This window comes from Burkholderia sp. MSMB1498 (genome assembly GCF_001526245.1).
Classification (GTDB): domain Bacteria; phylum Pseudomonadota; class Gammaproteobacteria; order Burkholderiales; family Burkholderiaceae; genus Burkholderia; species Burkholderia savannae.
This window is the reverse complement of sequence record NZ_LOYJ01000036.1, coordinates 57,672-142,266: the sequence shown is the minus strand read 5'-3', so window position 1 is coordinate 142,266 and position 84,595 is coordinate 57,672. Positions and strand designations below refer to the sequence as shown.

Sequence of the window (84,595 nt, the reverse complement as noted above, 5' to 3'; positions counted from 1 at the left end):
GGCGTGACGGGCGTGACGGGCGTGACGGGCGTGACGGGCGGCGGCAGGCGGCTGCGCCGTCCGCCGCCGCCCTTGTCCATCGATTACGGCTTCTCGGCGTGCGAGACGGCCGTCCGTCCTCTTGCGCAGCGATCGCACTCGAAGCGCTGATTGTCGATGCCATCGCCCGGCCCGCCGCCCGCCCGGGCGACCGAGCCACGCCCCGGCCGCCCCTCGCGTGTTACGTTGCCGCGCGCGGCGACGTAACACGAACGTCCGTGCTACGTAACACACCTTCAGCCGGTTTCAGATTGTTACATTTCCGGCGCCGCGACAAACCCGCCCAACCCGCATGAAAACGCTTTCAATTCATGCACTTATTCGACAAAAAAACACCTTCTGAAGCGCTCTCCCGCTGCATCGCGCCATGCTGGCCCGACAATTGCAGTAAGCCCCTCGTACCGTTCGCCCATTTATCTGCGAATCACGAGGCTCATCATGGATTGCAAGTATCTGCACATCGACAACATCAAGATCAACTTCGTCCGCCGCATCATCGAGATCGACGGCGAGCCGATCAACCTGACGCCGCGCGAGTTCGACGTCGTCGAATTCCTGCTCGACAACATGAACAAGGTGGTGTCGCGCCAGGCGATCCAGGAAGCGGTCTGGGGCCGCGAGCTCGCGGTGTCGTCGCGCACGCTGGACACGCACGTGTCGCGCATCCGCTCGAAGCTCGGCCTCGACTTCGACAAGAACATGCGGATCATTCCGATCTATTCGGTCGGCTACCGGCTCGTGCTGTTCGGCGCGGCGACGACGCGCGTCGAGGCGCACGACGCGCAGCACGCGGTGCGCACCGAAGAACCGCGCGTCTCCGATACGGCCGCACCGATCGCACCGATCGCGCCCAACGCGCCGATCGCGCCGGTCGCGCGTCCGTCCGCCGCGCCGTACCTCAAGCTCGTCGCCGAATACCATTGAGCGCAGCCCGCGCCGCACGCGGACCGAGTCCGCGCGCGGCGCGCCTACTCGGCGCGCTGACGCTCGAGCCACGCCTGGAACATCAGCACCGTCCATAGCGGATGCTGCCAGTTCATCCGGCCCGACTGGTGCTGCCGCCACAGCCGTTCGACGCGCATCGCGTCGAAATAGCCTTCGTCGCGCAGGCGCGCGGGGTTCAGCAGCTCCGCCGCCCAGTCGCTCAGCTCGCCGCGCAGCCACGCGCCGACAGGCGCGCAAAAGCCCTGCTTCGGCCGGTCGATCAGCGGCCGCGGCACGTAACGGTACAGCAGCTTGCGCAACAGCCATTTGTCCTGCCCGTTCGGAATCCGCAGCGCCTCGGGCAGCCGCCACGCGAATTCGACGACGCGGTGATCGAGAAACGGCATCCTCGTTTCGAGGCTCACCGCCATCGCCGCGCGGTCGACCTTCGTCAGGATGTCGGTCGGCAGGTACGTGAGCGTATCGACGGCCATCGCCTGCTCGGCGAACGACAGGCCCGCGGGCCACGCGCCCGGCGTGTCGATCAGCGTCTGCGGCTCGCGGCCCGCGAGCGTGAAGCGCTCCGGATGATGAACCGACGACATCAGCAGCCGGTACAGCGACGTGCGGCTGTCCGCCGTCATCACGTTCGCGAGCTTGTGCAGGCGGTCGCCTACGCGCGGCGACGCGTCGCGCTGCGCCGACGCGCTCCATGCGCCCTGCACGAGCGCGGCGATCTGGTCCGCGTGATCGGGCCGCAGCGCGTGCAGCGCGGCCGCGATCCGCATCCGCACCGCGGCCGGCACGCGGCGCAGCCGTCCCCATAGGCGCGGCGTCAGGAAGTAGCGCGTGTAGCCGCCGAACAGCTCGTCGCCGCCGTCGCCCGACAAGCTCACCTTCACGTGGCGGCGCGTCAGCTCGGAGACGAGCAGCGTCGGGATCTGCGACGAATCGGCGAACGGCTCGTCGTAGACGCACGGCATGCGCGGCACGGTCGCGAGCACGTCGGACGGCTTCACGTAAAGCTCGGTGTGCGACGTGCCAAGATGCTTCGCGACCGCCTTCGCATGCCCCGCCTCGTCGTAGCCCGCTTCATGGAAGCCGATCGTGAACGTCTGCACCGGCTGCGCCGTTTGCGTCTGCATCAGCGCGACGATCACCGACGAATCGACGCCGCCCGACAGGAATGCGCCGAGCGGCACGTCGGCGACCGACTGCTCGGCGATCGCGTCGCGCAACACGTGATCGAGCTGCGCGACGGCGGCGTTCGCATCGCCGTCGAACGGATTCGCGCGGCCCGCGGCGATCACCCGCTCGAGCGACCAGTAGCGGCGCGGCACCGGTTCGACCTCGATGTCCTCGAGCTGCAGGTAAGTGCCGGGCGGCAGCTTGCGAATCCCTTCGTAGATCGTGTACGGCGCGGGCACGCTCGCGTGCCGCAAATACAGGCACAGCGCATCGCGATCGACCGCATGCGATTCGAAGCCGGGAAAGCGCCGCAGCGCCTTCAGCTCCGAGCCGAACACGAACGAGCCGCCGACGCGGCCGTAATAGAGCGGCTTCTCGCCGATGCGATCGCGCGCAAGCGTAAGCACGCGCGATTCCCGATTCCATAGCGCGAGCGCGAACATGCCGACCGCTTTTTGCAGCGCGCGATCGATGCCCCATGCGGCGAACGCGGCGAGCAACACTTCGCTATCCGAATGACCGCGCCATTCGGGCGCGCGATGCTCGCGCTCGAGCTCGCGGCGCAACTCGCGAAAATTGTAGATCTCGCCGTTGAACGTCATCGCGTAGCGGCCGCACGCCGAGTGCATCGGCTGATGTCCGTGCTCCGACAAATCGACGATCGACAGGCGCCGATGCCCGAGCGCGACACCCGCGCCGGGATCGACCCACAAACCGCTATCGTCCGGGCCGCGATGCGCGAGACTATCCGTCATTCGCGCGAGGGTCGCGCGGGCTGTCTCCGGCGCGCATGCGACAGGGCCCACGAAGCCGCTGATTCCGCACATGACGAATATCTCGTTCGAATGGTGAAAAGGATATCGCTTGACGGGCGGCTCGCACCCGTCGGTTGGGCGCATATTACGAAGAAAATATTCGTCAATTAATCCGGCTTGCAGCGTTCATTTTTTTCCAGTGAAAAATTAATTTTGCTGTCGCGATTTTGTACACGATGCGCCGATCTGTTGCGCCGCGTCATCCAACACGCGTTCGATGCGCGATTCGTCATGTACGCAGACGTCGCGCCGCGAGATAGGCGAGCTGCGCGCGATTGCGCGCGTTGAAACGTTTTTCGAGCGTGCGGATCTGCGCGCCGACGCGATGCAGCGAGGTGCTGAGCGCGTTGGCGATTTCCTGATCGGACAGGCCGTGCACGAGCCGCTCGAGCACGGCCGCCTCGCCGTCCTCGAGCACGAACGCGCGCGTGCCGCCGACGCGCGCATCGAGATGCGGCTGCGCGGCGCGATGCACGTCGAGGCTGAGCGCGAGCGCGCAGCCGATCACGCGATCGTCGAACCACGCGTCGTGCGCCTCGGACGCGAGGCTCACGGCGACGCGCAAATCGAGATGCGGCACCGGCCAGCAAAAGATCACGCCGCTGTGCATTGCATGCGCACGCAACGAATTCACGAGCGCGAGCATGCGCCGCTCGCCCGTGCGGCGCGCGTGCGCGTCGAGCTCGTCGAGCCGCCACGCGACCGGCGAAACGCCCTGCCGCCATTCGGCGAAGCGCGGATCGGCTTCGAACATCCGGCCTTCGACGTACGCGCGCACGAACGACACGGGCGCGAACTCGCGCAGCAGATATGCGGCGAGCATTTGCTGGCCGATCAGCTCGAATGCGCCGTAGCAGAGCGTCGTGAAGCCGGCCGCGCGCAAGCGCGCATCGCAGTCCGCGACGTCGAACGACGCGCGGCGCGGCCCATCGTGCGATGCAGCGAACGACGAGACGGAAGAATGTGCATCGCGCGGCGCGAATTCTCCGCGCGATGCGGCGAGCTCGGCATGCGAGAACCATTCGATGCGCGGCGCGCTGTCGGCAATTGTCATGGGGAAAATCGGCTTCCTGTGTTCGTGACGCTGTTGCGCAGGAACCCCGGCATGCAAGTGGTCTTTGATTCGCGCTTTCGTAGCGCTGCTCTGCGCGGTTAGTATTACGGGATATTACGCGCAAGCGTGCCGCTTTGTACAATGCCTTCGCCCGCGACAAGGGCGCGAGTTGCGACGTGCGGATGTCGGGCGCAGGCGAGCGTGTCAGCAATGCGCGCGCCTGCGGCATGCGCGTCAGCGCCGTGCGCATTTGCGACGTGCGAGGCAACGACATGCGCATCCACGCCGCGCACGATGGAAGGGTCCGCGTCGCACACGCGAACGCGCGCGCCGCAGCCGGTTCGCGTCGCGAGCACACGAGCCGCATACGCGCTCGTCACGAGCGTGCACGTGGCGATCGCACACCGCGTCCGTCCGTTCGATCGAACGGCATCGGGCCACCGCCGCGAGGTTTTTCGTCATGTCGGACATTGCAGTGCAGGAGGACGCCGCCGCCGCGGCAGTCGCGCGGCCCGTGTCGTGCGCGAACCCGGACGGCGCGGCACGCGACGCGCAGTCGATCGACGTCGTCTGGTGCGGCCACGCGAGGCGCGCGACCGATGCCGAGCAGCGCTTCGCGCCGCGCCTGGGCGTGGCGGAAATGCTCGCGAGCGCGCGCGGCACCGCCGAATGCGGCCGCATCGCGACGAGCCTGCTGCGGCTGATGGGCTTCGCGACGTTCGCCTATTTCGCACTCGAGTTCACGCGCGACGACGCCGAATGCCTGTACCTGCACGAAGCGTTCACGCCCGCCGCGTATCGCGGAGATTACGTGCGGCGCCGCCATTACGACGTCGATCCGCGGATGCTCGGCTCGCGCGCATCGAGCATGCCCGTCGTCTGGGATTTGCGCCAGCTCGCGCGAGACCACGCGCCGCGCGGCGCGGACGGGCTCGACGGCTTCCTGCGCGTGATGCACGACGACGACATGTGCAGCGGCGTGATGTATTCGATGCCCGTGCCGGGCACGCGCATGCATGCGTTCGCGAGCTTCACCGCGCCGCGCCGCTCGCGCGACTGGATCTCGTCGGCGACGCTCGAGCAGGTGCTGTCGCTCGGCTTGTCGGCGCACCGGTTCGCGGCGCCGCAACTGATCGCGTCGTCGCGCGAGCGCGCGGCCGAGCGCCTCACGCCGTTCGAGCGCGAGCTGCTCATCGGCATCGCCGAAGGCGCGTCCGACAAGGAGATCGGCCGACGGCTCGACACCAGCGCACACAACGTCGACTACCATCTGCGCAAGCTGCGCAAACGCTTCGGCGTCGCGAACCGGATTCAGCTGACTTATTTCGCGTCGGCGCGCGGATTGATCTGATTCGCGTGATCACGCACGGCGACCGGCCGCGCGCGATCGCGAGCCGCGGCCATGCATCTGCCTGCTCGCGATCGTTGCATCCGCAACCAACGGATGCAGCGCAAGCCGCTCGCCGCCGCCCGCGCTCCACCCGCTCCGGCATGCGTCAGCCGCCGTACAGATCGAGCAGCTTGAGCGTCACGCCGTTGGTCCAGCCGAAGCCGTCCTGCAGCGGGTACTCGCCGCCGCCTCCGCCGCCCGTGCCCGCGCCTTCGACGACGTACTTCTCGACAAGCTTGCCCTGCGACGCGTATACACCCTTCACGTCGGCTAGGAAACGCGTGCCGATGTCGTTCGCGAGCGCCTTCTCGCCGTATTGCTGCAGCCCGACGAGCGCGATCCAATGCAGCGGCGCCCAGCCGTTGGGCGCGTCCCACTGCTGCGTCGTATCGTAGGTCGTCGTCGTGAGCCCGCCCGGCTTGAGCAGCGTCTTCTGCACGTTCTTCGCCGTCAGCTTCGCGCGCTCCGGCCACGCGACGCCCGCAAACAGCGGATACAGCGCCGCCGCCGACAGGTTCTCGCGCGGCTTGCCGAGCTTCCAGTCGTAATCGCCGTAATAGCCGTTGCGGTTCCACAGATAGCGGTTGATCGCGACCGCCCGCTTCCCGGCGCGGCCGGCGAACTCGGCGACGCACGCGAAATCGCGCGTCACCGCGCAGCCCTTCGCGATCGTCGCCTCGAGGTTGAACATCAGGCTGTTCAGGTCGACGGGCACGATCGCGGTCGTGCGGATCGTCACGAGCGTCTGGTTGTCGCCGAACCAGCGCGAGCTGAAGTCCCAGCCGCTCTCGGCCGCCGCGCGCAAGTCGCGCCAGACTTCCGCCGCCGGCCGGCCGCTCGCCTGCTGCGCGGTCTTCACGTCTTCGAGATACGACTCGTCGCGCGGCGTGTCGCTCGCGTCCCAGTAGCGGTTCAGCACCGAGCCGTCCGGCATCGCGACCACGTTGCGCGCCGCCTGGCCGCGCGGCGTCGTGCGCTCGCCCTGCATCCAGTACGCGTACTCCTTGCGCAGCGCGGGCAGATACTTCTGATAGACGCGATTGCCCTCGACCTTCGCTGCGAGCGTCACCATGTACGCGAAGAACGGCGGCTGCGAGCGGCTCACGTAGTAGCTGCGGTTGCCGTTCGGCACGTGGCCGACGGTGTCGATCAGGTATGCGAAGTTATCGAGCATGTCGTCGACGAGATCTTCGCGGCCCGCCTCCTGCAAGCCGAGCATCGTGAAGTACGTATCCCAGTAGTAGCCCTCGCGGAAGCGCCCGCCCGGCACCACGTACGGTTTCGGCAGCGCAATCAGCGAACTGTAAGGCGGCACGCTCGCCGTCGTGCGCGTAAGGTTCGGCCACAGCCAGTCGATGTGCTCGCGCAGCGTCTGGTTCGCCGGCGGGCTCACCGACTGGTCCGACGGCGGCGTGAAGTACTGCGCGACGAACGCCTTCAGCGAGAAGCCGGGCTGCCCTTTCTGCTGCTGGTAGAGCTGGACGATCGTCGCGGGATCGGCGTTCGGCGTCGAATCGACGAAGGTCTTCTGGTCTTCGAAGATCTGCGCGGTTTGCACCGCAACGAAGAGATCGCCGTAGAGCTGGCTAGGCGGCGGCGGAATCGAAGCGGCGCTCGGCGCGACGCTCGATGCGAAGGCCGCCGCGGAAACGGCGGAAGCCGGCGCGGGCGATGAGTCGGCGCGAGCGAGCGTCGCGCTCGTGCAGCCGATGCCGGCCGCAGCGACGAGCGCAACCCAGGCGGGCGCATTCAGCAGCCGGCGATAGAACGGATTCTCAACATGAAGCTGAAGCGGGCGATGCCGCGGCGTGACCATATCTCCTCCTCCCGTTTTCGCGATGAATGGCAATACGGTCTCCTGCCGCGCGGGCCTCGTGCGTCGCGGCTTTTGTCTGTCGTATGCCGCGGCGGGCAGGTTCGCACGAAAACCCGCGTTCAGGCAAGCGGTACATCGCACATTACGCACATATGGCCCGACATCGCGCGCCGCATGCGCACGTCGAGCGCGGTCGCGTCGCTCTCGCCGCGCCCGCCCGTTCGCCGCTGCGGCAGCGCTTTCGCGGGCGCGAGCAGCGGTCGCGAGCTCGTCGTGCGTCGCGACGGCCGGATGCGCGAGCGGCGCGCGGCGCCCTCGCCGAACGCCGCGCGCGACGCCGCGACGCTCCGCCCGGCGACGCAGCCGGCGCCGCCGCCCGGCGGGCGCGGCGCCTCGAGCATCGATCCCGGGCCGCGCGCGGCCGGCGACGCGCGACGACAACACGTCGTTGCACGCGCAAGCATGCTGCAACAATCGATGCAATAATGACGTCTTTATCGCGCGTCGTTGCCATGCCGTCTGCTATCTACGCTTTCCTCGCACCGCTGATCGTCGCTTGCGCGTTGTTCATGGAAAGCGTAGACGCCAACATCATCGTGACGGCGCTGCCCGCGATGGCGCGCGACTTCGGGCAGAACTCCGTCACGCTGAACATCGCGATCACGAGCTACGTCGTCGGCCTCGGCGTGTTCATCCCGATCTGCGGATGGCTCGCCGACCGCTTCGGCGCGCGCACCGTGTTCCGCACCGCGATCGGCATCTTCGTCGCGGGTTCGCTCTTGTGCGCGGCGTCGAACAGCCTCGAGCTCTTCACGTTCGCGCGCTTCGTGCAGGGCGTCGGCGGCGCGATGATGGTGCCAGTCGGGCGCATCATCATCTTCCGCGCGGTGCCGCGCACGGAGCTCGTGCGCGCGATGAACTACCTGAGCGTGCCCGCGCTCTTCGGGCCCGCCGCCGGGCCGCTCCTCGGCGGCTTCATCACGACGTACCTGCACTGGCGGCTGATCTTCTTCATCAACGTGCCGATCGGCCTGCTCGGCATCTATCTCGCGAACAAGCACATCGCGAACACGCACGAGCTCGATCCCGGCCCGCTCGACTGGTTCGGCTTCATCCTGTCCGCCGCGGGCGCCGCGCTCCTGCTGATGGGCCTCACGCTGCTCGACGGCGCGCTCGTGTCGCGCGGCACCGCGCTCGCGATGAGCGGCACGGGCGCGGCGCTCGTCGGCTTCTACGTGCTGTATGCGCGGCGCGTCGAGCGGCCGGTTCTCGATCTGCGCTTCCTGCGCATTCCTACGTATCACGCGAGCGTCGTCGGCGGCTCGCTGTTCCGGATCGGCCTCGGCGCGGTGCCGTTCCTGCTGCCGCTCACGCTGCAGGAGGGGCTCGGCATGAGCGCGTTCCATTCCGGCGCGATCACGTGCGCGTCGGCCGTCGGCGGCGCGCTCACGCGCATGCTCGCGCCGCGCACGCTCAAGCGCTTCGGCTTCCGGACGGTGCTGATGTACAACGCGGCGTTCGCCGGGCTTGCGATCGCCGCGTACGGCGTGTTCCATCCGGGCATGTCGGTGCTCGCGATCTGGCTCATCGTGCTCGTCGGCGGCATCTTCCCCGCGTTGCAGTTCACGAGCCTCAATTCGATGATCTACGCGGAAATCTCCTCGCGCGACGCGGGCCGCGCGACGAGCCTCGGCAGCGTCGTCCAGCAAATGTCGCTCGGCCTCGGCGTGACGGTCGCGGCGCTCGTGCTGCACGTGTCGCATTGGGCGCAAGGGCATCCGACGATGGTCTGGTCGGACTTCTGGCCCGCGTTTGTCGTGGTCGGCCTGTGTTCGTTCGCGTCGATTCCGATCACGCGCCGGCTGCCGCCGAACGCGGGCGACGAAGTCGCGCGCGGCAAGCGCGGCTGATGCGATCGGGTGTGCGAAATAAACGGGAAATCGGGACGGGCGAACGCTTCGCGTCGCCGCTCGGAGTTCGGAGTTCGGAGTTCGGAGTTCGGAGTTCGGAGTTCGGAGTTCGGAGTTCGGAGTTCGGAGTTCGGAGTTCGATCGGAATTGGGCCGCGGAAAATCCGTCGCCCCAAAAAAATCGGCGGACATCCACTCGGGGCCGGCTGAAAGCCGCATGGATGTCCGCTTGAACTGCTCCGGCCGTCTCGACGGGGGTGAGACGTCCGGACTCGCTCCCTGCGTGCCATAGAGGTATCGTGCGTCGGAAGCAGAGTACTTGTGTCGATGAGACTATAAGGAAACTTCCGACAGACTTCTGTCAACGATTGTCAGACGCCCGCGCCGCAATGCTTCGCGGCGCACGGCGCGGCGCGCCGATTCGCGCTAAAGTGGCGCATCCGTCCGCCCATTGCATCGTTCTCGCCGCTCGTGACCGCTCCGCTCTCGATCGCTTCCGCCCGCGCGCTGCACCTCGCGGCCCAAGGCCTGCTGACCCCGCCCCGGCGCAAAGCCGTCAAGGCCGACGTGCTCGACGCGATTCGCCGGATGGCGCAGTTGCAGATCGATACGATCCACGTCGTCGCGCGCAGCCCGTATCTCGTGCTGTTCAGCCGGCTCGGCCCGTATGCGCCGCAATGGCTCGACGAGCATCTCGCCGACAAGAGGCTGTTCGAATACTGGTCGCACGAGGCCTGCTTCCTGCCGACCGAGGACTTCGGACTGATGCGCCACAAAATGCTCAACCCGGTCGGGATGGGCTGGAAATACGCGGCCGATTGGCACGCGACCCATCGCAAGGAAATCGACGAGCTGCTCGCGCACGTCCGCGCGAACGGCCCCGTGCGCTCCGCCGACTTCACGCGCAGCGCCGGCAAGGGCAACGGCTGGTGGGACTGGAAGCCCGAGAAGCGCCATCTCGAAGTGCTGTTCTCGACCGGGCAGTTGATGGTCGCCGAGCGGCGCAACTTCCAACGCGTGTACGACGTCGCGGAACGCGTGCTGCCGGACTGGGACGACGCGCGCGATCTGCCCCCGCGCGACGCGGTGCTGCCGCGCCTTGTCGACAACACGTGCCGCGCGCTCGGCATCGTGCGCGCGGACTGGATCGCCGACTATTACCGGCTGCCGAAGCGCTCGTATCGCGACGCATTGCATGCGCGCGCGGATGCGGGCGAGCTGCTGCCCGTCGCGGTCGACGGCTGGAAGGAAGACGCGTTCGTGCATCGCGCACTCGCGCCGCTCGTCGACGCCGCGCGCGACGGCGCGCTGCGCTCGACGGTCACGACGCTGCTGTCGCCGTTCGATCCGGTCGTCTGGGACCGGCGGCGCGCGTCGGCGCTGTTCGACTTCGACTACACGATCGAGTGCTACACGCCCGCGCACAAGCGCCGCTACGGCTACTTCTGCCTGCCGATCCTGCATCGCGGGCGGCTCGTCGGCCGCGTCGACGCGAAGGCGCATCGCGCGCAACGCGTGTTCGAGCTGAAGGCCGTGCACATCGAGCCGGGCGTGCGGCTCGGCGCGGGGCTCGCGGCCGACGTCGGGCGCGCGGTGCGCAAGCTCGCCGACTGGCACGAGACGCCGGTGATCGCGATCGGCAACGCGCCGAAGGAGATTGCGCGGGCGATTGGCGCGCAATGACGGACGCGGACGATGGCGAGACCGGGTTGAAGTTGAAGTTGAAGTTGAAATGGAAACCGAAGCCGACGCCGAGGTCGTAAGCGAAGCCGCAGCCGCAGCCGAAAGCGAAGCGTGGCCGGAATCGAAGTCGAAGTCGAAAACCGCATCGACGGCAAACCATCGATAACCCCCTGCCGCCGCCGCGCGCTGACGAACGTCGCCGGTGCCGGCCCGTCGCGCTTTCCGTTCGCATCGACGCCCGTCGACAAGGAAACAAGGAAGCGCTTCACGGGAATGCGATTCGCCGCGCTTTCCCGCAGCGTGCGCGCACGGACTGCATAAAGTTGGGCCTCGGCCGCAAGCGCCCGCACGCCGTCCCGAACGGCTGCGCGCCACCGCAAGCCGCGGCGCCGAAACAGACGGCCACCACGCACACGCCGACTTCCCGTTCGACTCGCCGACGAACCGCCGGCCGATCGACGCCGCGCGCATTCTCGCAAACGAGCGACCGGCCCGCCCGCCGCCGACCGCGCCGAGCAAGGATCGACGCGCACGCGATGCGCCGCCGCGAACGGCCTTCGATCGCGGCGGCACAGGCAACCCGGCCGCCGCCCGCGCGTCGCGCGCTCAGCCGCTCAGCTTGCGAAAGCGCGGCGTGCCGTCGTCGAGCGTTTCGTTGAACATCGCCTCGGGGCGCACCCATAGGCTGCGCTCCTTCGGCCACAACTGCTCGTAGACGACAAGCGATTCCTCCGTCTCCGAATGCCGCGCGACGCCGACCACGCGGTACAGCCCGCCCTTGTAATGACGATGCGTCGCGATGCGTTCGGCTTCCTGCTCGGTCATGATGCGCTCCCTGAAAATCGGCAAGCGCGTATTGTATGCGCGGGCGAGCGCACGAGCGCAGCGCGCCCGACATACTCAGCGCGCCTCAGGTTGCGCGTACACGTTCGGCCGATGCAGTTCCATCCAGCGTTCCGGATGCGCGGGGGCGACGAAGCCGACGGGCCGGTACAGGCCGTGCGCGTCGCTCGTGACGAGCATCACGCGGCGCAACCCGCGCACGGCGTCGTGCGCGAACACGTGATCGATCAGCGCGCCGCCGTAGCCGTTGCCGCGAAACGCGCGCAGGACGAATACGTCGCACAGATACGCGAACGTCGCGCGATCGGTAACGAGCCGCGCGAAGCCGACGAGCCGTTCGTCGAGATACGCGCCGAAGCACAGCGATCCGGCGATCGCCCGCTCGACCACGTCGCGCGGAATGCCCGTCGACCAATGCGCTTCGTCGCGCAGGAACGCGTGAATCGCGTCGATGTCGAGTTCGGCGTTGTCGGTCGAAAAGCGCAGCGCGGACGTCGATGAGGTGGACACGGCAGGGCTCCGGAAAACAAAACGCCGATGGCGAATGTTTTAGACGATAACGCGAAGCGCAGGCGTTCAACAAGGGACGCGACGATGCCGCGCGTTTCGCGGTGCGGGATGCATGTCGAAGCGCGTGCTCGACGCGCCGCGCGCTCGCGCCTCGCGCGGCGTGAGTGAGTGAGTGAGTGAGTGAGTGAGTGAGTGAGTGCGTGAGTGCGCGCGGCGTGCGATGCGAGCGCGAACGGCGACGCCGACGATCGCGGCTAGGACGACGCCGCCCGCCCGGAAAAGCGCCGCGACCGCGTGCGTACGCCCGCCTGCTTGAGCGTCTCGCTCGGCGTGTGGCCGAACGCCGCCTTGAACGCCCGGCTGAAGTATTTTTCGTCCGCGAACCCGTGCCTCCACGCAACGGAGGCGATCGACTCCGCCGGCCGCGCCGGATTCGCCAACACATGCCGAGCCAGTTCGAGCCGCCTGCGTCGAACCCGGTGCATGATGCCGCCCATCGGCTCGAAGAGCTGATAGAGCTTGGCCCGCGACACGCCCACGGCCTTGCAGATCGAGTCGGGCGTCAGGTCGGGCGCAAGGAGATGGGCGTCGATGTGCCGCTGAACGCGCTGCCTGAGCAGCATGCCGATCTCCCGCCCCGCCTCCGCCACGGCGTCGGGCGTCCCGGACACGCACGCGTTCGCGAGGCGCGCCGTCGATCGGGCGATGTCGGGAATCTCGGCGGTCGTCAGTATCGGCAGGTTGCGAATCAACGAGCGGATGTGATCGGCAAGCAATCGCCCGGTGCCGGACATCAGCGAACTTCCGTGCAAGCTGTCCACCCGCGTCGAAAGCAGCGCCCGCGGAACGGCGAGCCACAGCATCGAGCCCGCGGCGATCCGTGAGTCGAACGGTTGCCCGGCGTCGACGAGATATAGCTCGTCGGGCCGCTTGACGCCGGTTTCGGATGCGCTCTGCCAGACGAGCGCACCACTCGCATGCAACGTGAATTGACAGACGTCGAGACCGTCCGCGCGAATCCGAGGCCGGTTGCGCGTCGCCTTGATCGTCGCGCGGCGCGCGGCGTGAAGCCAGCGATGCTCGCCGACCGACATCGCACCGACGGCCGCCCCCGTACAGTCCCAGTCGAACGGCACGCTCGCGGAATCCTCGAGCGAATATGCGCAATGGCCGCCGGCCGTCCAGACTTCGAATCGATCGCGCGCGGGCACGTCCAAAGTCGAAAATCGCTGGATATCGATATGCGTTTCGCCCACGTCGCCCCCGATATACGTCGTTTTTGCGACGAGATAGGAACGCTCGATTTCGATTTGAATCAATTCGGCCGAGCATTCGCCGATCGTTACCCGTCGCGCCGAGACGTTCAACGCTCGCGCATGGCCGGCGCCCCGTCGCGCCAAAAATAGACGGGAATCCACCATCCGCGCGATACGCGTTCAATATACTCGGCCACGCGGGGAAACCCGTTTCATTCAGCCGTCGCCGCGATATCCAAGCCGTCCCGCGGCTGATATCCGCGCATCGGCAAGCATTCCTCGCGACAACAATTAACGAAAACCTGGGGATATCATGAAAATCAAATCCGCATTAATCGCCGTGATTGCGCAAGCGGCGGTATCCGGTGTCTGCGCCGCGAGCGCCGACACCGGCGACCTCGACGTCAACCAGCTCCGCGCGGCCGTGTCCAACACGACGACGCGCGCATCCGGCGGCATCGACCAGTCCAGTCTCAGTTCGGAGCAACAGGAACAACTCGTCCAGTGGCTCGCCGGCGCCCCTTCGCAGAAATGGAAACCGGGGCCGATCTGCATGTGGAGTTGTCCGCCGCCGTTCGGAAGCCTGTCGGCGGACCCGCAGCGTGTCAACGTGCCGGTCAGCGGCACGGGCAGCACGACCATTCACTGGACGTGGGACGAATCCCACCAATACCCGATCGCGGAATACGCATGCCTGTGGGTCACGACGCCCGGCAATTCCCAGGCCTACGTCGTGGATTGCGAACATCCGGGCAATCGCTACACGGTTTATATCCCGTGGATCGGCCAGGGGTCCTACAACTTCTTCGTCGCGCTTCGGCAGCAGTCGCCCGCGCCGGTTGCCGGCATGCCCGTGCTGGCCGCGACGACGGTGACCGGCACCCGGTGATCGTGCATGAAGGCGCGCCGCGCCGGCGCGTCGCCCGATACGCGACGCGGCGCGCCTTTTCGTGCCGGGCGGAATGCGAGGCGGCGCGTTGCCCGACGCCGCTTGTCGACGAGCGGCACTCGAAGGCGAAGGCAACGCGCTCATGCGCCGCGTTCGCGCCGACGAGCGCGCGGCCGTGAACGCGACGCCGCGGGCGACGCCGTCGGACGGCACGTACGCATCGGGCCAGCGCAGCCGGCGAGAAAAGAAACGCGCTTGCCGCCGACGCGTCCGGCGCGCTCCGCCCGACGCCGGTCGCCGGCCTCATCCGAATCGATTCGATCGCGCGCCCCGCGACTCGGCAGCGCGTCGATCGACGTTCGCCGCGCCCGCCGTGCAAACGCGGGCCGCGCGAGAGGCGGCGAGCCGCGGCGATGCGCGCCGTCATGCGAACGGCCGCACGCCGATCAGCCAGCCATGCAGTGCGAACGCGAACAGCCCCCAAACGACGAGCCCCACGCCGAGCGCGACGCCGTCGCGTACAAGCGATCCCGCCGGATAGCGAACGCCGTCGCGCCGATCGCGCGCACGCGAAGCGATGAAGTCGACGAACGCCCATGCGAAGAACGCGGCGAACAGCAGCTCCGCGTGCAGCGTCCCGTTCGCGAGCAGATGCGCGCCCGCCCACACCATCACGCCCGCGAGCATCGGATGGCCGACGAGCGCCTTGATTCGCGTGCCCGGCACGTAGGCGGCCGCGAGCAGCACGAACGCGATCGCGGTCAGGAGCGCCGTCAAGTGCCTGACGCCGACGGGCGGAAACCACAGCGACGCCGTATCCGCGCGCGCAAGCCCGTAGCCCCAGACGATCAGCACGAACCCGACCACCGACGCGAACGCGTACATCCCCTTCCAGCGCCGCTCGCCGAGGCTCGCGATCTGCGCGGCGCGCCAGTCGCCCGCGACGATTCGAATCGAATGCGTACCCAGGAAGATCACCAAACCGAGAATCAGGACGACCATGTGCATGTCTCCAGGTGGGGAAATCTTGTTGTCGGCCGAATCGGCATACGATGCCGCCGTGCATCGTACACCTCGCATCGCGCCCTTCCGCATCCTCCGTACCATCGTTTCTCGTCTGGGCCGCCGGCGCACCGCGCGGTTCACGACCGCGCGCGCGGCGCAACGCCCGCAAGGCCCGCTCGATCTCGCGATCGGCCGACGCGCGCGCATCGGGATACCTCGCCATGCCGCGCACACCTGCCGCGCTGCCTTGCGCCGGCCTCGCCGCGCGCGCTCGCGTTCGTGCCGGCAACACCGGGATGCGACGGTACCGGCCCGCGCTTGCAGGCCCAAGCGCGACGCGACGACTGACGTCCGACGCCCGACGCTTGCTGCGCATGTCCGCGCACGATCGCACTTCGCTTTTTTGTTGTCGCCCTGCTGTCGCCCTGTTGCGTCTCGCCGACATGTCATCGCGCACACCGTACACCATTGCGCGTGCCGGCGCGCGCCGCGCGGCGGCGTGCCGCAGCCGCGCTACTTCCGCTTCGCGCGGCGCGCGCCGGCCCCCGCGCGAACGGCCGCGCGATAGGCGCCGCGACACCAGTCGCGCAATGTGCCCACGTCTTCGAGCACGTCGGCGGGCGTCTCGAAATAGCCGCCGACGACGACCGTTCGCGTGCGCCCCGGATACGAGAACGGCCGCATGCCCGCTCGCTCGAACGCCGCGCGATTGTCATCGTCGACGCGCAGGAACAGCGATCCCGCATGGACGAAGCCGAACAGCACGCCGTCGATCCTGAGCGACGCGCCGCTGAAGAAGCGCGCGACGCCGATCGGCCCGAGCGCTTCGAGCTGCTCGGCGAGCTCGTCCGCGCGCAGCTTTTCCGCTTTCCAGTTCATCGCTCGCCGCCGCGCCGCGCCGCGCGCGGTCGAACGCCCGCCGCCACGCGGCCGCATGCTCGCGGCGGCGCGATCGTCATCGAACGATGAAGACGAATCGACACGCGCATCAACGTGCGGCGGCAACCACGTCGGCCACCGCGGCCGTCAGCTTCTTCGCGTACGGCACGTGCAGGAACTCGTTCGGCCCGTGCGCGTTCGATTTCGGGCCGAGCACGCCGCACACCATGAATTGCGCGGCCGGGAAGCCCTCCTGCAGCACGTTCATCAGCGGGATCGTGCCGCCCAGGCCCATGTACGCGCAGTCGGCGCCGAAGTGCCGGCGCGACGCGTCGCCGAGCGCCGCGCCGAGCCACGGCGCGACGTCGGGCGCGTTCCAGCCGGTCGCCGCGCCCGCGTCGGGCTTGAACGTGACCTTCGCGTTGTACGGCGGATCAAGCTCGAGCAGCGCCTTCAGCTGCTGCACCGCCTGCGCGGCGTCGACGAGCGGCGGCAGCCGCAGCGACAGCTTGAACGCGGTGCGCGGCCGCAGCACGTTGCCCGCGTTCTCGAGCGCGGGCAGCCCTTGCGCGCCCGTGACGGACAGCGACGGCCGCCACGTCGAATTGAGTAGCGCCTCGCTCGGATCGTCGGTCGTCGGCAGCACCGGCTTGCCGTCCTGCCCGCATGCCCACGGCAGCCCCTTCCACACGGCGTCGCCGAGAATCGACGCGGCCGCCTCGGTCTCGCGCAGGCGGCTCGCGGGCACCTCGCAATGGAACGACGACGGCAGCAGATTGCCGGTAGCCGCATCCTCGAGCCGCTCGAACAGCTGGCGCATCACGCGGAAGCTCGACGGCGCGATCCCGCCGTACACGCCCGAATGCACGCCCTCCTCGAGCACCTCGACCTGCAGGTCGCCCGACACGAGCCCGCGCAGCGACGTGGTGAGCCACAGCTGATCGTAGTTGCCCGCGCCCGAATCGAGGCACACGACGAGGCTCACGTCGCCGAGCCGCGCGCGCAGCGCGTCGACGTACGGCAGCAGGTCGTAGCTGCCCGACTCCTCGCAGGTCTCGATGAGGCCGACGCAGCGCGGCCGCTCGATGCCTTGCGCGTCGAGCGCGCCGAGCGCCGCGAGGCTCGCGTAGATCGCGTAGCCGTCGTCCGCGCCGCCGCGGCCGTACAGCTTGCCGCCCTCGAGCTTCGGCGTCCACGGGCCGAGATCGGCGCGCCAGCCGTCGAATTCGGGCTGCTTGTCGAGGTGACCGTAGAGCAGGATCGTGTCGGCGCTGCCCGCGCGCGTCGCGGGCGTCTCGAAGAAGATCACCGGCGTGCGGCCGGCGAGCCGCACGATCTCGACCTTCAGCCCCTTGACCGGCTGCCGCTCGGCCCATTGCGCGGCGTCGACGACGACGCGCTCGATGTAGCCGTGCTTCGCCCAGTCGGGATCGAATGCGGGGCTTTTCGCGGGCACCGCGATGTAGTCGGTCAACGCGTGCAGGATCTCGTCGCTCCATTTGCGTTCGATGAAATCGGCGAGGCGGTCGTGGTCGATGGCGGAAGCGGTGGCGGTGGTCATGGCGCGGAGCAGACGAACTGTCTGACGGAAGTGGAGTGGCGATGATAGCGCCGGTGCGGGCAGTTATGCACGCGCCGAAAAAAGCGACGCGCGTTGTGCGATGCAACTCGGTTGCGCGTTCGTCGCGCCGAATCGGAAACCGGCGGCCCGCAGAAGCCGCCATCGACGGCGAGGTCGCGGCGAGCCGCCGCCGAACGCGTGTTGCGGCCGCACATCGGGAATATGTGCGTTTGCGGCCCGCTCGCATGCGACGTATGCGCGTGCCACGTCCGCATTTTGTGTAGCTCGAGATGCGCGCCTGCGATTCTCGTGTAGGCGATGAGCTTGTTTGCGGACTGCGCGCTCAAGATGCGTGCGCGTGCGAGCGCCGCGAGATGCGCACTCGGTTGCGGCAAGGACGTTCGCAGCGTGCGCGTCGTACGACGCGCGCTGTCGCGATACGCATGTTCGCGACGTGCGCGCCCAAGAGACACGCGTCTACGGCGCACGCACGGCGTCCGCTGCCCCGCGATGTCGCGGGCCGAACGCCGCTCGCTCCGCTCCGGCACCGAATCGAGCCGCCCCGCCGCCTTCGTCTGCGCATCGCCCCGACACCGCACGCGCACGCGCCGCCGCCCGGGCGGCGCGCGTCAACGCGCATCGAAGCCGCGGCGATACGCGGCTGGGCTCGTTGCCGCGATGCGCCTGAAGTGCCGGCGCAGCGACTCCTCCGAACCGAACCCCGCGAGCGCGGCGACGCGCGCGACCGACAGCGCGGGGTCTTGCTCGATCATCTCCTTCGCGAGCCCGACCCGCTCGCGGATCAGCCATTCGTACGGGCCGAGCCCCGTCGCGTCGCGAAACTGCCGCTGCAGCGTGCGCGGGCTCATCGCCGCGCGCGCGGCGAGCGTCGCGAGCGTGTGCGGCTGCGCGGCATGCGCGCGCATCCAGTCGATCAGCTTCGCGAGCCGATCGCCGCCGACGCCCGGCAGCGGCCGCGGCACGAACTGCGCCTGGCCGCCGTCGCGTTGCGGCGGCAGCACGAGCCGCTGCGCGACGCGATTGGCGATCGCGCTGCCGTGATCGCGGCGCACGATGTGCATCAACATGTCGAGGCCCGCCGCCGAGCCCGCCGACGTGACGATCCGCCCTTCGTCGACGTAGAGCGCGTCGGGATTCACGCGCAGCGACGGATAGCGCGCCTGCAGACGCTGCGCGTAACGCCAGTGCGTCGTGACGGTCGCGCCGTCGAGCACGCCCGCCGCGGCAAGCACGAACACGCCCGAGCAGATCGAGCAAAGCCGCGCGCCGCGCCGGTGGGCCGCGCGGATCTTCTTCAACAGCGGCTCGGGCGGCGTTTCGTCCGGATCGCGCCAGCCGGGAATCACGATCGTGTCCGCGCGATCCATCAGCGCGAGCCGATACGGTGCTTCGACCTTGATGCCGCCCGCCGCGCGCACGGGCCCCGGCTCGCTCGCGCAGACCGCGAAGCGATACCAGTCGACGCCGAGTTCCGGCCGCGGCAGCGCGAACAGCTCGACGACGCAGCCGAATTCGAAAGTGCAGAGCCGATCGTACGCGAGCGCGACGACGAGATGATTGTGCATGGCGCGATGTTACCGGAAGTTGTCGATCGCGCCACTGTCGCGCGACGCGCGCGATCCGGATACTGAGCGCTCGTTCGCCACTGCAACCATTCGACACGAGGAGAACCGGCCATGTCCCGCGTCACCGAAACGCCCGCCGCCGACAGCGCGGCCGCCGCCGCGCACTTCGCGGCATCGCTCGGCTTCGAGACCGATTGCTGGGACGTGCACGACGCGCTGGCGTCCGGCGCGCCCGATTTCGTGCTGCTCGACGTGCGCGGCCCCGGCCTCTACGCGGCCGGACACGTGCCCGGCGCGCTCAACCTGCCGCATCGAAAGATCGTTGAAAGCAAGCTCGCGGAATTTGCGCGCGGCACGTGCTTCGTCGTCTATTGCGCGGGGCCGCACTGCAACGGCGCGGCGCGCGCGGCGCTGCGGCTCGCTCGCCTCGGCCGGCCGGTGAAGCTGATGCTGGGCGGCGTGACGGGCTGGCTCGACGAAGGGTTCGCGCTCGCGCGCGCCGGCGGCGCGCAAGCGTAACGTTGCGTAAGGCGCCGTCAACCGGTGTAAGCCAGCATAAGGCAGCGATCGATCCGTTACGAATCCGCAACAATTAGTTGTCTGCACAACAACCGAAAAAGCGCGACAATCAACTCCATCGCAGGTGCGACGTCAAGTCGCACCGCAGCACGGATGGAGAAGCCTCATGCAGATGGGAATCCTGATCCAGATTGGCGGCTCGGTCGTCGCGATCGCGCTCTATTTTCTTCCGGCGATCGTCGCCGATCGCCGCAGCCGCGGCGACAAGCTCACGATCGCGCTGTTCAACGCGCTGCTCGGCTGGACGGGCATCGGCTGGCTGCTGACGCTCTACTGGGCGCTGCAGCCGAACGCGGCCAACAATTTCGCCGGCGAGGTGCTGCTCGAGCGCCGCGCGATCAGCATGAAGACGTTCTCGACGGGCCTCGTCGAACGCGTGCAGCGGCGGATCGCCGCGCAGGAGCGCTGGGCCGAAAAGCAAGGCACTCGCTGATTGCGCCCCGCCGCGTTTGTCGCGTCCTCGCGCGCGATAGCGGTCGGCCTGAGCGGCAACGCAGCGGCACCCACCCGCACATGCGACTACGCCGCGCGCCCGTTCGGGCCGCGGCGCAGCGTTCGGCGCTCACGCGTGCGCCGTTTTCCTGACGAATGCTTGACGCTCGGACGCGCGATCCCGCGTCACGCCTGCATGCCGCCGCGCACCGACTGCGAGCGCATCCGCGCGAGCCCCGCCGAAATCGTCCGCGGCTCGAGCACGACGGTCTCGTTCGGAAACATCTCCTGGCGGAATTCGCCGTGCTCGTCGAACCATTGGCAGATCACCCATTCGCCCGTGTCGAACACGACCGGGCCGGCGTACGTCACCGTCATGCGTGGACCGCCCGTCTTGAGCGTCACGACGTCGCCGACCCGAAAGGAAGTGGTATGCGTATCACGGTAAGTCATCATGGTGGCCCTTTTTCGGAAATAATTTATTTATTCATTTTTCCGGATCTTCGATCCAGCTATTCGTTCATCTCCCGCAGATTAGCAATCGACTGAATAGCCGGCAAGTCGCCATTAAAACTTTTTTTTCGAATCGGGTTAATAAGTGGCGGCATCGTTACGCGACCTTGGCCGCTCGACAGCGCGCCAGAGCGGCCTTGGCGGCGTGTTGCGCCGCAATTTCATTTGCAATGCAACAATCGCCGCCAATCTAATTCAGCGCATCGATACGTGGAAACGTTTCCAATTGCGGAGCAGATTTATCGTCGAATGCGCCGGGAGTAAACGGCACGCTCCGGATATGGCGGCTTGAAAGACTTTTGCAATCCGCGCGAATGCGGCGCCGCACTCAGACGACGTATGCGCCCTTTGCGTGCAGCTCCGCCTCGGCCTGCTCGAGCGCCGCGATCGCGTCGCCGCCTTCGAGCGCGAGCAATTGCGCGACGAGCGCTTCCACCAGCGCATGCGCGGCGACGAGCGACGGGAAGAACGACGGGCTGTCGTGCGTGAAGATCAGTTGCGCGTCGGCGTGCAGCGCGATCGGCGACACCGCGCTGTCGGTGATCGCGACGATCTTGCCGCCCTGCGCGCGCGCCGCCTGAGCGACGCGCGTCGCCTCGGCCGAATACGGCGCGAAGCTGACGACGACGGTCACGCTGTTCTTCGCGATCGTCCGCAGTTCCATGTCGAGCGAGCCCGCCACGCCTGTCAGCAGCGACACCGTCGGCCGGAACAGCCGATAGCCGTAGACAAGGCCGAACGCGACCGGATAGCACGACCGGAAGCCCGCGACATGCACGTGCGCGGCCTTGCGCATCAGCTTCGCCGCATCGGCGAGCGCCTGCGCGTTCTGCGCGGCGCTCGCCTCGAGGTTGTGCTGCTGCGCGGCGAGCAGATCGGCCGCGAGCGAGGCCTTCGCGTTCGGCTTCACGAGCGAACGCGCGCGCTGCGTGAGCGGCTGCGGCCGCGTGCGCACGCGCGCGACGAACAGATCGCGCAGCTCGTTCCAGCCCGGAAAGCCGAATTGCTGCGCGAGCCGCACGAGCGACGCCGGCTGCACGTTCGCGCGCTGCGCGACCTTGCGCATCGACGACACGGCCACCTCGTCGGGATGATCGAGCAGGAACGCCGCGCCCACCTGGAATTGCGGGCTCAGCTCGGAAAATTGCGCCCGGATCAGGGACGCGAGTTCATCGAAATCGGCGGGCATCGTGGTCGGGGGAAAAGTCGATCGGCCATGGTATCACCCGCATTGCGCGGTCGATGCCTGCGAATGCCGGGCGGCGCGAGATGGGGCCGGGGCCAAGTTCGCCGCGACCTGCCCGGCAGCGCGCCGTGATTCGGATTCGCGCGCGCATTGTCGGGCCGGCCCGCCATGCTTGCAGAAGATGCGATGGATGACGCGCTTTCCGATCTTTCCGATCTTTCCGATCTTTCCGATCCTTCCGATCCTTCCGATCCTTCCGATCCTTCCGATCCTTCCGATCCTTCCGATCCTTCCGATCCTTCCGATCGTCAGATTTTTCGATCTTCGATCTTCGATCTTCGGGCCTTTGGGCCTTTGGGCTTTTGGGCTTTTGGGCTTTTGGGCTTTTGGGCTTTTGGGCTTTTGGGCTTTTGGGCTTTTGGGCTTTGGGGCTTTGGGGCTTTGGGGCTTTGGGGCTTTTGGGCTTTTGGGCTTTGAGGCTTTGGGGCCTTCGGACCTTCGGGCCTTCGAGTCATCCGATCTTCTGATCTCCTTCAATAATTCCAATCTCAACGATCCTCGCCGCCCGCTTCGATCCGGCGAAGTTTCACCCGTCGATTCATTCGGTCCCGCGATCGTTGCCCCACCTCGATTCACCGCTTCTTCGCCGTTTCGATGTCTCGCCGATCGTCCCATTCGAGGACTTCATTCGGGGACTTCATCAACGTCGTCATCACATTCCCTTGCGACTCCCTCGTTTCAGCGCGCCTTCAAGCCCCGATCCCCAAATCTTCGATCGACGCGCGCCGATCCATCGCTGCGCCGGCGATTCGCGCCGTCGCGCGCCAAATCGCCCATCTACGACCATCTAGGCTCACCCGCGCCCGCCGTCGCCCGCCCCATCGCGTCGCGCTCCGCATTTCCCGACGCTTTAAGCCGCCGCTAAGCATCGAGCGCTTATCATTCCCGCAAGCGGCATGCACGCGCACGCGCGCGCCGCGCTCTGACGGAATCTCGAAACATGCGCGTATTGCTCGTCGAAGACGATCCGCTCATCGGCAGCGGGCTCGAACAAGGACTGAAACAGGAAGGCTTCGCGGTCGACTGGGTGCAGAACGGCGACGCGGCGTCGCTCGCGCTGCGCACGACGCCGTACGGGCTGCTGCTGCTCGACCTCGGCCTGCCGGACAAGGACGGCCTCGCGGTGCTCGCCGCGCTGCGGCGCCGCGACGACGCGCTGCCCGTGATCGTGATCACCGCGCGCGACGCGCTGCCCGACCGGATCGCCGGGCTCGACTGCGGCGCCGACGACTATCTCGTCAAGCCGTTCGCGCTCGAAGAGTTGCTCGCGCGCATCCGCGCGGTGAACCGCCGCCAGACGGGGCGCGCGCAGACGGTGCTCGCGGCGGGCGCGCTGCGGCTCGATCCGGCGCGCCATCAGGTGTGGCGCGGCGACGAGGAAGTCGCGCTGTCGCCGAAGGAATTCGTGCTGCTGCACGAGCTGATGCGCGAGCCGGGCGCGGTGATCTCGCGCGAGCAGTTCGAGGAGCGGCTGTACAGCTGGGGCGAGGAAATCGAGAGCAACGCGGTGCAGGTCCACATCCACAACCTGCGCAAGAAGCTCGGCCACGACACGATCCTCACGGTGCGCGGCGTCGGCTACCGGATCGGAGACGGCGCATGACGGGCGCGCCGCGCGGCTTCGCGCGCCGGCTCACCGCATCGCTGCGCGGCCGGCTGCTGATGTGGCTGCTGCCCGCCGCGTGCGTCGTCGGCGTGCTCGCGAGCACGGGCACCTACTGGGGCGCGCTGCGCGAGCTCGACGATCTGCTCGACGATCAGATGCGCAGCATGTCGAAGCAGATTCAGGTCGACGACAGCGGCAAGCTGTCGATCGAGGGGCGCGACAAGCTCGGCAAGCGCCACCCGGCCGATTACGATTCCGACGACGTGCTGCTGCAAGTATGGCGCGGCGGCCAGCTCCAATTCACGACCGATCCGGCAACGCAGCTGCCGCCGCCCGCTGCGGCCGGCTTCGTGGCGCTCGACGCGGGCGGCCAGCGCTGGCACACGTACGTGCGCGAGAGCGCGGGCACCACGATCCGCGTCGCGCAGCCGCGCCAGGCGCGCTGGGAGGCGATCGCGGGCATCGCCGTGCATCTGCTCTGGCCGGTGCTGTCGCTGCTGCCGCTGCTCGCGGTCGGGCTGTGGCTCGGCATCGGTTACGGGCTGCGGCCGCTCGGCGCGATTGCCGCGGGCCTGAAGCGCCGTCATGCGAATCACCTCGACCAGCTCGACATCACGACCGTGCCGACCGAGGCGCAGCCGCTCGCGTCCGAGATCAACGATCTGCTCGCCCGGCTCGACCGCTCGTTCACGCTGCAGCGGAACTTCATCGCGGACGCCGCGCATGAATTGCGCACGCCGATCATGGGCCTGTCGATCCAGACGCAGCTGCTGCAACGCACGGCGAGCGCCGACGAGCGCGCGCGCATCCTCGCGCAGATCCAAGCCGCCACGACGCGCCTGTCGCATCTCGCCGAGCAGTTGCTCACGCTCGCGCGCCTCGAGCCCGAGGCGCAATCGGCGACGTTCGCCGACGTCGATCTCGCCGCGCTGTGCCGCTCGGTCGTCGCCGAGCGCTCGCGCGTCGCGAGCGCGCAGCATGTCGATCTCGGCGCGGTCGGCACGGCGCCCGTGCGCGTGCAAGGCAACGCCGACACGCTGCGCGTGCTGCTCAACAATCTCGTCGACAACGCGATCCGCTATGCGGGCGCGGGCGCGCGCGTCGACGTCGAAGCGCGCGCCGACGCCGGCGGCGCGCCCGCGCTCGAAGTGCGCGACAACGGCCCCGGCATTCCGGTGGCCGATCGTCCGCGCGTGTGGGAGCGCTTCTATCGCGGCGGCGGCGCGCAGCTCGTGTCGGCGTCGGGCAGCGGGCTCGGGCTGTCGATCGTCAAGCGCATCGCCGAGCAGCATCGCGCGGAGGTGTCGCTCGCGAGCGGCGCCGACGGGCGCGGGTTGACGGTGACGGTACGCTTCGGCGCGAAGCCGCGGGCGTGAGCGGCGCGGCACGCGGGCGCGGCGGCCGGCTCGGTTGCGCGTCGACGCCCGGCGGAGGTGGCGTGTTCTTTGCGGTCGGCACGTGCGCTGCTTGGTGGGGCGGCGGATCGGTTTGTCGGTTTGTCGGCAGATCGGCAAACCAGTGAGTGGGTAAACCACTGAATCGGCGAATCGGCGAATCGCCCAATTCATCACGCGAACCGCACGATCATCGCGCGCCGAACGCCACGTCCTTGTCCACATTTTTTGTTGGCAAGCTTGTGGACATCCTGAGCATCCGGCAATCAAGTCATTGATGCGGCAGCCTTTTCCCAAAGGTGTCACGAATGCGGCACGCTGCGCCTACGCGCGCACGTACGCGGCATGCGGCGTTGCCTGTGCGCGGAGCTGCTCACGTCGGCTTCGCGACATATGAACATCCGTTCACCGAAATCGCCCATAAGAAATGCGCCGTCGTTTTCCACAATTTTTGTTGGCAAGCTTGTGGAGATCCTGGGTGCGCCGCGATCAACTCGTTGATCCATTGGACTTTTGTCGAGCAGCTCAGGCAAGCGGCGGCACGTACGGAATCGCGCTGTCGCCAACGGCCTTTGACGTCTTCGCGCGTGCAACTCGCGCACTGCCTCGCGCCGTCCGGCCATTCGACATGCTCGATGGCCGAGCCGCTTTTCCACAATTTTTGTGGTCAAGCGTGTGGATATCCTGAGCATCCGCCGCCCAAGCAATTGATCCTGCGACATTTTCACGAACAGGGCGACAAAGAAGCAGCGCACGCAAGTTCATCGCATGCGAGCCGCCGGTCGAACCCCCGTTCGCCCATGCCGGCTTGAGCAGCCGGGCCGCCGCATCTCCGGCAGCGCTTCCGCGCGCCTTTTCCACAATTTTTGTGGTCAAGCTTGTGGACATCCTGAGCATCCGATTCTCAAGCCATTGATCCAGCGACACTTTTCTCCGCATGTCAATGAAGCGGCACATGGCGTCGGCATACCCCTTTTCGCGCAGATCGGCGCGGCGTCGCGGCCGGGGTTCGACAATCGCGCCATCGCGTCGGCGAACGCGATCGCATCGCGGCCTTTTCCACATTTTTTGTTGGCAAGCTTGTGGATAGGCTGGGCATCCGACAGTCAACTCATTGATCCGCCGACGTTTTCTCGTACGCACCAAACAAGCGACACGAGCGCGCCATGTTCGCGCCCGTGCGGACCATCAACATCCGGCCATTTCAACGCGCGATATCGAGCGATGCGCTCAGCATTCGGCGAATCTTCGATGCGCGATCTGAAGTCGAGCCTTGTCCACAATTTTTGTTGGCAAGCTTGGGGACATCCTGAGCATCGGGCGCACAACACATTGATCCGACGACACTTTCGCCGAGCAGTCAGAACTGCGGCACGGCGACGGAAATCGGTTCGCCGCATGCGCATGCATGCGCGTCGCGCCGCGCCGACTCGTCACGGCGCAAGCGCCCGCGCGACAAAACAACCCACAATGCATTTTCGACATTAGGGTTTTCCACAGATTTTGTGCGCAAGCTTGTGGATATCTCGGCGAACTCAGCGCCAAACAATTGATATATCGACATTTTTCCGGAATCGTCGTACCGTCGGCACAAACCGTTGCGAAGCGTCGGCGACGCAGCCCGGGAAATGGCAACGAAAGCGCTCACGCGCGCCGGCTCGCGCGAACTTGCGAGCGACCGCTCGCGCACGCGGCGGCCGTCGCGCGCCTTCGCGTCGGCCGCCGCCCTGACCTCGCGCCCGCGATGACGCGCGCGTCGCTCACACCGGATAATCGAGCTTCGGATACCAGTCGACGCCGCGCCCTTCCGGCGTCATGTCAAGGATCGTCCATAGCGGCATCGGATCGGGCGCGCCGCGCGGGTCCTGCCCCGGGTCCACGCTCCAGCCGCCCAGCTCGCCGCTCCAGAAATGGCGGATCGCGCCGTCGCGGCGCGTGAACACGTTGATCGCCGGATCTTCGCCGCCGTCTGCGCCGATCGCGTGATAGTCCTGGCTGTACCGGCCGTCGAGATCGCAATACAGCTTGAGATCGCGCCAGCCGCGCTCGCGCTTGAACGCGACGAGCCGCTCGATCGGCGAGCGCGCGACGACCGCGAGCGCGACGCGCTGCTCGACATCGCGCGCCTCGCCGTTCCATGCGCCGAGGAGCGACGTGCACATCGGGCACGGCCGCTGTCGCTGCGGCCCGAACATGTAGCTGTAGACGACGAGCGTCGCCTTGTCGCCGAACAGGCCGGCGAAGCCGCACGGCCCGCGTTCGCCTTCGAAGCGATAATCGCCCGTCACCTCGCCGCCCGGCGGCAGCGTGCGCCGCAGCGCGGCGACGCGCTCGACGTGCCGGCGCAACTCGATCTCCTCGACGAGCAGCGCGTCGCGCGCGCGACGGTATGCGTCGCTCTCGTTCGGCCAGTGCGTCGTGTTGCGCTTCACGAGCTCGGCGGCGGGGGTCAGCGTGGAACTCACTGTCATGTCAGTCTCCTGTCGATCGAACGATTCAATCCCGGTCGGGCGCGCCGAGCGGGAACAGGTGCCGATACGGACGCGCCTCGTCGAGCGCGCGCGCGAACGACGGCCGCGCGAGCAGCCGCTTGCGATACGCGATCACGCGCTGCAGCGACGCATCGATCGGATGCGTCCAGTCCGCGTAGAACAGCGACGGCGCGGCCGAACAGTCGGCAAGACTGAACGCGCCGCCCGCCGCCCAGTCGCGGCCCTCGAGCGCGCGTTCGAGCCACGCATACGACGTGCCGAGCATCCGGCGCGCATCGGCGACGCCGCGCGGATCGCGCTCGGCCTGCGGCCGCAGCGCGTCGAACACGATCTTCTGCAGCGGCGTCGACACGTAGCAGTCGAAGAAGCGGTCCATCATGCGCACGTCGAGCGCCGCGCCGGCGTCGGCGGGCAGCAGCCGCGCGTTCGCCGGGCGCCGCAGGCCCAGGTACTCGACGATGATCGTCGACTCGACGACCGTGCGCTCGCCGTCGACGATCATCGGCATGTGCTTGAGCGGCCACCGCGCGGCAAATTCGGCGTTCGCGTCCGGCGTGTCGCCCGCGAGCAGCCGCCACTCGAACGGCAAGTCGTACTCGTACAGCGCGACCAGCACCTTCTGGCAATACAACGAGAACGGATGCCCATAGAACTTCAAGCTCATTGCGTTCCTCCTCGGTCGAGTGGGCGCGCGACGCGCGCCTCACGTGCCTCACGTGCTTCACGCGCCTCACGCGCCTCACGCGCCTCACGAACCTCACGAACCTCACGCGCCGGCCACCGCGCTCACCGCGCGGGCGGCACGCATTGCTCCATCCCCTCGCGGATCTGCTCGGGAGTCAAGTCGCGCTTGTGCGTCGCGACCGACCAGCGATGGCCGAACGGGTCCTCGATCTGGCCGTAGCGGTCGCCCCAGAACATGTCGGCCGCGGGCATCGTCAGCTTCGCGCCCGCCTCCACCGCGCGCGCGATCACCGCGTCGACGTCCGGCACGTACAGATGAATGAACACGGGCGAGCCTTTCAGCGCTTTCGGCCCGAGCGCGCCGCAGCTCCCCATCTCGTCGACGAGCATCAGCGTCGAATCGCCGATCCTGACGGCTGCATGCATCAGCCGGCCGGCCTCGCGCGACGGCAGCCGCGTGATTTCGACGGCGTCGAACGCCTTCTTGTAGAACTCGATCGCGGCGGCGGCACCGTCGCAGATCAGATGAGGGGTGAGCGAATGCATCCCCTCGGGGATCGGTTTGACTGCATCAGGCATGATCGCGGCTCCTTGGCTTCGAATGGTTTCATCGATCGAGCGCGCCGCTTGCGCGGAGGCGCTCTATCGCCACGACGAACGAAGCGGGCGGAATTCGACATGCGCCGCAAAAATTTTTCCCATAAGGTGAACGGCCGGCCGCAGCCGGCGCGCGCCGGCGTCGACGCGGCATCGCACACGATGCCGGAAAGCACGTCGATCAATCGCATCCGGCCGGTCGGCCGGGCCGCGCATGCTGCGCACGCAGCGGATAACGCGGAAGAAACGGGCAGCCGCTTCGCGCGGCCCGCCGCCGCGGGTTATCAACAATTTCTGTCGACAAATATGTGGATATCCTGCGCACGCGCGCGCCAAGCCCTTGAAAGCACGGCGCTTTCCGCGCCGCGGCAATAAGCGGGCACCGGCCGCGCGCGTCGCGTCAGCGCTTCTCGAGGTTCGCCTTCAGCTCGCTCGCCTTGTCGCGCAGCGCCTCGTAGCCGGAGCGCGCATGCTCCGGCAGGTCGGGATCGCCGACGAGCGCGCCGAGCGTCTCGATCAGGCTGAACAGGATGCCTTTCGCCGCGCCGGCCGCGATGCTCTGCGACTGGATCGACTCGTGCAGGTGATCGACGGCCGCCTCGAACTGCTCGAGCTTCGGCTGATCGTCTTGCCGGCGCGCTTCGTCCGGCTTCTCGTTCGTCATGATGATGCCTCCCGTCTATCGGCTCGTTGCGAATCGTGGATCGATGCCGTCATTGTATGGCGAGCGCCGCGCGCCCGACGCGAGCGAGCGCAATCTTCACAGCACCGTGACGACGCGCACGCCGCTCGGCTCCGCCGCCGCGACCACCTGCCCTTCGACGCGCCGGAACGTGAGCGACACGCCGTCGTCGCCGACGCGCAAATCGTCGACGCGCAACCAGTCGACGCCTTCCGGCAGATCCGGCCGCTCGATGCGCACTTCGCGCCGCGCCGCGTCGACCGAGATGCCGAGGCACGCCTGCAGCATCATGAACGGCGCGCCCGCCGCCCACGCCTGCGGCAGGCACGCGACCGGATACGCGGTCGGCGGCTCGCCGGGCCGGCGCGGAAAACCGCAGAAAAGCTCGGGCAGCCGCATGTCGAAGCTCACTGCGGCCTCGAACAGCGCGCGCAGCAGATCGAGCACCGAGCGCTTGTCGCCGTAGCGCGCGAGGCCGCGCGCGACGAACGCGTTGTCGTGCGGCCAGATCGAGCCGTTGTGGTACGCCATCGGGTTGAAGCGCGGCTGCCCCGCCGCGAGCGTGCGCACGCCCCAGCCGGTTCTGAAGAGCGTCGAGCCGAGCACGCGCGCGACCGATTCGCCGCGGCTCTGCTCGGGCAGGCCGAACGCGAGCAGATGCGCGGCGTTCGACGCGAGCACGCGGCACAGCTCGCCGTGGCCGTCGACCGCGATCCCGTAGAAGCCCGCCTCCGGCATCCAGAACAGCGTCTCGACCTGCTCGCGCAGCGCCTTCGCGCGTTGCGCGTAGCACACGGTGTCGGCCGCATGGCCGCGCCGGCGCGAGAACGCCGACATCGCGTCGAACGCCGCGCACGCGTACGCCTGCACTTCGACGAGCGCGATCGGCCCGGCCGGAAAACGGCCGTCCGCATGGAACACCGAATCCTGGCTGTCCTTCCAGCCCTGGTTCGCGAGGCCGCGCGCGGACGTGCGCTGATAGTCGAGCAAGCCGCGCGGGTTGCGGTCGCAGACGCTCATCACCCATTGCGCGGCGCGCTCGAGCGCCGGCCACAGCTCGTCGATCAGCGATTCGTCGTCGGTGTGCTCGAGATACGCGCCCGCGAGCACGACGAACAGCGGCGTGGTGTCGACGCCGCCGTAGTAGAGCGCGAACGGCACTTCGCCCGTGGCCGCCATCTCGCTCTTGCGGAACTCGTGCATGATCTTGCCCGGCTCCGCGTCGCGGAACGCCGCCGTCTCGCGCGCCTGATGCTCGGCGAGAAACCGCAGCACGCCGCGCGCGAGCGACGGCTGCAGCCACAGCATCTGCAGCGACGTGATCACCGCGTCGCGGCCGAACGGCGTCGAGAACCACGGGATGCCCGCATACGGATACGGGCCGGATTCGAGCGATGTCGTCAGCAAGCCGAGGTCAGCGAGCGAGCGGTCGAGCCACGCGTTGAAGAGCGGATTGCTCGTGTGCACGCGCGCCATCGTGCGGCGCCGCTCGCGCATCGCGCGGTGCACGGCGGCAAGCGCCTTGCGCAGCGCGCCGCGCCCCGCCGCGATGCACGGCTGCTGCGCGAACGCGTCGCCGCTCGCGTGCGCGGCGCCGACGCGCGCCTCGACCGTCAGATACAGCGACACGCACGCCTGCGCGGCGATCGTCAGCGTGTAGTCGGCGCGATCGACCGAGAGCGTGTCGGGCGTCGGATCGAAGCCGATCCGCACGCTGCGCTCGACCGCGTCGAGCCCGTCGTAGCGCAGCCTGACCGCGCCCGCCTCGACGCACGGCGGCGCGATCGCGCCGCGCCGATCGCGCCGCGTTCCGCGCACTTCGAACATGTCCTTGAAGTCCGCGCCGAACGACACCGACAGCGGCACCTCGGCGTCGCTCGTGCCGTAGTTCGTCAGCGTGAGCGCCTCGTACAGCACGTTGTCGGCGAGCACGCGCATCCGCTCGATGTGGATCACGCCCTCGGGCGTCTCGCGGCCGCCGAGCGGCGGCAGCGGACGGTTCGTCAGGTGCGCGGTGAACGACGCGTTGTCCGCGCTCGTCGCGCCCGACAGCAGCGACGGCGCGCGGCCGCCGAACGTGAGCCGCCATTGCGACAGCATGCGCATGTCGTCGACGAACAGGCCGTCGTCGCTGCCGCCGATGTCGCCGAGCGCGTCGCTCACGACGAACGCGTCGCCCGCCTTCAGCACGAACTGGCTGCCGCGCACGGCCTTCTGCGTGTCCGGCTCGGGCGCGATGAACGCGGGGGCGGACGGCGCCGGCCGCGCCGGTGCCGGTGCGGCCGGCGCGGACGAGGATGAAGACGCGGCCTGCGGCGCGCGCGGGGAAGAGGAATCGGCTTGCCTCGGCATCGGAACTCCTGGGGGGACGCGGCACGCCGGGTGCGCCGCGTTTTCCGCACAGGATAGGACAGAACGCGCCGGACGCGCAGCGTTGTCAGGGTCGGTTCACCCGCATGACGACTCACATGCGCCATAGAAGGGCCAGGCTCGAGGTTCGCGACGAAGCGGCGGCTCGACGCATTCGCGGCGCGCGCGCCCCGGCGACCGGGGCTTGCGTCGGCCGATCCCGCGAAAATTCGATTCACACGGCATGACAAGCGCGAGCAGCCCGAGCGAATGCTGCGCAATCAGACTGTCGAAAAGCGCCTCGTTTTGACGACCGGAGCGCTGCCGAAAAGAGCCTCGCATGCAACTGGCTGCCGGGTTGCGGTTGAATTGCCCCAGTCGCCCCTCAGGCGAGCGGGGCAGCCGGCGTGTTGCCGCGCACGGTCGCGCCTGAGCGACTCATTGCCGCGCTCCCGGCAAAGCACGTTCCCTGATTTTGAAATTCATCCGCGGTGCTGGCCGCCGGATTTCGCACGAATCGGACGACTACCCGACTTGTCGGCCCACGAATGATCCGTGTGCCAGCAACTTGACGGCGCCCTGACGAGCGCTGCCGTCAGCGTCAAAGCGCGGGGATCGGTTTCGTGGCGACTGGCGCGCTCTCGTTCCAGACACGGTCCAGCGCCGTGACCGAGTACATGTATTCGTGATCGACGCTTGCCTTCGCGTCGAGATAATCGGTTCCTCTGACGGTTGCGACCAGATGCCGTGCGTCGATGTCCCGACACGCATCGCACAGCGGCCGTTCGTGGCGATAGATCGCATACGACACCGTGTCGGCCGAGCCGGCTTGCCATCTCAACCGCACGCCGTCCGGAGTCCGCTCAACGCGCAGGCCATTCACCGCGAGCGGCGGCGTCGCTTTGAGCCATGGCATGGTCGGCACGAGCGCGGGACGCGAATACCACTTGCGAACGAGTTGCGACATCGAGCCGAGGCGATCCGCGCGGACGTCTTTCGCGGAGAAATAGATATCGCCTTTCACTTCGGGAAGCTTGCAATTGAACGCAAGATGATTGTCGAGCTCGCCGGGATCGGACCATCCGGGAGATTGCTCCGATATGCCGACCTTGTAAGCCGCCTGGCCGATATAGAGATGCGCGCGGGACATCCGGGCCTGCTCCACCCACCACGGCACGACCTTGTCGTAGTCCGCGACCGGAAAGCCTTGCGCCCAATAGACTTGCGGCGCGATGTAATCGACCCAGTTCTCGCGGAGCCAGCGGCGCGTATCGGCGTATAGATCGTCGTACGTTTGCGCGCCGGCCGATGTTTGCGAGCCCTGCGGATCGGTGAGCGCGTTGCGCCACACCGCGAACGGCGAGATGCCGAACTTGACCCACGGTTTCGCCGCCTTGATGCGTTGCGCGAGCGTTTCGACGAACACGTCCACATTATGACGGCGCCAGTCGGCAAGCGTCGCGAACCCTCCGCCGTATTGTCCGTATGTCGCGGCATCGTCAAACGTCTGACCCGCGATCGGATACGGATAAAAGAAGTCGTCGAGATGGACACCGTCAACGTCGTAGCGGTCGACCGCGTCCATGATGGCGCTGACGATGTGCTCGCGGGCGGCGGGCATACCGGGATCGAAATAGAATTGCCCACCGTAACGCACGAGCCAGTCAGGATGCAGACGCGCCGGATGCATCGGCGCAAGCGCGTCGAGACGGGTGTTTCTCGTCGCCCGATAAGGATTGAACCATGCGTGCAGTTCGAGATTGCGCCGATGCGCCTCGGCGACCGCGAACGCGAGCGGGTCGTAGCCGGGATCTACGCCCTGCGTGCCGGTGAGGAATTCAGACCACGGCGCGAAAGGTGACGGCCAGAACGCGTCCGATACCGGCCGCACCTGCAGGATCACCGCGTTGAAATTCAGCCGGACAGCGTCGTCGAGCCACTTTCGCAGTTCGTCTTGCTGTTCGACGAGCGTGAGCCCCTCCCGGGAAGGCCAGTCAATGTTCGCCACCGACGCGATCCAGAGCGCGCGAAATTGCCGCTTCGGCGTCACGTCGTCCGATGCACACGCGACGTTCGGTGCCGCCTCGGAGGTCATGTCCGCCCTCCCCCCTGTGCATGCGCCCGCGAGAAACGTCAGTGCGGCGGCAAGGACGACGCGCCACACGTGCGTCGGCGTCATTTCGTTGTTCATCAGACGGCTCCTTCGATTCGTTCGTGAAGACTCCCACGCCCGTGCGCGGCGGAAGAGATTCAGGGGGCACAAGTCGTGACTGGTCAGTGACCCGATTGCCCGCACGATAGTGCACAACCCCAGTGATCGTCGGCCGCGAGATCAGTGATCGATACTTCTCACCAAGATCCGGTTCCTCCGACATTTTCAAGCCGGAATCCGCAGGCGCGCCCCCGGCCGCCAGTCAGAAAAGGGCGATCACATGCTGTCCGGCTCGCTCGACACCGCATGCCTCGCGACAAATCCTTGCATCAACGCAACGGATATGGTCGCGCCCCGGATGAAAAAGATAATCTTTCGCGCTCCTGCTACTCGTTGCAAACCAAGATACCCCTCGGGTTCCGTTTCAAACCCAAATTGCCGAGCCGGGAAGACATGGCTCTTGTCTCCCGGATCGCTTTGCACATTGAAGGAGAAATCAATGCGTGGTTGTTACCCTTGCTGAGCGCAAAGCTTCCGGAGGGGGAAGTGATGGCCCACGGCGAGAATAATGAAAATACAGCATCGAAAACAAACACATGAAGCATAATAGCGGAAACGGTTTTCAAATCCAGTTAAATCATCACAGCCTATAAAAATCAAATTACCCGCCAATTGCAAAACTCGGATTCGCAATCTGAAAATCGAATCCATGCAGCCTTATTCGCTTGCTCGCCCCATGAAACTTCTAGGCTGAATCGACATTCACTGCAGCCATGGCATGACGGAAGCCAACTGAATGGTTGCCAGGGAGTCGACCGGCTTGCGGACGTAGCGTGCCGCAACGCGCCTCCATTGCCTGACGCGCGCAAATCAGCGGGCAAAGCCGCGCTCGATGCGATTGCGTAGCCGGTAGCGGGCTTTGTCGTATGCCCGCGGTCGCCGGCAACTTCGCGGCGGATTCACCGCTTTACTGCACCGCTTTACTGCCCCGGCGTTCGATCAGTTCGGCCCGCTCGCGGCTGTCGTATCCGTTGTCGGCCGATATGCGCCGAGGCTTGAATGTGGAGCGGCGTGGGTCTAACCGTCCCGTTCGCCTGTCTGGACTGGGCAAAAACGAAAGCGGCGCATCGGCACCTGTCCAATGAGCGTGAGAGCGGGCGGGATATTCCCGGTGGACGTTTTCCGGCAAGCGCCGCCCGCGCATTTCGTCGAACGCCCCATCGCCGGGATATCGTCGAAACGCGAACGGCCGGGCAGCGCGGCGCGCTGCCGTTCGCCCTTCCCGCGCGGCGCGCGTCACGCGCGCATCAGAACCGCCACAGCGCGTTGCCGAGCACCGCGTTGTCGCGCACGCCGCTGCCGTACTGCCCGCTGTACGACACGCCGAGCGTCAGGTTCTTCGTGACGCTCGCGTCGATGCCGAGCTCGAGCACCGCGCTGTCGCGCGCGATCGGCACGCCCGCGACCTGGAACGACGAGCCGCCGGCCGCGAACGCGAGCGTCGACGTCGGCCGCGCGCTGCCGAACGCGTGCCGCCAGCCGGCCATCGCGCGCGCGCTCAGCGTGCCCTTCGCGAGCACGCCGAGCTCCGTCGCCGCGCGCACGCCGAGCGTCGAGAACGCGACGTTGCTCGTGTCCGCGTCGCCCCTCAGCGCGGCCGCGCCGCCGCTCTCCTGATAGCCGTCGGTATGCAGGCTCACGTACGCGAGCCCCGCGAACGGCTCGAGCGCGAAGCGTCCCACCGGAATCGCATAGCCCACCTCGCCGAACACTTGGCCCGAATTCGCGTCGTAGCCGGCCGAATCGTGATCGCGGAAGGCGGCGAACGCGGGCGAGCGGTCCGTGTCGATCCGGTACCACGTGTACACCGCGCCCCCGCGCACGCCCCACGCGCCGTACTGTGCGCCGCCGTAGAGCGCGACGTAGTAGCTGTTCAGCGAGGCCGACGAATTCAGGCCGTTGTCGAGCGAGCTGTGCGTGAGGCCCGCCGCGGCGCCCGCGCGCCAGCGGTCGTTCAGCGCGACGTCCGCGCCGGCAATGAAGCCCGTCATGCTGCGGTTGAGCGTCGACGCATTGCCGTCGCTCGCGAGCCGGCTGCGGCCGCCGAACGCCTGCCCCCAGACCACCGGCCGATACGGCGTGCCGCCGACGCAGCTTTCGCGCGAGCCGAGCCGCCGCTCGGGCGGCGTCGCGTCCTGGCGCGGCGCGCCGCCGCCCGCGTCGTCGCACAGCGCGGCCCCGCCCGACGACAGCGCCGCGAGCGGCCCCGAGCCCGGCGCGAGCCCCTGGCGCACACGGTCCGTCACCGCGTCGCGCACGTAGCGGCTGTCGGTCAACAACATGCTCTTCATGCTCGCCTGCAGTTCGCCGTCGAGCTGCGAAAACGCGCTGCGCGCGGTCGGCGCATCGGTGACGAGCACGGTGTCGAACAGCGGATTGCCCGCGCCGAGCGTGCCGAGCGCGCCCGCGGCGGCCGTCTGGTTCTGCGTCGTCGCAACAGACGTGAACGGCGTCGCGTTCGGCGCGAGCCGCAGGAACACGTGGTTCGCGTCGTAGCCGAGCGTCGGCGTGACGAACGCGTACGTCGCGTTCACGCCGGCGAACTGGCCTTGCACGCCCGCGCCAGCGCTCAGGATCGTGTAGGTCGTGTTCGCCTGATAGTTCGCCTGGCTCGCGAGCACCTGCACGGTGCCGCCGTTCAGCGTCGCCGAGCCCGTCGCCGCGAGGCTGCCGCTTTGCTGCGGATTCGCGGCGACCTGCAGCGTCGAGCCCGCCTGGAACGTCACGTTGCCCGCCACGTTGAGCACCTGCCCCGGCTGCGGCAGCGACGCGGTGCCGCCGCTCGCGACGACGAGCCCGCCGAGCGTGCCCGTGCCCGTCACCGTCGCGCCGTTGCGCACGCTCACCGTCGAATTCGCGAGCGAGCCGTCGACGGCGAGCGTGCCCGCCGCGACCGTCGTCGGCCCGGCGAGCGTGCTCGCGCCCGTCAGCGTCAGCACGCCGCTGCCCGCCTGCGTGAGCGAGCCCGATCCGGAAATCGCGCCGCCGTACGTGACGTTGGCCGCTTCGTCGAAGACGAGCGCGCCGTTGTCGGCGACGTTGCCCGCGAGGCTGCCCGTCGTTCCGCCGTTGCCGATCTGCAGCGTGCCGCCGCTCGCGATCGTCGTGCCGCCCGTGAACGTGTTCGCGCCCGTCAGCGTGAGCGGCGCGCCGCCCGACACCGCGAGCGAACCGCCGCCCGTCAGCGCGCCGCCGAAGCTGCCGCCGCCCGTCACGGCGAGGCTGCCGGCGCCGGTGTCGATCGTGCCGCCCGCCGCGCCGTTCAGCGTCGGCAGCGTCACGTTCGAGCCGCCGAGCGACACGCTGCCGCCGTTCACCGTGAGGCCGCCCGTGCCGAGCGCGCCGCCGTTGCCGACGACGACCGTGCCCGCGTCGACCGTCGTGCCGCCCGCGTACGTGTTCGCACCGACGAGCGTGAGCGTCGACGAGCCGTTCATCACGAGGCCGCCCGCCCCCGACACGGGGCCCGACAGCATCAGGCTCCGCGTGCCGCCGATCGTCGCGGTCGAGTTGAGCGCGACCGCGTTCGACAGGTTCACGGCGGCCGTCGCGGCGATCGTCGTCGGCGCGGCGACCGTCACCGCCCCCGTGCCGAGCGCGCCGCTGCCGCCAAGCGCGACCGTGCCGCCCGCGAGCGTCGTGCCGCCCGAATACGTGTTGCTGCCGGTCAGCGCCTGCGTGCCGGTGCCGGCGAGCGTCAGGCCGCCGGTGCCGCCGATCGTCCCGCCGAACGTCGTGCCGCCGCTGCCCGCGAGCGTCAGCCCGTTGCCGCCGAGCGCGACCGTCGTTCCGGCGACACCGGACAGGCCGCCGATCGTCTGGCTGCCCGTCGCGCCGCTAATGTCGAAGCCCACGCCCGCGCCGGCAAGATTCACCGAGCCCGCCGCCGCGAGGCTGCCGCCCGCGCCCAAGGCAAGCGTGCCCGCATTGATCGTCGTGCCGCCCGTGTACGTGTCCGCGCCCGTGAGCGTCAGCGTGCCGCCGCCGTTCTTCGTCAACGCGCCGCCGCCCGAGATCGCGCCCGACAGCGTGAGCCCCGTCGCGCCCTGCACCGTCAGGCCGCCCGCGCCGAGCGTCACGTTGTTGCTCACGTCGAGCCCCGCGGCGCCCGCCTGCAGCGCGCCGCCGTTGCCGGCGATCGTGCCCGTGCCGAGCGACGCGTTGTTGCCGATGATCGCGACGCCGCCCGACAGCGTCGCGTCCTGCGCGCTCGACGCGCCGTTGATCGTCCACGCGCCGCTCGTCACGTCGAGATGATTGAAGTTGATGTAGTTGTTGACGGCGATCGTGCCGCTCGCGGGGCCGCCCGCGGCCTGCTGCAACAAGAGCGTGTTGTTGCCGCCCGCGCCGCCGTCGACGATGCCCGTCGCCGCGAAGCCGAGCGTGAGCGAGCCGACGCCGATGTTCAGCGCCACCCCGGTGCCGCCCGCCGCGCTGACCGTCGAGCCCGTCATCGCGGTGAACGTGTTCGTGCTGTTCGCGCCCATCGACACGCTGCCGTCGATCGTCCCCGAGTTGACGAACGTGTTGCCCTGCCCGGCGGCGCCGTTCGGCTGGAACGCGACGCGGCCGGTGATCGTGCCGCTGTTGTTGAAATTGACCTGGCCGCCGCCGTACGCGGCGACCACGGGCGAATCCGGGCCGAGCAGCGTCGCGCCGACGAGCGGCGTCGAGCCGATCGTCCCGGTGTTCGTGATGTTCGACACGCCGCCCGTGCCGTTCTGGACCGCGAGCGCCATGCCGGTCAGCCCGCTGATCGACACGCCTGTCGTGCCGTTCATCGTGCCGTTGTTCGTGACGTTGGTCGTGCTCGGCGACGCGTTGCCGACGACGGTGCCGCTCGACAGGATGCCGAGCCCCGAGCCGAGCACGGTCGGATCGATCGTGCCGTTGTTGGTCAGCGAAACGCCGCTGCCCGTGAGCGACAGCGCGGTGCCGCCGATGCCGAGCAGCACGCCCAGGCTCGCGCCGCTGTCGACCGTCACGTTGAGATTGTTGCCGCTGTTCGAATAGCTCGGCGCGAGCGGATTGGCCGCCCCCGAGCAGGTGACGGTGGTGCCCGCCGGGGTGCAGGCCGCATGCGCCTGAACGATGCCGGCGCCGACGAGCGCGACGAACACGCCCATCGACGGCACGAGCTTGGCAAGCTCGTTGTTTTTTCTTGAACGCGTGCAGTTCATGTTGCCCCCTTCCTTGCCATCGAAAATAGACGTCGAAGGAAACTGCCTGGCGCGGCGGGAATTGCGTCGACGATTCGGCGAATCGTCGGGACAAAACAGTCTTCCGGCCGCGCGGCGACGGCCGTCTGTTTCGAAGGAAACGCAGGAATCGGAAAAACCGCGAAAGCGCGAACGCCGATCTGATCGACTAAGCGAACGGCATGACGCCCCCCCTTTATGGCGGCGACATCTCGAGTTGGTCTAGTTAATGCGGATGACGACTTGTCGGAAGGCTATATCAAAGCACGCCGATATGCAAAAAATCGGAACGGTCGGCGCCGATGTCTTTGCCTCGGCTTCAATGCGGCTTTCCCGCCGCATCCGCGATGCGCTTCGCAATGGACTTCAAAGAACGAGAATCGTTTCGGCCGAGATCTCGCGATTTCCGCAAGCGAAACGTATGCAACAGGTAAATGCCGCGCGTGGTCGACGCGCCGAGCGCAACGCCTTCGCGAACGCGCGATGCGCTTCGGTCCCGAACGGCAACATGCATTCGCCCCACCTTTATCTTTTCCGCCGATTCATCCTATCATTTCATTCGACCATTTTTTTTCAGACGACTCCGCCTGACAAATAGCCGACTCGCAATCTTTGAATCGTTTTCGAATTCATTTCGCATCTCGAATAAATACTCGCCACGTCATTTCGATTGATCTGTCTCAACGCAGCAAGCCCGCCATCCAACACGATGAAAGGCGAAACCCGCCACATGAACGGAGGCCATGATGGAAATTTCATTGAGAGACCTGCTGACGGTGCTGCACGGAATGGGATTCGGCGCGTTGTTCATGCTTGCGTTTTCCGGTGCGATCGCCGAGCTCTATCGCACGTCGTCGCCGGGCGCGCCCGCCGTGCCCGCGCCGCGTGAACATCGGCTGTTGATGATCTATCTGTCCGCGATGGTGATCCTCGCGTGGGCAACCGTGTTCTCCGGCGCATACATCGTCTATCCGTGGTATCGCGCGGTGCCGCCCGCCGGTCTGACCGATCTCGCGAACTACCCGCAGCGCCTGTTGATGTCGAGCCGCGACACGTCGGGCTGGCACAGCCTCGGGATGGAATGGAAGGAGCACGTCGCGTGGCTCGCGCCGATCGCGATGACGATGGTCGCCTACGTGTTCGGCAAGTACGGCGCGGCGCTCGGCAAGCAACGCCAGATTCGCAACGCGGTGCTGGCGTTCACCGTCGTCGCGTTCGTCGCGACGGGCGTCGCGGGTGCGTTCGGCGCATTCCTGAACAAGTACGCGCCGGTCCGCGGCGGCGCCGCCATCCACCTCATGACGGGAGAATGAAAATGCATGCCTCTCATCCGCACACCGCCGCGCAACATGCCGCCGATACGGCGCATAATCAGTCATCCGTAGCAAGCGAGCCGACAAACGCTTCGCCGCGAACAAGCGCGCCCGCCGCCGCCGAAGTGCTGCCGAACGGCCCGGCCGCCGCCGCCATTCTCGCGGCCGGCATCGGCTGCTTCGCCGTCGGGCTCTTTGCGCTCGCCGGCGACGCGTTCCGCTCAGTTGCGCATTTCTTCACGTTCTACACGCCCACCGGGCCGCTTTCGGGCGTGACGACGAGTGCGATCGTCGTCTGGCTGCTGTCATGGGCGGCGCTGTCGCGCCGATGGAACGCGGCGTCGGTCGCGCTCGGCCGCGTCACGACCGTCGCCTTCGTGCTGCTCGCGCTCGGCATCCTGCTGACATTCCCGCCCTTCATGGATCTGCTGCAAGGCAAGTAGCCGCTCGCGCGCCGAACGGAGCATCGCGTTCCGTTCGGCACGCGCGACGCCCCCTCTTCGTTGCTGATCCAAGTCAATTTTCGCAATTGTGGCGATCATAGACTCGAATCATCGACATCGGTCGCGACGAAAGATGGATCGTTAGCGGTGCGACACGTTTGATGAAGTCAGAACGATATTGAAATAAACGAGAAGGACCGCAGCGGATATCAGTGGAAACACCGGCTTCAATGCGTTGGAAAAAGGCGGTTTCTCAACGGAAACCGGATACACGAGCCCTGACGACAAACAAGAAGGGGGCGGTATGTTCAATCGCATCCGTCGCGGCCTTACCGCCATGCTTGCATGCGTGTTCGGGGTGCTGTGCCTGTCGAATGACGCCGCCGCGGTTCCGGCGTTCGCGAGACAAACGGGGCTCGCCTGCGTCGCGTGCCACGTGAGCTTCCCGGAACTCACGCCGTTCGGGCGCTTCTTCAAGCTGACGGGCTACACGCTGTCGAACCGGTTCACGATTCCGCTCGCGGGCATGGTGCAGCTGTCGCAAACCAATACCCGCTCGATCGACAACCGCAACTACGACTTCGTGCGCAATCAGGACGTCGTGCTGCAGCAGGCGAGCCTGTTCTACGGCGGGCGCATCGCCGGCCCGGTCGGCGCGTTCGCGCAATGGACGTACGACGGCATCGCGCACCACAGCGGCATCGACAACACCGACATCCGCGCGGCCGGGCACTTCACGCGCGACGACGTCGACTTCATCTACGGCGTCACGGTCAACAACAATCCGACCGTCTCCGACGTCTGGAACAGCACGCCGGCATTCGGCTATCCGTACGCGTCGAGCAGCGTGTCGCTCACGCCGACGGCGAGCACGCTGATCGACGGCGGCCTCGCGCAGCAGGTCGCGGGCTTCGCCGCGTACGCATTCTGGCAGCGCAGCATCTACGCGGAAGTCGGCCTCTATCGGACTGCCGACCAGATGTTCTCGGTGTTCCGCACGGGGCAGGACATCAGCACGCCGGGCGGCGTGACGCGGCTGCGGGGCGGTAACCCGTACTGGCGCGTCGCGTACAACCGCGAATGGGGCCCGCACTCGCTGATGCTCGGCACGTTCGGCCTGATTGCCGACGTGTATCCGGACAACACGCTGCCCGCGACGCCGACCGACCGCTTCACCGACATCGCGCTCGATGCGCAGTATCAATACCTGACGCTGTCGCACGCGTTCACGACGCAGTTCACGTTCATCCACGAGAAGCAGAACTGGAGCGCGAGCTTCCCGAGCGGCGGAATCGGCGCGGGGCCGACGCCAGCCAACCCGACCGACCGTCTCAACACGTTCAAGGCGAAGGCTTCGTACTACTACCAGCGCAAGTACGGCGCGACGCTCGCGTACTTCTCGACAACGGGCACGACCGATCCCGGGCTGTACTCGCCGACGCCCGTGACGGGCAGCGCGAACGGCAGCCCGGACTCGCGAGGCGTCATCGCGGAGCTCGACTATCTGCCGTTCCCGCAAGTGAAGCTGTCGTTGCAGTACACATGGTTCCTCAAGTTCAACGGAGCGCGCTTCAACTACGACGGCAACGGCCGAAACGCGAGCGACAACAACACGCTGTACCTGCTCGCGTGGTTCGTGTTCTGACGCCGCCCGGACCTTGCTTCGCCAACCCGCCTGCTCCGCGAGAACGATCATGAAAAAGCTGCTTGCATCACCGATGTGGATCGCCGCGCTCGCCGCCGCGCTCGGCGGCTGGCCCGCCGTCCGCGCGCACGCGCAGGACGGCGCGCGGCTCGCCGCGCAGCTCTGCGCCGCTTGCCATGGCGCGCATGGCCGCAGCGAATCGCCGATGTTCCCGCGGCTCAATGCGCAAACGAACGAGTATCTGAGCGCGCAGCTCAAGGGCTTTCGCGAGCACGCGCGCGGCGAGACCGACGCGCGCGCGTACATGTGGGCCATCGCGTCGCAGCTCGACGACGCGACGATCGCGTCGATCGCCGACTACTACTCGCATCAGGAGCCGACGCACGGCGAGCCCGGCGATCCGGCGCTCGTCGCGAAGGGGCAGGACATCTTCGAGCACGGCGTGCCCGAAAAGGGCACGCCGGCGTGCGCGTCGTGCCACGGACAGAACGGGCAAGGCGTCGGAACGTTCCCGCGGCTCGCGGGACAGCACGAGGCCTACCTGCTGCGGCAAATCGAGGTCTTCAAGAACGGCACGCGCGCGAATGCGCCCGTGATGAGCGCGGTCGCGCATACGCTCGACACCGATCAGGCGAAGGCCGTCGCGGCGTGGTTGCAGTCGCGTTAGCGAAACGCGGCCCGAGGACGGGCACGCGGCGACACGCGCGCGTCAGCGGCTGAAGCCGATGTCGCCCGCGTCGTCGTCGCCGGCCTCGAACCCGCCGCGCCCCATCGCCTCGCCGGCGCCGCGCACCGCGCAGGTCAGCGGTTCGTCGGCCACGCGCGCGGCGAGCCCCGTCTCGTCGTGGAGCCGCTTGCCGAGATTCGCGAGCAGCGCGCCGCCGCCCGTCAGCACGATCCCGCGATCCGCGATGTCCGTGATGAGCTCCGGCGGCGCGTTCTCGAGCGCGCTCTTCACCGCGCTCACCACCTGGTTCAGCGGCGCGGCGAGCGCGTCGGCGATGTCGTGGTTGCTGAGCTGGATCGTGCGCGGCAGGCCGTCGGCGACGCTGCGCCCAACCGCATGGATCGATTCGCGCGGCACCCGGTAGCTCGCGGTGCCGATCGCCTTCTTCACGTGCTCGGCGGTGTGCTCGCCGAGCAGCACGCCGTACAGGTTGCGGACGTGATTGACGATCGCCGCGTCGAACTGGTCGCCGCCCACGCGAATCGCCTCGCGATAGACGATCCCGCCAAGCGCGATCACCGCGACCTCGGTCGTGCCGCCGCCGATGTCGACGACCATCGAGCCGACCGCCTCCGTCACCGGCAGCCCCGCGCCGAGCGCGGCCGCGAGCGGCTCGCTGATCAGGCTGACCCGCGACGCGCCCGCCGCGAGCGCCGCTTCGCGGATCGCGCGCTGCTCGACCGCGGTCGCGTTCGACGGCACGCAGATCGTGAACTCGACGCGCCGCCCGAACAGCGAGCGCGCATGCGACATATCGACGAACTGCCGCATCATCTGCTCGGCCGCGTGATAGTTCGCAACGACGCCGTGCCTGAGCGGCCGGACGGCTTCGAGATGCTCGGGCGAGCGCCCGAGGAGCGCCTTCGCCTGCTCGCCGACCGCCTCGACGCGCGCCTTGTCGGCCGGGCCGCCCCGCTTGCGGAAGCAGACGACCGACGGCTGATTCAGCACGACGCCGCGATCGCGGACGTAGATCTGCGTGCTCGCGGTGCCCGGATCGACCGCGACGTTGTGCGCAAAAAACCTTCCGAGAAAGGGTGCCGCCATCGTGAAGCCTCTATCGAATCTGGTGGAAGGATTGCGCGGATGCGTCGCCGGCCGCCCCCCCGGGCCGGTTGCCGGCGACGAGCACAATCCACTCAGTCGCTTAGCGGCAGGATGCCTGAATACTTTAGGAGATTTCATGAAATTTCTATAGAGCGTCAGGTCGCTTTGCACCGTGGGCCGGGGCGGATCGCGCCCGACGCGTGGCCGCGGGCGGGCAAAAGCGGTACTCTCTCGCTTTTGCCGATTCCGGATCGGTCCTCCCGACTGTTCAGCCCGACCACGCCATAGCAACGATAATGACGGTGTTCGCCTCTTCCGCCCGTCCGGGCGCTCGCGCCGCCGGCCTCGTGGCCGTCCTTCTGTTCGTCTGCGTCGCGGCGGGCCGGCCCGCGGCCGCCCATGCGGCCGACGCCGCGCCCATGGCGGGCGCCGTCGCGGCGCCGACTGCCGCGACGGCCGACGCGACGACACGCGCAATGGCCTCGCCGGGCGGCGCGCCGTCGGCCGGGACGTCGCCCGCCCCGGCATCGGCCGCATCGGCCGCGCCCGCCGACGCGGCGCCCGCCTGGTTCTGGGCCGCCCGGCAGCAGGCCACAGCCGCGGTCTCGAATGCCGCCTCGAATCCCGTATCAAATCCCGCCTCGAATCCCGCCTCGAATCTCGCCTCGAATCCCGCCTCGAATCCCGCGCCGAACATCGCCGCGAACGCCACCGCAGCGCCCACCGCTGCGGCGCCCGATCGGGCCGCCGCGCAAACGCCCGCGCAGGCCGCGACATCGCCGGCCGCCGCGGGCGAGCCCGTCTGCACGCCGGACGGCGGCAAGCCCGGCCGGCCGGCGATCGGCCTCGTGCTGTCGGGCGGCGGCGCGCGCGGCTACGCGCATCTCGGCGTGCTGAAGGTGCTCGAGGCGCACCGGATTCCCGTCGACTGCATCGCGGCGACGAGCATGGGCGCCGTCGTCGGCGGCCTGTACGCGACCGGAATGACCGCGCAGGAAATGGAGCGGCGGCTGTCGCAGGTGAACCTCGCCGACATCGCGTTCGACGTGACCGACCGTGCGGACCTGCCGCAAAAGAAGCGCGAGGACGAGCGCCTGTACATCGACAGCCTGACGATCGGCTTCGATTCGAAAGGCTTCAAGGCGCCCGTCGGGCTCGTGCAGGGCAACCGGCTGCAGGCGCTCCTCGCGAACTGGACGGCCGCCGTGCCGACCAACCAGCCGTTCGACCGGCTGCCGATTCCGTACCGCGCGATCGCGACCGACCTGCAAACCGGCCAGAAGGTCGTGCTCGACCACGGCTCGCTGCCGCTCGCGATCCGCGCGAGCATGGCGCTGCCGGGGCTCTTCTCGCCCGCCGAGATCGACGGACGCGCGCTCGTGGACGGCGGGCTCGTCAGCAACCTGCCCGTCGACGCCGCGCGCCGGATGGGCGCGGACGTCGTGATCGCCGTCGACATCGGCTCGCCGCTGCGCCCGCTGAACGCGCTCGCGTCGCCCGCCGACGTGATGCAGCAGATGATCGGCATCCTGATCCGGCAGAACGTCGCCGAGCAGCGCAAGCAGCTGCGGCCGGACGACATCCTGCTTGCGCCGGACCTCGGCAAGCAGACCTTCACCGATTTCCAGACCGCGAACCAGTCGATCGCCGCGGGCGAGGCCGCCGCCGTCGCCGCGCTGCCGCGTCTCGAGCGCTACGCGCTGTCGCCCGAGCAATACGACGCATACCGCGCCTCGCACCGGCGGCCGCCGCCGCAGCCGATCCGCATCACGTCGATCGAGATCCGGACCAACGGCTCGTCGGTGCCGACGCAGATCGTGCGCAACGCGCTGCGCGTGAAACCGGGCGACCTCTACGATCCGCAGGCGGTGAGCGCCGACCTGCTGTCGCTCACGACGAGCGGCAATTTCGAGAACGTCGCGCAGCAGATCGTCAACGAAAGCGACGAGCACCGGCTCGTGATCGACGCGCAGGAGAAGTACTGGGGGCCGAACTTCCTGCTGTTCGGGCTCGGGATGTCGAGCAGTTCGACGGACGAAGGCGGCTTCCGGCTGCATCTCGGCTACCGGCGGCCGTGGCTCACGCCGTCCGGCCTCGAATTCCGCGTGGATACGACGCTGGGCAGCGATCTGCAGTCGGCGCACGTCGAGCTGCGGCAACCGCTGTCGAACAAGATCGGCTACTACGTCGCACCGTATGCGGATTACCAGCGGCGTTTCGCGAACCTCTACAACGGGGAAAGCGACATCAAGGTCACGCAATACCGTATCCAGACGGCACGAGTCGGCCTCGATTTCGGGCTGCCGCTCGCGCGGCTCGGAGATTTCCGCGTCGGGCTCGCGTATACGCACCTGTCGGCCGCGCCGACGTACAACCTCCTGCTCGGCGAGTGGGTCGACGGCGACGCGTGGCTCCCGTCCTGGTACGCGCGACAGATCAACGCGCGCGCCCGGCTCGTCATCGACCAGCTCGACGATCAGGTCTTTCCGCGCAAGGGTTATTTTGCGGAATTCCGCGCCGAAAGATCCCTCGCGACGAGCGACGACAAGTTCACCGACGTCTACGGCAAGCTGATGGTCGCCGAGCGTTTCGGCCGGCATAGCGTGAGCGCGAGCATCGAAGCGGGCAAGAGCTTCGGCGGCGTGAACCTCAGCAATCCGCTCGGCTACACGCTCGGCGGCTTCCAGCATCTGTCGGCGTACGCGGCCGACCAGCTGAGCGGCGATGCGCTCGTCTACGGGCAGATCACGTACATGAACCAGCTCGCGACGTTCAACGCGTCGCCGATCAAGGCGCTCTACGTCGGCGCGAGCGCGGAAGCCGGGAACGTGTGGTCGCTCGACTCGACGCCCAGCGGTCCGCTCAAGCAGAGCTACACGCTCTTCACGAGCCTCACGACCGCGTTCGGGCCGGTGTACGTCGGTGTCGCGTTCGCGCCGGGCGGGCGGCGCAACCTTTACTTCCAGCTCGGCCGCACGTATTGAGCCGGGGGGCGTGAATCGGGAGCCGGCGACGCGACAAGATGCGGCGGGCACGATGCGAATCCGCACGGAACGAGCCGCCCCCCAAAAGCCATCTCCAAAAGACGCATGTGCATGCGGCAGGCCGGCTCGTCGACGAAAGCGCCGCGCGGCGCGGGGCCGCGCCGTGGCGACGTCGCACGAGTTCCGGCACCCGGTGCCGCGCCAAACCGCCAGCGCGTTGCCGCCCGGCGGTGCGAATCAGGGATGCAAACCGGCGGAGGCGCATCAGGCGGCACGAACCAACCGTGCAAACCGGGGGCGAGAATCGGAAGTGCCAATCTGAGGTACGAATCGGAGACACTAATCGGAGGCACCAATCGGAGGCGCCAACCGGAAGCGCGCATGCGCTGCCGCGCTCCGCTCGCCGCAAACGCGCGCGCCCGCGGCGCACGTCACACCGGCCAGCTCATCTCGAAGCGCGCGCCCCGCAGCAGCAACGGATCGACGACGGCGACGCGCCCGTTGTGCGCCTGCAGCACCTGCCGCGTGATCGCGAGGCCGAGGCCGTAGCCGGCCGTATGGCGATCGAGCCGCACGAACGCCTCGAAGATCCGCTCGCGCTCGTCGAGCGGCACGCCGGCCCCGTCGTCCTCGACGTAGATCTCGATATTGCCGTGGCGCATCCGCAGGCCCGCCGCGATCTGCCCGCGCGCGTGCTTGCTCGCGTTGCGCAGCAGGTTGCGCATCGCATACGACATCAGCCGCTTGTCCATCTTCACGCGCAAATCGGCGGGCAGCGCGACGCGCGCATCGATCGTCTTGCTCGGGTACAGCAGCGCGGCGTCGGCGACCTGCTTGTCGAACCACGCGACGAGCGCCGTCTGCTCGAGATTCGACTGCAGCGAGCTGTACTCGAGCCGCGCGTACGTGAGGCTCATGTCGATCAGCTCGTCGAGCTCGGTCACGTCCTGCTCGATACTGTCGATCGCGTTCTGATATTCGGCCGCCGATCCCGGCTCGCGCAGGCTCTCGAGCGCGAAGCGCACGCGCGCGAGCGGCGTGCGCAGCTCGTGCGAGATGCCGTTCGTCAGGTCGCGCTGCGCGGCGATCAGCCGTTCCATGCGCATCGCGAGCGCGTTCAGCGTGCGCGCGAGCGGCCCGATGATCACACTGCGCGATTCGCGCGCGCGCGTGTTGAAGCGGCCGCCCGTGAAGTCGATCGCGCGCTCGCGCACCATCACGAGATCCGACCACACGGGCCGCATCCACCGATAGCCGGCGAGCGCCGGCACCGCGAGCACGAACGCGGCGAGCGGCAGCGCGCCGCCCGGCAGCGCGTCGAGCGCGCGCCACACCGCGCGCGCGCCGAGCGCCGAGCACAGCGCCGCGATCGTCCCGCCGACCGTCACCAGCACGAGGCCGACGAGATGCAGATAGGTCCGCAGATAAAGGCGCGACCAGCTCGGAATCCGGTCGGCGCGCGTGTCTGTCCACGAGCGGCGGAAATGGAGCCAGCGCCATTTGCAATAGCGGAACGGGGACAATCGGTGCGCTTGCGTGCTGTTCATCATCGAGTCGCGAATGTCGGAAATCGGTGCGGTGAATCGTCGAGCGGAAACCGGCTGCGCCGGCAGCGGCGGCGAACGGCCCCGGCTAGCCGGCGGCGGGCGCGCGGCCGGCTCGTCGGCCGTGCGGGCGGGCGCGAACGCAGCGGCGTTGCATCGGACAAAGCCGTCGCGAAAATCGCGTCGCCCCGTGTCATGTCATGTCGCGTCGCGCAACGTCGCCGCGCATCGCCGCGCCACGCGGCGATGCGCGCAAGGTTCGAGATCGCCGGCGCGGCACACGCCGTTTCGAACCGTCGAACCGTAAGACGCGCGGTCCAGCGTGCGGCCCGCCCGTGCGCGAGCCGCCGGCGCCGCACAGCTCGACGCGCAACTTACTCCCACGCGTTCTTGCTGAACTGATAACCCTTGCTGCGGATGGTCTTGATCCGCTGCGGGCTGCTCGCGTCGTCGCGCAGCTTGCGGCGCAGCTTCGAGATCCGCCCGTCGATCGTCCGGTCGAGGCCGTCGAATTCGACGCCGCGCAGTTGCAGCATCAGATCGTCGCGGCTCACGACCTCGCCCGCATGGCAGACGAGCACCCACAGCAGGTCGAACTCCGCCGAAGTCAGCTCGGGCGTCGTGCCGTCGGGCAGGTTGACGGTCCGGTTCGTGCGGTCGATCGTGAACTTGCCGAACGCGTAGCGCTCCGGCTGCCCGCTCGCGCCGTCCGCCTGGCGCACCGGCGCGCGACGCAGCTGCGCCTTGATCCGGGCGAGCAGGATGCGCGGCTCGACCGGCTTGTGCACGTAGTCGTCCGCGCCGAATTCGAGGCCGAGCAGCTCGTCGAACGGCTCGTCGCGGGCCGTCACCATGATGATGACGCCGTCGTAATGCTCGCGCGCCTCGCGGCAGATCTCGAAGCCGTCCTTGCCGGGCAGGTTCACATCGAGGATCACGAGATCGGGGCGCCCCGTGAGAATCGCGCCGACGGCGTCGTCGCCGTTCAGCACGGTGTCGACGACGTATTCGTGCTTGCGCAGGTAGCCCGCGATCAGCGTGGACAGGCGATTGTCGTCCTCGACGAGGAGAATCCGGAAAGGCATGGGCAAATCAGTCGATATGGAAGCCAAAGGTTTTTTGAAACAATCACTTAGCGCGAACAGGCGAAACTGACGCACCTACTTTGTAAGATCCTGAAACATTTGGAATGATACTGCGACACGCGCCGGCCGACGAACCTCTTGTGTCGGCGGCCCCGAAACCCCGCGTTCGCCGCCCGCGCGGCGCGGCTTCGGAACGCCCGGCGTGACGGCCGTCGCGGATGCGGCGCGTCGCTCGGCGAGGCAATCGGCCGCGGCCGCGCGTTCTCCCCCGCGCAGGCATGCGCCGCGCCACCGGTGCTTGACGAATTGCCGCCGAGAAGGTTCCATACGGGCTCGCTTGATACCCGCGGCGCGCCGCGTACCGATTCGATGAATTACCCAGCGATCCTAGAACGCATCCACGCCGAACTCGCGCCCTGGATCGGCGCAGGCCGCGTCGCCGATTACATCCCCGAACTCGCGAAAGTGCCCGCCAAGCGCTTCGGCATGGCCGTCGTCACGCTCGACGGCACAGTCCACACGGTCGGCGACGCACGCGAGCGCTTCTCGATCCAGAGCATCTCGAAGCTGTTCGCGTGCACGCTCGCGTTCCAGCTGCTCGGCGACGAACTGTGGCAGCGCGTCGGACGCGAACCGTCCGGCACCGCGTTCAACTCGCTCGTGCAGCTCGAAAGCGAACGCGGCAAGCCGCGCAATCCGTTCATCAACGCGGGCGCGCTCGTCGTCACCGACGTGCTGAGCCGCCGCTTCGTGCGCGCCGAGACAGCGCTCGTCGAATTCATCCGGCGCCTGACCGGCATCGCCGACATCGACTACGATTCGCGCGTCGCGCTGTCCGAGCTGCAGCACGCGGAGCGCAACCGCGCGATGGCGCACTTCATGGCGAGCTTCGGCAACATGCGGATGCCGCCGGAGACGGTCGTCGACGCGTATTGCCGCCAATGCGCGATTTCGATGAATTGCGTCGAGCTCGCGCAGGCCGCGCTCTTTCTCGCGAACGGCGGCGTCGCGCCCGCGACGGGCGCGCGGATTCTCGATCCGAGCTCGGCGAAGCGGCTGTCGGCGCTGATGTTGACCTGCGGCACCTACGACGCCGCGGGCGACTTCGTCTACCGCGTCGGGCTGCCGGCGAAGAGCGGCGTCGGCGGCGGAATCGTCGCGGTGCTGCCAGGCGAAATGGCGGTGTGCGTGTGGTCGCCGGGGCTCGATACGAACGGCAACTCGCTTGCGGGCACGCTCGCGCTGGAATGGTTGACCACCTATTCGGGGCGCTCGATCTTCTGAAACACCGAAGTCAAGCGTGCCTCATGTGGCGCGACGGCGGCAGATTCATATCGGCGCGCGCCAGAGCGCTCAATGGGAAATTCGGCCATCGGCAGCAATCGACCCGAAGCGGCCCTCCAGGGCTTCCGATTGCACCGCCGCAGAGCGGTCGTCAGACGCTGCTTGCGTGCCATCCCGATCTACTCGCACTATTTCCGACCAGCCGATATCATGTGGATGCCTGACAATTGAAAGCAGGGAGGCCTATGAAGAGTGCACGTCGCATCGCAGACTTCAGCTTCAAGATATTGGGCAGTATCGCCATCGTTGTCGGGCTAGGCTGGGCGATTACCAGAACCAGCTGGGACCTGCGCACCGTTCTTGATCTTTCGGAAATCGCTTTCAGGATTTCGTCGGTCTTAGCGGTTGTAATAGGTGGATGGTGGGCGCTCCGCTGGTACTACCTCGAAGGGGGAGCGAGATGGATGATCCACATCACGCTCACCACGCAGGTGCTCCCCTATCGCGATGACCTGCGTCTGCTGGTGGTGCATGTCACATTGGAAAATCCGCGCCGCAGCAAACTGAACTTCAAGAGTCCCAAAGCCACGTATTCGCTCGGAGCATGGGTACTCAAAGATGACCTTGACTTTGGCAAGGTCATACCCGAAGGGAATACCAAGCCGGGCGCGAAGTGGTGGGGTGACCCGCTTCCGGAGCAGGTTGATTTTCTGGCTGATCTTGTCGAGGAAACTGGTGACAGCGAGTACGAAGTCCTGCCCAAGGCAGAACTGGACGACATGCGGGTTTTCGTTGTCAAGGCCGGATCGACGGTATCACTATTCGCCGAATTGGCAATCGGAAAATGTGGCAAACAGGATAGCGAGTTCGTAGCCAAATCGGCCATCGTTCACATTGCGCAGTGACGGTTCACAATTTATGTGGACGACGAGATGGAGACACGACGAATGACACACGGTCCAACGTCATAGTTGGGTTGCCTGTTTTCGTCGTTAGAGCTTGGCTATGATGCGCTTCCCTGCCTTGACGTGTCACCGAACCGGACTTTTCGAAAGCGGACCGTGGTGGACGGCTCTTCCTGGCCGAACTCGGTCGTCGAAGGCAGCACGGCACTCGCCCGTCCGGTCGGTACCGATGGAATCACATGGGAGTTTATATATTCGTAGCGCAGGGACGCTCGCGCTGGAATGGTTGACGACCTATTCAGGGCGGTCGATCTTCTGAAACACCGAAGTCAAGCGCGACTCATTCTTTGCAACGGCGACAGATCAATATCGGCACGCACCGGCACACTGAACGGGAAATTCGTCCTTTCGCGGCGATCGACCCAAAAGAGCCGGTCAAACAGCATTTTCAATCGGCGGCTGTAGGGCAAGCAAATATGGGCCGTTCGATCCCTAGGCGCGCGCGAACCCCCAGGGCCTGATCCGGGCAGCTCAAGCAGCATCCTGTTCACGGCGACGGGCGATCGAGGGATGGAGGAAAACGGAGCGTTCCGTGGAGTTTCCCACTTGCGCACAGGCATCTCGCTCATAGCGGGCATAGTCCTTCCGAGGACACGCCCGAAGCTCGTTCCTTGCACGAGCATGGAAAAAATGACGATCACGTAGGTCGCGGTGCCGTCAGATAAAAAACCGGGGAAAATGACTTCGACGAAAGGGGGAGTATCTGTCCGACGCTGACACCAGCCATTCCCCCCAACGCGACAGCGTTAGGGGGAGACGCTGATTCAGCGACTGCAGCCGGAGTAACGCGCAACCACTTGCCCTGGCGCCCATCACAGAGCGTCGTCTTTCAGATCTGGTCGAGCCCGACGCGAGATAGCAGTTCAGAGAATCTGGGATCGAAGCGAGCGCTGTCGAAGGTAGGTTCTGTCCTGAGCTCAATGAAGTCAGGACTGTGCTCATCGTAGGCTTTTTCCAGCCAGCCGAAGGTCTGCTCTTTGTCCCCGAGCGATCCAAACACTTTCGCCATGTTGTAGGGGTGGACGTAGTGCTTCTCGGATTCCGTCTCCAGCGCATCCATGATCTGCTGCATGTCCGCGCGCATGCCGGCGGCAGCGTAGGTCTGGGCCAGCCCCATCAGCGTCTCAGTGCTCCTGCCGGAAAGCGTGACAGCCTTCTGCATTTCCTCGATTGCTTCATGGAACAACTTCTGTTGCTGGTAAACCAACCCCAGCCTGAAGTGAAGCAGAAAGTGGTTTGGATCGATTTCCAGGGCTTTACGGAGTTCTTCCCGTGCCGGGTCGTATTGCCGAGCAAGGTACAAGATGATGGCAACCGATGAATTCAGCACGGAATTCAAGGGGTCCATCTGTTGGGACTGCCTGACCCTGGCAATGGCTTCTTCGGCTCTGCCGGCCATCATGAGGTATTCCGCGTACCAGTAGTAGGCGATCGCGTGTCCTGGATTCAGTTCAATGGCGCGCAGGAAATCCTGTTCCAGATCGACCCAATCCCAATCGTGCAAACGTACATGGGCCAGTGACGCATAAGCCTCACCCAAATCGGGTTCAATCTGCAGCGCTTTCCTGGCTGCCATTTTTGCTTGATGAAACGTTTCGCGCGCAGGGCTCACGCCGCGACACGCAAGCATCGTGTAAGCATCGGCCACTCCGTCGTAGGCAGCCGCAAAGTTCGGCTGGTGTTCAATAGCGAGCTGAAAATACTCAATGCTCTTTCGCATTCCTTCTTCGGTGCGCTTGGACCAGAAGTGACGCCCCTTGAGATACGCTTCGTGCGCCTGCGCATCAATGACAGGAGTACGGTCTAAACGCCCTTGCTCGTGCGGCGTGAGCTTGATCTCGATTTCGCGGGCAATTGCCTTGGCCACCTCGATCTGGAGTGCCAGGATGTCACGTCGGTTCCCCTCGTAGGTCTCGGCCCAAAGGTGCGTTTCGTCGCTTACCCGGATGAGCTGCGCCGCAACCCGTACCCGATCTCCGGCACGCCGGACGCTTCCCTCAAGCACGTGGGAAACCCCGAGGTCTTGGCCGATCTGATGAATGGTCTTGGTCGTGGATTTGTAGCGCATCGCCGAAGTCCGGGCGATGACACCCAGGCGCTCCGGGCTGAGCCGGGCAAGTTGGGTGATCATGTCTTCAGTTAAGCCCTCACTGAAGTAATCATATTTGTCGCCGCCACCAAGACTTTCGAACGGAAGCACGACCAGTATCACTCGCCCCTCCGATAGCCATGGATGATTTGGGAGCGGTAATGCTTCCGGTTCACTCGGTTCGCTTTCCACCAGCGCCCCGTCGTTAGGTTGCAAGCGCTCCGCTCCATCCTCCGTGAGCGGCGGCCTTCCTGGGATGGCAGTGACCGGTCGGTGCCGGTTCCGATACAGCGCATCAGCCACAATGATTGCGATGCCAACAAAGACAATCACCGGCCGGGCATCGAGCGCTAAACGCGACAAATGCTCCACCCTCTCCGGTGCCGCAATATTGCGGACGAGTCGAGCAATGAATTCCTGCGGCGCGAAGCCGGTAAGCGCCAAGAGAACGCCCCCAATGAACCATTCGCTAACCCGCTCTCGCAACATCGCCCACAGGCGCCTCCTTATTCGCTGCGGGGTTCGTCCGTCTTTTTCGTCTTCCATGGCGTCCCCGCATAGAGTCGTGTCGACCAGGCGTTACGGTCCCTGACGCGGCACAGGAAGTGGGAGGTGGGCTAAGGCGTACACCCCGTCGCAATCTTCGCACGACATTGTCTATGCCTACACAAACAGCGCTCATTGTTCCTGTGGCACGAGATAGCGCAGCACTGCGGTCCGCAAATAGCCTTCAAGTGACTCGAACGATTCGTGCGCGCGGGAGGATCAAGAAGATTGCAATTCGTACCACGCCAACATAGCTACATGAATAACTATCTGCTTTTCCCAGACGAAAATCTACACACCACCGCGCAGACCACCCAGCCCGTGGAAATCAACAGATCCATGCCGTAGCGCTCGCGGATACCGGCGAGCCACGACCCCGAATTGAAGGAAGGCCTCGGCATCGGCACGCGTCTTCCACCGATAGACGCCGCCTGCCCAGCCGTCCTCGGCATAAATGAACTGCTTGCAGGTGAGCCCCGGTACCGTCCGAAAGCCCGGCGCGATCTTGCGGAAATGCTCTTCGCAGGCCTTGATGTCGATGCTCGGCGGCAGACGATATTGGACGATTGCAATGATCATGGCGCGTTCAGACTATCTGAACCGGAAACTCGTGGATCGTGTTGTTGCCGTACCTCAATCGGTTCCACTCGACGCATTCGGCGCTGAGTCCGGCCGGCAAGGTCCGTGGCGCGGGCGCGCAGAGCAACAACGCCCGGTTCACGGACTCGCGTGATCAGTTCCCACCATTGCCAACTGCGACGCTTGCGCTCGCCGACGAGATGCGATTCCTGCCAGCTTCCGTCGCCCACGCTTGCCTCCACGCGGGCAATCGGCCCGGCGCCGGACCAGGCAACCCCGCGGATGGCCAGTTCGCCGCACTGAACCTCCTGGCCGGGCGCCGGTTCGGTGATCAAAGCCCACACCTGCCGGAGCGTGACAGGCTCACGGACCGCCACGCCGCGCAAGAACGCAACGAAGAAACGACGTTCAAGCGGCATCGCGCCGACACCATCGACACCGATGCCGCCGCCCGGCTGTCCCGCCGCATCCGGACGATCCGCCGAACAAGCGCGCCCGTCCATGGATCGCGCAGCCCGTCCGAGCCGTTTCGCGCGGATCGAGCGAACGCCGCTCGCCTACTTCGCGATGTAGATCCCGGTCGTCGGGCACGTGCCCTGCGTGCCCGCATCCGTCACGAGCGACGCCGCGCTCGGGAACTGCGACGTCGCATCCGTCTTCACCGAAATCCACGCTTCGGTGAAGTAGCTGACATAGTTGACCTTCACGCATTTGAGCGACACCGCGCCGCGCGTGTTGCTGCCGAACGCGCCTTCGAACGCGTTCAGCAACTGCGTGCGCGTCACGGTGTTGCCCGCGTTCGATTGCAGGAACGTGTTGAACGACGTGGTCGACAGACGGCTCACCATCCCCGTCGCATTGTTCCAGTACGCATCGGCCGACGGCGCCTGCGCGCAAGTGCCGTGCTTGTACCACTCGTGCTTGTCGAGGCACGACGCAACGCCCGGCATGTACGTCGACAGCGTGGCGAGCGTCGACGAGCTGACCGGGTACGGGTCCATGCTGCACCACTGATGGCCGTTGTCGAGGTCGACCTCGTTTTGCGGCACACCGCAGAAGAACGGCTGGTTGCCGTCGTAATTGTTCGGCCACAGGCCGTGCAGCGACAGGTTCGTCGACGCGTACGAACCCGACAGCGCATTGCATTCGGTCGCGCTGTGCGTCGCGCAGAAGCCAGGCTCCCAGGACGATGCGAGCAACAGATAGTCGTATGCGTTGGCGGTGTTGCAAGCCGACGCGACGGCAAGCGCGCACGCGGTGCGCGCGAAGGTACGAAACATACCGGCCCCCCTCAGTATGGACGCGGCGGCCGCGCGAGCGACGCCGCGATGTTGGTGAACTGTCGGGTGCCTATTGTGCTTTCGTCAATATTGCAGCGGTGTGACTTTGCGAGGGCGCGACGACACAAGCCGCGCGATGGAGACGACGGTCGGCGCAAGGCGAGCGAGGTTCGCGGCTGAGCCTGTGATCGCACGCGTCGGCGAGGATGTTCGGCGTGAAGGTTTCAAACGAGAACGCCAAACGGCGCGCCGTAAAGCCACACCTGCGCGCGCCGGCGGCTTCATCGTCGTCGAAAAAATACGTCGCATGCCGAATAATCACGCGGCCCCGCCGTCCCTCGTTCGACGGGACCGCCTTTCGCGTCAGGCCGGCTGCGCGTCGCGCTGCCGCTCCAGTTCACGCACGAGCGGCAGCACGCGCTTGCCGAAATACTCGACTTCCTCGAGATAGTGGAGGAATCCGCCCAGCACGAGATCGACGCCGATCGCCTTCAGCGCGACGATCCGCTCGGCGATCTGCTCTGGCGTGCCGATCAGGTTCGTCTTGAAACCGTCGTTGTACTGAACGAGATCGGCGAACTTCGAATCGGCCCACATCCCCTGCCCTTCGGGCGCGGCCTTGCCCGCCTGCTTGACCGCGTGGCCGAACGCGTTGACGGCGTCGACGTCCGCGTGGCGCACGATCTCGTCGAGCACGTCGCGCGCCTCGCGTTCGGTGTCGCGCGCGATGATGAACGCGTTGACGCCGAACTTCACCTGCCGCCCCTGCGCGGCCGCTGCCGCGCGGATCTCGTCGATCTGCGCGCGGTGGCCGTCGAGCGTGTTGCCGTTCATGAAGTACCAGTCGGACACGGCGGCCGCCATCCGGCGCGCGGCCGGCGAATTGCCGCCCTGGAAGACTTCCGGATGCGGATGCTGCAGCGGCTTCGGCTTGAGCGTGTAGTCGTTGAATCGATAGAAGTCGCCCTTGAACGTGAAATTGTCCTGCGTCCAGACGCCCTTCACCGCGCGAATGAATTCCTCGGAGCGGCGATAGCGCTCGTCGTGCTCGAGCCACGGCTCGCCGATCGCGGTGAATTCGCCCTTGAACCAGCCGCTCACGACGTTGATCGCGACGCGCCCCTGATTCAATTGATCGATCGTCGCGAGCTGCTTCGCGACGACGGCCGGATGCCACGGCCCCGGCAGGATCGCGGCGATCACCTTGAGGCGCTCGGTCGCGGCCAGCAGCGCGTGGCTGAACGCGACGGATTCGTGCTGATATTCGGCGCCGTAGCCGGCCGTGAAGCGGATCTGCGACAGCGCGTAGTCGAAGCCGCTCTTCTCGGCGAGCTGCGCGAGACGGCGGTTGTAGTCGATATCCCAGCTCGTGCGCTGCTCGATCTTGCTGACGACCAGGCCGCCGCTGACGTTGGGCACCCAGTAGGCGAACTTGAGGGGGTCCGGCTCGTGACTCATCGGATCGTTCCTTGAAGCATGAAGGGGACGGCGGGAAATCGGCGGCGCGCGGCCGGCCGGTCGGCGATGGCCCTCGGGCGCGCCGCCTGCGCGCGGCGTTCTGTCTCGGCGCATCGTAGGGCGGCCCGGTATTTCGGCCAACCAATGAATCCAGCTATCGATGCCCGCTGCGGCGAGATATGTAAATGACGCATTTCGGCGGCCAAAACGGCGCCGTTGCGCCGCTTCGGCCCGCGCCGTGTCACGAACTGTCGAAATATTGAGGAAATTTGTCGCCGCATTGAACCCGGCGCGCGTTTCCGTATTCCAATGTCCGGTTTGCATTTTCATTACAATTGCTCGCCTGCCACGCCTTACCGCTCTGCCTCCCATGAAAAAAAACCAACGCCGCTGGATCGCCGCGGCGGCCGGCGCCGTCGTGCTTGCCTCGCTCGCCGTGCTCTATCAGCGCTTCGTTGCGAAGGACAAAGCGCCGCGCTATCTGACCGCGAAGGTCGCCCGCGCCGATCTCGAGAACGCCGTGCTGGCCACGGGCACGCTGCACGCGTTCAAGCAGGTCGACGTCGGCGCGCAGGTGTCCGGCCAGCTGAAATCGCTGAAGGTGAAGCTCGGCGACAAGGTGACGAAGGATCAATGGCTCGCCGAGATCGACCCGGTGATCTCGCAGAACGAGTTGCGCCAGGCCGAGGCAAACGTCGACAACCTGGTCGCGCAAAAGCGCTCGAGCGCCGCGCAGTTCAAGCAGGCCGAGCTCGCGTTCAAGCGGCAGCAACAGATGCTGCCCGACGACGCGACGTCGCGCCAGGATTACGAGGCGGCCGCCGCGACGCTCGACGTGCAGCGCGCGAGCCTCGTCGCGCTCGACGCGCAGATCCGCGCGGCGCGAATCAAGATCGAGACCGCGCGCGCGAACCTCGGCTATACGCGCATCGTCGCGCCGATGGGCGGCGAGGTAGTCGCGATCGTCACGCAGCAGGGCCAGACGGTGATCGCGCAGCAGCAGGCGCCCGTGATCCTGAAGCTCGCCGAGCTCGACACGATGACGGTCAAGGCGCAGGTGTCGGAGGCGGACGTGATCCGCATCCATCCCGATCAGGCCGCGTACTTCACGATCCTGGGCGAACCCGACAAGCGTTACTACGGCAAGCTGCGCGCGATCGAGCCCGCGCCGCAGAACTTCCTCGACACGCAAGGCGGCATCGGCGGCATGAGCGGCGGCGGCTCGTCGAAAGCGAACACCGCGGTGTTCTACAACGCGCTCTTCGAAGTGCCGAATCCCGGCCGCCGGCTGCGCATCTCGATGACCGCGCAAGTGAACATCCTGCTCGGCACCGCGCGCCGCGCGCTCAACATCCCCGTCGCCGCGCTCGGCGCGAAGGACAAGGACGGCACGTATCCGGTGCGCGTCGTCGGCGCCGACGACAAGGTCGCGACGCGCAAGATCCGCACCGGCATCAACAACAGCGTGAAGGTCGAGGTGCTCTCGGGCCTCGCGGAAGGCGAGCGCGTGATCATCGGCGATGCGAACGAGCCCGCGGCCGCGGGCGCGGCCGCGTCCGACGCGGGGAGCTGACGATGGCCGAGCCGCTGCTCCAGCTCACACAGGTCACGCGGCGCTTTCCCGCGGGCGACAAGGACGTCGTCGTGCTCGACGACGTGAATCTGTCGATCGACGCGGGCGAGATCGTCGCGATCATCGGCGCGTCCGGCTCGGGCAAGTCGACGCTGATGAACATCCTCGGCTGCCTCGATCACCCGAGCTCGGGCAGCTACCGGGTCGGCGGCCGCGAGACGAGCGAGCTCGAAAGCGACGAGCTCGCGCGCCTGCGCCGCGAACACTTCGGCTTCATCTTCCAGCGCTATCACCTGCTGCCGCATCTGTCGGCGGCCGCGAACGTCGAGATGCCGGCCGTCTACGCGGGCAGCGCGCACGCGCAGCGCCGCGAGCGCGCGCTGAAGCTGCTCGCGCGGCTCGGCCTGTCGGATCGCGCCGACCATCGGCCGAGCCAGCTGTCGGGCGGCCAGCAGCAGCGCGTCAGCATCGCGCGCGCGCTGATGAACGGCGGCGAAGTGATCCTCGCCGACGAACCGACGGGCGCGCTCGATTCGAAGAGCGGCCGCGAGGTGATCCGGGTCCTGCGCGAGCTGAACGCGCTGGGGCACACCGTCATCATCGTCACGCACGACGAGCACGTCGCCGCGCACGCGCGCCGCATCATCGAGATCAGCGACGGCCGGATCGTCGGCGACCGGCTCAACCCGCGCGCGGACGATGCCGACGGCGCGCGCGACGCGAGCGGCGACGCCGCGCCGCACCGCGCGCGCCGGCTGTCGGCGGGCGTCGGCCGCTTCGCCGAAGCGTTCCGGATGGCGTGGATCGCGCTCGTGTCGCATCGGCTGCGCACGCTGCTCACGATGCTCGGGATCATCATCGGCATTACGTCGGTCGTGTCGATCGTCGCGATCGGCGAAGGCGCGAAGCGCTACATGCTCGACGAGATCGGCAGCATCGGCACGAACACGATCAACGTCTATCCGGGCCGCGACTGGGGCGACAGCCGCGCGGACACGATCCAGACGCTCGTGCCCGCCGACGCCTCCGCGCTCGCCGAACAGATCTACGTCGACAGCGCGACGCCCGAAACGTCGCGCAGCCTGCTGCTGCGCTATCGGAACGTCGACGTCAACGCGCTCGTGAGCGGCGTGGGCGAGCGCTTCTTCCAGGTGCGCGGGATGAAGATGGCGCAAGGCATCGCGTTCGGCCCCGACGAAGTGCGCCGCCAGGCGCAGGTCGCGGTGATCGACGAGAACACGCGCCGCAAGCTGTTCGGCGCGAATCCGAACCCGCTCGGCGAAGTGATCCTGATCGACAACCTGCCGTGCGTCGTGATCGGCGTGACCGCGGAAAAGAAGAGCGCGTTCGGCGACATGAAGAACCTCAACGCCTGGGTGCCGTACACGACCGCATCCGGGCGTCTGTTCGGCCAGCGCCATCTCGACAGCATCACGGTGCGCGTGCGCGACGGCCAACCGAGCGACGCCGCCGAGAAGAGCCTGACGAAGCTGATGCTGCAGCGGCACGGCCGCAAGGATTTCTTCACGTACAACATGGACAGCGTCGTCAAGACGGTCGAGAAGACCGGGCAGTCGCTCACGTTGCTGCTGTCGCTGATCGCGGTGATCTCGCTCGTCGTCGGCGGAATCGGCGTGATGAACATCATGCTCGTGTCGGTGACCGAGCGCACGCGCGAAATCGGCATCCGGATGGCGGTCGGCGCGCGGCAGGCGGACATCATGCAGCAGTTCCTCGTCGAAGCCGTGACCGTCTGCCTGATGGGCGGCGCAATCGGCATCGTGCTGTCGTTCGGCATGAGCTTCGTGTTTTCTCTGTTCGTCGATCAATGGAAGATGGTGTTCTCGGCCGGCTCGATCGCGTCCGCGTTCCTGTGCTCGACGCTGATCGGCGTCGTGTTCGGCTTCATGCCCGCGCGCAACGCGTCGCGGCTCGATCCGATCGATGCGCTCGCGCGCGATTGAGGTGAAGCGATGACGATTCTCACGCCCCGCCGCTTCGCCCGTCGCGCCGTCGCGCTCGCCTGCGCGGGCGCGCTGCTGTCCGGCTGCGCGACGTCGTCGCGCCACGCGCCGCCGCCCGCGGTCGAGCTGCCCGCGCACTGGGCGTCGCCCGTCGCCGCGCAGGCGAGCGCCGCGCCCGACGACTGGTGGCGCCGCTTCGGCGACCCGACGCTCGATCGCCTGATCGACGGCGCGCTGCGCACCAACAACGATCTGGCGGCCGCGGCGATCCGCGTCTATCGCGCGCAATTGCAGGCGGGGCTCGCGGACACGAACCTGACGCCGAACGTCACGCTCGGCGCGAACGGCAACGTATCGCGCACGCTCGACACGCATCGGATGAGCCGCGCGAGCGGCGTCACCGCGACGCTCGGCTACGAGCTCGACCTGTGGGGCAAGCTCGCCGCGCAGCGCGACGCCGCACGCTGGGAGCTCGAAGCGACGCAGGCCGATCGCGACGCGGCGCGGCTGTCGCTGATCGGCACGACGGCGGCGCTGTACTGGCAGATCGCCTATCTGAATCAGCAGATCGCGTTCGGCGACGCGAACATCGCCTACGCGGCGCGCACGTTGAGGCTCGTGCAATCGCGTCACGACGCGGGCGCGACGTCCGGCCTCGACGTCGCGCAGGCCGAGCGCAACCTGTCCGCGCTGCGCGCCGACCAGACGCAGCTGATCCAGCAGCGCACCGAGAATCGCAACGCGCTCGCGATCCTGTTCGACCGCCCGCCGCAACGGCAAGCGGCCGAGCGCGACGCGTTGCCGGACGCGCCGCTGCCGGAAATCGCCGCAGGCATGCCCGCCGAGCTGCTCGGCCGCCGCCCCGATCTGCGCGCGGCCGAGTTCCGGCTGCGCGAGTCGCTCGCGAACGTCGACGTGACGCGCACGAGCTTCTATCCGACCTTCACGCTGACGGGCAGCGTCGGCACCGCGAGCACGAGCCTCGAGCGCGTGCTGCAGAACCCGGTCGCGACGCTCGGCCTCGGGCTCGCGCTGCCGTTCATCCAGTGGAACACGATGCAGTTGCAGATCAAGGTGTCGAAAACGCAGTACGAGGAAGCGGTCGTCAATTTCCGCCAGAACCTGTATCGCGCGCTCGGCGAGGTCGAGAACGCGCTGTCCGCGCGCGTGCAGCTCGACGCCGAGGCCGACGAACGCACGCTCGCGCTTGCACAGGCGCGGCGTGCGGAAACGCTTGCGAGGGCGCGCTTCGTCGCCGGCGCGACAGGCGTGCAGCCGTGGCTCGACGAACAGCAGCGGCTGCGCGATGCGCAAAGCGCGCTGGCGCGCGCCCAATTGGGCCGCCTCAACAATCGGATGAGCCTCTACAAGGCGCTGGGCGGCGCGGACCGGTCGTCCTGAGCGCAGCCCCAATCCGCGCGCCTCGCCGTTTCGAGTCCGCGCTCGAACGAATTCGCTTGCCGAAATCCTACGCTGCTGCATATATTTCCTACGCATGTGAAGGAACAGCGATGCAAGAACGTACTCGTGCCGCCCATTTGGGCCCCGAGCGCAGACGGCCGCAGGTGCTGGACGCCGCGCTGCGCATTGCCGTCACGCGCGGATTGGCGGGCGTGTCGATGGAAGCGATCGCGCAGGCGCTCGGCGTCACGCGGCCGGTCGTCTACGCGTGCTTCGCATCGCGCGAAGAATTGATCGACGCGCTGCTCGAACGCGAAGAGCGCCGCCTGTTCGACGGCGTGATTTCCGCGTTGCCGCACGAGCCGCCGTTCGGCGATCCGAAGCAATGGATGACGGCCGGATTCCAGGCGCTGCTGAAGGTCGTCGCCGAACACGCCGATTCGTGGCGGCTCGTGCTCGCCGCGGATCACGATCGCGACGCGGTCGAACGCTACGGCAATGCGCGACGCCGCGTCGCGCAGCAGGTCGGCGCGCTGATGGGGCCGATGATGAAGAAGGCGGGCGTCAAGCAGATCGACAAGAAGCTGCCCGTGCTCGTCGAAATCTTCATGTCGCTCGGCGACGGCGCGGTGCGCGCGATGCTCGACGACGAACAGCAGTGGACGCCGGACGAACTCGGCGCATACGTGGGCCGGATCGTGCTCGGCGGATTCATGAAAGCCTGACGGCCGGATTCTTCCGATGGCGGCGCATACAGGAGACATTGCGATGGATTTAGTCAGGAATATTGATCGTCAGGATCGGAAACGACAGGAAGACTACGGTTTCTTCGGCCCCGATTCCCCGACCTGGCGCGTGTGGACCTGCCCCACCGCGCTCACCATCGGCTTTCAGCGCTCCGTCGTCGTCGAGGAGCTCGATCCGTTCCTGCTCGCGGCCGTCAACTCCCGGCGCGGCATCTACACGAACCCGAAGCTGCGCTACGACCGGACGATCCGGTATTTCGCGACGGTGGCGGTCGGCGACGCGCGCAGCGCGCTCGACGCGTCCGAGATACTCGTGAAAGTGCACGCGAAAGCGGTCGGCATCGAGCCCGTCAGCGGCAAGCGCTTCGACGCGAACGATCCGGATTCGCAGCTGTGGATTCTGCTCACCGGCTGGCATTCGGTGCTGATCGCGTACGAGCGCTTCGGCCCCGGCAAGCTGTCCGCGGCCGACGAAGCGCGCTATTGGGAAGAATGCGCGATCGCGGCCGAGCTGCAGACATGCCCGTCGTCCGCCGTGCCGCGCACGCGGCAAGGCATCCGCCAGTATTTCGCCGAGATGCGCCCGCGGCTCGCCGCATCGGAACTCACGCAATCGACGATGCGGTATCTGCTCGACGGCTCCCGGATCACGATCGACGCCAACACGTCGCGCGCCGCACGCCCGTTCCTGAAGCTCGCGGCATGGGTCATGCGCGCCGCGACGCTGTCGACGATGCCCGCGTACATGCGCGAGCTCGCCGGCATTCGCCAGCCGCATTGGATCGGCGCCGCCATCGCGCCGCTCGTGCGCGCCGCGATGAAGTTACTCGCGACGCAGCGTGCTTCGCTCGCGCTCGTCGACGCGATCACGCCGTCGACCCGCCCGGTCATCGAGCCCGTGATTCGAGGCGTGGCACCCGAGCGCGGCGAAACGCTGACGCCCGCCGAGGCGCGCGAACGCTACGGCCGGATCAGCGCGGCGGACATGTATCGGCGAATCCTGCAAGGCGGCGCGGGCGAACGCGCCGCGGAACCCGCGGCGGCGCGTTGACGCGCCGCGACGCAGGCTCGCGCCACGCATCGCCGATGCAGCCGAGCGATGCCGCGAGCCACTCGCGGCACGCCGAATACACCAACGAGGAGACACGAGAATGAACAGGATCTGGCTCGCGGCCTATCCGCCCGGCGTGCCGGCCGACATCGACACGTCGCGCTATGCGTCGCTCGTCGCGCTGATGGAGGCGAGCTTTCGCGACTATCGCGCGCGCGACGCGTTCGTCTGCATGGGCAAGGCGATCACGTACGGCGAGCTCGACGCGCTGTCGCGCAAGCTCGGCGCGTGGCTTCAGTCGCGCGGCCTGTCGCGCGGCGCGCGGGTCGCGATCATGATGCCGAACGTGCTGCAGTACCCGGTGGCGATCGCCGCGATCCTGCGCGCGGGCTATGTGGTCGTCAACGTGAACCCGCTCTACACGCCGCGCGAACTCGAGCACCAACTGAAGGACAGCGGCGCCGAGGCGATCGTGATCCTCGAGAACTTCGCGACGACGCTGCAGGCGGTGATCGCGAAGACGTCGGTCAAGCACGTCGTCGTCGCCGCGATGGGCGATCTGCTCGGCGTGAAGGGCGTCCTCGTCAATTACGTCGTGCGCCGCGTGAAGAAGATGGTGCCGGCATGGAGCCTGCCGTCGTACACGCGCTTCAATGCGGCGCTCGCGCAGGGCGCGCGGCATGCGCTGCGGCGCATCCCGATCGAGCCGAACGACATCGCATTCCTGCAATACACGGGCGGCACGACGGGCGTATCGAAGGGCGCGACGCTGCTGCATCGGAACATCGTCGCCAACGTGCTGCAGTCCGAAGCATGGCGCGCGCCGCTCGTCGAAGGCCGGCCGAAGGACGTGCAGTTCGTGACCGCGATCGCGCTGCCGTTCTATCACGTGTTCGCGCTGACGGTGTGCGGCTTCATGACGATCCACGCGGGCGGGCTCGGCGTGCTGATCCCGAATCCGCGCGACATCGGCGGAATGATCGCCGCGCTCGAAGGCTATCCGATCTCCGCGTTCCCGGCCGTCAACACGCTCTACAACGCGGTGCTGCATCATGCGGACTTCCCGAAGCTCGACTTCTCGAAGCTCATTGTCGCGAACGGCGGCGGGATGGCGATCCAGGACAGCGTCGCGAAGCGCTGGCACGAGCGCACGCGCGTGCCGATCGTCGAAGGCTACGGCCTGTCGGAGACGTCGCCGAGCGCGACCTGCAATCCGGTGACGATCGCCGCGCACACCGGCACCGTCGGCGTGCCGCTGCCGTCGACCGAGATCGCGATCCGCGACGACGCGGGTGACGACGTGCCGCTCGGCCAGCCGGGCGAAATCTGCATTCGCGGGCCGCAGGTGATGGCGGGCTACTGGAATCGGCCGGACGAAACCGCGATGGTCACGACGCCGGACGGCTTCTTCAAGTCCGGCGACGTCGGCGTGATGGACGAACGCGGCTACGTGAAGATCGTCGATCGCAAGAAGGACATGATTCTCGTGTCGGGCTTCAACGTCTATCCGAACGAGATCGAGGACGTGGTCGCGTCCCATCCGGGCGTGTACGAAGTCGCGGCGATCGGCGTGCCCGACGAGCATTCGGGCGAGGCGGTGAAGCTGTTCGTCGTGAAGAAGGACCCGGCGCTCACCACCCAGGACGTGCTCGCGTACTGCAAGGAACGCCTCACGAACTACAAGCGGCCGAAGCACATCGAGTTCCGCGCCGATCTGCCGAAGAGCAACGTCGGCAAGATCCTGCGGCGCGAGCTGCGCGACGCGGCTCGCTGAGCGCCGCATCGCGCGACGGCGCATCGATGCGCCGTCGCGCCCTTGCGACGTCGCGCCGGACGGCGCGGCCCGGCGCACCCGGCGGCGCGCCGTCCGCCACGTCATTTCACGTCATGTCACGCCGCGCCGAGATCGGCGAGCGGATGCGTGTCGCGCTTCCACGGCGACGCGAGGAAATGCTGAACACGCTCGCGCTGCACCTCGACGAGCGACGCGGGCGCCCAGCCCGGCCTGCGATCCTTGTCGACGAGATGCGCGCGCACGCCTTCGCAGAAATCGCCCTCCTCGATCGCGTGCGCGACGATCCCGAGCTCCATCCGGAACGATTCGGCGAGCGTCATCTGCCGGCCGCGCAACAGCGCCTCGCGCGTGACTTCGAGCATCGTCGGCGAATGGCTCGTCAATGCGTCGAGCGTCGTCTGCAGCCATTGCCGGTGCTCGCGCGACAGCTCGTCGCGCATCAGATCCTGCCGCAGCGTCGCGACGATCCGCTCGACGCCCGAGCGCTTGTCGAAATGCCGGACGATCCACGGCATCTGGCTGTCGAGCGCCGCGTGCGGCACGACGTTGCACGGCGGCTCGAACACCGCGCGCAACGCGCGCAGCGCGTCGCCCGCCCAGTCCGCGCGCTCGAGCCGCGTCTCGAACGTGTCGAGCCACGACGACGGCACCGACAGATCGGCGAGCTTCGCGACGAGCGCGTCCGCGCCCGACAGCGTCGCGCCCGTCAGGCCGACGAAGAGCGACAGCTCGACAGGCAGCCGCGCGAGAAAGTGCGTCGCGCCGACGTCGGGCACGAAGCCGATTCGCGTCTCCGGCATCGCGATCTTGCTGCGCTCGGTCGACACGCGCAGCGCGGCGCCCTGCGCGAGCCCCATTCCGCCACCCATCGTGATGCCGTCCATCAGCGCGACGACGGGCTTCGGGAACGTGTGAATCGCGTAATCGAGCCGGTATTCGTCGACGAAGAACGGCAGCCAGCCGCGGCCGCCCGCCTTCGCCATCCGGTAGAGCGCGCGCACGTCGCCGCCCGCGCAAAAGCCCTTGTCGCCCGCGCCGCGCAGCACGACGGCGACGATCGAGCGATCGTCGCGGCAGCGTTCGAGCAACGCGGCGAGCTCGCGCACCATGTCGTGCGACAGCGCGTTGAGCGCGGCCGGCCGGTTCAGCGTGATCAGCGCGACGCGGTTCACGACGCGCATCTGCACGTCGCGCGCCGCCGTGTCGTGGCGAGCGTCGTGCATCATCGGCGTGCTCATTGCGGGTGCCCTCCGTCGGTGCGCCATTGCGGCTCGCGCTTGCCGAGGAACGCGGCGACGCCTTCGCGCGGTTCGTCGCCGTCGAACAGCTCGACGAAGCGCTCGCGCTCCACCGCGAGCGCCGCGCCGCGCGGCACGCCTTGCCGCGCGAGGCCGATCAGCTCCTTCGCGACGCCGACCGCGCGCGGGCCGAGCGCGACCGTGCGGCGCGCGAGCTCGAGCGCCGCGTCGGGCGCGCGGCCCGTGTCGACGACTTCCTCGACGAGGCCGATGCGCAGCGCGGTTTGCGCATCGACGCGCACGCCCGCGAGAATCATCCGCTTCGCCCAGCCTTCGCCGACGAGCCAGGGCAGCGTCTGCGTGCCGAGCCCGCACGGCGTGAGGCCCACCGACGGCTCGGGCAGCGCCATCTGCGCGTGCCGCTCGGCGATGCGCATGTCGCACGCGAGCGCGCATTCGAGGCCGCCGCCCATCGCATAGCCGTTGATCGCGGCGATCGTCGGAAAGCGCGCGTCGTGCAACGCCTCGAACGCCGCGCCGAAGCGCGCGGCCATCGTGCGCGCCATCGCGTGATCGCCTTGCGCGAACGAGTTCAGATCCGCGCCCGCGCTGAAGAACTTCGGGCCGTCGCCCGTGACGACGAGCGCGCGCACGCGGGAATCGGCCTCGAGCCGCTCGATCGTGCGCTGCAGTTGAAGGAGCCCGTCCGCGCTGAACGTATTCGCGGACGGGCGCTTGAGCGTGACGAGCGCGATCGCGCCGTCGTCGGCGTAGTCGAGCTCGATCATCAGGCGTCCTTCTTGACCGGTTGATACAGGCGGATCACCGCGGAGAAATCGAGCTTGCCGTCGCCGCGGCTGCTCATCGTCTGATACAGCTGCTGCGCGAGCGCGCCGAGATACACCGGCTGCCGGACCTGCTTGGCCGCGTCGTTCGCGAGGCCGAGATCCTTCAGCATCAGATCGGTGCCGAAGCCGCCCGTGTAGCCGCGCGACGACGGCGCGGTCTCGATCACGCCCGGATACGGGTTGTACGTGTCCGAGCTCCAGCAGCGGCCCGTCGACGTGTTGATGATGCCCGCGAGCACCTTCGGATCGATGCCGAGCGACGCGCCGAGCGCCATCGCCTCGGACACGCCCGCCATCGTGATCCCGAGCACGAGGTTGTTGCAGACCTTCGCGACCTGCCCCATCCCGGCCGCGCCGCAGTGGACGATGTTCTTGCCCATCGCCGCGAGCACGGGCTTCACGCGCTCGTAGTCGGCGTCGCTGCCGCCGACCATGAACGTCAGCGTGCCCGCCGCCGCGCCGCCCGTGCCGCCCGACACGGGCGCGTCGACGAACGCGCCGCCGTTCTCGCGCACGAGCTCGCCGAACGCCTGCGCGCTCGCCGGATCGATCGTGCTCGAATCGATCACCATCGCGCCCGCGGCAAGTCCCGCCAGCACGCCGTTCTCCTGCGTGAGCACGGCGCGCACGTGCGCGGCCGCGGGCAACATCGTGACGACGAACTCGGCGCCCGCCGCCGCTTCGCGCGGCGAGCCGGCGACCTGCGCGCCGCCGTCCTTCACGAGGCGCAGCGCGTCCTCGCTGAGATCGAACGCGCGCACCTCATGGCCCGCCTTCAGCAGATTGAGCGCCATCGGCGCGCCCATGTGGCCCAAGCCGATAAAACCGATCTTCATCGCGCCTCCCCGATCAGTGCAAGCGAATCGTCGTGTTGACGGCGCCCGCCGTCGCGTCGTCGTCGAACCAGCGCGCGGTGACGGTCTTCGTCTGCGTGTAGAACTGCACGACCTGCTTGCCGTACGGCCCGAGATCGCCGAGCTTCGAGCCGCGCGAGCCCGTGAAGCTGAAGAACGGCACCGGCACCGGAATCGGAATGTTGATGCCGACCTGGCCGATGTCGATGTCGCTCTGGAACTTGCGCGCCGCCGCGCCGCTTTGCGTGAAGAGGCCCACGCCGTTGCCGAACGGATTCGCGTTGACGAGCGCGATCGCCTCGTCGAGCGTGTCGACCGACATCACGCACAGCACCGGGCCGAAGATCTCGTGCGTGTAGATCGACATCTCCGGCGTCACGTCGGCGAAGACCGTCGGGCCGATGAAGTTGCCGTGCGGATAGCCGTCGACGCTCACTTCTCGGCCGTCGAGCGCGAGCGTCGCGCCTTCCTTCTCGCCGGTTTCGATGAGGCCGAGAATCCGCTGCTTCGCCGCGCGCGATACGACGGGGCCGACGTCGGTGCCGGCTTCCGCGCCCGCGTTGACCTTCAGCGTCTTCGCCTTCGCGACGATGTCGGGCAGCCAGTCGCGCGCCGCGCCGACGAGCACCGCGACCGACGTCGCCATGCAGCGCTGGCCCGCCGCGCCGAACGCCGCGCCGACGAGCGCGTTGACCGTCTGCTCGCGGTTCGCGTCGGGCAGGATCACCGCGTGGTTCTTCGCGCCCATCATCGACTGCACGCGCTTGCCGTGCTCGCTGCCGAGCCGGTACACGTGCGTGCCGACGGCCGTCGAGCCGACGAACGAGATCGCCTTCACGAGCGGATGGGTGCACAGCGCGTCGACGACTTCCTTGCCGCCGTGCACGACGTTGAGCACGCCCTTCGGCACGCCCGCCTCGATCGCGAGCTCGACGAGCTGCATCGTCGACAGCGGGTCCTGCTCGGAAGGCTTCAGCACGAACGTATTGCCGCAGACGATCGCCATCGGGAACATCCACAGCGGAATCATCGCCGGGAAGTTGAACGGCGTGATGCCGACGCACACGCCGAGCGGCTGGCGCAGCGAGTAGGTGTCCACGCCGCCCGCGACGTTCTCGGCGAATTCGCCCAATTGCAGCGAGCCGACCGAGCACGCGTGCTCGACGACCTCGAGGCCGCGAAACACGTCGCCTTCGGCGTCGGGCAACGTCTTGCCCTGCTCGGCCGTCAACGTCTTCGCGATCTGCGGCAGGTTCGCGCGCACGAGCTCCTGGAACTTCAGCATGATCCGCATCCGCGCGGAAAGCGGCGTGTTCTTCCACTTCGCGAACGCGGCCTGCGCGGCCTCGACGGCCGCGTCGACTTCGGCGGCCGTCGCGAACGGCACGCGCGCGAGCAGCTCCTGCGTCGCCGGATTGACGATGTCGCGCCACTCGGTCGCGTGGGATTCGACGAATTCGCCGGCGATCAACAGCTTCACAGTCGGCACGTGATGTCCCTTCTGGGACGACGGAGTTGCGTTCATCGTGAGATTCTCCTGGCTATGGCCGGCGGCGCGCCGCGCGCGCCGCCGGCCGGTTGATGCGAAGCGGCATGACGGGCGTCACTTGCCCTCGGCCGCGAAATCCTCTTCCCAATACTCGCCGGGCATCCGGCTCGACGCGTCGCCGCCGCGCTCCAGCTCGAGGCGGCGCAATTCGACGCGTCGGATCTTGCCGGAGATCGTCTTCGGCAGCTCGGCGAACTGCAACCTCCGAATCCGCTTGTACGGCGCGAGCCGCTCGCGCGAGAAGCGGAAGATGTCGCGCGCGAGCGCCTCGCTCGGCTCGTAGCCCGCGCGCAGCGTGATGAACGTCTTCGGCACCGACAGCCTCACCGGGTCCGGGCTCGGCACGACGGCCGCCTCGGCGATCGCCTCGTGCTCGATCAGCACGCTTTCGAGCTCGAACGGGCTCAGCCGGTAATCGGACGACTTGAACACGTCGTCCGCGCGGCCGACGTAGACGAAGTAGCCGTCGTCGCGGCGCAGCGCGATGTCGGACGTGCGGTAGTGGCCGCCGCGCATCGCGTGCGCGGTCGCCTCCGGATTGTTCGCGTAGCCCTTCATCAGGCCGACCGGACGCTCGACGCCCGGGCCCACCGGCAGCGCGACCTCGCCTTCGCTCGCGGGGGCGCCGTCCGGATCGAGCAGCGCGATCGCGTAGCCCGGCATCGGCCGGCCCATCGCGCCCGGCACAACCGGCTGCCCCGGCGAGTTGCCGATGAGGCAAGTGGTTTCGGTCTGCCCGTAGCCGTCGCGAATCGTCACGCCCCACGCCTTCTTCACGCGCTCGATGATCTCCGGATTGAGCGGCTCGCCCGCGCCGACGATCTCGCGCAGCTTCACCGCGAACGTCGCGAGCGGCTGCTGGACGAGCATCCGCCAGACGGTCGGCGGCGCGCACATCGTCGTCACCTGATATTTGACGAGCGCATCGAGCACGACCTTCGGCTCGAAGCGCGCATAGTTGAACGCGAACACGCACGCCTGCGCGTTCCACGGCGCGTAGAAGCAGCTCCACGCGTGCTTCGCCCAGCCGGGCGAGCTGATGTTCCAGTGGACGTCGCCCGGCTGCAGGCCGACCCAGTACATCGTCGACAGGCTGCCGACCGGATACGTGCGGTGCGTGTGCTCGACGAGCTTCGGCTTCGACGTCGTGCCCGACGTGAAATACAGCAGCATCGGATCGCTCGCGTGCGTGCGCCCGTCGGGCGTGAAGTCCGCGGGGGCCGCGTAGCCGTCGGCGAGCGGAAGCCACCCCGCGCGCGGCGCACCCGCGACGATCTTCGTCACGTCAAGCCCCGGCTGCTCGAACTTCGCGGCTTCGTTCTCGTCGACGATCGCATAGCGCGCGCCGCCGATCTGCACGCGCTCGCGCACGTCGTCGGCGGACAGCTGCGTCGTCGCGGGCAGCACCACCGCGCCGAGCTTCATCGCCGCGAGCATCGTGTCCCACAGCTCGACGCGGTTCGGCAGCATCAGCAGAATGCGCTCGCCGCGCGCAACGCCGATGCCGCGCAGCCAGTTCGCGATCCGCGCGGAGCGCTCCGACATCTGCGCGAACGTGTACTGCGCGCCGTCGCCCGTCGCGGCGTCGACGATCCACAGCGCCGGGCGGTCGTTGCCGCGCGCGATCGCGTCGAAGTAGTCGAGCGCCCAGTTGAATTCGTCGAGCGCCGGCCACTTGAAATCGCGATATGCGCTCTCGTAGTCGGTGCGGTGGCGCAGCAGGAAATCGCGTGCGTCGAGAAACGCCTGTGCCGTCATCGTGTCGTCTCCTGTCGATCGGAGTCGGCGCTTTGGCGCTTACTCCGATCCCATGCAAAGCCATCCATGTTGCGCGAGTGCCTCTTCGCGGTGATTCGCGCGGCGGCGCTCAGAGCTGCCGCGCGATCACCATTCTTTGCACTTCGCTGGTCCCCTCGTAGATCTGCGTGATCCGCGCATCGCGGTAATGGCGCTCGACCTCGTAGTCGACGAGGAAACCGTAGCCGCCGTGGATCTGGATCGCGTCCGAGCACACCGCCTCGGCCATCTCGGACGCGAAGAGCTTCGCCTGCGACGCTTCGGACAGGCACGGCAGGCCCGCCGTGCGCAGCCGCGCCGCGTGATGCGTGAGAAGGCGCGCGGCGTTGATCTGCGTCGCCATGTTCGCGAGCTTCTCGGCGATCGCCTGATGCTCGGCGATCGGCTTGCCGAACTGGACCCGCTCGCGCGCATAGCGGCGCGCGCGATCGAACGCGGCGCGCGCGATGCCGATCGCCTGCGCGGCGATGCCGATGCGCCCGCCCTCGAGATTCGACAGCGCGATCTTCAGCCCCTCGCCGCGCTTGCCGAGCAGATTCTCCTGCGGAATTGCGCAGTTCTCGAGCGTGATCGCGCAGGTGTCCGACGCGCGGATGCCCATCTTCTTCTCGGGCTTGCCGACGATGAAGCCCGGCGTGTCGGCCGGCACGACGAATGCGGACAGCCCGCGCTTGCCTTCGCCCGGATCGGTCATGGCAAAAACGATCGTGAGGCCCGCGCGCGCGCCGTTCGTGACGAACTGCTTGCTGCCGTTCAGTATCCACTTGCCGTCGCGCAGCTCCGCGCGCGTGCGCAGGTTGTGCGCCTCGGAACCCGCGTGCGGCTCGGTGAGGCTGAACGCGCCGATCGTCTTGCCGGTCGCGAGATCGCGCAGCCAGCGCTCTTTCTGCTCCTGCGTGCCGTAATTCAGCACCGGCCCGCAGCCGACCGAGTTGTGCACGCTCACGAGCGTCGCACACGACGCGCAGCCGGCCGCGATCTCTTCGAGCGCGAGCGCATAGGCGACGTAGTCGGTGTACGATCCGCCCCAGTCGGCGGGCACGATCATGCCGAGAAAGCCGAGCTCGCCCATCTGCGCGACGACCTCGTCGGGCAGATGCGATTCGCGGTCCCACTGCGCGGCGTTCGGCGCGAGCGCCTCGGCGGAGAAGGCGCGCGCGGCGTCGAGGATCATCCGTTGATCTTCGGTGTAGAGATCGTCCATTGCTGTGTGTCTCCCGGGCGGCCAGCCGCGTCGTCGCGCGGCGCGCCTCGTTCGTTTTGTCTCGATAAGTCAAGTGTAGGCAACGCGCGGATTCTGTTCGATGCTCGCTTCGCTCAATTACACTGATCGTTTTTGCCATACCGCGCCACGGCACGCCCTGCGATGAAGCACGAAGAGAAGAAAGGCACCGTTTCGATCGCGCTCGTCGAGTCGAGCCTCGCGCTGTCGCGCCGGCGCGGCGTCGACGACGCGCCGCTCCTCGCGCAGGCGGGCATTGCCGCCGCGCTGCTCGCGCAGCCGAACGCGCGCGTGTCCGCGCGGCAATACGGCGCGCTGTGGAACGCGATCGCGCGCGCGCTCGACGACGAGTTCTTCGGCCAGGATTCGCATCCGATGCGCTGCGGCAGCTTCATCGCGATGAGCCAGGCGGCGCTCTCCGCGCGCAACGGGCTGCGCGCGCTCGCGCGCGCGGTCAACTTCATGCACTGCGTGCTCGACGATCTGCACGCCGAGATCGACGCGAACGCCGAGCGCGTGCGGCTGCGTTTCGTGCATCGCAACAAAGCGAACGCGCCGGCGATGTTCGCGTACGCAACCTATTTCATCATCGTCTACGGGCTCACGTGCTGGCTGATCGGGCGGCGCATTCCGCTGCTGCACGCGAGCTTTCGGTGCGGCGAGCCGCTCGCCGTCCACGAATATCAGCTGATGTTCTGCGACGACATGCGCTTCGATCAGTCCGATTCGTACGTCGATTTCGATCCGGCGTTCGCCGCGCTGCCCGTCGTGCAGACGGCGAAGACGCTGAAGCCGTTCCTGCGCGACGCGCCCGCGAGCTTCATCGTGAAGTATCGCAATCCGCACGCGTTCGGCGAGCGCGTGCGCGCGACGCTGCGCGGGCTGCCGCCCGCCGCGTGGCCGACCTCGCACGCGCTCGCCGCGCGGCTGCACGTCGCCGAGGCGACGCTGCGGCGCAAGCTGAAGCAGGAGGGCCTTTCGTATCAGTCGATCAAGGACGCGCTGCGCCGCGATCTCGCGTGCGAGGCGCTCGCCGATCCGGCCCGCACCGTCGCCGACGTCGCGGCGGCGGCGGGCTTCGCCGAGCCGAGCGCGTTCTACCGCGCGTTCCGCAAGTGGCGCGGAATGAGCCCCGCCGACTACCGCGACGCCGCACTCGCCGCGCGCGCCGCCGCTTCGCGCTTTCGCCGGAAACCGCCTACTCTTTAAACACCGGGCGCACGCCCTTCTCACGGCCCGGCTGCGGCGCCGCACCATGCGGCCGCGCGCCGCCGGCCGACACCGCGATGCAAACGCCCCACCCTTCGCCGCGCCCGCCGCCCAGGCACGGCAGGCTTCCCGCGCGGCTCGCGCGCGCGGCCGTGCTGGTCGGCCTGCTGCTCGCCTGCGCGGCCGCCGCCGCCGCGACGCGCGAGCCCGTCGTCGTGATTCCGGTCACGGGCGCGATCGGGCCCGCGAGCGCCGACTTCATCGTCCGCGGCCTCGAGCGAGCCGCGCGCGAGCACGCGCAGCTCGCGATCCTCCAGCTCGACACGCCGGGCGGCCTCGACACGTCGATGCGGCAGATCATCAAGGCGATCGTCGGCTCGGGCGTGCCCGTCGCCGCGTTCGTCGCGCCGGGCGGCGCGCGCGCGGCGAGCGCCGGCACCTACATCGTCTATGCGAGCCACATCGCGGCGATGGCGCCCGGCACGAATCTCGGCGCGGCGTCGCCCGTGCAGTTCGGCGTCGGCGGCCCGGCGCCGCCCGCCGCGCGGCGCGAGCCCGGCGCCGCATCCGGCGCGGCCGCGACCGACGCCGAGTCGACCGAATCCCGCAAGGCGCTGCACGACGCGGCCGCATACATCCGCAGTCTCGCGCAACTGCGAGGCCGCAACGTCGAATGGGCGGAGCGCGCGGTGCGCGAAGCGGTGAGCCTGCCCGCGAACGACGCGCTCGCGCAGCACGTCGTCGACCTGATCGCGAACGATCCGGCCGATCTCGCCGCGAAGCTCGACGGCAGCAAGATCGTCACCGCGACGGGCACGCACCGGCTCGACACCGCGCAGGCGCCGATCGAGACGATCGAGCCCGACTGGCGCAGCCGCCTGCTCGCGACGATCGCCGATCCGAGCGTCGCGCTCGTGCTCGTCACGCTGGGGATGTACGGAATCTTCTTCGAATTCGCGAATCCGGGCTTCGTGCTGCCGGGCGTCGCGGGCGCGATCAGCCTGCTCGTCGGCCTGTTCGCGCTGCAATTGCTGCCGATCAACTACGCGGGCCTCGCGCTCGTGATGCTCGGCATCGCGTTCCTGATCGCCGAGGCATTCCTGCCGACTTTCGGCACGCTCGGCGTCGGCGGCATCGTCGCGTTCGCGATCGGCGCGCTGATGCTGATCGACACCGACGTGCCCGGCTACGGCGTGCCGTGGCCCGTGATCGTCTCGCTGGCGGCCTCGGGCGCGATCCTCGTGTTCGGCGTGTCGGGCTTCGCGCTGCGCGCGCGGCGGCGGCCCGTCGTCACGGGCGCGGAGGCGATCGTCGGCAGCGTCGGCGAAGTGCTCGACGACGGGCTCGTCCCCGATCAGCCGCCCGAAATCGGCCCGAGCGCCGATCCGGCCGCACCGCTCGCGCCGTCCGCGGCCGGCTGGGCGCGCGTGCACGGCGAGCGCTGGCGCGTCGCGAGCGCGACGCCGATCGCGGCCGGCCGCCGCGTGCGCGTGACGGGCCGCAACGGCCTCACGCTGACCGTCGCCCCGCTGTACGACAACACCGCCCCACCACAAGGAGAACAATCATGATGGGCTTCACGTTCGGCTTCAGCAGCCTGCTGTTCGTATTCGCGCTGTTCGTGATCGCGTCGGCGATCCGCATCTTCCGGGAATACGAGCGCGGCGTCGTGTTCCTGCTCGGGCGCTTCTGGAAGGTCAAGGGGCCGGGCCTCGTGCTGATCATCCCGGTCGTCCAGCAAGTGGTGCGGATCGACCTGCGCACCGTCGTGTTCGACGTGCCCGCGCAAGACGTGATCACGCGCGACAACGTGTCGGTGAAGGTGAGCGCTGTCGTGTATTTCCGCGTCGTCGATCCGGAAAAGGCGGTGATCCAGGTTCAGCGCTACTTCGACGCGACGAGCCAGCTCGCGCAGACGACGCTGCGCTCCGTGCTCGGCAAGCACGAGCTCGACGCGCTCCTCGCCGAGCGCGAGCAATTGAACGCCGACATCCAGAAAACGCTCGACGCGCAGACGGACGCGTGGGGGATCAAGGTATCGGTGGTGGAGATCAAGCACGTCGACCTGAACGAGACGATGATCCGCGCGATCGCGCGGCAGGCCGAGGCCGAGCGCGAGCGGCGCGCGAAGGTGATCCACGCGGAAGGCGAGCTGCAGGCGTCCGAGCAGTTGCTGAAGGCCGCGCAGCGGCTCGCGCTGCAGCCGCAGGCGATGCAGCTGCGTTATCTGCAGACGCTCACGACGATCGCCGCCGACAAGAACTCGACGATCGTCTTTCCGTTGCCGATCGACCTGCTCAGTTCGGTGCTTGAACGCTTCGGCGGCGCACCGCGGTAATCCGTTGTGCCCGTCGCGGGCTGCCCCGTCGCGGCCCGCCGTTCGCCACCTGCTGTCTGCTGTCTGCTGTCTGCTGTCTGCTGTCTGCGGTCTGCTGTCTGCTGTCCGCCGTCTGCGGTCTGCGGACCGCGGTCTGCGGTCTGCGGTCTGCGGTCTGCGGTCTGCGGTCTGCCATCCGCCGATCGTCCGATCCGCCGGCTCGATGATTCGATGATTCGGCCGCCCGCCGGCCCGACCGCTCACTCGCCGGCCGTTCGTCCGGCAGATCGCTCCCCATTTCAACTTCCGTTTCGACGCCCATTTCGCCCCGTAGCGGCCCACGCCGCGCCGCCGCGCTTTTCGCCGACGAATTAGGAGAAGTACTCATCACAAACGCACGCTCGCGCGCGGTCAGTTGCTATAAGATGCTTACATTGATCAATGTCACATTTGCTGACGCAGCGCAATGACGGCACGCATCCGCGGCCGGCATCGCCGTTCAGAACGACGAAGAAAGGGAGACGACGCCATGGCCGAGCATCCGCTGCCGGAAATCCATATCGAAGAGCTGGACCAGTTCCGCTCCGTCCAGCAGCTCGCGTACCGCTGCGTCGAGACGGTCGGCGACATGCTGTACCCCGGCATCACCGAGAAGCAGGCCGCGAAGCTGATGATCGAATGGGCGCAGGACCACGGCGTGCACGACTGGCTGCACAAGCCGTTCGCGTGGTTCGGCGATCGCACCGCGTTCGAGGGCTTCTCGGGACTGAAGCACCTGGGCGGCTTCAACCTCGCATTCTTCCCGAGCAACCGCACGCTCGAGCCCGACATGCCGGTGATCCTCGACGTCGCGCCCGTCGTCGACGGAATCGTCGCCGACGTCGGCTACGCAACCTGTCTCGGCCACAACCCGGTCCTCGAGCAACTGCAGGACGACCTGATCGCGCACCGCGAGATGATCGTGAAGCTCGTCAAGGAGCGCCGCACGCTCGCCGAAGTCGCGCAGGAAGTCGACGCGCTGTGCCGCCGCCAGGGCGTCGAGCCGCGCCACAAGGCGTATCCGTTCAAGGTGCTCGCGCATCGCGTCGCGAAGCTGCACAAGCTGTCGAAGCCGCGTTTCGTCGCGCGCTTCGGCCTCAACTCGACGCGCAACCTGCTGCTCGAGCAAACGCGCGCGGGCAAGGAACAGGGCTGGTCGCCGCTGTGGTCGATCGACGCGCGCTCCAATCACGCGCCGACGCCCGGCCTCTGGGCGGTCGAGCCGCATCTCGGCTTCGCCGGCGTCGGCGCGAAATTCGAGGAGTTGCTCGTCATCACCGACGACGACGCGTACTGGCTCGACGACGACCTGCCGCACGTGCGCCGCTGGCACGCGCGCGAGGCGAGCAAGCAGCTTGCGCAAGAACAGGCCGCGTGACCGGATTCGCCGCGCGCCCTCCTTTCCGACAACAAGACAAGACATCACGATGCAGCCTCTTTCCGACGAAGCGCCGCTCGCGCTGTTCGAATCGGTTCACGCCGAAACCGCCGTTCCGGCCGGCGACGTCACGCTCGCCGCGAAGACCTGGGGCGACGCGTCGCGTCCCGCCGTCGTGCTCGTGCACGGCTACCCCGACAGCAGCAGCGTCTGGCACCGCGTCGCGCCGCTGCTTGCGAAGTCTTACTACGTGATCGCGTACGACGTGCGCGGCGCGGGCCTGTCGACGAAACCCGCGCGCACGGCCGACTACCGGCTCGAGCGGCTCGTCGACGATTTCGTCGCGGTGATCGACGCGCTCGCGCCGAAGCGCGCGGTCCACGTGATCGGCCACGACTGGGGCTCGATTCAGGGCTGGGAGTTCGTCACCGAGCCGCGGCTCGCGGGGCGCATCCTGTCGTACACGTCGTGCTCCGGGCCGAATCTCGACCACGTCGGCTACTGGTTGCGCCAGCAGCTCGCGCGTCCGTCGCCCGCATCGATCAAGCGTCTCGGCGGCCAGCTCGTGCGCTCGTGGTACGTGTATCTGTTCCATCTGCCGTTCATCCCCGAGCTCAATTGGCGTCTGTGGCTCGGCCGCGCGTGGCCTTCGCTGATGCGCCGGCTCGAGCGCACCGACGTCGGCCCGCGCCCGACGCAGACCGAGGACGGCGTGAACGGCGTGCGCCTCTATCGCGCGAACTTCATCCGCCGCGTGTTCGCGCCGCGCGAGCGCTACGCGCACGCGCCCGTGCAGGTCGTCGTGCCGCTGAGCGACAAGTTCGTGAGCCCCGCGCTGTCGGCCGACATCGCGCGCTGGGTGCCGGCCTATTACCGCCGCGAAGTGGCCGAGCGGCACTGGCTGCCGATGTCCGAACCCGAACGCTTCGCCGCGCTCGCGCAAGAGCTGATCGAAGCGGTCGAGACGGGCGCGGAGCCGCCCGCGCTCGCGCTTGCGCGCCGCGCGAGCGGCACCGGGCCGTTCGTCGGCAAACGCGTCGTGATCACGGGCGCGGGCAGTGGCATCGGCCGCTGCGCGGCCGTCGAATTCGCGAAGCAAGGCGCGTCGATCGTCGCCGTCGACATCGACGAGCAGGCGGCCGAGCGCACCGCGCTCCTCGTGCGCCTGCTCGGCGTCGAGGCGCACGTGCGGCGCGTCGACGTCGGCTCGGCCGACGACATGGAAGCGCTCGCGAACTGGGTCGGCGACGAGCTGGGCGGCGCGGACATCGTCGTCAACAACGCGGGCATCGGCATGGCGGGCGGCATTCTCGACACGTCGGCCGCGCACTGGGAGCGCATCCTGCGCGTGAACCTGTGGGGCGTGATCCACGGCTCGCGCCTGTTCGCGAAGCAGATGGCCGCGCGCGGCGCGGGCGGCCACATCCTCAACACGGCGTCGGCGGCCGCGTTCGGCCCGTCGCGCGACCTGCCCGCCTACGCAACGACAAAGGCCGCGGTGCTGATGCTCAGCGAATGCATGCGCGCCGAGCTCGCGGATCACGGCATCGGCGTGACGGCCGTGTGCCCCGGCTTCGCCGAGACCGGCATCATGGCGTCGACCCAGTACGCGGGCGCGAAGAGCGCGCAGGACGAAGCGCGGCTGCGCAAGCGCGCGACGAAGCTTTATCAGATGCGCGGCCTGAAGCCGGAGACGGTCGCGAAGGCGATGGTCGACGGCGTGCTGCAGAACAAGGCGGTCGTCGCGATCGGCGCGGAGGCGCACGCGATGCGTTTCGTCGGGCGCTTCACGCCGTGGCTCGGCCGGATGATCGCCCGCATCAGCATGGCGTCGCATTGAGCGGCAAAGCCGCCCCGACCGTTGGAGGAGACATCGATGAATGCCCCGGAAAATCACTACCTGATTAAAGCGCGCCACGTCAAATTCGATTTCGCCAAGACACCGATCCAGTGGATCGAAGGCGATCCCGAAAGCACGCACATCATCAACACGCTGAACCTGCTGTTCCCGGAAGGCGAGCTGTGGTTCTGCCGCGTGTACAACAAGGCGCTGCCCCTCATCACCGATCCGGCGCTGCACGCGGACGCCGACGGCTTCCTGCGTCAGGAAGCCGTGCATTCGCGCTCGCACGGCAGCGTGCTCAAGCACTACTACGAGCGGCATGGGATCGACACCAAACCGTTCACGCAGCGGATCAACTGGCTCTTCACGAAGGTACTGGGCGAACGCCCGCTCGGCCTGAAGATCGGCCACACGCGCTTCTGGCTGCGCCAGCAGCTCGCGGTGATCGCATCGCTCGAGCACTTCTTCGGCTATCTCGGCAACTGGGTGCTGAACGCGCGTGGGCTCGACGACGGCCGCGCCGATCCGACGGTCGTCGATCTGCTGCGCTGGCACGGTGCGGAGGAAGTCGAGCACCGGGCCGTGGCGTTCGACATTTACCAGCATCTCGGCGGCCACTATGTCGAGCGCGCGGTCCACATGACGTTCGTGATCCTGGTGCTGCTCTACTTCATCACGTCGGGCGCGAAGTACATGTACGAGCGCGATCCGAGCACCGGCCGCTATCCGGGCTTCGTGCTGTCGTGGTGGCGCGGGTCGCGCCGCGGCCATCTGCCGTCGTTCTGGAAGACGATCGGCGCGGCGCTGCGCTATTACCGGCCGAGCTACACGCCGCACGGCGAAGGCTCCACCGAGGTCGCGCTCGCATATCTCGCGCGCTCGCCAGCGGCGCAGGCCGCCGCGCACGGCGGCAACTGGGGAACGGGGAAGGCAGCGCCCTGACGCGACGGCGGACGGGCACCGTGCGAGCACGCGCGGGGCCCGATTCAATTCACTTTGTGTGCCCGCGTGTCGTCCGCTTCGCCGGCGCAGCACTCGTCGCTTCAGTTCAGCGGCGTCTCGGCCGCTCGCATCACCGCCTGGCCGGGTCGTCGCGCTTCGCCGGCTTGCCGTACTTCTCGCCTTCTCGCCTTCTCGCCTTCTCGCCTTCTCGCCTTCTCGCCTTTGAGCCTTTGAGCCTTTGAGCCTTCCGGCGCATCGAACGACGCACGTACCCACCTTGCTCGATTCGTGTCGCGCCGCGGCCGCCGCCCGCAGTCGCCGCGCATGCCACCGGAACCTGCGCCATTGGACAACCTCGGCACCTCGCGCTCGCCGTGCCGCGCCGCCTTTCGATCCATTCGCCCCGCGCCATCCCGGCACACCTGGAAAACGCCTGTGCGCGCCGAGCCCCATGCCGCCGATGCCGAAAACGGAATGAACGCGCCGCTTGTTGCCGTCTCCGTCGATCCGTACATTCGCGGCACGCACGCGTGACTTTATTTCACGGAAGCCGGTTTGACATTGTCATCCAATCTTCATAAACAATAACAATGACCCCGAACTTAAATTATTAAATTGCTTCATTTACAAGGAGCAAATCGTGCCGATAAGAGAATTAATAAGCGCGCCGATTACCAACGAACAAAGACGTCGATCATTTCGGGACAAACTGGCGGCCGGCCGCGCGCTGCGCTTCATCGAAAGCCACAGTCCGATTTCCGCAATGATCAGCGAGAAGGTTTACGTGGCGGACGGTGCCACGCAATCCGAGTTCGACGGCTTCTGGTCGAGCTCGCTGACCGACTCGACGCTGCGTGGCCGGCCCGACATCGAGATCCTGGACATCGCGAGCCGGCTGCCGAACGTCCAGCACATTTTCGATGTCACGACCAAGCCGCTCATCATCGACGGCGACACGGGCGGCAAGCCCGAACACTTCGCGCTGAATGTCCAGTCTCTGGAACGATCCGGCGTGTCGGCGGTGATTATCGAAGACAAAACGGGGTTGAAGAAAAATTCGCTGCTCGGCAACGACGTGATTCAACACCAGGAATCGATCGACGACTTCTGCGAAAAGATTCGCGTCGGCAAAGCGGCGCAGATCACCGACGATTTTCAGATCATCGCCCGCGTCGAAAGCCTGATTCTCGACAAGGGCATGCCGGACGCGCTCGAACGCGCGGCCGCCTACTGCGAAGCCGGCGCCGACGGCATCATGATCCACAGCCGGAAGAAGGACGCGGACGAAGTCGTCGAATTCGCGCAGCGGTTTCGCGCGCTCGGCCACGACGCGTATCTCGTCTGCGTTCCGACGAGCTTCAATGCGATCTCGTTCGGCGAGCTCGCGCGGCACTTCAGCGTCGTCATCTACGCGAATCATCTGTTGCGCGCCGCTTATCCGGCGATGCTGGCGGTCGCGGAAGGCATCCTCGCGCACGGCCGCACGCTCGAAATCGAGGAGCGCTGCCTGCCTGTCAATGAAATCCTGAAGCTCATTCCGGGAACCGCCTGACCATGAAATCGGAAGACCTGATCGGCATACTGACCGATGCCGGCGTCGACCTCGCGGCCGGCGTTCCGGATTCCTTATTGAAATCGTTCTGCGGTCGCCTGAACGATCCGGATTGTCCGCTTCGTCACATCGTCGCGAGCAGCGAGGGGGCCGCGATCGGCATCGCGATCGGCCACCATCTCGCGACGGGCCGCATGCCGGCCGTCTACATGCAGAACTCCGGCATCGGCAATGCGATCAATCCGCTCGTGTCGCTCGCGGATCGCGCGGTGTACGGCATTCCGCTCGTGCTGATCGTCGGCTGGCGCGCGGAAATCGCGGCGGACGGCTCGCAAGCGCACGACGATCCGCAGCACGCGACGCAGGGCCGCATCACGCTGCCGCTGCTCGACGCACTGTCGATCCGTCATCTCGTGTTGAACCGCGCGTACGACGATGACGCGGCGATCGCGCGGCTGATCGATGACGCGCGGCGCACGTCGCAGCCCGTCGCACTCGTCGCGCGCAAGGATACGTTCGACGATGCGCCCGCCCACCGGACGAACGTCGCACACGCGCAGCTCGGCAAAATGACGCGCGAACGCGCGATCGAGCTGATCGTCGAGCATGCGGGCGACGCGACGGCGATCGTGTCGACGACGGGCGTCGCGTCGCGCGAGCTCTATGAGCTGCGCGAACGGCTCGGCCAGTCGCACGCGCGCGATTTCCTGACGGTCGGCGGCATGGGCCACGCGTCGCAGATCGCGGTCGGCATCGCGCTCGCCCGCCCACGACAACAGGTGATCTGCATCGACGGAGACGGCGCGCTGCTGATGCATATGGGCGGCCTCGCGTACTGCGCAAGCGCGCCGAACCTCGTGCACGTCGTCATCAACAACGGCGTCCACGATTCCGTCGGCGGACAGCGCACGCTCGCCGCGCAGTTGCGGCTTTCGCACATCGCGGCATCGTGCGGCT

71 protein-coding genes (1 of these 71 running past the window's edge) are annotated in these 84,595 nt (G+C 67.5%); 36 read left to right on the top strand and 35 right to left on the bottom strand.

What is annotated here, in order from left to right; translation table 11 throughout:
• Positions 1-477: 477 nt before the first annotated feature.
• Positions 478-963 carry a winged helix-turn-helix domain-containing protein gene (locus tag WS91_RS07755; protein ID WP_038752421.1) on the top strand — a complete coding sequence of 162 codons (486 nt, stop codon included), beginning with the start codon at positions 478-480 and terminating at the stop codon, positions 961-963.
• Positions 964-1,007: 44 nt separating this feature from the next.
• Here the strand turns inward: WS91_RS07755 and asnB are convergent, their stop codons facing one another.
• Together asnB and WS91_RS07745 are read right to left on the bottom strand one after the other, a co-directional pair.
• A complete protein-coding gene (gene asnB, locus WS91_RS07750; RefSeq protein ID WP_038752423.1) occupies positions 1,008-2,978 on the bottom strand; it encodes an asparagine synthase (glutamine-hydrolyzing) in 1,971 nt (656 codons plus the stop codon).
• Between the two features lie 217 nt (positions 2,979-3,195).
• Positions 3,196-4,020: an autoinducer binding domain-containing protein gene (locus WS91_RS07745; protein ID WP_059670044.1), complete on the bottom strand. Its 825-nt coding sequence runs from the start codon at positions 4,018-4,020 to the stop codon at positions 3,196-3,198.
• Positions 4,021-4,480: 460 nt separating this feature from the next.
• Here WS91_RS07745 and WS91_RS07740 point away from each other — a divergent pair, with 460 nt between their 5' ends.
• On the top strand, positions 4,481-5,371 hold the full coding sequence (locus WS91_RS07740; protein WP_059670043.1) for a helix-turn-helix transcriptional regulator: 891 nt from the start codon (positions 4,481-4,483) through the stop codon (positions 5,369-5,371).
• Positions 5,372-5,516: 145 nt separating this feature from the next.
• Here the strand turns inward: WS91_RS07740 and treA are convergent, their stop codons facing one another.
• Positions 5,517-7,226, bottom strand: a complete 1,710-nt coding sequence (treA, locus tag WS91_RS07735; RefSeq protein ID WP_059578722.1) for an alpha,alpha-trehalase TreA — start codon at positions 7,224-7,226, stop codon at positions 5,517-5,519.
• A gap of 512 nt (positions 7,227-7,738) precedes the next feature.
• Here treA and WS91_RS07725 point away from each other — a divergent pair.
• A complete protein-coding gene (locus WS91_RS07725; protein ID WP_038752439.1) occupies positions 7,739-9,136 on the top strand; it encodes an MFS transporter in 1,398 nt (465 codons plus the stop codon).
• A 470-nt stretch (positions 9,137-9,606) separates the two neighbouring features.
• Positions 9,607-10,818, top strand: a complete 1,212-nt coding sequence (locus WS91_RS07720; protein ID WP_059670042.1) for a winged helix-turn-helix domain-containing protein — start codon at positions 9,607-9,609, stop codon at positions 10,816-10,818.
• Between the two features lie 606 nt (positions 10,819-11,424).
• On the opposite strand, the gene WS91_RS07715 is transcribed toward WS91_RS07720, so the two are convergent.
• From WS91_RS07715 to WS91_RS37895, 3 genes are all read right to left on the bottom strand, one after another.
• Complete coding sequence (locus WS91_RS07715; protein WP_038752445.1) at positions 11,425-11,643, bottom strand: DUF1653 domain-containing protein; 219 nt, start codon at positions 11,641-11,643, stop codon at positions 11,425-11,427.
• Between the two features lie 75 nt (positions 11,644-11,718).
• Positions 11,719-12,171: a GNAT family N-acetyltransferase gene (locus WS91_RS07710; RefSeq protein ID WP_059670041.1), complete on the bottom strand. Its 453-nt coding sequence runs from the start codon at positions 12,169-12,171 to the stop codon at positions 11,719-11,721.
• A gap of 254 nt (positions 12,172-12,425) precedes the next feature.
• A complete protein-coding gene (locus tag WS91_RS37895; protein WP_331458326.1) occupies positions 12,426-13,034 on the bottom strand; it encodes a helix-turn-helix domain-containing protein in 609 nt (202 codons plus the stop codon).
• Positions 13,035-13,148: 114 nt separating this feature from the next.
• Here WS91_RS37895 and WS91_RS37890 point away from each other — a divergent pair, with 114 nt between their 5' ends.
• Both WS91_RS37890 and WS91_RS07700 read left to right on the top strand, forming a co-directional pair.
• Entirely contained in the window at positions 13,149-13,577 is a 429-nt protein-coding gene (locus WS91_RS37890; RefSeq protein ID WP_331458325.1) for a hypothetical protein, read from the top strand.
• Between the two features lie 163 nt (positions 13,578-13,740).
• Complete coding sequence (locus WS91_RS07700) at positions 13,741-14,316, top strand: hypothetical protein (protein ID WP_059670039.1); 576 nt, start codon at positions 13,741-13,743, stop codon at positions 14,314-14,316.
• A gap of 423 nt (positions 14,317-14,739) precedes the next feature.
• Here the strand turns inward: WS91_RS07700 and WS91_RS07690 are convergent, their stop codons facing one another.
• The 4 genes from WS91_RS07690 to ftrA all read right to left on the bottom strand — a co-directional run bounded on the left by WS91_RS07690 (position 14,740) and on the right by ftrA (position 19,347).
• A complete protein-coding gene (locus WS91_RS07690) occupies positions 14,740-15,318 on the bottom strand; it encodes an NnrU family protein (protein WP_038752692.1) in 579 nt (192 codons plus the stop codon).
• 516 nt (positions 15,319-15,834) lie between these two features.
• Positions 15,835-16,200: a TfoX/Sxy family protein gene (locus WS91_RS07685; RefSeq protein ID WP_038752693.1), complete on the bottom strand. Its 366-nt coding sequence runs from the start codon at positions 16,198-16,200 to the stop codon at positions 15,835-15,837.
• A 109-nt stretch (positions 16,201-16,309) separates the two neighbouring features.
• A complete protein-coding gene (locus WS91_RS07680) occupies positions 16,310-17,761 on the bottom strand; it encodes a M20 family metallopeptidase (protein WP_059578746.1) in 1,452 nt (483 codons plus the stop codon).
• Between the two features lie 629 nt (positions 17,762-18,390).
• Entirely contained in the window at positions 18,391-19,347 is a 957-nt protein-coding gene (gene ftrA, locus WS91_RS07670; RefSeq protein WP_059670037.1) for a transcriptional regulator FtrA, read from the bottom strand.
• Between the two features lie 111 nt (positions 19,348-19,458).
• Here ftrA and WS91_RS07665 point away from each other — a divergent pair, with 111 nt between their 5' ends.
• Together WS91_RS07665 and WS91_RS07660 are read left to right on the top strand one after the other, a co-directional pair.
• Positions 19,459-19,866: a rhodanese-like domain-containing protein gene (locus WS91_RS07665; RefSeq protein ID WP_038752464.1), complete on the top strand. Its 408-nt coding sequence runs from the start codon at positions 19,459-19,461 to the stop codon at positions 19,864-19,866.
• A gap of 166 nt (positions 19,867-20,032) precedes the next feature.
• Entirely contained in the window at positions 20,033-20,359 is a 327-nt protein-coding gene (locus WS91_RS07660) for a superinfection immunity protein (RefSeq protein WP_038752467.1), read from the top strand.
• Between the two features lie 185 nt (positions 20,360-20,544).
• Here the strand turns inward: WS91_RS07660 and WS91_RS07655 are convergent, their stop codons facing one another.
• Positions 20,545-20,814: a YodC family protein gene (locus WS91_RS07655; protein ID WP_081989964.1), complete on the bottom strand. Its 270-nt coding sequence runs from the start codon at positions 20,812-20,814 to the stop codon at positions 20,545-20,547.
• Between the two features lie 385 nt (positions 20,815-21,199).
• Positions 21,200-22,060 carry a MurR/RpiR family transcriptional regulator gene (locus tag WS91_RS07650; protein WP_059670036.1) on the bottom strand — a complete coding sequence of 287 codons (861 nt, stop codon included), beginning with the start codon at positions 22,058-22,060 and terminating at the stop codon, positions 21,200-21,202.
• A 183-nt stretch (positions 22,061-22,243) separates the two neighbouring features.
• On the opposite strand from WS91_RS07650, the gene WS91_RS32495 reads away from it, so the two are divergent.
• The 3 genes from WS91_RS32495 (at position 22,244) to WS91_RS07640 (ending at position 25,099) form a co-directional block, all read left to right on the top strand.
• Positions 22,244-22,534 carry a hypothetical protein gene (locus WS91_RS32495; protein WP_156432321.1) on the top strand — a complete coding sequence of 97 codons (291 nt, stop codon included), beginning with the start codon at positions 22,244-22,246 and terminating at the stop codon, positions 22,532-22,534.
• A 523-nt stretch (positions 22,535-23,057) separates the two neighbouring features.
• Positions 23,058-23,720, top strand: coding sequence for a response regulator (locus WS91_RS07645; RefSeq protein WP_038752473.1), 663 nt, complete (start codon positions 23,058-23,060; stop codon positions 23,718-23,720).
• Positions 23,717-25,099: an ATP-binding protein gene (locus tag WS91_RS07640; protein WP_059648206.1), complete on the top strand. Its 1,383-nt coding sequence runs from the start codon at positions 23,717-23,719 to the stop codon at positions 25,097-25,099. The genes WS91_RS07645 and WS91_RS07640 overlap by 4 nt, the downstream gene beginning before the upstream one ends.
• A 543-nt stretch (positions 25,100-25,642) precedes the next feature.
• Here WS91_RS07640 and WS91_RS35630 read toward each other — a convergent pair.
• The 5 genes from WS91_RS35630 to WS91_RS07625 all read right to left on the bottom strand — a co-directional run bounded on the left by WS91_RS35630 (position 25,643) and on the right by WS91_RS07625 (position 28,872).
• Positions 25,643-26,005, bottom strand: a complete 363-nt coding sequence (locus WS91_RS35630) for a hypothetical protein (RefSeq protein ID WP_156432320.1) — start codon at positions 26,003-26,005, stop codon at positions 25,643-25,645.
• A 472-nt stretch (positions 26,006-26,477) separates the two neighbouring features.
• Positions 26,478-26,765 carry a hypothetical protein gene (locus WS91_RS35625; RefSeq protein WP_231751996.1) on the bottom strand — a complete coding sequence of 96 codons (288 nt, stop codon included), beginning with the start codon at positions 26,763-26,765 and terminating at the stop codon, positions 26,478-26,480.
• A 112-nt stretch (positions 26,766-26,877) separates the two neighbouring features.
• Positions 26,878-27,588 carry a DUF899 family protein gene (locus tag WS91_RS07635; protein WP_059670035.1) on the bottom strand — a complete coding sequence of 237 codons (711 nt, stop codon included), beginning with the start codon at positions 27,586-27,588 and terminating at the stop codon, positions 26,878-26,880.
• Positions 27,589-27,613: 25 nt separating this feature from the next.
• Positions 27,614-28,273 (bottom strand): glutathione S-transferase family protein, encoded by a 660-nt coding sequence (locus WS91_RS07630; RefSeq protein ID WP_038752481.1) that lies wholly within the window; start codon positions 28,271-28,273, stop codon positions 27,614-27,616.
• Positions 28,274-28,395: 122 nt separating this feature from the next.
• Positions 28,396-28,872, bottom strand: coding sequence for a VOC family protein (locus WS91_RS07625; protein WP_038752483.1), 477 nt, complete (start codon positions 28,870-28,872; stop codon positions 28,396-28,398).
• A 12-nt stretch (positions 28,873-28,884) separates the two neighbouring features.
• Here WS91_RS07625 and WS91_RS07620 point away from each other — a divergent pair, with 12 nt between their 5' ends.
• Positions 28,885-29,265, top strand: a complete 381-nt coding sequence (locus WS91_RS07620; protein ID WP_156432317.1) for a hypothetical protein — start codon at positions 28,885-28,887, stop codon at positions 29,263-29,265.
• Positions 29,266-29,290: 25 nt separating this feature from the next.
• On the opposite strand, the gene WS91_RS07615 is transcribed toward WS91_RS07620, so the two are convergent.
• The 3 genes from WS91_RS07615 to WS91_RS07605 all read right to left on the bottom strand — a co-directional run bounded on the left by WS91_RS07615 (position 29,291) and on the right by WS91_RS07605 (position 34,112).
• Complete coding sequence (locus tag WS91_RS07615; protein ID WP_038752486.1) at positions 29,291-29,554, bottom strand: hypothetical protein; 264 nt, start codon at positions 29,552-29,554, stop codon at positions 29,291-29,293.
• A 96-nt stretch (positions 29,555-29,650) separates the two neighbouring features.
• Positions 29,651-31,924: an amylo-alpha-1,6-glucosidase gene (locus WS91_RS07610; RefSeq protein ID WP_059670033.1), complete on the bottom strand. Its 2,274-nt coding sequence runs from the start codon at positions 31,922-31,924 to the stop codon at positions 29,651-29,653.
• 598 nt (positions 31,925-32,522) lie between these two features.
• Positions 32,523-34,112 carry a family 10 glycosylhydrolase gene (locus tag WS91_RS07605; RefSeq protein WP_442854969.1) on the bottom strand — a complete coding sequence of 530 codons (1,590 nt, stop codon included), beginning with the start codon at positions 34,110-34,112 and terminating at the stop codon, positions 32,523-32,525.
• 267 nt (positions 34,113-34,379) lie between these two features.
• Between WS91_RS07605 and WS91_RS35615 the strand changes: the two genes are divergently transcribed.
• Positions 34,380-34,673, top strand: a complete 294-nt coding sequence (locus WS91_RS35615) for a hypothetical protein (RefSeq protein ID WP_145986914.1) — start codon at positions 34,380-34,382, stop codon at positions 34,671-34,673.
• Between the two features lie 707 nt (positions 34,674-35,380).
• Here the strand turns inward: WS91_RS35615 and WS91_RS07600 are convergent.
• Positions 35,381-39,313 carry an autotransporter outer membrane beta-barrel domain-containing protein gene (locus tag WS91_RS07600; protein ID WP_059670032.1) on the bottom strand — a complete coding sequence of 1,311 codons (3,933 nt, stop codon included), beginning with the start codon at positions 39,311-39,313 and terminating at the stop codon, positions 35,381-35,383.
• Between the two features lie 292 nt (positions 39,314-39,605).
• On the opposite strand from WS91_RS07600, the gene WS91_RS35610 reads away from it, so the two are divergent.
• The 5 genes from WS91_RS35610 to WS91_RS07580 all read left to right on the top strand — a co-directional run bounded on the left by WS91_RS35610 (position 39,606) and on the right by WS91_RS07580 (position 43,399).
• Positions 39,606-39,929, top strand: coding sequence for a hypothetical protein (locus WS91_RS35610; protein WP_156432316.1), 324 nt, complete (start codon positions 39,606-39,608; stop codon positions 39,927-39,929).
• Between the two features lie 148 nt (positions 39,930-40,077).
• Positions 40,078-40,644 carry a hypothetical protein gene (locus WS91_RS07595; protein WP_038752698.1) on the top strand — a complete coding sequence of 189 codons (567 nt, stop codon included), beginning with the start codon at positions 40,078-40,080 and terminating at the stop codon, positions 40,642-40,644.
• On the top strand, positions 40,641-41,087 hold the full coding sequence (locus WS91_RS07590; protein ID WP_038752497.1) for a hypothetical protein: 447 nt from the start codon (positions 40,641-40,643) through the stop codon (positions 41,085-41,087). Before WS91_RS07595 ends, WS91_RS07590 begins: the two co-directional genes overlap by 4 nt.
• Before the next feature lie 304 nt (positions 41,088-41,391).
• Complete coding sequence (locus WS91_RS07585; RefSeq protein ID WP_081989967.1) at positions 41,392-42,732, top strand: cytochrome C; 1,341 nt, start codon at positions 41,392-41,394, stop codon at positions 42,730-42,732.
• A gap of 49 nt (positions 42,733-42,781) precedes the next feature.
• On the top strand, positions 42,782-43,399 hold the full coding sequence (locus tag WS91_RS07580) for a c-type cytochrome (protein WP_038752500.1): 618 nt from the start codon (positions 42,782-42,784) through the stop codon (positions 43,397-43,399).
• A 42-nt stretch (positions 43,400-43,441) separates the two neighbouring features.
• Here WS91_RS07580 and WS91_RS07575 read toward each other — a convergent pair whose 3' ends face one another.
• Positions 43,442-44,506, bottom strand: a complete 1,065-nt coding sequence (locus tag WS91_RS07575) for a rod shape-determining protein (protein WP_038752503.1) — start codon at positions 44,504-44,506, stop codon at positions 43,442-43,444.
• Between the two features lie 296 nt (positions 44,507-44,802).
• Here WS91_RS07575 and WS91_RS07570 point away from each other — a divergent pair, with 296 nt between their 5' ends.
• The gene (locus WS91_RS07570; protein ID WP_059578797.1) at positions 44,803-47,490 is read left to right on the top strand and encodes a patatin-like phospholipase family protein; all 2,688 of its coding nucleotides are present in this window, start codon (positions 44,803-44,805) and stop codon (positions 47,488-47,490) included.
• Positions 47,491-47,921: 431 nt separating this feature from the next.
• On the opposite strand, the gene WS91_RS07565 is transcribed toward WS91_RS07570, so the two are convergent.
• A complete protein-coding gene (locus WS91_RS07565; RefSeq protein ID WP_038752508.1) occupies positions 47,922-49,037 on the bottom strand; it encodes an ATP-binding protein in 1,116 nt (371 codons plus the stop codon).
• A gap of 371 nt (positions 49,038-49,408) precedes the next feature.
• Positions 49,409-50,119, bottom strand: a complete 711-nt coding sequence (locus tag WS91_RS07555) for a response regulator (RefSeq protein WP_038752513.1) — start codon at positions 50,117-50,119, stop codon at positions 49,409-49,411.
• 369 nt (positions 50,120-50,488) lie between these two features.
• Here WS91_RS07555 and WS91_RS07550 point away from each other — a divergent pair, with 369 nt between their 5' ends.
• Positions 50,489-51,403, top strand: a complete 915-nt coding sequence (locus tag WS91_RS07550; protein ID WP_059670030.1) for a glutaminase — start codon at positions 50,489-50,491, stop codon at positions 51,401-51,403.
• A gap of 245 nt (positions 51,404-51,648) precedes the next feature.
• The gene (locus WS91_RS07545) at positions 51,649-52,308 is read left to right on the top strand and encodes a hypothetical protein (protein ID WP_059578804.1); all 660 of its coding nucleotides are present in this window, start codon (positions 51,649-51,651) and stop codon (positions 52,306-52,308) included.
• Positions 52,309-53,197: 889 nt separating this feature from the next.
• Here the strand turns inward: WS91_RS07545 and WS91_RS07540 are convergent.
• The 5 genes from WS91_RS07540 to sfnG form a co-directional block, all read right to left on the bottom strand.
• The gene (locus tag WS91_RS07540) at positions 53,198-55,003 is read right to left on the bottom strand and encodes a tetratricopeptide repeat protein (RefSeq protein ID WP_059670029.1); all 1,806 of its coding nucleotides are present in this window, start codon (positions 55,001-55,003) and stop codon (positions 53,198-53,200) included.
• Between the two features lie 291 nt (positions 55,004-55,294).
• Positions 55,295-55,582 carry a hypothetical protein gene (locus WS91_RS07535; RefSeq protein ID WP_059670028.1) on the bottom strand — a complete coding sequence of 96 codons (288 nt, stop codon included), beginning with the start codon at positions 55,580-55,582 and terminating at the stop codon, positions 55,295-55,297.
• Positions 55,579-56,085, bottom strand: a complete 507-nt coding sequence (locus WS91_RS32480; RefSeq protein ID WP_082758118.1) for a hypothetical protein — start codon at positions 56,083-56,085, stop codon at positions 55,579-55,581. Before WS91_RS32480 ends, WS91_RS07535 begins: the two co-directional genes overlap by 4 nt.
• Before the next feature lie 54 nt (positions 56,086-56,139).
• A complete protein-coding gene (locus WS91_RS07530; protein ID WP_038752524.1) occupies positions 56,140-56,862 on the bottom strand; it encodes a ribonuclease T2 in 723 nt (240 codons plus the stop codon).
• A 363-nt stretch (positions 56,863-57,225) separates the two neighbouring features.
• Positions 57,226-58,320 carry a dimethylsulfone monooxygenase SfnG gene (gene sfnG / locus WS91_RS07525; RefSeq protein WP_059578815.1) on the bottom strand — a complete coding sequence of 365 codons (1,095 nt, stop codon included), beginning with the start codon at positions 58,318-58,320 and terminating at the stop codon, positions 57,226-57,228.
• Between the two features lie 370 nt (positions 58,321-58,690).
• Between sfnG and WS91_RS07520 the strand changes: the two genes are divergently transcribed.
• From WS91_RS07520 to WS91_RS07495, 6 genes are all read left to right on the top strand, one after another.
• A complete protein-coding gene (locus WS91_RS07520) occupies positions 58,691-59,893 on the top strand; it encodes an efflux RND transporter periplasmic adaptor subunit (protein ID WP_059648231.1) in 1,203 nt (400 codons plus the stop codon).
• Between the two features lie 2 nt (positions 59,894-59,895).
• Complete coding sequence (macB, locus tag WS91_RS07515; RefSeq protein ID WP_059670027.1) at positions 59,896-61,857, top strand: macrolide ABC transporter ATP-binding protein/permease MacB; 1,962 nt, start codon at positions 59,896-59,898, stop codon at positions 61,855-61,857.
• Between the two features lie 9 nt (positions 61,858-61,866).
• Positions 61,867-63,258, top strand: a complete 1,392-nt coding sequence (locus WS91_RS07510) for an efflux transporter outer membrane subunit (protein ID WP_059670026.1) — start codon at positions 61,867-61,869, stop codon at positions 63,256-63,258.
• Between the two features lie 110 nt (positions 63,259-63,368).
• The gene (locus WS91_RS07505; RefSeq protein WP_226377317.1) at positions 63,369-63,983 is read left to right on the top strand and encodes a TetR/AcrR family transcriptional regulator; all 615 of its coding nucleotides are present in this window, start codon (positions 63,369-63,371) and stop codon (positions 63,981-63,983) included.
• 43 nt (positions 63,984-64,026) lie between these two features.
• Entirely contained in the window at positions 64,027-65,055 is a 1,029-nt protein-coding gene (locus WS91_RS07500) for an oxygenase MpaB family protein (RefSeq protein ID WP_059670025.1), read from the top strand.
• Positions 65,056-65,155: 100 nt separating this feature from the next.
• On the top strand, positions 65,156-66,829 hold the full coding sequence (locus WS91_RS07495) for a long-chain fatty acid--CoA ligase (RefSeq protein WP_059670024.1): 1,674 nt from the start codon (positions 65,156-65,158) through the stop codon (positions 66,827-66,829).
• Between the two features lie 116 nt (positions 66,830-66,945).
• On the opposite strand, the gene WS91_RS07490 is transcribed toward WS91_RS07495, so the two are convergent.
• The 6 genes from WS91_RS07490 to WS91_RS07465 all read right to left on the bottom strand — a co-directional run bounded on the left by WS91_RS07490 (position 66,946) and on the right by WS91_RS07465 (position 74,340).
• A complete protein-coding gene (locus WS91_RS07490; protein WP_059670023.1) occupies positions 66,946-68,088 on the bottom strand; it encodes an enoyl-CoA hydratase/isomerase family protein in 1,143 nt (380 codons plus the stop codon).
• Positions 68,085-68,876, bottom strand: a complete 792-nt coding sequence (locus tag WS91_RS07485; RefSeq protein WP_038752546.1) for an enoyl-CoA hydratase — start codon at positions 68,874-68,876, stop codon at positions 68,085-68,087. The genes WS91_RS07490 and WS91_RS07485 overlap by 4 nt, the downstream gene beginning before the upstream one ends.
• A complete protein-coding gene (gene mmsB / locus WS91_RS07480; protein ID WP_038752548.1) occupies positions 68,876-69,772 on the bottom strand; it encodes a 3-hydroxyisobutyrate dehydrogenase in 897 nt (298 codons plus the stop codon). The genes WS91_RS07485 and mmsB overlap by 1 nt, the downstream gene beginning before the upstream one ends.
• Positions 69,773-69,785: 13 nt before the next feature.
• Positions 69,786-71,315, bottom strand: coding sequence for a CoA-acylating methylmalonate-semialdehyde dehydrogenase (locus WS91_RS07475; RefSeq protein WP_038752551.1), 1,530 nt, complete (start codon positions 71,313-71,315; stop codon positions 69,786-69,788).
• A gap of 78 nt (positions 71,316-71,393) precedes the next feature.
• Entirely contained in the window at positions 71,394-73,097 is a 1,704-nt protein-coding gene (locus WS91_RS07470) for an AMP-binding protein (protein ID WP_059670022.1), read from the bottom strand.
• 109 nt (positions 73,098-73,206) lie between these two features.
• A complete protein-coding gene (locus WS91_RS07465) occupies positions 73,207-74,340 on the bottom strand; it encodes an acyl-CoA dehydrogenase family protein (RefSeq protein WP_059578852.1) in 1,134 nt (377 codons plus the stop codon).
• A 162-nt stretch (positions 74,341-74,502) separates the two neighbouring features.
• On the opposite strand from WS91_RS07465, the gene WS91_RS07460 reads away from it, so the two are divergent.
• From WS91_RS07460 to aepY, 9 genes are all read left to right on the top strand, one after another.
• Positions 74,503-75,567, top strand: coding sequence for an AraC family transcriptional regulator (locus WS91_RS07460; RefSeq protein WP_059670021.1), 1,065 nt, complete (start codon positions 74,503-74,505; stop codon positions 75,565-75,567).
• A 77-nt stretch (positions 75,568-75,644) separates the two neighbouring features.
• Positions 75,645-77,138, top strand: coding sequence for an NfeD family protein (locus WS91_RS07455; RefSeq protein ID WP_059670020.1), 1,494 nt, complete (start codon positions 75,645-75,647; stop codon positions 77,136-77,138).
• Positions 77,135-77,905, top strand: a complete 771-nt coding sequence (locus WS91_RS07450; RefSeq protein WP_038752564.1) for a slipin family protein — start codon at positions 77,135-77,137, stop codon at positions 77,903-77,905. The genes WS91_RS07455 and WS91_RS07450 overlap by 4 nt, the downstream gene beginning before the upstream one ends.
• Positions 77,906-78,413: 508 nt before the next feature.
• Positions 78,414-79,301 (top strand): M24 family metallopeptidase, encoded by an 888-nt coding sequence (locus tag WS91_RS07445; RefSeq protein ID WP_059670019.1) that lies wholly within the window; start codon positions 78,414-78,416, stop codon positions 79,299-79,301.
• 49 nt (positions 79,302-79,350) lie between these two features.
• Entirely contained in the window at positions 79,351-81,141 is a 1,791-nt protein-coding gene (locus tag WS91_RS07440; RefSeq protein WP_059670018.1) for an SDR family oxidoreductase, read from the top strand.
• 36 nt (positions 81,142-81,177) lie between these two features.
• Positions 81,178-82,086: a metal-dependent hydrolase gene (locus tag WS91_RS07435; protein ID WP_038752706.1), complete on the top strand. Its 909-nt coding sequence runs from the start codon at positions 81,178-81,180 to the stop codon at positions 82,084-82,086.
• Positions 82,087-82,431: 345 nt separating this feature from the next.
• Positions 82,432-82,620 carry a hypothetical protein gene (locus WS91_RS35605; RefSeq protein WP_156432313.1) on the top strand — a complete coding sequence of 63 codons (189 nt, stop codon included), beginning with the start codon at positions 82,432-82,434 and terminating at the stop codon, positions 82,618-82,620.
• A 106-nt stretch (positions 82,621-82,726) separates the two neighbouring features.
• Entirely contained in the window at positions 82,727-83,638 is a 912-nt protein-coding gene (gene aepX / locus WS91_RS07430) for a phosphoenolpyruvate mutase (RefSeq protein ID WP_038752572.1), read from the top strand.
• Positions 83,639-83,640: 2 nt separating this feature from the next.
• Positions 83,641-84,595 carry the 5' portion of a phosphonopyruvate decarboxylase gene (gene aepY, locus WS91_RS07425; RefSeq protein WP_059670017.1) on the top strand. Its footprint extends 260 nt past the window's final position, so 955 of the gene's 1,215 nt are visible here — the first part of the coding sequence; its start codon is at positions 83,641-83,643; the stop codon falls past the right edge of the window.

What these genes read in the sequence shown, in the direction of transcription:
- WS91_RS07755 (WP_038752421.1), top strand. Translation starts at nt 478, where the DNA reads ATGGATTGCAAGTATCTGCACATCGACAACATCAAGATCAACTTCGTC.
- asnB (WP_038752423.1), bottom strand. Translation starts at nt 2,978, where the DNA reads ATGTGCGGAATCAGCGGCTTCGTGGGCCCTGTCGCATGCGCGCCGGAG.
- WS91_RS07745 (WP_059670044.1), bottom strand. Translation starts at nt 4,020, where the DNA reads ATGACAATTGCCGACAGCGCGCCGCGCATCGAATGGTTCTCGCATGCC.
- WS91_RS07740 (WP_059670043.1), top strand. Translation starts at nt 4,481, where the DNA reads ATGTCGGACATTGCAGTGCAGGAGGACGCCGCCGCCGCGGCAGTCGCG.
- treA (WP_059578722.1), bottom strand. Translation starts at nt 7,226, where the DNA reads ATGGTCACGCCGCGGCATCGCCCGCTTCAGCTTCATGTTGAGAATCCG.
- WS91_RS07725 (WP_038752439.1), top strand. Translation starts at nt 7,739, where the DNA reads ATGCCGTCTGCTATCTACGCTTTCCTCGCACCGCTGATCGTCGCTTGC.
- WS91_RS07715 (WP_038752445.1), bottom strand. Translation starts at nt 11,643, where the DNA reads ATGACCGAGCAGGAAGCCGAACGCATCGCGACGCATCGTCATTACAAG.
- WS91_RS37895 (WP_331458326.1), bottom strand. Translation starts at nt 13,034, where the DNA reads ATGCTGTGGCTCGCCGTTCCGCGGGCGCTGCTTTCGACGCGGGTGGAC.
- WS91_RS37890 (WP_331458325.1), top strand. Translation starts at nt 13,149, where the DNA reads ATGCAACGTGAATTGACAGACGTCGAGACCGTCCGCGCGAATCCGAGG.
- WS91_RS07700 (WP_059670039.1), top strand. Translation starts at nt 13,741, where the DNA reads ATGAAAATCAAATCCGCATTAATCGCCGTGATTGCGCAAGCGGCGGTA.
- WS91_RS07690 (WP_038752692.1), bottom strand. Translation starts at nt 15,318, where the DNA reads ATGGTCGTCCTGATTCTCGGTTTGGTGATCTTCCTGGGTACGCATTCG.
- WS91_RS07685 (WP_038752693.1), bottom strand. Translation starts at nt 16,200, where the DNA reads ATGAACTGGAAAGCGGAAAAGCTGCGCGCGGACGAGCTCGCCGAGCAG.
- WS91_RS07680 (WP_059578746.1), bottom strand. Translation starts at nt 17,761, where the DNA reads ATGACCACCGCCACCGCTTCCGCCATCGACCACGACCGCCTCGCCGAT.
- ftrA (WP_059670037.1), bottom strand. Translation starts at nt 19,347, where the DNA reads ATGCACAATCATCTCGTCGTCGCGCTCGCGTACGATCGGCTCTGCACT.
- WS91_RS07665 (WP_038752464.1), top strand. Translation starts at nt 19,459, where the DNA reads ATGTCCCGCGTCACCGAAACGCCCGCCGCCGACAGCGCGGCCGCCGCC.
- WS91_RS07660 (WP_038752467.1), top strand. Translation starts at nt 20,033, where the DNA reads ATGCAGATGGGAATCCTGATCCAGATTGGCGGCTCGGTCGTCGCGATC.
- WS91_RS07655 (WP_081989964.1), bottom strand. Translation starts at nt 20,814, where the DNA reads ATGATGACTTACCGTGATACGCATACCACTTCCTTTCGGGTCGGCGAC.
- WS91_RS07650 (WP_059670036.1), bottom strand. Translation starts at nt 22,060, where the DNA reads ATGCCCGCCGATTTCGATGAACTCGCGTCCCTGATCCGGGCGCAATTT.
- WS91_RS32495 (WP_156432321.1), top strand. Translation starts at nt 22,244, where the DNA reads ATGGATGACGCGCTTTCCGATCTTTCCGATCTTTCCGATCTTTCCGAT.
- WS91_RS07645 (WP_038752473.1), top strand. Translation starts at nt 23,058, where the DNA reads ATGCGCGTATTGCTCGTCGAAGACGATCCGCTCATCGGCAGCGGGCTC.
- WS91_RS07640 (WP_059648206.1), top strand. Translation starts at nt 23,717, where the DNA reads ATGACGGGCGCGCCGCGCGGCTTCGCGCGCCGGCTCACCGCATCGCTG.
- WS91_RS35630 (WP_156432320.1), bottom strand. Translation starts at nt 26,005, where the DNA reads ATGTCCACAAGCTTGACCACAAAAATTGTGGAAAAGGCGCGCGGAAGC.
- WS91_RS07635 (WP_059670035.1), bottom strand. Translation starts at nt 27,588, where the DNA reads ATGACAGTGAGTTCCACGCTGACCCCCGCCGCCGAGCTCGTGAAGCGC.
- WS91_RS07630 (WP_038752481.1), bottom strand. Translation starts at nt 28,273, where the DNA reads ATGAGCTTGAAGTTCTATGGGCATCCGTTCTCGTTGTATTGCCAGAAG.
- WS91_RS07625 (WP_038752483.1), bottom strand. Translation starts at nt 28,872, where the DNA reads ATGCCTGATGCAGTCAAACCGATCCCCGAGGGGATGCATTCGCTCACC.
- WS91_RS07615 (WP_038752486.1), bottom strand. Translation starts at nt 29,554, where the DNA reads ATGACGAACGAGAAGCCGGACGAAGCGCGCCGGCAAGACGATCAGCCG.
- WS91_RS07610 (WP_059670033.1), bottom strand. Translation starts at nt 31,924, where the DNA reads ATGCCGAGGCAAGCCGATTCCTCTTCCCCGCGCGCGCCGCAGGCCGCG.
- WS91_RS07605 (WP_442854969.1), bottom strand. Translation starts at nt 34,112, where the DNA reads ATGAACAACGAAATGACGCCGACGCACGTGTGGCGCGTCGTCCTTGCC.
- WS91_RS35615 (WP_145986914.1), top strand. Translation starts at nt 34,380, where the DNA reads ATGCCTCGCGACAAATCCTTGCATCAACGCAACGGATATGGTCGCGCC.
- WS91_RS07600 (WP_059670032.1), bottom strand. Translation starts at nt 39,313, where the DNA reads ATGAACTGCACGCGTTCAAGAAAAAACAACGAGCTTGCCAAGCTCGTG.
- WS91_RS35610 (WP_156432316.1), top strand. Translation starts at nt 39,606, where the DNA reads ATGCAAAAAATCGGAACGGTCGGCGCCGATGTCTTTGCCTCGGCTTCA.
- WS91_RS07595 (WP_038752698.1), top strand. Translation starts at nt 40,078, where the DNA reads ATGGAAATTTCATTGAGAGACCTGCTGACGGTGCTGCACGGAATGGGA.
- WS91_RS07590 (WP_038752497.1), top strand. Translation starts at nt 40,641, where the DNA reads ATGAAAATGCATGCCTCTCATCCGCACACCGCCGCGCAACATGCCGCC.
- WS91_RS07585 (WP_081989967.1), top strand. Translation starts at nt 41,392, where the DNA reads ATGTTCAATCGCATCCGTCGCGGCCTTACCGCCATGCTTGCATGCGTG.
- WS91_RS07580 (WP_038752500.1), top strand. Translation starts at nt 42,782, where the DNA reads ATGAAAAAGCTGCTTGCATCACCGATGTGGATCGCCGCGCTCGCCGCC.
- WS91_RS07575 (WP_038752503.1), bottom strand. Translation starts at nt 44,506, where the DNA reads ATGGCGGCACCCTTTCTCGGAAGGTTTTTTGCGCACAACGTCGCGGTC.
- WS91_RS07570 (WP_059578797.1), top strand. Translation starts at nt 44,803, where the DNA reads ATGACGGTGTTCGCCTCTTCCGCCCGTCCGGGCGCTCGCGCCGCCGGC.
- WS91_RS07565 (WP_038752508.1), bottom strand. Translation starts at nt 49,037, where the DNA reads ATGAACAGCACGCAAGCGCACCGATTGTCCCCGTTCCGCTATTGCAAA.
- WS91_RS07555 (WP_038752513.1), bottom strand. Translation starts at nt 50,119, where the DNA reads ATGCCTTTCCGGATTCTCCTCGTCGAGGACGACAATCGCCTGTCCACG.
- WS91_RS07550 (WP_059670030.1), top strand. Translation starts at nt 50,489, where the DNA reads ATGAATTACCCAGCGATCCTAGAACGCATCCACGCCGAACTCGCGCCC.
- WS91_RS07545 (WP_059578804.1), top strand. Translation starts at nt 51,649, where the DNA reads ATGAAGAGTGCACGTCGCATCGCAGACTTCAGCTTCAAGATATTGGGC.
- WS91_RS07540 (WP_059670029.1), bottom strand. Translation starts at nt 55,003, where the DNA reads ATGGAAGACGAAAAAGACGGACGAACCCCGCAGCGAATAAGGAGGCGC.
- WS91_RS07535 (WP_059670028.1), bottom strand. Translation starts at nt 55,582, where the DNA reads ATGATCATTGCAATCGTCCAATATCGTCTGCCGCCGAGCATCGACATC.
- WS91_RS32480 (WP_082758118.1), bottom strand. Translation starts at nt 56,085, where the DNA reads ATGGACGGGCGCGCTTGTTCGGCGGATCGTCCGGATGCGGCGGGACAG.
- WS91_RS07530 (WP_038752524.1), bottom strand. Translation starts at nt 56,862, where the DNA reads ATGTTTCGTACCTTCGCGCGCACCGCGTGCGCGCTTGCCGTCGCGTCG.
- sfnG (WP_059578815.1), bottom strand. Translation starts at nt 58,320, where the DNA reads ATGAGTCACGAGCCGGACCCCCTCAAGTTCGCCTACTGGGTGCCCAAC.
- WS91_RS07520 (WP_059648231.1), top strand. Translation starts at nt 58,691, where the DNA reads ATGAAAAAAAACCAACGCCGCTGGATCGCCGCGGCGGCCGGCGCCGTC.
- macB (WP_059670027.1), top strand. Translation starts at nt 59,896, where the DNA reads ATGGCCGAGCCGCTGCTCCAGCTCACACAGGTCACGCGGCGCTTTCCC.
- WS91_RS07510 (WP_059670026.1), top strand. Translation starts at nt 61,867, where the DNA reads ATGACGATTCTCACGCCCCGCCGCTTCGCCCGTCGCGCCGTCGCGCTC.
- WS91_RS07505 (WP_226377317.1), top strand. Translation starts at nt 63,369, where the DNA reads ATGCAAGAACGTACTCGTGCCGCCCATTTGGGCCCCGAGCGCAGACGG.
- WS91_RS07500 (WP_059670025.1), top strand. Translation starts at nt 64,027, where the DNA reads ATGGATTTAGTCAGGAATATTGATCGTCAGGATCGGAAACGACAGGAA.
- WS91_RS07495 (WP_059670024.1), top strand. Translation starts at nt 65,156, where the DNA reads ATGAACAGGATCTGGCTCGCGGCCTATCCGCCCGGCGTGCCGGCCGAC.
- WS91_RS07490 (WP_059670023.1), bottom strand. Translation starts at nt 68,088, where the DNA reads ATGAGCACGCCGATGATGCACGACGCTCGCCACGACACGGCGGCGCGC.
- WS91_RS07485 (WP_038752546.1), bottom strand. Translation starts at nt 68,876, where the DNA reads ATGATCGAGCTCGACTACGCCGACGACGGCGCGATCGCGCTCGTCACG.
- mmsB (WP_038752548.1), bottom strand. Translation starts at nt 69,772, where the DNA reads ATGAAGATCGGTTTTATCGGCTTGGGCCACATGGGCGCGCCGATGGCG.
- WS91_RS07475 (WP_038752551.1), bottom strand. Translation starts at nt 71,315, where the DNA reads ATGAACGCAACTCCGTCGTCCCAGAAGGGACATCACGTGCCGACTGTG.
- WS91_RS07470 (WP_059670022.1), bottom strand. Translation starts at nt 73,097, where the DNA reads ATGACGGCACAGGCGTTTCTCGACGCACGCGATTTCCTGCTGCGCCAC.
- WS91_RS07465 (WP_059578852.1), bottom strand. Translation starts at nt 74,340, where the DNA reads ATGGACGATCTCTACACCGAAGATCAACGGATGATCCTCGACGCCGCG.
- WS91_RS07460 (WP_059670021.1), top strand. Translation starts at nt 74,503, where the DNA reads ATGAAGCACGAAGAGAAGAAAGGCACCGTTTCGATCGCGCTCGTCGAG.
- WS91_RS07455 (WP_059670020.1), top strand. Translation starts at nt 75,645, where the DNA reads ATGCAAACGCCCCACCCTTCGCCGCGCCCGCCGCCCAGGCACGGCAGG.
- WS91_RS07450 (WP_038752564.1), top strand. Translation starts at nt 77,135, where the DNA reads ATGATGGGCTTCACGTTCGGCTTCAGCAGCCTGCTGTTCGTATTCGCG.
- WS91_RS07445 (WP_059670019.1), top strand. Translation starts at nt 78,414, where the DNA reads ATGGCCGAGCATCCGCTGCCGGAAATCCATATCGAAGAGCTGGACCAG.
- WS91_RS07440 (WP_059670018.1), top strand. Translation starts at nt 79,351, where the DNA reads ATGCAGCCTCTTTCCGACGAAGCGCCGCTCGCGCTGTTCGAATCGGTT.
- WS91_RS07435 (WP_038752706.1), top strand. Translation starts at nt 81,178, where the DNA reads ATGAATGCCCCGGAAAATCACTACCTGATTAAAGCGCGCCACGTCAAA.